This window comes from Shewanella sp. YLB-07 (assembly GCF_009377275.1).
This window is the reverse complement of sequence record NZ_VOQB01000011.1, coordinates 57,672-173,014: the sequence shown is the minus strand read 5'-3', so window position 1 is coordinate 173,014 and position 115,343 is coordinate 57,672. Positions and strand designations below refer to the sequence as shown.

Genomic DNA, 115,343 nt, shown 5'->3' with positions numbered 1-115,343 from the left:
CGGTAGTTCGGCATGCAACTCGCTGCTCAGGATAGAGAAACTAAATGTGCTCAAAGGTAAGGTTCTGGTCAATGTCTGGAATTTATCGGACTCACGAAATACGGCGCGAATGCGTGATTCGATATCCCCTTCCAACACGGCTATTTCTTCGTCGCTGATGTTACTCAGGTGCCAAATATCGAGTACGAGATCCGTTGATATTGCCGAAATGGCTTGAGCCCTAATATCGTCACCATGACCGTGATGGCCTTGGGTGTTAATGTAATCGTTAATGTCATCAATCATGGCCAGTGGCGTTTCGCCTACATCCATCATTACATGGCAATTTGCAGTACCGGGTCCACGCGGCGCTTCGTGTTCGAAGTAGAGCGAGTCGCTACTGATACCCGCAAAGGTCGAGATCGCCGCGCGATACACCGCATCGATATGATAATTCCCCACGCTCGCAAACTGATCACGTATGCGCAGAGCCAGCTCATCGTCAGTTTCTTTATTGGCGCCCGCACGGGTTATCCAGTCGCCAACATTGGTGACCGACTCAATACCAGCTAACTCTTCCGGCAACACGTAGTAATACCCCGTCCCTAAGTTATGGCCTGCACCAGCGGTGTTGGCCTCACACAAAACGGCGGCGGTTTGGGTACCTGCAGGGATCACGGTATCGGTCAGCACCAACATTTTATAAAGCGCGCCCAGGGTATTTTCGGTTTGTACTACCGTGCCCGCCTTCACCAAAATATCGGCATTGATATCAATTTTGGTGAAAGTGATATTGCCCTGGGTCTTGACTGCCAACTTGCGCTCGAGCCCTACATCCCATGCCTTAAGCTCTAAATAGAGTTCGCTTGCCGTGGCGGCGAACATGGCGGGCAATACATGTTTTGCCAATAGAGTCTTGATAAGCCATAACACAGGCGTAACCACACAGACCGAGAAGAGTTTCCAGAACGGACTCATGGCGCTGTCGTTACTGATAATGGAGTTTGCAGCCATAACATCGGCTTCGAGCAGTGCAGTCACCCCTTCGGCGGTCAGCGGCACTCCTTCACTTTCTAGTAATTTTTCAAAATCAACTTGTGGGCGTGACATACGTTACCTCAGAGCTTAATTGGCCAAATTCGTAGGTGGTGGCGGTAATAGCGATTAACTCGGGTGTGCGAATGTCTAACTCGATAGACCCCGGCACCAAGCGGGTATCCGTTTCGATCAGCAACTCTATCTCGGTATAAACATCGCTGCGCAGTGTGGCGCTGCGCTGAGCCAGTAACTTAGTCACAAGTCCGGATTCCATCAGCATGTGTTTCACATCTTGAGCGATACTGGCGCGCGTGTTGGTGAGGTTTGGTTGTGCCCCGACATCGAGAGACAACGCACCATCGACAATTAATAGGTCGCTATACTTAGCTTCATTTGCGTTAGCGGTCATCCTGTCATTAGCTCCTGTTGGTCAGCGATTTCAGCAAGGCTAAAGTTCTTTGGTGGATGCTTAATGATCACATCGCCAAAGCTCAGGCTCTTGCTGTTTGATTGGCTAGCCACCCTGTTAGCCTTGGCACTCATTGCCGCTTGTTGATTAATACGTGGCTTAATGGCGTTGGCCATAGACTCATTAGCTACAGGCTTAGTATTGAGCAACTGGCTCAAGGCTTCGGGCTGATAATCATCTAGCAAGTTACGCTGCACATCGAGCGACTGATTTAACGGCTCAGGCAAATAGTTATCAGGCTTTACCAGCTGCAGATGCTGTTGCTGGATCACAGCTTCAGGCTGATAAGGTGATGGTAGCGTTCGCTGCACATCGAGCGACTGATTTAATGGCTCAGGCAGATAGTTATCAGGCTTTACCAGCTGCAGATTTTGTTGCTGGGTCACAGCTTCAGGCTGATAAGGTGATGGCAGCGTTCGCTGCACATCGAGCGACTGATTTAATGGCTCAGGCAGATAGTTATCAGGCTTTACCAGCTGCAGATTTTGTTGCTGGGTCACAGCTTCAGGCTGATAAGGTGATGGCAGTGTTCGCTGCACATCGAGCGACTGATTTAATGGCTCAGGCAGATAGTTATCAGGCTTTACGAGCTGCAGATTTTGTTGCTGGGTCACAGCTTCAGGCTGATAAGGTGATGGCAGCGTTCGCTGCACATCGAGCGACTGATTTAATGGCTCAGGCAGATAGTTATCAGGCTTTACCAGCTGCAGATTTTGTTGCTGGGTCACAGCTTCAGGCTGATAAGGTGATGGCAGTGTTCGCTGCACATCGAGCGACTGATTTAATGGCTCAGGCAGATAGTTATCAGGCTTTACGAGCTGCAGATTTTGTTGCTGGGTCACGACTTCAGGCTGATAAGGTGCGCCTGCATTCAACCAAGGGCCATTCACGGGGGCCGCGTTCGCTACATCATTGGCAGCGGTTTGCTGCATCCAGATGGGTACCGCTTGCTGATTATTTTCTGTTATCACACCTGGAAGCTGATTTTGTGGCGCCTGGTTTAAATCGGATAATGCAGGGTCAACCATGGTCGGGATCAAATCTATCTCGACACCAGGAATGTAATTCAGTTTGTCGATATACCAATTCAGGTAATCAATAAACATGCCCTTTAGTGAGTCCCACGCATTGCTAAACACGCTCACTAAACCTTGCACCCACTCCCAACTCCCCATGGTAGCGACCAGATCATCCCAGTAATAAATCAGGGCGCCCACTGCGGCTATGGCTAAAACGATACCCGCAACAATCAGGCCTATTGGGTTGGCGTACATGACAAGATTAACGGCCAGCATCATGCCTCGCAGTGATGCCATGCCAGAGGTTAACAAGGTATTGATGCCCGCCCACGCCATCGCCGCCACCCCGTAGGCAGTCATGGCCATTTTGCCAACGCCCATCATCACGGTGAAAGCACCACCTGCAGCTACGAGACCAAGAATGGCAATAGCGGCATAACCAAGAACGCGGGTTAAGTTAGGGAAGGTTTGAGTAAACCAGAGTACTTGTTTACCCATGTCGGCTACCCAACCAACAAACTGATTGAAAGCCGGTAGTACTGCAGAGCCAAAGGCGGCGCGGATAACGTACCAAGACTGTGATAAGCGTTCGCTCTGGTCTGTCATGGCAGCGGCCATCTTTTCAGCCTGCCCCATGCCTTTGACTTGACCGAGTTTATTAATGGAACTACTGAGCCCGTCCACATCTTTTAGCAGTAATTGGATTAACGCTGTGGCCTCACCCGAACCAAACGCACTAGTCACCTTGTCGATATCTGCTTGAACCGACAGTTCACCGAACTGTCCTTGCAGTTTTTGCAAAATATCAATCATCGGCAGCATCTTCCCTTGGCTATCAACGAAATTCATACCCAAGGCTTTCTGTGCTTTACCCGCTCCAGCTAAAAATGATTTGTATTTAGTGGCGGATTCCCCACCCGCCATGGTGGCTTGTAAGGTACCCATAATTGCCATTTGCTCTTGGAGCGGTGCAAGTCCAGCAGATGCGCCTAATGCCCCAAATGCATCTGACATTTTTTTACCATCGGTTTTAAATGCTTGAACAGCCGTAGCAGTCATACCTGTTAGTTGCTCAACCCAATCACTTTTTCCCATGGCGTTGGCATCGTTTTTAAAGATACCGTACATGGTGCCCATGTAATTGGTGATGGTGGCCGCATCAGCCTTAGTGGCGCTAGCGAGTACGTTTGAAGCCAGCGTGAACTGAGACAGATCTGAGTCACTCAGCCCTGAAATGGCCGACTGAATATCATAACTCGAGCTGACAAACTCGGTGGCAGACTTGCCATATTTGAGCGCGTATTCATAGGAGGTGTTAGCCAACTGCTTAAGGGCAGAATCTCGCACCCCTAGTGATTTTACTTCGCCCAACACCCTGTCCATCTCGATGGCTGGCATGAGTGCGCTTTGCAGTGCATAACCTGCCGCCGCCATACCTGCCACGCCCGTGGCCATCTGCATAGTGCCGGCTTGGTAGTTAGACGCCAGCCCATTGAACTGCTGACTGATCTTAGCAATCGGTTTAGTGATCTGGTCAACAAGACCAACGGTAAACATTAAAGGTTTTGGTAGGCTCATTGGTGATCACTCTCCTCTTGTTCTATGGACTAACCTGACTGTTAACCTGAGAAGGCCCTGTTCACGCCATTGGCGGTGACTATTTCAAGGCTCTCTAAATGGTGCTTATGCAGCCAAAGCGCTCGGGCTATCGACTGCTCACTGTCATCTTCGTGTGGTAACTGATGTCGACGAATAATCAACATCTGCTCCAGCTGGTTGTTATCTATTGACTCAACCAGCGCGGTTATTTTTTTACTGCTATTTCCAGAATTGGCGCGAATTCACCTTTCAGCGTGCCCGCGATCTGCACTTCTGCACCAGGTGACTCGGCGAGGAGGTTTTTCAACTCCTCTTTCTGAGGTTTATCGATGGCGCGCATTACAAAATTGTGCGAAGCGCTGCACATCGATCCACCGCGAGATATGCTATCGACAAAATCTGAGTGGTCATTCACGGTCATGTTAAATTTAAATTCTGTGTTGCCTATGGTGAGGGTCACTGTCTTTTTCATGCTGCATCCTTATCTTTTCTGTTGTTAAATAGTTCTTTGAGGTTGTTAAATCCGTCTTTCATTTGGCGCTCGATACGGTCACCCAAATCTTTCACATCATTTTTTGTGGCATAGGTTTCGGCCACATGGGTTTTATGATCGCTAAGCTCTTTCGCCGTAGCTTTGTGGGCGTTATATATCGCGATAATCACAGGCACTAGCACACCTAAAATCAAACTCATAAATGCGATAACAACCGTCACCCAAGTGGCGACTTGATTCATTTAGCTACCCCTTTGATTTTCTCTACAGTGCGTAAACTGGCTAAACCCAGCATGGCAAGAGTGAGCTCCATCATTGCGTCAAGCGGTAACTCTGGAGTGCCAGCATCAGGCCACAGCCATTGCAGCATCGGATTAATAACGAAGGCAAATAGAAAACCGAAACCACAAACCCACATCAAAAACGGACGAGCTCCCGCCACAAAAACCGACCGGTGCTGCACGGCCATGGTGTTAGCCAGCGCCTGCATCAACATAGGCTTCTGCTTAATTTCTAATAAGTCATTATCAAGCTGCATTCGTTCTTCGTCAGAGGTAAACAGGGCATCACCCGCCTTGCCTATCGCTTCGATGGGGTTAGTGCCTAAAATGGTGCTAAACCAGCTCATAGCTACAACTCCACTATTCGAGATATCCAGCCAAACTGATACTTCTCTTGGCTTTCATCGTTTACGGCAATATCGATACAAAATGCAATCCGAAGGCCCCGAACAGTTTCAGTAAGCACCTTTAACCCTTTGCGCTTTCGGTGAGTTAAAAACTTGCCCAAAGCATTCAATGTACGGCTACCAAATATCCCGTCAGCTTTAAGGTCCACGTATAAGGTTTGGCGATTATTCATCACGTTTAACGTTGTCTGCAACGCCTTGGCAGCATGGGCAACACCTGAGTTAATGCCAAAGTCGAAAAGTTGCTCGGTCAATGCTTCGCTGTGCAGGCTAATCTCATCGAGCTTTAGCGGTGCCCAATAAGTGGTTTGGTAGATATGAAAAGCCATCTCATAGGGCAACAACTTCATTTCACCTTGGTACCCGTGGACACGAGCCGTTTTCAACGTGATGCCATACATGGTTTCACCGCCGCGATCGGTTGGGTCATTAACGTAACCGCCCTCTCGTTCGATCAGTTCTTCAATCAATCTGTTTTTTAATTGGCTCATCGTTTACGCTCGCTTATCGTCTGACACTCGATACACAGTTCAACACCTGGCACCGCTTGCTGCCTTGCTTGACTGATAGCCTCACAACATTCGATACAATGGCGGGCGCTGGACTTTGCAGGTTTAGCTAACATGCGCCGCGTCCTGGCTCTCTCTTCTGCCCGTTGTTCATGCTTTACCGCTAAATCTGCATCATCCATTTTCTGGCCCTCACTGAACTTTTAATTACTGAACGATGTTTTCTATTTCATCGGGGCGCAGGTACGGCACGCCATCGATATGCACAAAATCAGGGCTGGTCACATCGAAAGGGAGTTTAAACAAGCTGGCGCTGCCACCCTTTTTATCGATATCGAGCAGATCACTTAACTTGATACGGCAACCGAAACACTCAACCTTCATTTCGTCTTGTGAAGTTTTGCCATAGAACTGAATATCGAAATTTTCTAGTGCTCGCCAAGAACCGGCTGACTTAGCCTGCTCACTGATTAACTTAAAGTTGGCAGCGTTAACGGTTAGCTCACCGCTTGCCGCTACATCACCATCGACGGCACCATCTGGCACACCACCTGTTTGTGATACAGCACTGTTGTCGGTAATGGTTACCGAGGCACTGTCCACTTGGATCATGGTGTCGCCAATGTGGGTGCTAAAATTCATTCCTGATAAACGCATGTTGCTTGCTCCTCAAATACGTTGCGTGAGTCTCAGCGTTTAAAGAACGCTAAGATCCAACATGATGTTGACTGTGATGGACTTAGGGCTGTTGTATGGACGCACAACCATGGCGATAGTGACTTTGGTTTTACTCATCCAGACGATGGCGATATCACCATCACGCGGTGGTGTAATATCACCGGGGAACGGCACCCCATTTACAGTGGTGGTTTTACTCATCGCCCGCAGCGGCTTCATAAAGTAAGCCTTGTTTAACTCGATACTTGCAGGGGTTGAGTTAAGAATGCGATTACCCACACGCAAGATGGCGCGAACGCGCACTTCGCGGCTTGCCTTGTGTACTACGCGCAGGTTTTCAATCACCTGATAATCGCCGCCTTCGACTTCAAGGGTTGAACCATCGCCCCAATAAGTGCCTGCAACATCCGGGTACCACTGGGGCACACTGAGTCGCGCCTTGGCTAAGGTGTTGAGGCTGGCCAGTGATAGCGGGGCTTCGGCTGAATCGGTTGGCATAATGCCCAATCCGGCAACTGAGCCTGTGGCCACACGCATAGGCGAATCTGCGATGCTGACACTGCGGTTACATAAACGGCCAGCGAGTACTCCCGCGTTATTGCCATTTAATTGAGGTACCGGCACCACTAACGGCAGGGCTAACCCCGCAACAAGGGCCACCATTTTTGCTTCATAGACGGCCCATGTTTCGGTGTCTTTATCGATGCCAGGTAGTGCAACGATGGCTGAGCACCAACGACCGTGTGAACCCTGCAGAGCTAATACGGCATCTGAAATACCGCTGATAGCTTGCGCTGTGGTTTGAACGTCACAGACAACCACAGATTCAAAGCTCTGTACTTCGTTAGCGTGACCAATGGCTATTGCTATAGTTTCTGCTGCAGCGAGTGGATAAGCTGCCGCTGTCCAGTTCTGGCCTGCGTTAAGCTGTGCGACAATCAGCTGTTTGCGCAGATCACTGTCGACAAACATGGCCTCGAGATCACTTTGGGCATTGACAGAAAAAAGCTGACTTTCCTCTTCTGATTTACCTGCTGAACCTACAAACAGGAAATGGCGCTCAATCGCTTGCACCTCGCCCTGTCCTTGGTTTTGGTTGTTGATGGTCACTTCACCTAATGACATAGGGTTATCCTCTTAATTGATTTAACAATGTGGCTATTTCGGCCTGCACATTGGCAGGGGTATCACCCAAGAACGGGCGAGCAGGTACTGGGATCGGCCAGCGTTGTTTGCTCGGCTTATTGCGTAACTGCTGCAAAATGAGTGAGGCCTTACCCTGTGACAGGTTGGCCATGATTTCGCTGATGCTGGCTTTACGGTAGTTGCGGCCTTTTTTACGCTTAACCTTGTAACCTTCTGCCGCTAACGCTTTCGCCTGGGCGCGGGTACAAGGGGCTTTATAATCTGGCTGACCATGAATTCGGGCCATACGCTGTTTGTTCATCTGCTCGACACCACCGCCTTGCTGGCGTGCAGCAATTCGGCCTGTAAAGCTGGCTTTGTGTTTAAGCTCTAATCGATTTGAGCTTTTTACATAAGGCTCTAATGTTCGGCCTAAGCGCTTTAACAGCTTGGTTTTCTTGCCATCACTGCGAGGCGTAAACTTTTGCCCTGTAACCGTTTTCTGTTCACGTATGCGTTTGCGGGCCTTGGCTCGCTGGCTGCGGCCTAACTTTTTCAGCAGTGCTACACGCTTGTTAGCCGGCAGTGCCAGCAAGGTGAGTTGATGCTTAACCGTGAGGGCATTTTTTGAATTTGGGGTGATGACTAGACTCATGCATCACCGCCTGTATCACTATCAATAGTGACCACTGTATCTATGGTTTCGGCCACATTGACCGGGGCAAGATCAATCCGATATTGCTGGCCATTAAATAAAATGGATCCATTGGCGTCGGGGATCACTTCAATGTTGTCTATCAGCTCTAATTGGATAAGTACCTGAGCGTGGTCTTTGCTGATCACGTCGATATCGAGCTCAGGATCCGCGAGTTGAAAGGTGTCGCGCTCACCGCCATTATCGATAAGGTATGCGGCAACCATAGCCAATAAGCTATATGGGTTAAGTTTACGGTGAGGAAAGCGCTCAATTGAGATGACGGCGCTGTGCTTCCACTTCGCCAGAGCGAACCCTTGAAGCCCTAGATCTTCACCAGTGATAATTAAAGTGCCGTGCTCTTGCCAGGCATCAATATCATTGGCCTTAATCACAGACCCTAAGCTAGTGAGCAAAAACTCGGTGATGAGTTGCAATTGGGTTTTAGTTAGCACGCTCATAAGCTGTGCACTCCGACTCGGCCAAGGCCAAGCAGCAGGCGAACGCTGCGATTGCTTTGGGCTAAAATGGTGTCTTGCTGTTCTGGGTCTTGCGCCTTGTTATTGCCAGCGTCTTTTTGGTCTACGGCGGAAAAATAGCCCAGAAGATCGGCATGACTACGGGCATACACAGCCCCGCGATAAATACTTTTCTGCTTCTCTGTAAAGTCAGGGACTGAGCTTTCGCTCAGGGTAAAGGGAGCGTCCGTACCCAGTTCATGGTTGGAGACCACTTTGATTAACACTTGCTGAACTTCGGTGCTGCTGCGATTGAGAGAATCGGCAATGGTTGCCTCTTCATACATTTCAGGAATACGGCGGTGCTGACGAAATTCGCCAGTCGACAGTTCAGGCCAGCCGCTATCTGTGTCGATAGCAATGCTTGCTTGTTCACCTGAGTTAAATCCAAATCCGCTCATATCATCATCTCGAATCACAACAGCTAATTGGGTTCAGTGCGGTTAGCGTCGACGTGGTTATTAACAGTCACCTGTTAAACACTCGGCTAGCGCACTGGAGGGTTGGGAGTCGGTCCCTGCTTACGTGTCTTGAGAGCTATAGGCCTCGAGGGCACGTAAACGCATATCAATCTGGTTTCTTACTGTCTTTACCCCAGCGTGCTTATGTAGGCTGGCCGCTTTTTCAAGCAAGCTGTCTGCCTGCTGCAGAAGATCCGCATCGCCGATAGTGCTGGGCTTAACTTCGCCAGTCGTGCTGCGCAGTAAGCTGAGACCCTTGAACTTATAGAACTTAGCGGTGATGGGCTCAGCCAGTTTCCAATGGTGTGCAACCTGGTTAAATACTTGGGTAAAGTAAGGTTCAACACTGCGGCCATGCTCTGCCTGAGTCTCGCTCCAGTCGAATACCGTATCTGAGATAAAACTCGGCCACTCGCGGCGAATACCTGGCGCCTTAGGTTGGCCCAGTTCGATGGCCTTAAACGCCAGCTCAAGAGCTCGGCCAAAGTTATCGATATCGAACAGCCAAATAATGCAGCGAGCAAATAAAGGGTTGTCATAGGGTTTTTCTCCACTTGCCACTTGGGCTAAGTACTCATCGACTATGGGTTGCCACTTGGGCAGCAACACCTCGCGCTTGTGAGTTATCTTGTCTTGCCGTCTGGCGAAGCCCTTAAGCTTTTTCAGGTCGGCATCGAGTTCTATCAACTGCAAATGCAAACTAGGGGCGTATGATGCGCTCCCGGTATGCGCTACTTTTTCGAGCTGTTTTTTTGCTTGGCACTTTTCTCTGAAGGCGAGGATTGAGGCCCCGCCAACGGCTTTTTTAGCTCTGCGGTCACTTCTTTAAGATCGGCTGTGGCTTGGCTTGCCTCCACTGCAGCATCGGCAATAGTGGAGGCGCTGTCGGCCACATCTTCGGCGGTGTTCGATAACTCAGAAGCAGAGCCTGCGGCATCGTTGGCAGCATCATTCAGAGTGCCGGCTGTTTCATTTACCGTGTCTGCGGTGTCAGCTAGGTCATTAGCGGCAATGGTTGCCGTATCGGCGCTGCCTTGTAGCTCACCGCTGGCTTGCTCAATCTCTGGTTTAGTGGTGTCTGCTTGCTGTTCAAAGAACATATGAACTTCGCCATCAACAATATGCAGCCCTTGTTCAACAAAGCCTTTAGCGACTTGCAATGAATTATCCAGGTCACAATTGAATACCGTGGCCAACAGCCTTAATGCTGCATTTTCTGGTTTTGGTTTCTCTTGCAGCTTTTGGCTTTCAGCTTGTGTGGCCTTAACTGCATCACGACGCTTTTTAAAATTTGCGATGGCACTCATAGCAATGTCCTTGGTTCATCTATTTTTATTCGGCGGTAGTAAATTAATGAGGCACTCATTGAACGCCTCAGTGCTCTTATACTGCTGGGGCTGCACCAATGTTCATATTGGCTTCATCGATAGCGGCATAGCCTTCAAACTCTTCGATGGCATAACCTTCTTGACGCCAATACTTATCTTCATGTCGCTTACGGTCTTCAACATTTTCAGACTTACGATGACGGGTACCTCTCTGGGTATAGATGTGCAGATTGGAGAGCAGAGTGACCACAATACGTTTACCAGGGAAAAACGGCGGCGTATAAGCTGCTAAACCACCGATGTTCTTATCCATCTTCTGTGCGGCTACTCTTTCAGTGGGTTTATCAGCAAGGTTCATCATCTTAGTTTGAGCTGTAGCAGTAAGATCACTACCGACTAGCACCACGAGGCGAGGATCATTACGAAGCGTTACATGAATGAGCGAATTCTTCAGCTCAGTCACAATGGCATCGAGAGTCTTATATTCTCCATTCTTCAACACACCTTCGGCATCAGGGTTAAAGTAGATAGGATCTGTCATTATTTGGTCTGGTGCTTTCTCTTTGACGACTTGATGCCAGCCTTTGTTTACGTCTTGGCCCATAGGGTTAGCAACGGGATCTGAATCAATAGCTATCGAGGTGCCGTTGAAGCCAATGCGTAACAGGTCGAGTGCAAAACGCACGGTAGCGTTATTACTCATCAGCTGCATAAACTGATTCGCAGTACCTGAATTCGCCCACACAGACAACGTGGCCCAGGTCACAACCGAACATGAATCGGTTTCAACTAACTCATAGCTATGACCATCAACATCTTGATCACTGGAGAAACGGCCATTTTTCTTACGACCGGTAGCAATGCCGTAGTTACCAACCTTAACCACTTCACCTTTTATCTGGTCCACATCCATGGTGGTGATCAATGACAAAAACTGTACTGATTCTAACAAGGCAGCTTTTAGCTTACGTTCCATCGGTTCGGTGACGCTAAACTGATGCTGTACATCGTCAACGCCATAGCTCTTGGCCATGTTGGCGCAATATGCTTTTAATTGTGTCTTGGCTAATGGGGTTAAATTCATAGTGTGCTCTCTTACTAAAAATGGCGACAGGGTTCAGGCGTTATGCATTAGTTAGTGCTTAAACAACGGTAAAGCTTTCGCCTTGACCTGCCGGATCAGGCTCTTGATTTGGGCTTTCTTGCTTAAGTGCGGCAAAGTCCTTAGTCAGCTTGTCGGTCTTCTCGGCAATGCTAGTAACTTTTTCTAGTAGCGTTGAGAACTGCTTACCCGTCACGCCTGTAGATTTATCTTCAGCGTCAGGTTTCACTTCAGGCTTAACTTCTGGTTTTACTTCGTCAGGCTTTTTGCTGAATGACTCAACCTTGCCTTCAAGATCGGCAACTTTATTGCCAAGGCCATCAAGCTTGTCCGATATTTGCTGAAACTGTTCTTTGTTCATGGGTTCTTCCTCAGAAGGTTCGGGTGCCAGATCTGGCGAATTAGATTTAAAGAAGTTCTTCAAAATGCTGTATAGGTGCTTTTCTTGCTTTGGCTGTTCGTCATCGGGATAACCGATAACCAGCTGTTCAGGCGCGCCATATTGATGAGTATCAAAGCGTTCTTTAGTTGAGAACTTAAGGCGGTCGGTACCTAAACTGGCTGGTTCATCAGTTACGCCCAAACCTGTGAGGTAAGCTTTACCCGATTGAGCAAAATTGGGGTCGATTTCGATAGAGGTGTATACCTTTTGGTCTTGCTCGTTAGCAGAGATCAGTTGGGTATTGGGTTTCAATTTCGCGAAAAGACGCAGCTTACCGTCTTGTTCTTCGGTTTTAACTTCGAGCACATCGCCCCAGGCACCATACCAACGACGATGATCCGGCCAGATACGTGCCCCATAATTTTTAGGGTCATAGGTTTCAGCAATGTCGACTAGCCATTGACGCTCAATTGGTACATTACGGAATGTTTGCCCTTCGGTGGCGATACGCACCCAATCTGTTTTCAACTGACTCATATTTGGCTCATCTGTGCTGGTTAATCGATAGTGATATCTGATTTAGGTGGCCAGCATAGCCAGATGAAATGCCCTTAGCACTGGGTTTAGTTCTGCTCAATTCGGATAGTGGCCCCTATCCGAAACAAGCCGAACTTTAGTCCGTTATAGGCTTGAAACTAATGAATACACTGGGGCCAGTTTTCAATAGTGTGAGCATCATTAACCCTTGACTAAATACTCTCCCGAAATACGTGAAGCAGCAAAACGGCTCTATTTAAGACGCTGGACCCCGGAAGAGATCCGCCTTGAACTTGAATTCCCCAATAGCCGCATCGTTTATTACTGGGCTGATAAGTACAGCTGGCGCGATATGCTGCGCGAGGAGGAAGTCGACGAGGCCATTGCCCGCCGTATTGTGTTGCTGACTGAGATCTCAGATAAATCAGGCATGCAGATCAAAGAGCTGGATATGCTTATCGAAAAGCATGTGAAGCTGAAAAAGCAGCGAGCAACACTCGAACGCGCAGCAGCTGGTGAGCAAGATAGCCAAGGCAGCTCTAGTAATAGGTCGGGCAATAAAGGCTCAAGCGAGAAAGCGCAGCAAAGAGGCAAGCGCAAAGGGCGTAAACGTAAGAATGATGTGAGTCATCTCACCGCCGATGATTTCGCCCCATGGTTCGCCACCCTGTTCGAATACCAGAAGACCATGCATGAGAATTTGCATCAGCGTATTCGTAATATTCTCAAGTCTAGGCAGATTGGTGCCACCTATTACTTTGCGGGGGAAGCCTTCGAACAGGCAGTGTTGACCGGAGATCCGCAAATATTCCTGTCGGCCTCCCGAGCCCAGGCCGAAGTGTTCCGCACTTATATTGTCTGCATTGCCCAAGAGTTTTTCGAGATTGAGTTGACCGGCAACCCGATTGTGCTGCATACCGCCCATGGTGATGCTGAGCTGCGCTTCTTAAGTACTAATAGCAAAACGGCGCAGAGTTACCACGGCCATGTGTATGTCGATGAATACTTTTGGATCGGCAAGTTCGATGTGCTCAACAAACTTGCATCAGCCATGGCAACCCATAAGAAGTGGCGCAAAACTTACTTTTCAACCCCATCGACCAAAGCTCACCCCGCTTATACCTTCTGGACAGGGGATCACTGGCGCAGGGGAAAAGCAGACCGCGAATATATTGAGTTTCCCACCTTCGATGAATGCCGCGACAATGGCCGCTTGTGCCCGGATAAGCAGTGGCGCTATGTGGTCACCATCGAGGACGCGGTGCGCGGGGGCTGTCAGCTGTTCGATATCGATGAGCTGCGCGACGAGTACAACGACGATGATTTTAATAACTTGTTTATGTGCATCTTTGTCGATGATGCCGACTCTGTATTTAAGTTTAGTGATTTAGAAAAATGCATGGGCGATGCGGATCACTGGACCGACTTTAAACCCAAGAACCCGAGGCCATTTGCCAGCCGTGAGGTTTGGCTAGGCTATGATCCGTCACGAACGCGCGACAATGCCACCTTAGTGGTGCTAGCGCCGCCCATAAAAAAAGGGGAGAAATTCCGCGTACTGGAGAAACATGCCTGGCGTGGTTTGAACTTTCAGCATCACGTTGCCGAGATACAGAAGATTTTTGCCAGATACCACGTGACCTACATTGGTGTCGACACTACGGGCATAGGCGCGGGGGTGTTTGACCTGATACAAACCCTTTACCCACGCGAAGCCATGGCGATTCATTACAGCGTCAGCAGTAAAATCCGCCTGGTACTCAAGATGATTGATGTAGTGCAGGCGTGCCGGATCAGCTGGGATGCCTGCCACAAAGATATCGGTATGAGCTTTTTATCGATTCGTAAAACCAATACCGCCAGCGGCGACAACATGACATTCAAAGCAGGCCGAGATCAAACCACTGGCCATGCTGACGTATTCTTCGCGATTGCCCACGCGGTAATTAACGAGCCACTTAACCACGCACAAAAAGGTAAATCCACATGGTCCCTGTCGAGATAGCTGCCAATGATGCTGCCAATAATACAGAAGGTAACGAGTCTACTGAGCAGACTAATGCCCCTGTGGTTTTCAGCCTGCCCGAAACCGTGATGCCTAACATGTGGCTCACCGATTATGACTCACTGTATTACAACCAGATGGATGATTACTGGGAGCCACCTGTCGATCGGCATCTGTTAGCAAACCTAACCCGCCGCAATGCCCAACATGGTGGCATAGTGCAGAGCCGCGCCAATATGGCCGCAAGCCGTTATGTCTCCGGCGGCTTGAGTGTACAAGATGTTGAAGCGGCCTTTTTGAACCAGATACAATTTGGCGATGTGGCCTTGCTCAAGATCCGCAACGGTTTTCGCCAGGTAGTTCGATTGTTCCCTCTCCCCAGCTATCGCACTCGGGTAGCCAAAGACGGTGGCGCCGTAGTACTCGAACGCAATCAACAGGTGAAACGCTACAAGGCCAAAGATGTGATCTGGGTGCGCCAGTATGATCCGGTACAGCAAATCTATGGTTGCCCCGATTATCTCGGCGGACTGCAGGCCGCACTACTTAACGAGGATGCCACCCTGTTTCGCCGTAAGTACTTTCTCAATGGCGCCCACATGGGTTTCATCATGTATGCCACTGACCCGAACCTGGACCCCGAAGTTGAACAGGAGATCAAAACCAAGATTCAAGACAGCAAAGGCGTGGGTAATTTCAAGAGTCTGTTTGTCAATATTCCCAACGGTAAAGAGAAAGGGCTGCAGATCATCCCGGTGGGCAACTTCGAATCGAAAGATGAGTTTATGAACGTGAAGAACGTCAGCGCCCAAGACGTACTCAACGCCCACAGATTCCCGCCCGGATTAGCCGGCATCATTCCCGCCAACACCGCAGGCCTTGGCGACCCGGCCAAATATGATGAGGTTTACTTTAAGAATGAGACTAAGCCACTAATCAAGAAGATGATCAATGCAGTAGCGCAAGATCCGGAAGTCGGCGGCAAGTTGGCGCTGGTGTTTGATTTGGAGTGAGATTAACGCAAGGTAGGTGATCTTTGGGGTCAGTTTAACGCCTTGCTAAGCGGAAAATAATGGCTGGCTATAATCGCGAGGCGATGGCCAACTGTCATTTTTCCGTTATAAGCAACTTGTTGTTAGCCATTTTGCTAGTTAGATTTTTGAGCTGAAGATATTAAAGCTCTTAATTCTTTCAAGGTTCTTTCACGTTGTCCCTCAATCCTTAAATCTAATAATTTATTAGTTTGAATTGCCATTTCTGTATGAGACTCCAAGTCCTCAATACGCCTAACCAAAACAGGAATATTATTTATCGTGTCTTTAAGTGCATCTAATTTATCCAACCTTTCTCGATGAATGGAGTCCGTTGGTTTTAATGCCGAGTCTATTTCAGTTTGGACTTTCACAAGTCTGTTGTCTAACTTTGCAATATCTCCTTTAACTGCGGCGATACCACTAAAAAAACCAACCGCACCGGAAATAGCGATAGATCCAACAACTGTAGCTACCTTCTCCCAGTTATCATCTAACCAGCTCATTTAGTGCCCTCCTTAACAAGAGCATTTATAGTTTTAATATCTTCTTGGGTACGTTCAACCCATAATGAAAGAGTCGACTTAGTTTCTGTGTTTGCACTTTCTAAGGCCTCAAGCCTTGATAATAATAATTTCTGCTCATATCCCACTTTTACTAGTTCACTTTCCAAAACCATAAAATTCTCTTTAGATTTAGATGCTTCCGCTACTAATTGGCTAATACTTCTTTCTAGCTTATTATTCTGCGAGAAAGATGCAAAAGAATAAACACCGACAGTTGCAATACTCATAACTACTGTGACCAATGAAGCGATAGCCCAAGAGTATTTTCTTTTTTCAAATTCAAATTTTTTCTCTTCAAGTCGAAATTTTTCTTCCACTAGAGGTTCTATTACAGTCCAATCTGACAATTTAATTCTCCAATTATTTTACTGATATTATTACACAGCCCTTATAAGGTTAGCTACCTTGTAAGCTTGCACCAACCATAGCTCACCCAATGCCTTACAACATTGACCCTGTCGGCATTTTTGTCAATGGATAAACTCTCTTAGCTGTAGGTAATAACGACTCTTGGTTAAGTGTACTGTTTAAAAAAACAGTGCTATGGCGTAAACTACCGGAGTTGAAGCATTAGCATTCATAGGGATTGGGAGATCGGTATGCGAGTAATTTGTCCGGATTGTGGTTCTGTAGCGATTATCGGTAAGACCAACCAACTAAGTCTGGCCCATGCCGATCTGTATTGCTCTTGCAGTAAACCTGAATGTGGCCACACCTTCGTGGCCAATTTAAGTTTTAGTCACACTCTGAGCCCGAGTGCTAAGGCGTCGAGTGCTATTGTGTCTGAACTGGCTCGAGCCCTCTCCCCTGTTCAACGTCAGCAACTGCAGCAAGAGCTGAATCTTCTTTAACAAACTCTAGCGATAACTGTTTATAAATCGCTAATACATCCGCGAGTATCGCATTACAAACATCCTTTTCAGCCTCAGTATCTAGGTTAGGAAACAGACCATTTAGCAGGTCGACTTTCTGATACAGCATAGATTCATCAGTCATAACTCAATTTTCCATAATTGGCACACCAACTGCGATGCCTAACCTATTATCCACATATAAATAATCGCGCAACCAGCTGCTAAGCTATTTGAAAATGTGTCGACTTACATAATTTTATAAACGCGAAACTGAGTTTCATCGAGAAAGTTGAATACTAACAAAAATCATCTAACGCTGTATGTGTATGCAGTAGGAGTCAAATCATCATTCTCTGGAAACCAGTTGTTAATGCGCTTTATTAGGCCGCCACTTGTAGAGTATTCTTCATCCAATTTTTCCACGATTATCGCATAAACAATAAAAAGGTCAGTTTCGCAGATGTCTTCTCTAGCAGACATAACCTCGTTATAGGTAAGGTTGACTTTAGACGGGTCCATTGTGGTCCCTTTAACTTCAACCCGCCTAATCTCTCTCGTATTTTCACATTCAAAATCATAAGGTTTTTGATTCGAAGTATCTCTGACTTCATATCCTAAATCAGCATAGTGCTTTCGCGCGACATCCATAGCATGTAGTTCGATTGCTTTTTTCTTTTTAGGATCGATTAACCTTCCCTGCCCACCCGTTGCCTGGTGTCTTTTGCTTACTAGCTCAGGTTTTCTAGCTAAGTCAGAGTCTTCACACCAATGGTAGAGTTCGTGAACTGCATTACTTGGAGTAGAGCAATATTCATCAACGTTATATAAACACTTTACAGGCTTCTTTCCGGTATGCTCGATGCAGGAAAGTCGACCAACATAAACAAACTTTTGCGTCCGACCTTTCACCTTATCTACCACTCTAGTAAATAAAATGGTCGTTTTACCTTCCAGAATTTCCCTAACAAATGGGGTCTGGACTGTATTACCATTCTGGGACTCCCAATGAAAGAGTCTGCCAGAATCATCAAAAATATCTTTGTACTGAGTACCTGATGAAAAGTTCTTTTTATTTAAAGTGACGAATAACAGAATACAATTTTTGAATTTTACATAACCCGGCCAATCACGAGATTGAGCTGGCGGTGTGACATTTCCTACTTCCGCGACATCAAGCCTAGAATACAATTGTCCAACTTTAAAACTCTCAATATTTAGGCTTTCGTCATGTGTAGACATTAGAATCAATACCATAAAATAATTTAAATTCATGAATATATTGGATCATAAAAGCTCACGAGTCATTAAAATACTTTCAAGCATATCTTCAGCAACTAGAAATGAACAAACTCACTATCCTCAGAATCAAACAACCGCTCAAACTGCAACTGGCCGTGACTCACCCACCAAATACGCCCTGCATCGGTAAAGATCCTTAAACCATTGGAAAGCTGTTCAAGCGTATATTTATCAACAACACCGTGAGAGGCGAGATATCGCAAAACCTCCTCTGAGAATTCGGCCGCTTGGCCTCCCAAAACAGCATCTGTACAGTTATTCCCACAAGTCCGAGTATCGCCGCTGCCGCGACTCTTCAGTCCAGAGCCAAGCTGATTCTTCCACTTGGGTATGGGTTTCTTATCCTCTTTATTCTCTATAGCGGCGTTTTCTCTAAAGATTTTTGCCCGCTCTTCTTTGAGCCTTTTATAGTCCACCTTTTCATCGTCACTCATGGTTCTGAGCGTCCACTTCTCACCCCGGGTGATTAAAGACCTGACACTGGTTTCTCCATCAACTTTTGTCGCCAAGGCACAAAGCCCAAGTACACGCTTGGTCATCTCACCGTACTCGTTGCCGCATTCGGTCTCTTCATATTCGAGTTTGATTGGATTAACGACCAAGGCCTCTTCGAAGGCTTTCCAGTTTGAACTGTCTGCCGCCGCTCTGGCGGGCTCTATCTCTGCAGGCTGCGGGCACTCTTTCAACCTTCGAAGTTCACGCCATACCTGCACAGAGGAAGATCCAAAGAATTGAAACTGACGCAGACGGTGACGGCTAGCCCATGCAGCAGCATTGGCTGCACCATCGTGAGCCAGTAAGCCAGATTCAAAATCTAACTCGCCTTGCATGTGTTCGCCTTTGATGTTTTTCGACAGATATTTGATGATGTAACCCACCGCTGAGCCCTTGGTTTTATCAATATCTTCTATCTCGAGTCGATGTTCTGCGGCTCCCTCTTCATGTCCATCGACTTCAAATGCATACTTGGTCAGTAGGTCTTTAAGCACATCGGCTTTGTCCGGGTGAACGAAGATCAGCATATGCCAATGCGGCGTGCCGTCTTTGTGTGGCTCACTGACTCTTAACCCCTGAATTTTGATTTTGCGATATGACAAAGCAGAACGGATCTTTCGCCATTGGCCAGACAAATAGGCTTGAGTAAAACGCGGGCTTTCACAGTTCCATTTTCCTGAGTTAAAGTGATATTTACTCGGGGCCGTAAGCGTAACCATATAACCCACCTGGCCAGACTCTTCGGCAACCTCTTCAATACCTCGAGCCCTTACTATCAACTCCACAAAACGATTTGAAGGATTGGCATTGCCAGCCATGGCCGCATCGATGAGCGGCAGGAGCACCCCGGCTTCAGATTCAATCATGGTGTTCTCTAACCACTCACGACCGCTCTTTTGCTGCTCACACCATTCGTTAAAACTTTCACGGCTCAGGTAGGGGCTGTTTTCACCCACTAAACCTGCAGCAATATTCAGGTGTTCACAGCACTGATCACGCAAGGTACGCAGTTGATTGAGCCACCATTTAGGGCTGGTCATACGCAAAATGGCACACTCCGCCGCTTCGATCAGATGATCTCTTTTAACCGCTGAATAGTAAGGGGGGTAAACTTGCCACTGCCTACACACTGCAGCTGCTGCATCATAGGCATTCAAAAAAGCCACATCGCCACGGTTGTTGCTAGCCGCATCTTTCACTTCATCGAGAACGGTTAAGGCTAAACGGTTAGCCACATCTTTGAGTCGTTTACTTTTACGATATTTGATTAACTCGAACCCACCGTAGTGAGTAGTTCGTTTGTCGTTACTTTCGTTAACGTGTTTTGAGGTGAATTTATCGAAGCTACCAATATTGTGAAACGGGTATTTAAGCCAAACCTTGTTGATAAAGTCGGTAGTCTTCCGCAGATAGATATTGGCGCTGCGCAGTCTCTTGCTTGAGTTAAGCGAGCCGTCTTTTTTGGTAAGTCGACGCTGATACTCTTCGGCTATCTTAATGCGGATCTTATTAGGCAAATGACTCAGACGGGCATTAGCGAAACTTCGGTTACTATTGAGCACCGCATGATTGGGCGAAACCTCATCGAGTAAAGCATTAACCTCTTTAAGTGCCTGGCGAGCATTGGCGCCCTTTGGCAATTCAGCTGTTTTATAATCATCGAGAAAATTGAACTCTTGATACTGTTCAGCAGTAAACACTTTGATTTTTTGAATAGGTAAACTGTGCGGCTTGAAAATACACTTCCGGCCTTGAGGCGGTACTTTTACTAATCCAGAAAAAAGAGCCGAGGGCAAAGCCTCGGTCTGTGGGGATAGAGTAGGTGTACTCATTACAGCCCCTCGATACCATGTACAGCTTTGGCCTTAGTTAGCGTTCGGCGTATCCCTTTGGCCAAATTAACCAGACCATTACCCATCGCCTGCCAATACAGACAGTTTAAAGCCCCTGAAGATTTGGCAATTGATAAGTAACTTGAGTCTGCGCAGGTATGTTGGTTATCAACATAGATTTTTACATCACTCACCAAGCTACGTTTTTCTGCCCGGTAATGGTTGAGTAAATGTCTGAAGACGATATTTCGCATATTAGGCCACCACTTGGTTAACGTGGATGTTATTGCGAATTGCAATCAATCGAATGTGGAGGGTTTTAGCGACTGGTAGCTCAAGCACTTCGGCAATAGTCTGCAATGACTCGATAACTGATTCGGCCACTATGGGGTCGATTGGGTAGTTAGCATGATTTAAAGCGTTGATAACCCTATTAGCTTCATTGCGAATAGCGTGATCAGTTGTTACACTCTGTGTTGTCGTTTTCATGATTTAAATCCTTGTAGGTCTATTGATTGAGTCGACACGGCCACATCCGCTGCGAACGGAAGTGGCTTTTTAATGCCTGTCTTTTGGGGGCTGGATTGCCTTACTTCTTTTGGTCTGTGCTCGAAACGGTCTCGGGTAAGCATGATTCTCCCGAAGATACTGCTGACATCGCATAACGCGATAATCGATTGGCGTATCTGTTCACGCTCATCAACCGTCATGCTGTCGAGTGGGGTATGGATATGGGTGCTGGGTTTAAGTTTGGCGCCGTAGAGGATCATGGCTTTTTGTTGATCAGATAATTTACCGTAGCGACTTGCCACGCAGCTGCGATCTAATAGCCCACGCAAAGAGTCAACGCCATGTTTAATCCTGACGACATCATTTGCGGCAGGCTTATCAGTTTTTAAGTCAGTTTCTATTCTTAGCGCACTTTCTGGCGCTGGTTGCTGTAACGCTTTCATAAACTTATTCCCTAAAAAGTACCTAAAAATAGTTCACGCACTTAACTGACACCTGCACTTTTTGTTGTGCTTCATGCCGCTATGTTCTTTATCTATTGCTTGGCCTGCTGAATAACATCCCAATCAACTTTTGATTCCCGGTAACACTTATCAACATGAGCCGCCAAATCGGAAACCTTGACCAATGACGGCGAACGCTCTGAATTACGTAACTTGAAAGTGGGCACAGGTAAGTCTTTTGCCTTGGCTTTTTGCTCTGCTGTTTTCGGTGTATAACCGAAGAACTCTTGGCAGATAACTTTCAGTTCAACAGTCGGTGACTCGAATCGAGCAAATAAAGCAAATGAGGTATTCATATTCTTTCCTTACATCAGCCCTGGCATTGGCATGGCTTGCAATGCATCACTAGCAACAGCGAGCACGGGGATGGCTTGAAACTTCTGTTCAACGTCATGTACAAAAATGGCAAGTTCTGTCATGACATACGTGGCACGCTTAACGGTTTCGTGACGCATACGTTCAGTAACTCGCTTGGTTACTTTCACATCTAATGCCAGCGCCCCAAGTTGAGCAGCGTTGACCGTGATATCTAATGCCCTATCGGTTAGCTCCATATCATTGGCCGAAGCGAATTCAGCTAACGAAACAGAGGCCGCACAATCTAAGTCCAACAACACGCCATCGATAATGCTGCGATTACCACTGGCACGCGTAATGGCAACCAACTCCATCACCGATAACTTATGTGGTTGGTCTAAGCACAACTTGTTGCGCAATATCTGCGGGCTGGAGATCTCCGCCTTCGCCGCTACCGACTTTAAATTTTCATCTGCAGCAAACTGGCGAAACGCCCCATTCAAATGACAACTATTATCATTCATTTGTGTACTAGAACTTGTCGTATACATAGATGCAAAACTCCATTTTGCTAATCTAGATTTATCAAATGAGCAATTAACTTGCGAGTTAGGCGGCTTCAATAAGGGCTTGCTGCCTGACTAATTCAAGTTCTGCCGCTTCAATCACTAGGGCTTGAACATTGATAAGAGGCTTATCGCGAGGGTCTTTCTTAGGACGAGTGGGTAGGCGACCTTCATACACCATCTTCTTGACGGTGTTATAGGGCAGGCCTGATGCGCGGGCATATTCCGCATAGGTGAGATAAGGTGTTGTAACCTGTAGAGTAATATTTACCATTGTGATACCTTTTCTTCGTTAGCCCGTGTTGAATCTTGGCGGATTCACGGGCACTTAACCTTTTGGTAAAGCAATGATTGATCACAAGAACAGAATTGTCAAACTTATTGACGAAGAAACAGAGCTATTGATGAATAATGTGTTGATTTGTGATGGCGGGAAAACGGTTATGGAGCGTTTGCTACGACTCTTTAACCTCAGAAACCGTGTTGAACTTTCATCTCTAATAGGCGTGTCAACGGGCTCTATAGCCACCTGGCAAACCCGCAACACAACTCCATTTGAGTTGTTGATTCGTATACATTTAGCAACAGGTGTAGATTTAGATTTTTTGCTTTTTGGTAAGAACGAAGAAAAGCAAAATGTACTTAAATTCTGCTCTCCACCAAATCAAATCCCAAATTACGCCACCATTAACCAAAACCTGAAAAGCTTCAAGTTCAGTATTTTTCAGCCAGCAAACTACGATGGTGGTAAAATTATAATTGACCGTTTGGTCACTTTGTTTAGATTGAAAAATAGAGTTGAATTTAGAGAACTAACATCGGTTTCTGAAGGCTCTATTGCAAGTTGGCAGACTCGCAATGTCACCCCGTTTGAACTCCTCGCCCGAGTGCATTTAGCTACAGGTGTACCTATGCTATTTTTGTGCTTTGGCAAGCATGAATACCCAAGCCGTGAACCTAATAAATTAAGTGAATCGACCGCTGAACATGTGCAAAAGCCCACTGTAACGGCAGATATATATAAGCTTAAAAAATTCTCGATTGCTCACGGTAAGAAAACACAGGTTGGCGACTACAGAGTAAGTCACGACTTTTTAAAAGACTGCGGTTTAGCCATTAATAATGACTTTATTGTTAAAGCAGAATCATCGACTTACTTTATCAATACAGACATAACAACAGTCACCAAAGGCCAGTATTTATTTTCCATCAACGACAGCTATCAGATAGGCGAACTGCGCCAGCTACCCGATGGCAATGTCTACCTCATCGATGGTCAAGACAAATACCCGTTTAACACGGACACCACCAAGATCCACGGCAAAGTGGTATCGATTTTACAAAGCGTTTAATACAAGGAGTGTTTTATGGATGCATTAGAGATATGTTTTACAGGGTTTGCAAAACAACAAAGAAAAGACCTAGAAGAGTTGGCAACCGAAAGTAGTTTTATTGTTCGTAAAGCAGCGACTAAAAACCTTCACATCCTGTGCGCAGGTGGTAATGCTGGCCCTAAGAAAGTTGCCACAGCCAAAGCTGATGGTGCGGTTATCCTGTCACCTGAAGGCTTCATTCAATTAGTTAGAACTGGTGAGATATCTAGTGCAGATGCTGACAAGTTAAGTAAACTTCTAAACGGTAGAAATGAAAAAATATCTAAATTACAAGATGAACAGTACTTATCTCTTTATCAAGGCTATACAGAGCACGACCTAAAATTGACACTTCTTTCTAATCTTCAATCTTCAATTAAACTCCTAACACATCCTTCCATTAAGTTTACAGAACCGGCAGAGGTTACTGTTTCAAACTCCTACTTTTGTTTCACTGGTGATTTTAAGTCTGGAGAAAGATCTTTAATTCACGCCTTCACCAGAATGTTCAATGGTTTTATTGATGAAGAAGTTACGCTAAAGAGTAAGTACTTAGTCGTCGGTGGTCTGGGTAGTGAACAGTGGGCAAACGAAAATCATGGACGAAAAATAGAAAAAGCCATAATGCTAAAAGAAAGTGGTCACAAGGTTCATATAATTTCAGAGGATCAATGGTTAATTGCCTTAATGAAAAATTGAATACTGCGACAGCCGGAACTAAACTCTAGCGACAAGCCATAAATTACAAGGATGTAACTATGCCCAAAGCCACAACTCCCACTATAGATGTACCTAGCCCTCGCCAATCTAGAAGCAAGTATCACTATCTACAGGCACTATTCGTATTTTTGGTGTTCTCTGTAGGCATAGGTGAAACTCAGGTTTTCTTCAACCCACTATCTGGCTTCGCGTTCTTAGCTATCGCGTACCTGATCAGATACATAAACAAACCCATATTCCCACCCAAAGCATGGCTAGCAGTCAAAACTATCACATACCTGGCACTAATCCTGTCACTAGGCATCACCCCCAGCTAAATCACGAGCACAAAAAAGGGCATCGACCGATGCCTTTTTATCAAGGTTTATAAAAAATCATCATTGTTTCACTCTTGCTAGAATTTCTGGCTCTTCAAAAGAGCTGATGACAAAAATATAAATGAGTAACTACTCAGCAATAATTCCTTGATAAGCGTCAAGTAACTTGCCACGTGTTAGCAGGTTACTACTCAGCTTTTTGGTTTTCAGGTTGAAAATCAGACCACCAAGCAGTGTGATCGCAATCAACACAGATTAGGTCTTGAGTATCTTGTCCCATCATCTTTTCTTTTGCAGGTGTCTTAATTGAACCACAATTCGGGCATACAGCTCCAGCACGTTTCATATATATCTTCTTTAGTTAAGTTATTAATTTTGTTCTTTAGCTTTTCTAGCCTGTTCTGGCCAATTACGTCCGAATCCAGCTTTTTTACATTCATCGCATATAAAGTCACCAGTTGCACTTCCTAGGTGGTACTCTTTTGATAAATTAGTATGCCTACAATTCGGGTCGTTTTTAGTTTTTACATCTTGCATTTGAACTGCTTTCATTTTAACTCCAATACATCACTCATTCCAGAGCGTGTTCATTGTTTACATGTGATAGATTCCTGCTAACACTCCACTAAGCTGGAAAATAAGTGTCTATACTTTTTCTAAGCAAAAATACCACGTGTTTTTTGTCAATTTGAGTACCTTGTTAACTCTCTTTCAAATTATCAAAGTCGCTCTTAATTTCATCGGTTGATGGGAAATCAACTAGCAGAGCACGAGTTTCTGCGGTGGTAACTTCTGCTAAACCAAGAGCAACGATGGTCTTATAAATATCAGAATTATCACTACCCATTGCATAATGATAAATTACCACCATTTCGTAATTTGACAATTGTGATTTAATAAACTTTACGTACAGCTCTTTATTCTCAGCTTGATTTATGAATGCTGAGATAAATTCCAAATTTTTCACATACCCATCAATAAAGTTACCGTGGGAATGATTGATCTCTTGAATAACAGAATGAAACATAGATTGTCTATCTTCGAAACTTACTTTATAAAACCAAACGGAACCTAAAGCAAATAACGCATTCTGCATCAAATCACTTTCATGACCACTAGATTGAATATAAAACTTAATTTGTTCCCATCTTTCTTCGTAAGTTTTATCATCAGACAGTGCTGTATGAACTCCCTTCAAAACAAAATCGTACAGGTCTTTGTCATAATTGTCATTACAGTATGCTTCGATAATCTTAAGGTAATGGGTCGGACTAATTTCACTTGGTCTTAAACACAAAAGGTGCCTTGCATTTTTTATACATTGTTTTTTAAGTTCTTGTTGCATGTCTTCAACAATTATTTTTACCGCCTTAACACCTTTATAAAGCGTTAAATCACTCTCAACCTCAAAATTATTGGTCCGGCTGGCAAACAAGTCCATAGATTTGTAAAAGACTTGATCTTGCTCGGACTTCATACTTTGTTTGCCATTTATGTATAGCGTAAATACAACAGCAATAAAACCTAATGCTCCGTAGACCCCACCAACATAAGACCCAAAGTCCGCCCAATCTGAACTAGATTGAGAGAAACCTTCATTAAAAACACAAATATAGACTACTAGCGGTAATGCTGACGCGACCAGCAATCCTGCGTACTTCACTTTATTCAAATATCCTCCCAAATTAAAATTGTGCACAGCGAGTTAACGCCGCCATAAACGGTGAAAACATACGACTACACTTTGATCAAAGCGAGAATGCCGTGTGTTTGAAGTCCGATTTAATGGCGGCGTTAAGTTTTTTTATTTCGTATTCAGCCAATTTGTTATCGAATGCTTTGCTAAACTAATCAGAAGCTCGTAATTTAGTAGTAATTTATCAGTAATCTCATTGCCATCATACGAACGATAATCTTGAAAAAAACGATGGAATGATGGACTAGGATCAGTGTGTGGTGGTTGTTCACCGCGATGGATGAAGCATGACCTATGAGCATAAGCATCAGATATAATGGAGTTAATCTCCTTTGAACTTAAATCTTCTGGGTATTTTTCAAACCTATGCGGATCACCATAAGCTTTAATGGTATCTGCCTGATCACTCATTGGATGCTCAATATAATTAGTCCATTCTTCAACAGGTGCAAATTTCTCAATAAATATCACAAACCTCTCACGTAAATACTGGTTATTTCCTCTTGATTCCAAATATGATTTAAATAATTCTTCGAACATACTGTCTTCTTTAGCACGTAGTTTCCATTCAGCTTCTTTCGGGTGCTTCTTAACCTTATTCCGTTTTATTGCATGCTGAGCAACAGCTTCAATTGCGGAAACGGCAAGTAAGTACGCCAGCCCGAAATCATCCCTTTTAACTAATAAAGACAAATGAACTAACCTTATACTTTGCATTGCAATACGGTACGTTTTGATGTCAACGCTAAGCAACTTTGACGTTAGTTGTTCAAGTTCTTTGTACAGATCATACAGCTTATCTTCTGACACCCTGGAGTGATTAGCGCCGGGACCGGCAACTAATACAGGATGATTTAATGCTAATTTACTGTAATCTAAATCTGTTAGCTCTCGTCGGCACAAATAACCATCTCTTGTAGACTTACAAGGTTTTAACCAAGAAAATGAAGCGATTGCTGATAGAGCAATACCGAATAAATGGCTATTGTGTCCTCCAACATGTTCTGGATTACAGACTTTACTTATAAATGCGGAGTTGGAACCTGCAAGCCTCACTTGTACTGATGAAGCAACATGATACTCTTTAAATTGCCACGGAATAGAAAGCTCAAAAGGTGTGAATAAAAAAGAATAACTCGGCCCTTTATCAAAAGGAGCCCAATTTTCATCATCTAAGCGAAAGGCTCGAATGCACTCATCAAACAATACATGATCAGCCGTTACTGCACGTGACATATTATTCTCCAAAAACTAAACATTTGTATACACGCCCTACGCGTCTATCAAGATCGACCAGTCAAAGCATGTACCTATAATTTATAACCATTTTTAACGATTATCCCAAACACACCTTTTGGAAAACGAGAATGTATGCTTTTAGTTACTTGAATTTACGCTGTTTTTAATTTTCACTCAATAGCACTTCGTGAACTGAATACGCAAAATTTGATAGATATCCGCAAAAAGCCAATAATACTGTATATAAACACAAGGACCAGTTAATGAGCACAACGACCATTAATAATCCTTCAATACAAAAATGGGATCCACACCGGGACCCCATTTTTACATTTTCTGTTAGCAGGCTTTTTTAAATGGGTTCACGAAGGTGTACCATTCAGATTGAAAATATTTATCAGTGATCCATACGAGATCCACAAACCTCTACAACCCTTTAAAACAAACAAAATACGTCCAATCCAGCATAGGCGCGATGGAGAAGGTGCGATTTATCTTGGATAACTTAGCCGAATTTGAAGTTAGGGATGATGACATAATTGCTTTAGCCTGGTTGAGAATGAGCCTGAGCTCAAGTTGAATAACGTTCCAGCCAACAGAGCCGGGCGCGCATTTTACACCGACCCAAGGTCAGAGACAAACTTGTGTGAAATAAGCGAGACCCGAATATCCTTTTCTATAAAAAATGAAGCCAGATCAAAAATAGCCTAAGCTTTATAAAAGGTGTATATGCGACAGTCATAGCAGTTGTGAATTTATATCTAATGGCTTACCAACAACGGAATTTTTTATGAACGTTAATTTCATTAATCCTTTTCTCGAATCCTTACTGAATGTCATCTCGACAATGGCAAACATGAAACTCAGCCCGGGAAAGCCAAAAATAAAAACCGATAACCTTGCCAAGGGAGACGTATCAGGACTGATAGGTATGGTCGGGCCGCAGACCAAAGGTTCCTTATCGATCACCTTCGAACAGGGGCTCATCTTAGAGATCATGCAAAATATGTTGGGGGAAAACCCTGGAGAGATCAACGATGAAATCACCGATCTCGTGGGTGAAATAACCAACATGGTGACCGGTGGAGCTAAAAATATTTTGGGGGAGAAGGGCTATGATTTCGAGATGGCGACTCCCGTGGTTGTCGCAGGACTCGGTCATCGCATCTCACATAAGGCCGATGGAAAAAAAATCATCATGCCATTTACCAGCCCCCATGGTTCTGCCTACATAGAGATTTGTTTCGAAAACTAGCAGAAATCTTGTCGTTTATCATTAAACAAGTGCGTCAGTGTAAACTGACTTCTATGCCCTTTAATCTGGCAACCAAAACAGTCTCTATTTTCTCAATCCTGATAAAATAGCGACATTTGTCCTGCTCTTGCTGTCAGCGTTAATACATATCAGATTGCCATACTTTCCTTAATGCCGATAGTCATTTCCAGAGATTCAACTCTGACCCGCTTTGGTCCAGAAACGTGTTTAGCCGTCACCTTTTAAGCTCTAATCGAAGAAGCCACTTTCTCGAAACAAGAACAGATGCGAACGCGGCTATGACCTTCGAAAACAGGATGTTTTCGTAGAGCTTACATGGACGTATTTACAGCGTGTCATAGAAGTGTTTGCACATTCGCCTGCTGCAAGCAATAAACATCAATGAAGCTATGGCATTCATAAAGCTAACCAAACAACAAAATCTGCCACATGAACCCACAACGGATATTTCAATGACTTGTTATCTGACAAGTAGATTAGAAGGGCTGATTGACCATAACCCAAAATTGACTGGAGCCCTCACCTTGGGCAAATTCGGCTCTAACCACGACACTTTCTACTTCAAATCTAGCCCCCACGCCTAAGGTCCATTTCATATCATCATGAAGTTCACTGGCACTGAAGTTGTCGGCAACTTGTCCCGCTTCAGCAAATACCACCCACTGCCACCAAGGTACGTCATAGAGGTTAAAAATAGGCAGGCTCTGCAGGGGTTGCCATTCTGGTTGCACTCGGTATTCGGCAGAGTAAAGTACCGCACTACGACCGACAAACTGTCTGCTGGAATAACCTCTTAAGTGTTCGAAACCACCCAAACTCACTCCAGAAAAAGAAGGAGGTCGATGATAACCATTTGAAGTTGAGTCATATTCATTCCATGTTGGCGTATCGGCGAGATAGAAGTTCAGCGCCAAGATCTGCTGTGGAAACCAGGAGCTTCCCCCAAGAGAAAAGAAGGCGCTCTGCTCGAATTCCCAAGTCGTCCAACTTTCACGGTTGTCAGCAGCATCAGACGAACCCGATGAACCAAAGTCACGGCTAAATGTCAGGCTTGTATGCCCACCTCTGGTGCTATTTTTACCATTATCACGGTTATCCCAATCCAGTTTAACTTCGAGCCCTTGAGCCTTAGTGGGCAGATCTTCATAGCCCACTAATTCCTGAGTTTTCACGAAAGGAGTAATCTCTATGCTGGTCACACCCGACTCTCTTGGGTCCCAAGTAAAATCATCACCTTGCTTCGAGGGCATCAGACTTCTTGCCGCGCCATTTGCCCCCTTGCCCCAAGGCAGTACATATTTGATATGCACTTTGGAATATGACTCATCCCCCTCGGTCACGATACGATCTCTTTGGCTCGAATCACTGGCACCAGGTACTAAATTGTCCCCACCAGACCCTTCCGGGACGAAATAGATCCCCTGCTTATAATTGGCCTGATAAAACTCCCCCGAGAATAACCATTGATCCAACTTGGGTAATTGATAATTGCTCACCCCTAAGTAACTTACCCAGCTGTCGTTGCTGCTATAGAGCCCGATACCCAATATAGATGCTTGAGGTTGCCCCGCATGCTTGAGTACCCCGGCGCCACCGACTGTGGTGCTTAAGGTTTCCGTTGAAAAAATAAAGGGAACGGCGACAAATTCAGGCTCAAATTTATCTCTTGCCCTCTCGGAATCGGCACTGGCAACAGGTTCAATGACATTTCCGTCATCATGAACATCACTGCTAGTAACACGTATGCCAGGATTAGCGAGCTTTTCTGCCGCAACAGGAAAAATGGCAATGACACTAAAGAGCATCAGCACAGTTAGGGGGAAATGGTGGTATTTCAAAATTCATCTCATTCGATTACGAACATCCGGTTCATTGAATCGATACAACTAAAAAATAGACCTAGGTGTTTATTCCATGCACACAGCAACACGAGGTGTTAATTTTGTCACGAGTTCATAGGCAATGGTGCCTATGTGCTCGGCAACGACTTCTACCGGTAAGGCACTTCCCCACAATATGGCTTCATCGCCAATACTGTCGCTCGAGTCCAATCCCAGATCGACAGTCAACATGTCCATAGAAACGCGTCCGACTATGGGCACTAGACGACCATTTACCCACACAGGGGTTCCCTCTGGCGCATTTCTCGGATATCCGTCACCATAACCGATAGCGACAACGCCTAGCTTGGTATCTGCTTTGGCTCGCCAGTAGCAGCCATATCCCACAGGCTCACCGGCCTTATGCTCACGCACGGCAATCAGCTGAGATATCAGCTCCATAACCGGTTCCAGACCATGATTCTTACCAAGATCCCCCATCACAGGGGAGACGCCATAGAGGGCGATACCCGGTCGAATCCAGTCCTTATGACTATCCGGCCAATATAAAGTTCCTGCCGAGTTGGCTAGTGTAGTCTCGCCCGGTGAATTTTTTGCCAAACGATTAAATTTATTCAGTTGTTCTTGAGTGTAGGGGTTATCTGGCTCATCGGCGCAGGCAAAATGAGACATCAGCTTGATAGGTTTCGCCACCTGAGGACATGCCTGTAGTCGCTCATAAACCTGCTCAAATTGCTCAGGGGTGAAGCCTAACCTGTGCATGCCAGTATCTAGCTTTAGCCAAACGCTAGCAGGCTTAGACAGGCTTGCCTGCTCTAGCATCTCCAGCTGTTTCTCATTATGAACAACTGTCTCTATATCTTTCATCACTAAGGTGGTTAAGTCTACCGGTCTAAAGAAGCCTTCCAGCAAGATGAGTTTAGCCGTCACGCCGCCTTCTCTTAATGCTATTGCCTCTTCTAAACGGGCCACACCGAACCCATCGGCATCTTCGATGCATTGGGCCACGTTCAATAAGCCGTGGCCATAACCATTCGCTTTAACCACCGCCATGATTTTACTCGAAGGCGCGATCTGCCGTAAGCGAGCTAGATTATTTTTCAGCGCTTTACAGCTGATCTCTGCACGTGGAAATGGCTTCAAAAATTGACCTTATCAATGGACCGAAACCCAAGGTCCGATCCAAGCTGTAATATGAGTATGAGCACTGAATCTATATAGAGTGATGCCAACAATCAATTGTCTGCACGCTATGTGAATCAAGATTAATCTCGGCTTAAACGCAACTTCACCCTTGCGCCTTGCCTATGGTAAAAGCTAACGATTAGTCTTCATCAAACTTAGGACCGGCATAATTATCGAAACGAGAGAATTGTCCCTGGAAGGTCAAAGGAACACGCCCAATGGGCCCGTTACGTTGCTTACCTATAATAATTTCTGCGACCCCTTTATGCTCAGTCTCATGGTTATACACCTCATCACGATAGATAAACATAATTAAGTCGGCATCTTGCTCAATCGCGCCCGATTCACGCAAATCTGAGTTAACAGGACGCTTATCGGCACGTTGCTCCAATGAACGGTTAAGCTGTGACAGCGCAATGACTGGGATCATTAACTCTTTGGCTAACGCCTTAAGCGAGCGAGAAATTTCCGAAATTTCCAAGGTACGGTTATCTTTCAATGCAGGCACCTGCATCAACTGCAGATAATCGATCATGATCATCGACAGGCCGCCGTGTTCACGGGCGATTCGCCTGGCCCGGCTTCGAACATCGGTCGGAGTCAGGCCTGAGCCATCATCGATGTACATCTTACCTTGCTCAAGCATGATCCCCATAGTTGATGACACACGAGCCCAATCATCATCATCAAGCTGTCCGGTACGTATCTTAGTCTGATCCACTCGACCCAATGAGGCCAACATACGCATCATGATCTGCTCAGAAGGCATCTCCAGGCTGAAAATCAGCACAGGCTTCTCTTCATTCAGTGCCGCCTGCTCACACAAGTTCATCGCAAAAGTCGTCTTGCCCATTGATGGACGCGCAGCCACAATAATCAAATCGCCGCCCTGGAAACCCGCCGTCATCTTATCAAGATCGTGAAAACCACTGGAAATACCAGTCACACCACCCGTAGGGTTATTATAGAGTTCCTCAATCTTATCGACCGTCTTCTCAAGAATAGCCTTGATGCCTTTCGGACCATCGTTCTCATTAGTTCGAGACTCTGCAATCTTAAAGACTTTGGTCTCTGCAAGATCCAGTAACTCGCTGGAATTACGCCCTTCGGGATTAAAACCGGCATCGGCGATCTCATTAGCAACCTTGATCATGTCGCGTACGACTGCACGCTCACGAACGATACCCGCATAAGAGAGTATGTTGCCCGCGCTGGGAGTATTCTTGGCAATCTCACCAAGATAGGCGAAGCCGCCGGCATCCTCTAACTGATCTTCAATTTCTAATTGCTCAGATACGGTGATCAGGTCTATGGGATGACTGCCACCAGTTAAGGTCGCCATCGCATTAAAAATCATCTTATGAGAGCGAGAGTAGAAGTCTTCTGCAACCACAGCTTCAGACACCCTATCCCAAGCATCTGAATCTAACATTAGACCACCGAGTACAGATTGCTCTGCCTCTAAAGAATGTGGTGGCATCTTGAGAGCATCCATCTGGATATCTCTAGGCTTCTGTTTTGCCTTGAAGGCACCTTGACCTTGCTGTGACATTTAATCTCCAAATTCCCAACGATTACACAAAATATGATATAAAACTGGCTCAACAAAAACAGGAAATAAATAACTTCCTATCCATACAACGATTAAAATAAGGAATCACTATGCGCAATGCATTGATCTCAGCATTAGTGCTGTCATCTGGAGTCGCATTAATCTCTCTCGAGACCCATGCAGATGAGGGGCAATGGCAGCCTTATCAAATGCCATCGATTGCAGACAAACTTAGCGAAAGAGGAATCGACATTCCGGCAAAACAGTTAGCCGACCTCACTCAGTATCCGATGAATGCGGTTGTCGGACTCGGCTATTGTACAGCCAGTTTCGTCTCCCCCCAAGGGTTAGTTGTCACAAACCATCACTGCGCATATAGAGCCATACAATACAACAGTAAAAAAGAGCATAATTATATTGCCGATGGGTTCCTGGCAACGAGTAAAATCGATGAACCGAGCGCGGGTCCTAACGAAAGATTATATATTACCGAAGCGGTGACCGATGTCTCCGAGCAAGTAACCCAAGACTTGAGTCAAGATCCTCTGGTGCGTTATGAAGAGATCCAATCAAATAGAAAGTCTTTGATTAAAAGCTGTGAGAGCGATGACAACTATCGCTGCTCAGTCAGAAGTTTTCATAGCGGCCTCGAATATTATCTTATTAAGCAGCTGATTATCCGTGATGTGCGCCTCGTTTATGCGCCACCTAAGAGTGTCGGCGCGTTCGGTGGCGATATCGACAACTATGAATATCCACGCCATGCAGGAGACTTCACCTTCCTGCGCGCCTATGTAGGCAAAGATGGACAGCCTGCGGCGTATGCTGAAGATAATGTGCCGTTCGAGCCTAAGAGTTATCTGAAGATAAATGCCGACGGTGTAAAAGCTGGCGATGGCGTGTTTGTCGCCGGGTACCCAGGCTCTACCAGTCGCTATCGTTTAACCAGCGAACTTAAATTTGCCAGTGACTGGCTCTACCCCACCTTAGCGTCTCGATATCAACTGCGTATCGACACCATTGAGGCCATGGGAGACAGGAGTAGTGAAATTGAAATCAAATATGCCGGCACCTTAGCCTCTATGGCTAACCGCATGAAAAAATATAACGGTCTACTCGATGGTTTTAAGGCCACCGACATAGCAGGCATTAAGCAGAGCCGTGAAGATGACTTCAAGCAATGGCTGGCAACCGATAAGACCTACCAGACTTATCAAGTCAAACTCGATCAACTCGAGCGCCTACTGACCAAGAAACGCATCGATAGCCAGACACGTTACTATTTCGAAAATGCCCAATCTAGTGCGCTTCTGGCCGCAGCCAACAAACTGTATCGATTATCGAAAGAGAAGACTAAGCCCGATGCGGAGCGTGAAGAAGGTTATCAAGAGCGAGACATGAAGATGTTCAAGGCTCGCCTCAAACGCATAGATTCCAGCTTCGATACTTCAGTAGATAAAGCCCTATGGCTACAAGATCTACAAGCTTACAAGGCTCAAGGCAACCGAGTGGCAGCCCTGGACGCTATGCTTATCGATAATCAAGAGTCCGCCTCTCTATCTGAAAAGCTAGATGGCCTTTACTCGCTTACCTCACTGACAAATCAAGATAAACGATTAGCCTGGATGGACGCCGAAGCCGAAGCGTTCGAGACCAGTGCCGATCCCTTTATTCGTCTTGCCGTAGCGCTTTTTGATACCAATATGGCCCAGGAAAAAGACAAGAAGACCTTAGCCGGTCAGCTATCCCAGGCTCGCCCTGATTATATGAAAGCTGTTATTGCCTATTACAAGGCTAACGACTGGCCAGTCTATCCCGATGCTAATGGCACACTGAGGATCACCTATGGCATGGTCGACGGATATCAGTCGAAAGATGCCTTATATAAACAGCCTTTCACTCGTCTAGAAGGCATAACTGCCAAGCATACAGGTGTAGCCCCCTTCAACGCGCCACAGAAAGTCTTGGATGCCATTAAAGAGCAGAAATATGGCAGCCACAAGGTCGCCTCAGTCATACAAGGTCCCATCACTTGGTTGTGTCGACTGTTTTCTTGCTTAGATAAGCCGGAAGCGTTTAATTCGGTACCGGTAAACTTCCTCTCCAGTGTCGACACCACAGGCGGAAACTCTGGCTCACCCGTGTTTAACGGTAAGGGAGAGTTAGTTGGCCTAAACTTCGATTCCACCTATGAAGCGATAACTAAGGACTGGTTCTTCAACCCCACCATCACCCGCGCTATACATGTGGATTTCCGCTATATCCTCTGGATGATGGATGAAGTGGACCATGCAGACAACTTGATAGCCGAGTTGGATTTAGTCAGGAACTAAATAGTAAAAGCTCCTTTGTAGGAGGGGCTTTAGCCCCGAGGTTCCTAGGTTCCTAGGTTCCTAGGTTCCTAGGTTCATCCTCTCCCGGCTAAAGCCGGTCCTACAACGCATTTTCTACAGACATAAAAAAACACCGCCCTAATTAAATTAGTGCGGTGTTTTCTTTTAAAGCTTTTGCCTTAATACCGAGGCATTAAGTCGTTCGCTTTGAAACTATGTAATTAGGCTTCTGCAACAACAGAAATCTTAACGATAGCTTTAACTTCAGTGTGAACCTGAACTTCAACTTCGAACTCACCAGTAGTACGCAAAGCACCTAATGGAAGACGAACTTCGCTCTTAACTAGTTCAACACCAGCAGCTGTAACTGCATCAGCGATATCACGGTTACCAATTGAACCGAACAGCTTGCCTTCGTCACCAGCTTTAGAAGCGATAACAACAGACTCAAGTGCATTGATTTTCTCAGCGCGCTCGTTTGCAGCAGTAAGGGTAGCAGCTAACTTAGCTTCTAATTCAGCACGACGTGCTTCAAAGACTTCAGTGTTAGCAACGTTGGCAACAACAGCTTTACCTTGTGGCAGAAGATAGTTACGTGCGTAACCAGACTTAACTGCAACTTGGTCACCTAGATTTCCTAGGTTAGCGATCTTATCAAGTAAAATAATGTTCATTATTAATTCCTCTAGATTATTGCGCTATTACTGATGTAAATCAGTGTAAGGCAGTAGAGAAAGATAACGAGCACGCTTGATAGCGCGAGCTAGTTGACGTTGATATTTAGCGTTTGTACCTGTGATACGGCTAGGAACAATTTTACCACTTTCAGTGATATAGTTCTTTAGAGTTACGATATCTTTGTAATCAATCTCTGTAACGCCTTCTGCTGTGAAACGGCAGAACTTGCGACGACGGAAATAACGTGCCATGTGACAGTCTCCTAAGTTTTCAATTCGACATTTTCAGCGTGTATTACTAAGCGATTTTGACCATTTCGACTCTGCTGGAGAGCGATAAAGCCTTGCACTTCAATATCCACGCCGATTTTCAGTTTATCTGTAACGCTTTCAAAGCGTTCACCACTTAATATCACTTGTATCTGACAGTATACGTTTCTTAGCATCTCTGCTTCGAAGCACTGAGATTTGTGTTCCAGCATAATCACACAGTGTGCGATGCCTGCCGGGCTTTTAAAGCTTCTGGAACGCGTAATGGTTCCCGATAACACCAAATGGTTTGTGGCCAAAGAAAAACTTACTCTGCTGCTTTTTCAGCGGTTTCTTTAACTTCTTCAACAGCTTTTTCAACAGGCGCGCTACGACGCTCGCCTTCGCTAGAACGGCGTGAATCACGCTCTTCTTTTAGCTTAGCCATTGGAGATGCTTCAGTGATGGCAGCTTTAGTACGCATAACCATGCTACGCAGAACAGCGTCGTTAAGACGGAAAACTGTTTCTAACTCTTCAACCGTTTCAGCAGAAGCTTCTACGTTCATAAGAACATAGTGAGCCTTGTGCAATTCGATGATTGGGTAAGCCAGTTGACGACGGCCCCAGTCTTCTAAACGATGAACTTGACCGCCAGCTTGGGTAAGAATACCCGTGTAACGTTCAATCATACTAGGTACTTGTTCACTCTGATCAGGGTGAACCAAAAATACGATTTCATAATGACGCATTTTTTTGCTCCTTACGGTTATCTAGCCTCGTTGTTGGCTCAGTCAGACCAAATAGAGGCAAGGAACTAATTAAAGTGACTGATTTAAGCCGCGGAATATTACACAAATCTAAGACTAAATTCAAGAAGAATCTATAACCAATTAAACTAATGTGTCGACTTGAGTCGTGTTCATCGACAGGCATAACTTTGACATAAGCCCACAGACAAGTGACCAGCTAAGTTCATTGCTTATCCGTGGCCTGATTGTCACATTAAACATGGCAGCAATAATTTGAAATTGTATCGTTATATTAACTTTACCGATGCAGAACAGAATAGGTATGATGTTGACCTATCGTCATAGAACCCACCACATTAAAATAATAATAAGAATAAAATAATGTTTAGAGTTTTAACTGCCCTACTTGTATCTATACCTATGTCAGCCTGGGCTTTAGTGCCACCCGATTACCAGGAGCCGCCCAGTGATTTCACCGCAGAAATCGAGGCAGGTTTGCAACTCAATACCGGCAATACCGAATCCAGTAGCTTCAATGGTCGAACCAAACTGATTTACGATACTGAGCAGTTTAGACAGGAAGGGACATTTAAACTCTATTATGCTGCCGATAATGAGAAAACAACGGCGGAGAAATATGATTTACAGCTGCAGTCCAGCTATAAACTAGACAATGATTTTTCATGGTTAGACGATGGTTATGTCTTCGCTCGAGGTGACTTTACCCTTGACCGCTTCGGTAGTTACACCCAAATATCTACGGTTTCTGTGGGTTACGGTTTCGATGCTATCTCAAATAGCGATACTAAGCTCAGCTTAGAAATCGGTCCAGGTTACCGATATAACATGCCTATCGAAACAGAATCTGAGTCAGATCCCGTGGCCGAGAAAGACATCATTATCCGTACCGCAGCCAAGTTTGAACAAAAACTGCAGGAATACACCAGCCTCAACGCCGACCTCACCGCAGAAGTGGGCGAAAACAACAGCACCCTCACGCTGGATATGAATTACAAGAATACCCTATTTCAAGACTGGGCCTTCAAGATAGGCGTCAACATCAAGTACACCGACGTCGTCCCCGAAGGCACCAAGCAGACAGACACCATCACCACGTTCAATTTGCTGTATACGTTCTAGTAGTGAATGAACTTGTCGGATAACAAATTACTGAAATATCTTTTATTGGTTCATTTGGCTGATGTTGTTATCTGGCAGCGACCTGTTAACCATGACTTCATAGTTATCTATCACCTGCCGTGGGCTTAAGTGCAAACACTTCAGTGACACGGCGCGAGTATATCCCTATAGCCTCTACGACAGCATCCCTGCTGTCGAAGGTCACTGCCGCGTTTACACCTGAGTATTTCTCTCTTCGATTTAGGCATAATTTAAACAACGTTTTTAATACTTGAAAAACCAGCAAGATCTATAGAGATTGGAGAATAGGTTCTCAGGAAAGTCTAAAAAGTTAAGTTTATAGACCGTGCAGAGCCGAGGCTTTTTCCATTTCTATTCTCTTGGCCAACATACTCAATATCTGGACAGTACTTCTTTTTTTTCTATATCAAATTCTTCTTGAGTAATTATCCCAGTATCTTTTAATTCTTTCAGTTTTTTTAACTCTGTATACATATCTGTAGAGTTAACATCTTTAGGTTTTACATTGACGTTGCTGTTTAAATTAACCACTTTATCAGCGTCTTTTACCAGCGGTTTAGCACTACCACCTGGCTGTACACATCTAAAATGCAACTCGGTTGAGCCAAGTCGCCCAGGAGCTGCAGGTGTAACGGTCTCACGTAGTGTTAGAACTTCTAAACTTTTTTGGCTACAAAATGCATTGGCTTCTTGGTAGACCTCTGCTTTGTTGCTCAATGAAACACCAATACCAGGAGAACCATCTTTTTTACCAATAAAATATGAGTCCTGGCTCATAGGAATCACACCTGTGCTTGAGCATCCAGAAATGATTAGAAATGCCATAGAAGAAGAAAATATTTTGTTATTCATTTTGTCACTCTCATTAACACAGGCGTGTTTGAACGCCTTTTAACTAAGACTACCCAGACAGAACCGAACTAGCAGGATTAACACGTTAAACGATCCAACCATACACTTGCGCGAGCATAACAAGACCCTGATGTAAAATAGCATTAACCTTTGGGCTCTCAATTTCAAAGTACTCTAACATCATATTGAAATCACTTCAGTTGTAACTCATAGAACACTGTACTTGATCAACAATTTGTATTAATAAAAGGCCAGAGAAAAATAGGTCTAATCGAAGAAAGTAAATAGCCCAGTGTAGGTGCGGCTATGAGCTTCCAAAGCAAGGATGTTTTGGCAGAGCCCACAGGGAAGGCTCTTATGAAATCAAGAGCCGGCGACTCGCAGCACCTTCTCAACTGAAGAGGGCACATAAGGTCGATTTTAGGCATCCCTGCACTGCCCGCCGTAGGCTATAAGTAACATTGAAAGTACGACCTTCAATGATCAACCAAATACCTATATTGCCTAGACCCGACAACAGAGAATGTATTTAAACTTGCTCTTTACAAGGGCTGTGGATTCCCGTCCACAAGCATTGCGGGAATGACAAATAGTGAATTGCGATCCAACACAGTAGAAATCAAACCGCAGAAAGAACCTTCTTGTTAATAACCCAGTGTAGATGCAGCTGCGAGCTTCGATTTCAGGGATGAAATCGCAGAGCGTATAGGGACATATTCACAGCGACTCGCAGAAGCATCTGCACATCCCTTACCGGAGGTGATAGATCACTATGAAGGTATAACTCGCAGTTCTCCATCAAATAACAGGCATAAAAATACCGATGAGGGCTAATCCACATCGGCATTCGATGCACTATGAGATACAAGCTCCCAAAATGACGATAGCTAAGTTTTCACAAACTTAGCTCAATCTTTGGCGTACAGCTTCAAACAAGCAAACCCCAGTCGCCACTGAGACGTTCAGACTGGACACTGAGCCGGTCATAGGTATCGAAACTAGTGAATCACAGCTTTCACGAGTGAGACGACGCAGACCCTTGTCTTCGGCACCCATGGCGATAGCCAGAGAGCCCTTAAGATCGGCTTTATACAAATCATGCTCGGCTTCACCCGCAGCGCCGACAATCCAGATACCTTTCTCTTGCAGGCTTTTCATGGTGCGAGCCAGATTAGTGACCTGAAACAGGGGCACCACTTCTGCAGCGCCACAAGCAACCTTGCTCACCGTTGGCGTTAGACCTACAGAGTTATCACGTGGCACGATAACCCCATGAACACCGGCAGCATCTGCGTTACGCAAACAAGCACCTAAATTGTGCGGATCGGTAACACCATCGAGGATCAGCAAGAAAGGTGTCTCTGTCTTCTCTACTAAGACCGCTAAGTCTTTGTCATTGAGCTGCTTGACGGCCTTGACTCTGGCTATCACGCCTTGATGTTGACCACCGTCTGACTTGTCATCCAATACCTTACGTGTTGCATGCTGCACTGAGACACCGTACTCCGCCGCGCTCTCTAGGATCGGCATAAAACGCTTGTCATCACGGCCCTGTAGTACCCAAAGTTCGATTACGCGTTCCGGGCTATATTTCAGTACCGCTTCAACGGCGTGAATACCAAAGGTGATATCTTGTTTTTTCATCTATTACTGTCTCTATTACTTGCTTGCTTTGGCTTTACGCTTAGCGGGGCTCTTTTTTACTGAAGCCTTTTTTGCTGAAGACTTTTTAGCCTTCGACTTCTTAGCCGTCGTTTTTGTGTTAGCGCCGGACTTTTTAGCTCCACCGCTTGTATTGGTTTTAGCTGAATCGGCAGAAGCTTTACCCGCCGCTGATTTTGAGCGAGAACCGCGTCGTTTAGGTTTACCACTCTTATCTGCTTTGCCTAGCTTAGCGCCCTCTGCATTGACTCGCTCTCTGGCAGTCATTGGCTTCTTGCCACGACTTGGACGTTTAGACTTACCTTCCTCACCTTCCATCATCAAGTCAATCTGCCTGTCATCCAGATTGACGCTAGCCACCTTCACCGTGACCTTGTCACCTATCTGGTATACCTGACCGGATGATTCACCCACCAGACGCTGACGCATATTATCATATTGGTAGTAATCGCTACCCAAACTTGAGATATGCACTAAGCCATCGATAAAGAGTTTATCAAGACGGACGAACATGCCGAAATGAGTTACCGAGGCCACTACAGCGTCGAAGGTATCGCCCACGTGATCTTGCATAAACTCACACTTGAGCCAATCGCTGACATCACGGGTCGCCTCATCGGCGCGGCGCTCTGTGGTCGAACACTCGACACCAAGAAGATCTAACTCTTCTAGCTGATAGTTATAACCACCACCAGGCGTCCATTTCTCTGTCGTTTCTCCCTGTTCTTTCGCCAGCAGGAAGCGAATAACCCGATGCAGAATAAGATCCGGATAACGACGAATAGGCGAAGTAAAGTGAGAGTATGCTTCTAAGGCTAGACCAAAGTGTCCTTCATTATCCGGTGTGTAAACCGCTTGCTTCATGGAACGTAGTAACATGATCTGGATAAGCTCGGCATCGGGCCTATCTGTGATCGATTCCATCAGCGCCTGATAATCGGTCGGTGTAGGCTCAAGCCCGCCACCCATGGTCAAGCCACGTTCCTTGAGGAAGTCTTTAAAGTTACTCAGCTTCTGCTCAGATGGAGACTCATGCACCCGGTATAAGACTTCGCCTTTGTGCTTCTTGACGAACTTGGCCGATGCCACGTTAGCCAAAATCATGCACTCTTCGATGATCTTATGGGCCTGGTTACGATTTCTCGGTACTATGCTGTCAATCTTGCGATCTGCATTGAAAACAAACTGAGTCTCAGTAGTTTCAAATGCGATAGCGCCTCGTTGCGCACGTGTCACATCCAGAGTCAGATACAGAGATTGCAACGTCTGCAGATGCGGGAATATAGGTTTGAGTTTATCACTCACCTCTCCGCCTTCGAGCATATCGGCAACCTGGGTATAAGTCAGACGGGCATGAGAATGCATAACAGCCGGATAGAATTTATATCCTGAGAGCTTACCTGCTGCGGAGATAGTCATCTCGGCAACCATACATAAGCGATCGACCTCTGGCATCAAAGAACATAAGCCATTAGAGATCTTTTCCGGCAGCATAGGGATAACTTGTGATGGGAAATACACCGAGTTTCCTCGACTACGTGCTTCCTTATCTAACGCCGATTCGGTGCGCACATAATGGCTCACATCGGCAATCGCTACCCAAAGACGCCAGCCACCGCTCTTTTTCGCTTCGGCATAAACGGCATCGTCGAAATCTCGGGCATCTTCGCCATCAATAGTCACTAAAGGCAAGTGACGTAAATCAACCCGGTCCTCTTTGTCAGCTTCAGTCACTTCATCGGGAATAGCGCGCAGCTTCTTCTCAATCTGACTCGACCAGGTATGTGGCAGATCGTAGTTACGCAGGGCAATCTCGATCTCCATACCCGGAGCAAGCTGCTTGCCTAAGACTTCGGTAACTTTACCTGCAGCCTTCACATAGCGGCCCGGACGACGAGTCAATTCAAGCACCACTACATCACCCTGGCGAGCACCATTACGGTCCTCATCGGCAATGAGTATCTCTTGACCTATGCGCCGGTCATCGGCTATGACGAAAGCCATGCCGGAATCCAGATGGAAACGTCCCACTAGGGCGGCAGCTCTCTGTTCGACCAGGCGTACGATACGGGCTTCGCGGCGCCCCTTACGATCGACTCCGGCTTTCTGTGCCAGCACCTTGTCGCCGTGAAAGTACATCATCATGTCACGGTTATTGATAAAGAGGTCGTCACCGCCCTCCTCCAGCTTCAAGAAGCCAAAACCATCTCTGTGACCGATAATTGTACCGGTAAGCAGGTCCATACGCTCAGGGAGGCCGTAGGCCTGTCCACGGGTAAACACAAGCTGCCCATCCCGCTCCATGGCACGCAATCGACGTCTAAGCGCCTCAAGCTGCTCCTCACTTTCGAGTTTAAGCGCCTGTGCTATGCGTTCACGGTTTAACGGGGATTTTTCTGATCGTAAGTATTCTAAAATAAACTCACGGCTTGGAATGGGGTTTTCGTAATTTTCTTGTTCACGCTTTAAATGCGGATCTTTGATCATTCAATATCTCAAATATTTTACCGGAACATTCCGGGTCATACCAATTACTAATAGGTAAATGGTACTGTTTATCGGGATCTCAGGTGCTCCTGTTTTGCCCTGGCAACTGCGCTGGGCGGCATCTTCTGCTCTAGCACCTTCAATAATTCTAAGGCTTTTTGTTTTGTAGCCTCATCACTAAATACATCGTTATATAGCCAGTGATATCCCATCTCAAAATCTCTTGGGCTACCATAGCCTTCACCAAACAGTCTAACTAACATCATACGTGACGGCAGATCGCCATTGGCCGCTGCGGGCATCACATAATGAATGGCTCTCTCGCGATCTTTTATCACAAATTGTCCATCGTGATAGTACTCGGCGATCCTGAGCATAGCTTCTGCGCTCCCCTGCTCTGCAGAGTCACGTAGTAAAGAGATCCCTCTCGGTGGGTTTGCTTTTACACAAATACCATGATTAAGCATCTCGGCCCAAAGATATTGATATAGGGGCTGTTTAAGCACCTCGGCTCTCGCCTCAATATCCTGGACTAACTGACAATCATCTCCCGTGACTCGCGTAAGATATTGTTTAGTCCTGATCAGTTCAATTAACTGCTCCTGACTATAGATATCCACGGCTCGCGTCTCGGCCCAGCTCAATGCTGGTGTAAGCGCTACTATCGATAACAACAGATAACGCGACATGATTTTCGATGAAACTTTTAGCACTTCTCGTAGCATGAGCTCTCTCGCGAAAAATTCATAAACATAAGTAGTGATCAGACAAGACACTCGATTATCGGTGAATACCTTGTCTAATCAATACTCGCCTATTGGGTACATAATAGGTCATCGGCAGTATAACGCATTTCTTGAGCACTGCCTGCCCGTATCAGCACCAATAAAAAGGCCGCTATATGCGGCCTCTTTCTATTAACTAAACGGATTCACCAGAATCATGGTCTCGTTTCTATCGGGACCCGTAGAGATAATATCAATTGGCGTTTCTAGCAAATCTTCGAGACGCTTAATGTAGTTCAATGCCGCTTGTGGCAATTGCTCTAAAGAAGTCGCACCGAAAGTTATTTCACTCCAGCCTGGCATAGTTTCCAGTACTGGTGTTACCTGCTCGTAGCCTTCGGCTGCGAGTGGAGTCACTGTAGCGACAGTGCCATCCGGATACTGGTAACCAACGCAGATCTTCACTTCTTTCAGACCATCTAGCACATCTAGCTTAGTCAGACAGAAACCACTTACGCTGTTGATCTGTACCGCACGCTTCATTGCAACTATGTCTAACCAGCCTGGACGACGCTTACGACCAGTAGTTGCACCGAATTCGTGACCCTTAGTGCCTAAGTAGTCACCGATTTCACACTCAAGCTCAGTTGGGAAAGGTCCGGCTCCGACGCGAGTCGTGTAAGCCTTCATGATACCCAATACATAATCCAGATGACGTGGACCGAATCCAGAACCAGTAGCAACACCACCTGCGGTAGTATTAGAAGAGGTGACGAAAGGATAAGTACCATGGTCGATATCAAGCAAGGTACCCTGTGCACCTTCAAACAGAATAGGCTCACCCGCTTTACGCGCCTGATCTAACAATTCAGTGACGTCGGTACACATACTCTTAAGGTAATCTGCGATTGCCAAAGCATCTTTCAATGTCTTTTCATAATCTACAGCTTCGCACTTGTAGTATTCAGTCAACATGAAGTTGTGATAACTCATCACATCTTTCAGCTTCTCTGCAAACAGCTCAGCATCAAACAGATCGCCAACACGAAGACCACGGCGTGAAACCTTATCTTCGTATGCAGGACCAATACCACGGCCCGTTGTACCAATAGCTTTATTACCGCGAGCTTTCTCACGGGCAACATCTAGAGCACAATGGAATGGAAGGATCAGTGGACACGCTTCAGAGATCAGTAGACGCTCCTCAACAGGAACTCCACGCTCTTTAAGCATGTTGATCTCAGTCATCAGAGCGTCTGGCGCAAGCACCACACCATTACCGATAATGCATTTTACATTATCACGTAAGATCCCTGATGGAATAAGATGAAGAACGGTTTTGTCACCATCGATAACGAGAGTGTGACCGGCATTGTGGCCCCCCTGATATCGAACGACATATTTAGCCTGTTCGGTAAGTAGGTCAACTATCTTACCCTTTCCTTCGTCACCCCATTGGGTGCCGAGAACTACGACGTTTTTGCCCATTATTTGCTGCACGGTAGTGGTTAAAACGGGATTTTAGCAGATCTATAGGGGCTGTAGGCAAGTAATTTATGAAAAAATAATCAACAAAATGATACCTGCGGTGACTAAACCACCACCCAAACGTTGCAGAAGTTGCTGATTTTGGTTCGAAATATCCTTTAAATATGCTTTCCAGCGATTAGGAAATAACAGTGGTCCAATTCCTTCGATAACAAGCACAATACCTAACGCTAGCATGATTAGCTGTAGTGACATAATTTAAAATTCCGCATAGCGTAGAGTAAACTTGAACAAGATTAAGACTAGATTAACAAAGTGATGCTTTCTATGCGCTATTTTTGATGGTAAAAATAAATTTCAGGCAATAAAAAACCCAGCAAAAGCTGGGTTTTTTGAGTTCTCGATAGCGAAAATTAACGCTTTGAGAATTGTGGCTTACGACGAGCTTTACGTAGACCAACTTTCTTACGCTCAACTTTACGAGCATCACGGGTAACGAAACCAGCGGCACGTAGAGATGGACGTAGAGCTTCATCAAGCTCCAACAATGCACGGGTAATACCGTGACGAATTGCACCTGCTTGACCAGTGATACCACCGCCCTTTACAGTTACATAGATATCTAGTTTATCAGTCATTTCAACTAGCTCTAGTGGTTGACGAACAACCATACGAGCAGTTTCACGACCAAAATACTTATCTAGTGGAAGTTGATTGACAACTATGTTGCCAGTTCCTGCTTTCGCGAATACGCGTGCAGTAGATGTTTTTCGACGGCCAGTGCCGTAGTACTGAGTTGCAGCCATTAGCTTAATCCTGTTTAGATATCAAGAACTTGAGGTTGTTGTGCAGCGTGGTTATGTTCTGTACCAGCGTAAACCTTAAGTTTACGGAACATGGCACGTCCTAAAGGACCTTTAGGTAACATACCCTTAACCGCTTTCTCGATAATCATTTCAGGCTTATGAGCCTGCAACTTTTCAAAGGTGATCTGCTTGATGCCACCGATGAAACCCGAATGCGAGTAGTACACTTTGCCTTTCGCTTTATTACCAGTGACGGTAACTTTTTCAGCATTGATAACGATGATGTAATCACCGGTGTCAACATGAGGTGTATACTCTGGCTTATGCTTGCCACGTAAACGTGAAGCAATTTCAGTAGCGATACGACCCAAAGTTTTACCTTCAGCGTCAACGACAAACCACTCGCGAGTGACTGTCTCTGGTGTAGCAGTAAAAGTAGTCTTCATTTTACAAAAACCCAATGTTAAAATTCTGTCTCAAATGCTTTACCAAAATTGGTAAAAACACAAATAGTGCCATTCCCCGCCCCTTCGAGCAAAGAATTAGGCTTTACAACTTCCATCTAATCGATGGAGTAACGAGGGCAGGTGGCGGATTATAGACAAAGATGAGCTAAAAATCACCTAATATTTGCAGTGCTGGTGATTTAAATAACTCCCTCCTCCCGCTAGGCCTTTAAAGCTCAAATATTTAATCTTATGGCAGATGTTCTAAAGCCAGATAATCATGGGATTGCATCTCGGTGAGACGTGAGCGGCAGCGCCTGAATTCGAAACTCAACAAGCCCTGAGTGTAGATGTCTTCGAGGGAGACTTCTGCTGAAATGATGAGTTTCACATTACGCTCGTAAAACTCATCCACCATGGCGAGAAAACGTCGGGCAATATCGTCGCCGGTAAGCTTATCACCCATCTGCATAACCCCGCTGAGCAAGACAGTATGGTAGAGGCAGGCAAGCTCCATATAGTCTCTCTGGCTTCTTGGTCCATCGCATAGGGCAAGAAAATCCACTAGTAAGACGCCTTGAGCCTGTTTTCTTATACTTATGTTACGCCCGTCGATCTCTATCCCATCTACTGACACCTCAGACTCGGGTGCCAACCTATCAAAATAGGAGAGTAAATTAGTATCGGCCTTAACATCGAGGGGGAAGTGATAGATTTCCGCCTGCTCCAGAGTACGCAGACGATAATCGATTCCTGAGTCCACGTTGAGTATTTGGCAATGTTGATTGATCAGCGCGATGGCTGGCAGAAAGCGCGCTCGCTGTAATCCATTACGGTAGAGTTCGTCGGGAATGATGTTGGATGTCGCGACCAGCGCCACCCCCTCTTTGAATAGAGCTTGAAATAAGGTACCCAGTAACATGGCATCGGTAATGTCCGACACGAAGAACTCATCGAAACAGATCACCTGATACTTACCAGCCATCTGCTTTGCGATAATCAATAGAGGATCTCTCTGCCCTTTCAGGCTATCTAGATCTAAGTGAACCTGATGCATGAAACGATGGAAGTGTGCCCGCAGCTTTCTCTCTCCGGGCAAAGCCTCATAGAAAGTATCCATCAAGTAGGTTTTACCGCGCCCAACCCCGCCCCAGAGATAAAGCCCCTGAACCCCTTGTTGTTTTGCCCCCAGAAACGAAAATACCCTTTTCATCAGGCTCGGCTTGCTATTGATAAGCTGAATTTCATCAAACACACGCTGCAAACTTTTTACCGCTTGTTCCTGCGCTGGATCGTGTGAAAAGTCATCTCGAGTCAAGTCTTGCTGGTAATGCTGCCACGGAGTTAGCTGGGACACGTAAAATAATCTCTTTAATGCTTAAATGAACGCCTAGATGGTATCATGCCAGCAATAATAATTTATTCGAATTTTTCAGTTCCTGATGTAAAGGAGTTTTATATGGAATGGCCCTTAGTTATTGCAACTTTCGTTCTCGGTATCTTACTGGGTTACGTCGGTCGTACTATCATTGCCCGTAACAGTGAGCCCAATGGCAAGGGAAAAGCCTTTGAGCAGACAAAATTAGAATTAAGTCAGCACAAGCAAGAGGTCACAGATCATTTCGAACTGCACCATAAACAACTCGCCGAGCTTACGGAGCAATTAAACAAGGTCAACAAACAGTGGAATGAAGCGGCGAACACCTTAGCCCCCAAAAGCACTGCTAAGCCTCTGGCTAACTTAGTTAGCCATGAAGTAACTCAAGACTCTATAGACACCCAAGCCAATGAACTCACTAGTGAAAATGTCATAATCGTGAATCAAAAAAATTAACATTTGTTAATAAAGATGAACTTTCATCTCCAGCCGATTGTCGGATTCAGTAACAAAAGATCCGTAATTGCTTCTTGATATAGCAAAAAATATCCCTATATCCTTAAGTAATACTACTGAATCCGATATTGGAGCTACAAATAGATGAAATCCAAATTAAGCTTACTCTCTGCCGCCCTGCTTACGGCATCGCTCTCTTTGGCACCTAGCCTCTCTCAGGCAGCAATTCCAATCGCGGTCGATGGACAATCCATCCCCAGTCTGGCTCCCATGCTAGCGCGCACAACACCCGCTGTGGTTGCCGTAGCAGTTACAGGGACCCATGTTTCTAAGCAGAAATTGCCCGATGCCTTCAGATATTTTTTTGGCCCTAATGCTCCCCGGGAGCAAGTGCAGGAGCGTCCATTTCGAGGCTTAGGTTCGGGAGTCATCATAGACGCCGACAAAGGCTATATCGTCACCAATAATCATGTGATTGAAGGAGCCGACGAGATTCTAATTGGCCTGCATGATGGACGTGAGGTCGAGGCAAAACTTATCGGCACAGATGCCGAATCAGATATCGCCTTGTTGCAGATCAAAGCCGATAACTTAGTTGCGTTGAAACGTGCCGACTCCGATGAACTCAGGGTCGGTGATTTTGCCGTTGCTATCGGTAATCCTTTCGGTCTAGGCCAAACGGTGACATCGGGCATTGTCAGCGCCATGGGCCGCTCTGGCCTGGGTATTGAGATGCTAGAGAACTTCATTCAAACCGATGCAGCAATTAACAGTGGTAATTCCGGCGGCGCCTTAGTCAACCTCAATGGTAACCTTATCGGTATCAATACCGCCATCGTAGCCCCAGGCGGCGGTAACGTAGGCATAGGCTTCGCGATCCCTTCCAATATGGTTAACAACCTGGTCGATCAAATCATCGAACACGGCGAAGTCCGCCGCGGCGTATTAGGTGTATCGGGTCGAGACCTGACCAATGAGCTGGCGAAAGGTTTTGGCTTAAATACCCAACATGGTGGCTTCGTCGATCAGGTCATGACCGATAGTGCAGCCGATAAAGCAGGTATAAAGGCGGGCGATATCATTGTCAGTGTCAATGGACGCAATATCAAAAGCTTCCAGGAGTTGCGAGCGAAAGTAGCCACCATGGGTGCAGGCGCAGAAGTTGAGTTTGGCTTGATCCGCGATGGTGACAAACACAGCGTAACCGCGACTCTAGGGGAAACCAGTCAGACAACAGAAACTGCCGCTGGTGCCATTCATCCCATGCTAGCCGGCGCGGCATTAGAAAACAGCAAGCAAGGCGTCGAGATAACCGATGTGGCCCAAAACTCGCCGGCGGCAGCCAGTGGCTTACAAAAAGGCGATCTTATTGTCGGTGTGAATCGCTCACCAATAAAAAATATTAAGTCTCTCAAGGCCAAACTTGCCGATCAACAAGGCGATGTAGCATTGAAGATAAAACGTGACAAGAGCAGCCTATACTTGGTCCTCAGATAGAAACGAAAGCATAAAGGTGGTGTTAGCCTTTATGCTTTTCTCCTAATATCAAATAAAGCGATGACGAAGCATTGACAGGCTTGTCTTCTTTGATGCTTCATCACTTTATCTTAATTACCTTCAAGCTTTAAACATGCTAATCTTACGCTACTTTTTCTTTAACACTCTCTGATATGGCCCTTAAAGACACTCTACTCTATCTCGGCAAGGCCGTTTTTTTCGGCCTCATTATGGCGGCAGTCTTTCTGGTAGTAACGCCTTTTTTGGCAAACAAGGATATGACGAGCCTGTTTTTCCAAAAGCGTGGTGATCATGGGGTTGAGCTTTCGTTTTCCGTTGCTGTCAGACGTGCAGCCCCTGCCGTGGTCAATATCTATAGTCTGAGTATCAATCGTAATCAACCTCTTAACTCAGGTTCACTACAGGGCCTTGGTTCTGGCGTGATAATGAGTAGCGAAGGCTATATCCTTACCAATTACCATGTCATTAAGAAAGCCGATGAGATCGTCGTCGCCCTGCAAGATGGCCGTAAATTCACCTCGGAAGTCGTCGGTTCAGATCCTGTCACCGATCTGGCGGTACTGAAAATTGAAGGCGATAGCCTGCCGATAGTGCCCATTAACTTAGGAGTGCCGGCACAAGTCGGTGATGTTGTCTTAGCCATAGGTAATCCTTACAACATTGGCCAGACGATTACTCAGGGGATTATCAGTGCCACCGGCCGTAATGGACTCAGCTCTGGTTACCTGGACTTCCTGCAGACAGATGCCGCTATTAACGCAGGCAATTCAGGCGGAGCACTCATAGATACCAGTGGCCAACTTATCGGCATAAACACAGCGGCCTTCCAGGTCGGTGAAGAAGGTGGCGGTCATGGAATAAGTTTCGCCATCCCAATCAAACTGGCCCATAGCATCATGGGTAAACTGATTAAAAATGGTCGGGTGATCCGTGGAGCATTAGGCATAAGTGGTGAACCCATCAGCCCGGTCATGGCACAGATATTAAACCTACCGGATCTGACTGGCGTGGTGATTACAGGCGTCGATCCCAATGGGCCCGCAGCGCGCGCCCAGCTACAGCCGAGAGATGTCATCATTCAGTATGAAGGGGAAGATATTCCCGGGGTTGAAATGCTCATGGATAGGATCGCCGAAACTCCTCCCGGAAAGAAGATCTCTATGACCATCATACGTAAGGGTAAGTCCTATGATGTGCCTGTACTCATAGGTGAGCATGCCAATAACGAAGAGTAATACCGGTGGTATAACTGATATAACACTATTCAGCAAAAAGGTCAGCGAGCAGCTGACCTTTTACTTTCCTCTCCCCCCTAAGCACGGCTACTAGAAATAAAAAGCCATCGACACTCAGGTATCGATGGCTTTTAGCTATGATTAGCTTATCTTTTTACTATCAAAACTTATATCGGTTATCTGGTGCGCTCTACCTGGCCACCTAAACCTTTAAATTTATCTTCGATATGCTCATAACCGCGATCCAGATGATAGATACGATCGACTATCGTGGTGCCATCGGCTACGAGTCCGGCAATCACCAGGCTGGCCGAGGCCCTTAAGTCCGTCGCCATCACTTGGGCACCCTTGAGTCGCTCAATTCCCTGAATAATGCAGGTATTGCCTTCAAGCTCCATGTTTGCGCCCATACGAATAAGCTCAGGGACATGCATGAAGCGATTCTCGAAAATGGTTTCGGTGATGGTCGAGGTGCCTTCGGCTAACGCATTGAGTAAGCAAAACTGTGCCTGCATATCGGTTGGAAAGCCCGGGTATGGCACAGTTTTAATATTAACGGCCTTAGGTCGCTTACCTTGCATATCCAGCTCAATCCAATCACTGCCGGTGGTGATCTTAGCACCAGCATCTTCTAGCTTGGCAAGCACAGCCTCAAGCGTCGATGGAGCGGCGTTGACACAGCGTATCTTGCCACGAGTGACCGCTGCGGCAATCAAGAAACTACCGGTCTCGATTCTGTCTGGCATCACACGATAATGACAGCCCTGTAGGGATTCGACCCCTTGAATACGGATCGAGTCGGTGCCTGCACCCTCAATTTTCGCACCCATGGCGATAAGGCAGTTAGCCAGATCGACAACTTCGGGTTCACGGGCGGCATTCTCTATGATGGTTTCGCCATCGGCGAGGGAGGCAGCCATCAATAAATTTTCTGTCGCACCCACGCTGACCATATCCATGAAGATATGCGCGCCTTTTAAACGGCCGTCGACACGGGCCTTGATATAACCCTCTTCGACATCAATCTTCGCCCCCATCTGTTCTAAACCATGGAGGTGAAGATTCACCGGTCGTGCACCAATGGCACAGCCACCAGGCAGGGATACATCTGCGGTACCGAAACGGGCCAATAAGGGTCCCAAGATAAGAATCGATGCCCGCATTGTTTTAACGAGATCATAAGGTGCACAAAAATGATCCAAAGAGGTGGTTGAGATGCGCACTTCACTGTTATCGGTACGGCTCACTTCGGCGCCTAGGCAACGCAGCAACTCACAACTTGTGCTTACGTCTCTAAGATCCGGCACATTGCTTACCACAAAATCGGTTTCGGCCAACACGCCAGCCATCAAGATAGGCAAGGCAGCATTCTTAGCCCCGGAGATCACAACTTCACCAGCCAGCGCTTCGCTCGCCTGAATTTTTAATTTATCCAATTTAGATCTCGGCTTACATGTTAAAGATTTTTTCACGCTTCCATTGTGTCGGCGTGAAGGCATTGATAGTTAGCGCATGTAGCTCACCACTAGTGATACGATCCATCAGAGGGCCGTATATGGTTTGCTGCTGCTTTACGCGCCCCATGCCATCGAAACACTCACCGACGGCCACGATTTTATAGTGGGTTCCAGCTTGGGTGACGTGCACTTCATCTAATGAGAGTGCATCCTGAAGAAGCTGCTCGATCTCTTTTAGCTTCTGTGCTTCGTTTGTTTGTTCTGTTTCGTTGGTATCCATGGATCTATTTACCTTGTTTTGCTTCTTCATCGAAGAAGTGTTCTAAATCGTATAACGCAATTAATTTCGACAGCTGACTCGATGCAGTACTGAGTGTTACCTCTCTTCCCTCTCTTTTAGCCAGGGCTATCAACTCTAAGATGAAAGCGATGCCAGCACTGTCGCTGTAACTCAGTGCCGACAGGTCGATGACCTTAATCTTGGCACTAAGCAGGCGCTTTCTCTTACCCCAAAGCTTAACGACATCTCCTTGTGAGAGCCGACCTGAGATGCAACACACAGAGTCCTCACAGATAAACTCAACCACTTAGAGTTTAGCTCCATGAGTCTTCTGACTGATATGGCCTTTATTGCGTTGTTCTAACTCTAAAATCACCGAATCGATCCCTTTTTGACGGATCAAGTTTGAAATTTCTGAGCTCTTCGATGCCAGCAAGCTGACACCTTCGGCAACAAGATCGAATGCCTTCCAACTACCGTCTTTAAGGCGGCGCACCTTAAACATTAACTTAATTGCCGGTCGACCCGCTTCAATCAAATCAACGTTGACATCGACCATCTTCTCACCAGAAAAATCTTTCGCAGGGGCAAACTTAACTTGTTGATCTGTGTACTCGGTAAACGCCTGTGCATAGGTCGACACCAGATAGCCCTGAAATGCTTTTACAAATCGCTCTCTTTGGTCTTTTGTGGTTGCCTTAAGATGTATACCCATGACTTTATAAGAAGCATACTTATAATCAATATAGGGCATCAGCTCATCTGAGACTATCAGTTTAAGATGGTCAGGATTGGTCTTAATTATGTCAATATCCTGATGAAACCTGGCAAAAGTATTATTCGCAACAGCCTCAACCATATCATAGGGGTTCATGGTGTTTACGGCCGCGTCTTCACTATGGGCTGTTGCACTCAACGCGAGTAAAAAAAGTGAAGCGCTATACATACAGATGCGATTAAACATTCTCATTTAAAATCCTTGACGCTATAAAAATATGTTCGACTATTTAATACAATCTATCACTAGCTTCATATAGAAGCTTGACTCAATTTAGGCCTAATCTTTGACACTATATAGGAACTGACCAATAAGCTCTTCGAGTACAAGAGCCGAGTGAGTATCATCAATTCTATCGCCATCAACCAGCATGGCGATATCATCGTCCATAAATCCTGGAGTCAGCCCCAGAAATTGCTCACCCAATAAACCCGAAGTCAGAATCGACAGACTACTCGTTTCAGGGAACTGATCGAAATGCTTATCCATAGACAACTTAACCACAGGTATCAGCTCGTTGGGATCGAGAGTAATAGCACTCACACGCCCGACAACCACGCCACCCACCTTGACCGGAGAACGCACTTTAAGCCCGCCGACATTGCTAAATTTAGCATAGAGGGTGTAATGATTAGCCCCGGACTTTACCTCGACATTGGCAACATTGAACACTAATATCAAAAATGCCGCCAAGCCGGATAACAGAAATAGTCCCACTAATACTTCAATTTTACGAGTTAACATACTTTCATTTCCACTCTACCTGTTGAGCCGACTTCAAATCTGCTCAATAAAATCCATTAACGGCCGAACATTATCGCCGTAAGTAAAAAATCTAAAGCCAATACCGCCAGACTCGACTGAACCACGGTCTGAGTCGTGGCTTTACTTATCCCTTCTGGATTAGGAACCACCTGATAGCCTCTATACAAGGCAATCCAGGTCACGACGATGCCAAACAGGAAGCTCTTAATCAAACAGTTGACGATATCCTGACGCCACTCTACAGAAGCCTGCAGAATCGACCAAAAACTGCCACCGTCTATACCCTTCCACTCGACTCCTACGACATAACCACCATAGATGCCGATAGCGGTAAACATCAATGTCAGCAGAGGCAGACTGACTACGCCGGCCCAGAAACGAGGCGCAATGATCTGCCTTAGCGGATCGATAGCCATCATCTCCAGACTGGAGAGTTGCTCGGTACTCTTCATCAAGCCTATCTCGGCGGTCAACGCCGAACCAGCACGCCCGGCGAACAACAGAGCCGTCACAACTGGGCCTAATTCCCGTAGCAGGCTCAAAGCAACCATAGGACCAAGGCTCTCCTCGGTACCGAAACCAACGAGAATATTATACCCCTGCAACGCCAATACCATGCCAATAAACAGACCCGATATCAGTATGAGCACCATAGATTGCACGCCAACAACATAGAGTTGTTTCACAAATAGCGGAAATCCCTTTACACGTGGCCTACGGGCTATCGCCCCCCAAAGCATGAGACCTGCCCGACCCAAGCCAGTTACTAGGTCTATGCCTCTACGGCCAAGATTAGCTATGTTATCTGTCATGCTCATTCAGTCCCTTCCTTAACCCCATCTTGAAGTCTGGACAGAAAGCTAATACTAATACGATTCATCACTAGCCTACTAATTCCTTGATGTAACTATTTGGTGTAAGTGGAGAGAGGCGTTCACAATAATAAGACCGCCTAGCTCACCGCCAATAATTTGTTTTTGTCGTTCATTGATGGCCACAATTAAACAACTAGCTTTTTTATAATTTCTCACAGTCTTATCACTGACCGACTAACTCCTCGGCATAGCTTGATGCAGGAAAATGAAAAGGCACCGGGCCATCAGGTTCACCACCAATAAATTGTTTAAGCTGCTCATTGTCGGCAACTCGTAACTCCTCGGGAGTCCCTTGGGCTATCACGCGCTTATCGGCCATCACATAAACATAATCGGCGATGCCTAAGACTTCCTGCACATCATGGGATATCACCACAGAGGTGAGGCCTAAAGCAGCAGAGAGTTCTTTGATAAGCTTCACCAACACCCCCATTGAGATAGGGTCTTGACCCGCAAAAGGCTCATCATACATCACCATATCGGGCTCGAGCGCAATCGCTCTGGCAAGCGCCACCCGACGCTGCATCCCCCCGGAAAGCTCGCTAGGCATCATTTTAGCTGCGCCCCGTAAACCAACCGCTTCTAGTTTCATCAATACGATGCGGGTGATAATCTCTTCGGCGAGTCCTGAATGCTCACGCAGAGCGAATGCCACATTGTCGAACACATTCATGTCGGTAAACAGGGCCCCACTTTGGAATAGCATGCTCATTCGCTTACGCAGTGTAAATAACTCCTTGCGGCTGCATCTATGCACATCTTTGCCATCGAACAATACCGAACCTGAGTCAGGAATTAGCTGGCCGCCAATCAACTTAAGCAAGGTCGTCTTACCTATTCCACTCGGGCCCATGATGGCCGTGATCTTACCTTTGGGAATAGATAGGCTAATATCATCAAAAATGACGTGGTCACCGCGACTAAATTTTAAGTTGCGGATCTCGACCAATGAGTTGGGTTTTGGTGACACTTCTATGTTCATACCGCATCCATTTACGTACAAGCACCAGGGGAAGGCAGACGAGTCTGACAGAAACTGAGCAGCAAATTGTACGTAATTGCGCTAATAGGCACAACTGAATCGACACTATCTTGCCTCAATACTTTCATTTTCATTCAAATCCAGCGAAAATGCTCGTTGACTCATTTTAGAATTGAATTAAATGTTATTTAATATCTTCATGCTTATTGCAGGATTGGGCGTTTTAGTCTGGAGCGCCGACAAATTTGTCTATGGTGCGGCGGCTTTTGCCCGCAACCTCGGACTCCCACCGATGTTGATCGGATTGACCATAGTGGCAATGGGCAGCTCAGCTCCCGAAATGTTCGTCGCAGCCACCGCATCCATGGAAGGCATGACAGATACGGCCATCGGCAACGTATTGGGCTCAAATATCGCCAACATCACCTTGATATTGGGTATCACAGCGCTATTAGGGGCCATTTCAGTACGCTCCCAAACCCTGATGCGAGAAATACCTTTGATGTTGGCCGCCACAGCAATCGCGGGGTATTTTCTCTATGATGGCCTGCTGACACGCATGGAAGGCGTCATGTTAATGGGGCTTTTCTTCATCCTCATGGGTTACCTTATCTGGCATGGCTTAACCAACAAGCAAGCTGACACACTCGAAGATGAAGCCGATGAGGAAATACCGACTGGAGTTCCGACTCACAAGGCGGTTCTCTGGCTAGTCGTGGGTATTATTTTACTACCTCTGTCTGCCGACTGGATGGTTCAGGGTGCGGTAGGTATCGCCAAAGCCTATCATTTATCGGATCTGGTCATAGGCTTGACCATCATAGCCATAGGCACCAGCCTACCTGAGCTTGCAGCTTGTGTTGCCGGCGTGCTGAAAAAAGAAGACGATCTGGCCATTGGCAATATTGTCGGTTCAAATTTGTTCAATATTCTCGCCGTACTCGCCCTCCCCGCGTTAATTGCGCCAGGGGAAGTCGACGCGGCGGCCAGTACCCGGGATTTCTATATGGTAATGGCCACAAGCAGCGCCCTTGCCGTACTCATTTTACTGAGTGGCCGTGCAAGAGCATTAAAGCCTTGGCATGGAGGCGTGTTACTGTTGACCTTTATCTCGTATCAACTAGTCCTTTTTCTTGCTTAACAAGACTTACATCAGACTGAATAAACAGAGAGATCAAAATGCTAGATGTAAATAAATTACGCCAATGGGGCAAAAACGTTATCGATGTCGAGCGAAAAGCTCTCGATAACTTATACCAGTATGTAGATTCAGCTGAGTTTGCTACAGCGTGTAAATTGATCTTTGAGTGCACCGGCAAGGTCATCGTCATGGGGATGGGCAAGTCTGGCCATATAGGCAATAAAATTTCAGCCACCTTTGCCAGCACAGGCACCCCCGCATTTTTTGTGCATCCAGGTGAAGCCAGTCATGGCGATCTCGGTGTGCTCAGTGAGAACGATATCATCTTAGCCATCTCCAATTCGGGAGAAGCCTCAGAAATCTTAACCTTGATGCCGGTCATTAAACGTATGGGCCTGCCTATTATAGCGGTAACGGGTAAGCCAAAATCCACCATGGCTAAACATGCTATCGTGCATCTGTGCATCGAAGTACCCGAAGAAGCTTGCCCCCTAGGGCTTGCTCCCACATCCAGCACCACGGCGACCTTAGTCATGGGCGATGCACTCGCCGTAGCACTGTTACAAGCGAGGGGGTTTACCAAAGATGATTTCGCCCTGTCACACCCAGGTGGTATGTTAGGCCGGAAATTACTGCTCAAAGTCAGTGATGTCATGCATAAAGGTCATGACCTGCCTCTGGTAAGGCAGAATATCTGCGTCACAGATGCCCTCTATGAAATATCGAACAAAGGCCTGGGCATGACGGCGGTTACCGATGATTCCAACAAGTTAGTGGGTATTTTTACCGACGGCGATCTACGCCGGGTCATAGATGCCCAAGTCAACCTGAGAGAAACATCAATCTCAGATGTGATGAGTAAAGGCTGCATCACCATCTCTGAAGGAATTTTGGCCGCCGAAGCACTAAAAGTGATGGACGAAAACGATATCAATGGTCTCATCATAGTAGATGATAACAACACCCCAATAGGTGCATTAAACATGCTCGACATGGTTAAGGCAGGAGTAATATAAATGAATGAATCCCATCAGAGTTTTTATGGTCCTGTAGCTGACAAGGTTTGGCAGAAGGCTAAGCAGATAAAACTACTCATCTGTGATGTAGATGGCGTGTTTTCCGACGGTCTGGTCTATATGAGTAATGCCGGTGAAGAACTAAAGACCTTCCACACCCGAGACGGATACGGAGTGAGATCTCTACTCACCAGTGATATCCCCGTGGCGATCATCACTGGACGTAAGTCTCAGATAGTTGAAGACCGTATGACAGCACTAGGCATCAAGCATATATACCAAGGTGTAGACAACAAATTAGAGCCATATCAAGCGCTACTCTCCTTGTATGATGTGACCCCTGAGCAGGTGGCTTATATAGGCGATGATATGGTTGACCTGCCAGTCATGAAACAGGTTGGGCTTTCAGTCTGTGTCGCCGATGGTCACCCCTATGTAAAACAAGCTGCCGACTTCGTCACTAGCATCCAAGGCGGACATGGTGCCTTACGAGAGTTAACGGATCTCATACTTCTCAGCCAAAAGAAATTCGATACCGCACACGGTATGAGTATATGAATAGAGTGACTCTGGCCATCATAGCTTTCTTCGGCACGGCCTTGCTGCTTTATTGGCAGGTGCAATCCAAGAAAAGCGATGAAGAGGTGGCTATCGATGTCAGTTTAAGACCAGATTATATTGCCGATAACCTACGTAGTGTCGATTATAATGACAAGGGGTTAGTCAACAGCCGAGTCACAGCTACCCATATGGAGCACTTTGATGAGGCCAATATGACCTATTTCACTCAGCCCATATACCTAATCTATCCCGACGGAGGCCAAGCTAAATGGCGCCTTCAATCGACGATGGGGACACTCAATAAGAAATCAGGCAAAGTCGTTCTCGAGAACAATGTTATTATCGATTCCATAAGCCCTGAAGAACCGATTCAAACCATGAAAACCAGTTACTTGGAATTAGATCTCAATACCATGGTCATGACCTCAGATCGTGAGGTTTACATCACAGGTACTGATTTTATTATCCAAGGTGTGGGTTTGTTCGGTGATCTTAACGCCCAAAAAGTACAATTATTGAGTAAGGTTAAAGGGATATATGAGGTCAATTAGCTTGGCTTTGTGCTAGCCCAAAGCCATATTTTAGAAAAACAGACTCAGACCAACAATACCTATGATCCATATGTGTTGTGAACAAGACAAGTACGCCATTTGAAGGACGATATGAACAAACATAACTTAATCATCGCTGCTCTACTGTGTATCACAAGTTTTAGTGGCATGACAAAGCAAGATGATCTCATGCAAGAAGTTAAGATCTCGGCAGCGAGTCAGGAAGCCGATATCAAGAATAATCAGATGATCTTTCATGGTCCAGTGGAAGTGACTCAGGGATCGATCAAAATTTTAGCCGACGAACTCAGAGCCTCCTCTAAAGAAGATGGCGGCGGAAAAACACTTGTCGCCATCGGAAATCCCGCGACATACTCCCAGATAATGGAAGATGGACGCCCGGCTTCTGCCAGTGCCAAAGAAATTAGGTATGAGCTATCGAGCAGAACCTTAACCTTGGTAGGTAATGCCACGCTGGAGCAAGATGGTAGCCGAGTAACAGGTAATATGATTCGCTACAACATAGCTAAGCAACAGTTGATAGCAGAAAGCAAAGGCAATGATAGGGTTATCACCATTATTCAGCCAGAAAGCTATCAGGATACCAGTCAAGATAAGGCCAAAGAACAAGAGCCAGCTACGGAGCCGCTGCCGACTCAATTACCAGAAGTCGAGCCAGCTGAAACGAACAATCAAACCAGCAAGCAAGACATTATACCTACTCAGTTACCAGTCATAGGGCAGGAGAAACAATGAGCCAGATGACGCTAAAGGCAGTCAACCTTGCCAAGAGTTATAAGAATAGAGCCGTAGTTCAAGATGTCAGTATCACAGTCAAAACCGGACAGATAGTCGGTCTGTTAGGCCCTAATGGCGCGGGAAAAACCACCACTTTCTACATGATCGTAGGCTTAGTACAGAGTGATAAAGGTAGGATCTTAATCGATGATGATGATCTGACCTTAGATCCTATGCACTTGAGGGCAAGAAAAGGCATAGGTTACCTGCCTCAAGAGGCGAGCATCTTTAGGAAGTTATCGGTTAGGGATAACATAATGGCGGTACTACAGACACGTTCAGATATAGATAACAACACCCGGGAAGAACAACTCGAGAGCCTTCTGGAAGAGTTTCATATTACCCATATTCGTGACAGCCAAGGCATGGCACTCTCGGGCGGTGAACGCAGACGCGTCGAGATAGCCAGAGCCTTGGCAGCTAACCCTAAGTTTATTCTCCTCGATGAGCCCTTTGCAGGGGTGGATCCTATTTCGGTTATCGACATTAAAAAAATCATCGAGCAGCTTAAGAGTCGCGGCTTAGGTGTACTGATCACTGACCATAATGTGCGTGAAACTTTAGACGTATGTGAGCGAGCTTACATAGTCAGTCACGGAAATTTAATCGCTGAAGGTACACCCGCCGAGATCTTGGACAATAAGCAAGTACGAGCTGTGTACTTAGGTGAACAATTCAAGCTATAGTTAATCAAGAGACTCATTCTTAACGCGCATTAAGGGATGAGTATTTATCGACACTCGGCTTACTCAGCCTAAGGTCCAGGGGCTCAGAGAAACCCCAAACAAGTCAAAGCAGGCTTTCTCATTTTATAATTACAATGAAGGGAATAGCGGTAAATGAAAGCGTCACTCCAGCTTAAAATGGGTCAGCAGTTAACCATGACACCACAACTGCAGCAGGCTATACGTCTATTGCAACTATCGTCGCTGGAACTGCAACAAGAAATCCAACAAGCGTTAGACTCCAACCCCCTTCTCGAACTAGATGAAGAACAGGTTGACCCCCCAGTCAATGGTGAAGATAAGACCATAGACGCAGAAGACTTTAACGCCACGGGTGATGGCGAAGGTGATGGTCCAATCGACAGCTCTGCGGTTGAAACCTCAGAGGCAATAACCCAAGATTCCATGCCAGAAGAGCTCCCCATGGACACCACTTGGGATGAAGTCTATACCGCGTCTCCGAACTCGAGTTCTGGTGCCATGCGCGACGATGATATGCCCTTCCAAGGCGAGACCAGCGAAGGTTTGTATGAGCATCTCGAATGGCAGAAGAACCTGACACCGTTTTCTGATAATGATCTCGCCATAGCGACCGCCATCATAGATGCCATTGATGAGAGGGGCTATCTCACCCAAAGTGTTGAAGATATTCTCGAGGCCATGGGTGATCCAGAAATTGAACAGGATGAAGTTGAAGCCGTCCTCAAACGTATCCAACACTTCGATCCTATCGGCATAGCAGCCAGGGACCTCAGCGAATGTCTCTTGATTCAACTGGCACAATACGCAGATACAACCCCCCACATAGATAATGCCAGGCTCCTTATCAAAGATCATCTGGATCTGATCGCAGGACGTGATTTCCGCCAGTTAATGCGTAAGACTAAGCTTAAGGAAGATGATCTCAGAGTCGCCATTGAGTTAATCCAAACGCTTAATCCCCGCCCAGGACTCGCCATTACTCCAGGTAAAGATGAGTATGTCATCCCAGATGTCACTGTGACCAAGAAGAAAGGTCGTTGGATGGTTGAGTTAAATCCAGACAATATGCCGAAGATCAACGTCAACCAACATTATGCATCCATGGTGAAAAGTACCAAGAATCAATCAGATAGTCAGTTTATTCGTGGTCACCTGCAAGAGGCTAAGTGGTTTATCAAGAGCTTAGAGAGCCGCAACGAGACCTTACTGAAAGTCTCAAACTGCATAGTTAAATTCCAACAGGGCTTCTTCGAATTCGGTGAAGAAGCCATGAAACCTATGGTATTGAACGACATAGCCGAAGCCGTAGAGATGCACGAATCCACCATATCCCGTGTCACCACACAAAAATATATGCATACCCCGAGGGGCATATTTGAGCTGAAATACTTTTTCTCCAGCCATGTGGGGACCGATGATGGCGGCGAGTGTTCATCTACCGCCATTCGTGCTTTCATAAAGAAGCTGGTTGCAGCCGAAAATCAACAGAAACCACTCAGCGACAGTAAGATGGCTTTGCTATTAGCAGAGCAGGGAATTCAGGTCGCGAGGCGCACCATAGCTAAGTATCGTGAAGCCATGTTGATTCCACCATCGAATCAACGTAAGAGTTTATAAAGAAGGAAGTAAGGTCGTCACCTAAATAGAAAAATCTACTTAGCCACGACCTGATTAGCGCTCATGTTGAGCGCTAATCACCAGAAGCAGCCTGTAGTCGATAACCCTTAGGCTCAACTCCTGGTATAACAGGGAATTATGTTGTGAGTTAAATCCCGAAAGATTTTTCTACAACCTACCTAAGAGTTAAATTGGACACTGGAGGAGTATTTCTATGCAAATAAACCTAACTGGACACCATATAGAGATCACTACATCGCTAAGGCAATATGTCGAAGAAAAGTTCACTAAGCTTGAACGACATTTCGATCAGATCAATAATGTACACGTTATTTTAAATGTTCAGAAAATGCAGCAAAAAGCCGAAGCTAAACTCCACCTTGCCGGTGGTGAGGTTTTTGCTATGTCAGAGAACGCTGACATGTACGCCGCTATCGACTCCCTGATTGATAAGCTCGACCGTCAGGTTATTAAACACAAAGAGAAGCTAACAAAGCATTAATAATGGAATTAAGCACCATCCTGCAGCCGGAATGTACAACTTGCGCCACTCCGGGCAGTAAGAAAAAGGTACTGGAACTCATCAGCGATCTTGCCGCTGTCCAGTACCCAACCCTATCTTCACAAGAGATTTTTGAAAGTCTCTTGGCGAGGGAAAAAATGGGAAGCACAGGTATAGGTAATGGTATTGCGATTCCTCATGGTAGGTTGAGCAATATAAGTCAACCGGTTGCTGTATTAATCAAGTGCGAAGAGCCTATCTCCTTCGACGCCATTGATAAGCAACCTGTAGATATACTATTTGCACTTTTAGTCCCTGCGGATCAATGTGAGCAGCACTTGAGTACTCTGTCATCCATGGCTGAGAAACTCAATAACAAGCATATTGTGAAACAGTTACGAAAAACTCAAGATGAGTCAGAACTCTATCAGGTGATAACACAATGAAACTGGTGATGGTGTCCGGTCGTTCCGGTTCGGGAAAATCTGTCGTACTCAGGGTCTTAGAAGATCTTGGCTACTACTGTGTCGATAACCTTCCTCTGCCACTAATGGATACCTTGCTCGAACAACTCAAAGGCAGTACAGAACTCGTAGCCATTAGTGTCGACGTGCGTAATATATCAGAGCAAGACAAAGAGCTAGAGAAGCAGTTTGCTAACCTCCCCGAAGGCACAGAATTACTCAGTTTCTTCTTGAACTCGAGCGATGAGGTACTGCTGAAACGTTACAGTGAAACCCGAAGATTACACCCACTATCCCGCACTAAGACGTCTCTTAAAGAGGCGATAGAGCATGAAAGAGAACTGCTCGAACCCGTGTCTAAGATGGTCGATCATTACATAGACACATCAAACCTCAATATCTACGACCTGAGTGACAAGATCCGTGAAATTCTCCTAGGCAGTATCGATAAAGAGTTGGTCATTAACTTCGAATCTTTTGGCTTCAAATACGGGATGCCAGCCGAGGCAGACTTCATGTTTGACGTTCGTTTCTTGCCAAACCCCCATTGGGAACCGGAGCTAAGACCCATGACAGGGCTAGATGAGCCGGTTCAACTTTTTTTGAGCCAACAACCCACAGTCAATAAATTTATCTGGCAAATAGAAAACTTACTGGCAACCTGGTTACCTCATCTTGAAAGAAATAACCGTAGCTACCTTACCATCGCCATAGGTTGTACTGGCGGACAACATAGATCTGTTTATGTCACAGAGCAATTAGCTAAGCTATTTAGTAACAGTAAGCATAAGATTCAGGCGCGTCATCGCGAATTGAGTAATGACTAAATTAGAACGCCAGGTCACCATATGTAATAAACTCGGCCTCCATGCCCGAGCCGCAACTAAACTCGCCATCCTGGCGTCCGAGTTTGACGCCGAGATAACCATAGTGCAGGGAAAGAAGGAGGCCTCTGCTGCCAGTGTGTTAGGCTTATTGATGCTAGAAACTGGCATGGGAAAAACCATCACACTGCTCGGTGAAGGTCAGGATGCCGATGCTGCGCTAGATGCAATATGTGCACTTGTCGATGCAAAATTCGATGAAGCAAGTTAACCCTAACCTTTTACTCTCACTATATTCGCCCTTTCTTTTACAAATTAGCTAACCCTAATCTAAAGCAAACTATCAAACACAACCAAAGGAGGGTCCACTATGCCGAAAGAAGTGCTAGACAGTGAAACAACCGATCAACGTCTAAATCAGCTTACCCAAGCCCTTGGTAATGGTATGTTTGTTCATGTCAGAAACATGCTCCATGATATGGCAGCATCGGATGTGGCCTTTATTTTAGAATCATCTCCGCCAAGAACGCGTCAGGTCTTATGGCAACTTATCGATCTGGATCATACCGGGGAGATCTTAGACGAGTTAGGGGAGGAACTAAAAGATAGCCTCATCAAACAGATGACACCAGAGCGAGTCGCGAAAGCCGCGGAAGGCATGGATACCGACGATCTTGCCTATATCCTGCGTAGTTTGCCCGACAGTGTCTTCAATAAAGTACTCCAGTCCATGAGCAGCCAAGATAGGACGAGAGTCGAGCAGGCGCTATCTTACCCGGACGACACCGCTGGCAGTATCATGAATACCGATACCGTCACCCTACGTCCCGACGTCAACATAGATGTGATACTGCGTTACCTTAGAATTCGTGGAAAGCTACCGGAAGCGACTGACACCCTCTATGTCGTCGATAAACGTGATAATTTACTCGGCGGTGTGCGGATTTCAGATCTGCTCACCTGCAACCCGGACGCATCAGTCAGAGACATTATGGCCTCGGATCTAGAAGGTATTCCTGTTGGCATGAATGACAGCGAAGTCGCACAACTATTTGAACGACACGATTGGATCTCGGCACCTGTTATCGGCGAAGATAATCAGCTGCTTGGCAGGATCACCATAGATGATGTCGTCGATATCATCAGGGAAGATGCCGAGCACTCCATGATGGGCATGGCGGGTATGGATGAAGATAGCGATACCTTTGGCCCGGTCTTAAAGAGTACTTTACAGCGCTCTCTATGGCTGACCATCAACCTATTTGCCGCGCTCTTGGCAGCGTCTGTCAGTAATATGTTTGAAGGCACGCTGGAGCAATTTGCCACCATAGCGATTCTTATGACCATAGTGCCGAGCATGGGAGGCGTCGCCGGTAATCAGACCTTAGCCCTGGTGATTCGAGGAATTGCACTGGGCCAGATAGGACAGAGTAACTCTCGTTGGCTGATAGGCAAGGAGTTGGCCATCGGTTTCCTCAATGGCTTGTTATGGTCAGTATTGGTATTCGCAGCCGTGTGGCTCTGGAAAGGTGATATAGCCTTAGGTGCACTCATAGGCGGAGCCATGCTAATCAATATGACAGTGGCAGGGTTTGCCGGTGCAAGTATTCCATTACTACTTAAAAAAATGAACATCGACCCGGCCCTCGCCGGTGGCATGGTGTTAACCACAGTCACTGATGTGATTGGTTTGTTCGCCTTCCTCGGACTGGCCACCTTCTTCCTGCTGTGATCTAATAAAAACCGGTAACAAGTATTAGCCCCTAAAAGGGGCTTAAGCAAGGCCTCCAGTCCAGCAGTCTTGCCTTTTAACGCTATACTTGTAAAAAGCACTCTGCGGGCCCTTGTTTGAAACCTTTTAACCCACTCATACTTATCCCAATAATCCTGTGTATCATATTGAGCATAGGCATTAGTGAGATCTACCTACATAGACTCGCTCAGCTTAACCAATGTAAAGAGATCAGTTTAGAACTCTCCATAAAAAAGCTCAGCCTTCGCCGTCATGAGAAAGATTTCTTTTTTAGGAAGCAGGATAAATACTTAAAGAAGTGGCAACAAACACTCAAGGAGCTAAAGAGAGAGTTTGCTCTCTCAAATACGTGTTTCTCGATATGGGACATACAGACAGATCTCATTACACAGATGAAGCTTAATTTAAAAAGTTATGAAGCAAATTTCATCGTACTCACTTCCGAACTAGACAAGTCAGACAAACAATCTTTGAGTATGTTGAATAGTTTGATGGCCCTACAAGAAAGATTAGAGAAACTCGCCAAGATTGAGGATAATAATGTTTATGCTCAGACATTAGCGATACGCCAACACTTGTTCGAATATATCACCTCGAAACAAGCCATATCACTGCAACTCTTGGGTAATAATGTCATGGCAATCAGTCAATGGCAAGATGTGTCCAAAAAGCTCAAACTAGAGCTTGAGGGATACCTGAAAAAGGTCAATACACTGAAGCAGTTTATTGAAAGCCATCAGTATTCCCATGAAGCCGGGACCATGGGACAGATGCGCTCTGATATACATAAAATAGAAGAGATTCTTCCAAAACTAACCCAAGCGATAGATGTAAAAATCAGTAACCACCATACCATCAGGTGGGTTATTTACCTTGTTATTCTGTTATTGATATATGTGACTTACCGTATTATTAATCGAATGCAGATTAATAGATGAACCTAGTGTCCAACATTGGCACTCAAGAAGAGAAAAGGCTTCCCAAGGGAAGCCTTTTTAGAAACTGTAATAAACAAGAATTAACTTTGAGGCAATGGACTCAAGATAATCTCCACACGGCGGTTCTGCGCCCTGCCTTCTGCGGAAGAATTACTCGCAATAGGTCTAGCTTCACCTATGCCTTCAGACTTTACTCTGGCATATTCCACTTTCTGAGCCACAAGATAATTACCCACTTCAATGGCGCGAATTTTCGATAAACGCAGGTTGTATGACTCAGAACCTGAACTGTCCGTATAACCCAATATATTGAGTTGAGTTTGATCATACTCTTTAGCCACTAAGGCCACGCTATTAAGCACCTTTTTAGCTCCAGAATTGAGATGAACCTCATCGACTCCGAAGGTGACTTCATTCGGCATATTCAGCACAATATTGTCACCGGAGCGAGTCACACTCACTCCTGTTGACTTAAGTTGCTTCCTCAATTCGGCTTCTTGGGTATCCATGTAATAACCAATACCACCACCTAAAGCCGCCCCCGAGGCTGCACCGATCAGGGCTCCCTTACCACGATCGCTCTTGCTCGAAGATACAACTCCGATAGCAGCGCCCGCAATCGCGCCGATAAGGGCACCATTGGTGGCTTTGGCGTTTTGACTTTCGTTAGTATAGGGATTTGTCGTCTGGCAACCTGCAACTAAGATACTAGTAGCAAGAACTGCAACACTCAGTGCTGACTTATTAATTTTTTTGATCACATAGAACTCCAGAATATCTTGATAAGTTTACACTCAAGATATACAACAGGGTAAATACAGTTTACATTTTGTAAATTGAATGATGTTCAGTATATAAACTCCTTATGAATAAACAAATGTTCATCGGCTAACCGTTCATTATTTCAGCTTAATATTTATTCATGATGCATCGAGTTGTTACCAAGTCGACATTTTTTACACATTTAAATGAGATAATTCTCGGTTCTAAAAAACAATAGGTAAGGTACATTGAGGTCAAAACTATTAATCGTTGAAGATAATCAAGATGTCGCAGGCATTCTTGCCGATTATTTTGAAGTGCAAGGAACAGAAGTCGATTTCGCGACCAATGGCGAGCTCGGATTTAAGCTCGCTCTTGAGTCCAACTTCGACGCCATCATACTGGATCTAATGCTGCCTAAGATGGATGGCCTCAGTGTCGCTAAAGAACTCAGAAAGCAAGGCTGTACCACTCCGATCCTCATGTTAACGGCCCTCGATGATAAGCAAGATCTGCTCAACGGATTTGAATCAGGGGCTGACGACTATCTAGCCAAACCTTTCGACTTAGATGTACTCAATGCCCGAGTCACAGCATTGATCAAACGCCAGCAAGGAAGAGTAGCCTTAGGCATATTAAAATACGGCAGCCTCGAATTAAACACGGCTGAACATCAAGTCTATCGCAACGGAACTAAGCTCATTCTGACGCCTGCTTGCTATCAAATATTGCAATTATTAATGAAGCGAGCGCCGAACGTGGTCAAACGTGAAGAGCTTATCGAGGAGTTATGGGGTGATATGCCACCGGGTAGCGACATATTACGTAGCCACATGTACCAACTTCGCAATCAATTAGATAAGCCATTTTCTGAGTCAATGCTGGTCACGGTGCCAAAAATAGGCTTTAAACTTCAACAGGAAACGTTAAATAATAGTAATGAAAACCCCTCAACCTCCTAGCTCCACGGCCCAGAGCTTAACCAAGAAATTAAGCCTCTATTTCAATGCCATCGCTCTGCTTATTGGTATATTGGTTTTTGCTCTGAGTCAGGCGGGCCTCTACTGGCTCGAAGATGAGATAAACAAGCGTAACTTACAGCAGACAGCTGATTTTTCTGTCGACCAATTTCAGCAAGGGGCAAGCTCCCCCCTCATCATAGGTCCTAATATTTTAGCCTATGATTCTGTCCAAACGTTACCTAAGCAATTCCAACAACTCAGCCAATACCCCATTGGCTACAATGATGAAATCACCGATGACATAGCCCACGACCTCTTTTTCCATCACTCCAGCTTTATTCTCGAAGGGGAGACTAGACCTCTCTTCTTAACCATGGAAGCAGAAAAAGTCGAACTCAGCTCTGATGAATGGCGATATATCAATTTTGCCTCTCTCGCTATCATGATACTCCTCTATCTGGCATTCGATTTCGCCATTTCAAAATTATCTAAACGTCTGGTGCAGCCTGTCAATCAGCTCAGCCAGCAACTGAAATCCGCCCAAAGAGAAACCAGCTTCTCAGTCCCGGAAGGTTCGGCATTAGAGTTCACAGAGCTATCTAATAGCCTGAATAAATATCGCAATCAAAATGAACTCCTAATAAAACAAGAGCAGTCATTCGCCAAGTATGCCAGCCATGAGCTAAGAACTCCTTTAACCGTTATTCTGGGAGCCACCAAGCTGCTCGACAAGAGTGATAAGCCTGAGTTTCAACTTCGACAGAGAGCAAGAATCGCTAAGGCTACGGCCGACATGCAACACACGATTGAAGCCCTGCTGAGTCTGGTCAAACAGGAACAGACAAGAGAGAATTCCACCAGTAGGAAACTGGTTGAAAAAGAGATAAAGCAGATCTTGGATGAGGTGTCCCCTCTGGCTAAATATAAGCATCTCAAGGTCGAGCTCAAGATATTTGCTGAACCAGACATTCAGCCAAGCCCTCCCGTACTGAGGATGTTATTGATCAACTTGTTACAGAACGCCATCAATGCCAGTGATTCAGGAATTATCACCCTGGAAGTTTGGCAGTCTTGTATCAAAGTCCTAGACCAGGGCCGGGGATTGAATGATTCAGAACAGAGCAAAGACGGTCACGGCTTAGGCCTACTAATCGTAGATGCACTCTGCGAACGCTATGGCTGGCAACTGATGTTAACGTCTGGAGAAGAATCAGGTTGCATTGCTAAGCTGACCTTTCCCAATACCAGTGAGACATGGGCTAGTGATTAGCCCATCTCATCTAGTTTATGATTAAAGTTAGCTATTAGTTGGCGACGCTATCTCATCACCTTAGTCTGTAATTTTTGAGCATGAATCAGCTCTCGATCAAACACGCCGGTACTGACGGCGTGAAGTAATTTTAATTTCATCTCTTCTACTTTAAGCCTAGGTACGCGTAGCCTGCTGCAGCCAGGATGTATCTGCTCCATGGCTAGCACTTTCTTACCAAGCTTTAAGGTTAAAATCCGAAAGTTATCATCATCATCTTTTGCATCATGCACTTTAGCGCGCGCCCTGCACTCCTCTAGTGTCAACTCCCATATCCGTTTTCTGACTTTATTTCCGATACCATTATTTACCATGGCATACTCCTGAAAACAGTCAAGCGAGCTCACAGCACCTTTGGCATTACTCATCATTATCCCCCTGCATTGAATAATTGATTGTTAGCCATCTTGATTTTTGTTGTTTTATTTATAAATAGATAAATTAATATCTGCTTAGATAGTTATATTATTTTTGCTAGATACTTGTCTACACCATTAATTTTCTTGTGTGACCAAGCTCAACACAGGAATAAACAAATAGTGATCTGCAACAATTAATCATCTAACAACAGCTACATATTCTCATAGCGATACCCTAGCTCGTAGCCAGGATTCTGTATTGAACATGCATAGCATGCAGTATAAAAAAGTAAGAAATAAAAAAAGGCACCCTAAGGTGCCTTTGACTTTGCAGGAAAACATTCTGGAGCTTAAACCCCTAGAGCTAACCTTGATGGCCTCTCTAGGAACTTAATCATTACAGAGTAAAACCATGGTGCTCCATAACCTTCTCTGGGCTGTGACAAGTGGCACAAGCTTCTTTTGCGTCTTTGGCATTACCAGCGTCATTCACATCAACAATATGGTCGGCATCTTTATTAGCACCAAAGTAACCACCGTTGCTTCTGATATGAGACATAGCAGCATCAGACAAGTACTTCTGATGACAACTTATGCAGGCTGCCGCATCAGAAGAGGCGTACCAAGTTTCAACCACTTCATCAGCAGCAGGGCTTTGAGTGCTTGGAATTGTATGAGCTTGACCCGCATTACGGCCTAACTCGAAACCATACTTAAGACCACCATAACCCTCTACAGCTGAGTGACACGTTGTACAATCTGTCTTCAGAATAGTACCGCTACCACCGTGGCCATTATCATGTCCCTTAGCTTTGTGGGCCTTGTACATAAAGCTTGTAGATTTAAGTAGTGCTACGCCATTGCTGGCTTCACCATTACCTTTAAGGCTCTTATCGTTAGTATGACAAGCCATACAGTTCACACCATTAGAATCATGATAGAACTCAAAGCTATGACAACCATGACAAGATGCAGTATCGACAATCGAACGACGCTCGCCTACTACAGCCTCAGCATTGTCTAACACGCTGCGATAAGCGGGTGTTTGTACATAAGCTGGATAAGCATTTTCAGCATCACATGCTGCACGCCTATCAGTACCTTCTTCAAAACACACTTTTAATACTGATAACACTTCAAGTGAACGCGTTGTAATATCGGCAGGGAAGTTAATAGTGACTGCAACACTTACTGTGTTATCGGCATTCCAAGTCGCTTTAGTTTCATCTTTAATATCGATGCGGCGCTTGCTATATGGTGCTTGATTATAATCGGGATAATCTTTCTCTACATCCCAGCTTACTACCATGTACGGCTTGCTATAGCCTTCTTTATAGATTTCATCTTTAGCAACTAGCTCACCATTGGCATCCATAACCTTCATATCAAACTTAATCAAGTTAGCAGCGTCGATAGTCACATTACTGACTTCAACACTGTATTCTTTAGCAGCTTGATAAGGCTTGGCAGCTTCTGAATGCACTTCAACACTATGACAATCGGTACAGGTAAACTCAGGGTTCTTATCTGACTTATGCTGAGCCGGAGAGTCTGTGTGACAACCTGTACACGCGTTGGCATTTGCGTTGGCAAGCCATAGATCTTTATCGGCTAACTCTTCATCTTGAACATGACAAACTGCACAGTCCATAAATGGCTTAGTTGGGAAAGCCGGGTAATCGAATGCATGGTCGCCACCGTAACCCGCTATGGTATAAGGCATAGGCACAACATTGCCCTCTGTATCTTTACCTTCACGCTCAGGCCCCATATGAATCGCATGTATCATATGACCTAGTTCGACTGAAACTGCATTAGGATCTGAAACTATGCCGTTATGACAAGATTGGCAGTTCTCCAGATCGAGACGACGACCACCATGAGCCTTTAAACTATCTGGCTGATGACAGGTATAACATGTCTCAAGAGTAACCAGCTCACGAGTCTCAACACCTTCAGTGGCATTGGTTGCAGGGATCCAGTCATAGTGTGCGTTTTCTGCCAGCTCATGACCCGAGGCATATTCAAACTGCATCTCAATGGCAATGCGTTGAGTCAGCGCAGGAGAAAATTCCACACCAGCGGGATCGACAGCAGTCGTTAGATTAGTGTCGAAAGTGTAGGTATAAGTACCGTCTTTATGATCGACCAGACATTCGGCACAGTTTTTTAACTGCTCAAAACCTTGTTCAAACGTTGTTCCTGCGCCATTTGTTGTCTCATTTAACAATGAAATCCACTGTTTTAGCTCTGAGCCTTCATTGGTTTTCAATTGAGCTAATGAGAAGCGGAAATCATGGAACTCATTCTCTGCACTTAAGCCGTGCAAACCTACGCCTTGCTTATTTTCTAGGTCGAAATCAACTGTGATAATGCCATCGGCATAAGTTGCGTTACTGATATTGGCAACGGCTTCAGCGGCCATATCGATATGAAGACCTGATTGACCAGGCTCACCACCGCCACCTGGTTGTCCATCTTCACCATTTTTACCATCTTCGCCGTCACTACAACCGACTACTCCCATAGTCATTGCTGCTGCAAGCAGTAACCAGAGTTTACTTTTTTTAGTATTTAACATTGCTCATCATCTCCGTGGAGTTGTTCAATATAATTATTTTGTGAACACTCGGAGGTTACTCCTAAAGGAGTACTGTTGAGTTGAGCCGCGTCAAAGAAAGATTAACAACTCATTCACCAATGATTTATTAATTTAACACTAGGGGTATTTAAAAAAGTTCAATAGAGATCATCAAGAAAGTCATCTGTAAAACATGTCATAAATTATTCCTACAATCATTTAAAACACAAAATCATCAAAGGCTTAAAAAGGGAGCCATTAACTCCCTTTTTCGCCGCATATTAACCTTGACGAGTAAAACGATATGATTGTATCAGCTGTTCTTCACCTTTAACTTGGGTAAAGGTGTCGACTAAGAACACGTCTTTTCCGGCAAACCTTAACTCTAAACGCATATTGTTTCTTTCGTCACCATTTAACGTCTGGCCTTGTACGTCCACTGGATAGTAGCTATATCTTTGGTTTGTCACATTTAACTCACCGGAGAAACGCATCAGCTCATTATTGCTAAAGTCTGTTTCCAGACTATAGCCATCACTTGGAGTGTAGGCTAGTTGCACTTTGCCATTCAGGTTGTGTGGCTCACCATTAACCTGAAGTTCATCGAAATGCAGTTCGACGGCCGTCGTTTTTGCTAAGCTCCCCCTCGCCATACCACTTGCTTCGATGCGATCCCCTTGTGCATCTAATGCCCAAATATCAACACGCCAGTTACCGTTAAAACTATCTAGTTTATCCCAGTTTTGTGGCACCATTGACGCAGTACCAGCCGTCATAGGTGCGCTGGCTAAACCATTAATATTGATGTTCTTAGTGCCATTTTCATTGCGATAGTCTTCTCTGTCATTATGATAATCTGCAGCTGCTCCTGCAGCTGCACCCGTTGCCGCACCAAGCATAGCGCCTTTTGCCGCTAAGCTTGCATCCCCCATAGCCGCGCCCATGACTAAGCCAATTAAAGCACCACCAGCAGCTCCTGTTTTTAAGCCGCGATTCTGATCACGTTCACCGTCTTCATCACTGGTACTGGCACAACCGCTCAATGCTGCAAAGCACAATGCTGCTAGTAAGGTCTTTTTCATGTTGGTCATAGTGTATTTCTCGACATAAAGCGGTACATTGGTACCCATAAGATAGTGTGATTATTTAACCAGATAGCATGCCCTAATATCAGGGCAGGCGTTAAGAAAAAAAACTGCCTAATGCCTAGAGGTTTTCTCTCTGTTGGGTCAGCGAGCGTTCAGATTTAATCGATTGTGACTTAACGAAATTAATACCGATTGGTATAACTTGTGGTTTAAAGAGGAACAATGAACCAGAGACAATACAAGGGCATAGACGAATACTTGTTCCAGAAACGTACTCAACAAGATCTGTCTCAAGAGGGGCTCGCACTGGCACTCCAGCAGTTTGACCCACTATTTTCTGAACTTGACTCCCTCACGATCAGCCGTTGGGAACGAGGCAGAGTCAGTCCCAATATTCGCAGACAAGTAGCACTTATGGAGTTTTTTGGCGATGAACCACACTTGTTACTCGCTAATCCTGATTTTGAGTTGAAACAACTGCCCTCCATGTCAGCATTTCAACAGATGTTAGAGCAGCAAACGAATTACAATCACGTCATGGGTGCCCATCCTTATATTCCTCAAGATGAACTTAACTTTGAAAAATTAAATAAGCGGAGCGATAATCTATTACAAAAATTACGCTGGGTATGTAATGCCCACAATAATTTAACTAGGCAGCGAGAATCTTGGGATGCGGAGTCTTTAGCTCAACTGGTTTTATTTCCTTCTACCGAAGTGATCTTCTACCAGATAGATGACATTTTAATGGGACACTCCCTTTATATACGCATCGATGAAGACACATTATCCGCTCTACTCAGCGGTAAGATGCAAGAAACCCAACTAAGCACTGACGATCTCATCGAGAAGGACAAACCTGCTTGCCTATATATGTTAAGTGCATATATCGGCGGACGCCATGTGGCCGAAGACTCTTTGCTACACATGTTATTTACCTTACTTGAAAACCCACTCAATTTGTCATTGGGCTATAAGGCCCGCAGTGATATTGGCATCAAGTTAATGGATTTTTTGTCCGGCAAACGTGTTGGGCAAGGAGAGGTACTTAAGGAGCGACTCGATGGCGCTAAATATCTAGGAAAACGCTATAGCTATATTTCATTTTATCTTCCAAGAGCAGACCTTCTAGCCAGCCCGCTGATGCTAAATGTAATGCGCAAACAAGGAAGAAGTTAAAAGAGTACTTTTAGAAGCATAAGTACTCTTTATCGATTAAGTTAGCTGTTGATGACTATGACTCTATTCAATGAATAGCCAACTTAAAGCCTAAGGGTTGCGTGTCATCGGCATACAATACTAAGGTATATTGACTCGCTTCGAAACCGAAGTTCTCAGACTGATACAACAAGGTCAAATCGCCATTATCATCTTCATACACCACGCTCACCTCATAATCACCTGTGGCTAAGTCCAGTGATTTAATTTCGGTAAAATCTATCCCTTCAATGTAATACTCTGCCGACTCGATCGTTTCACTTTGAGACACAAAATAGATATTGAGATCATCATATTCATGAGCAAGATTAGCGAAGCTTACCTCACTCTCATAGGCTCTGGGTCTCAAGTCATGTAATAAGGTTAACCCTTTGATTTTCTCGTCTGCATCTTGGTACAACAACATGGACTTGGTCTCATCTTGGTTAAATGTCACCAAGAGGTTATTTGCTAGCACCGCTTGAGATTCAACCTGAATTATCGTCACGCCATAGTCATCGAAATCAACCAATTGAAACTCTGTACTCTGACCAAGTTCGATGTCCTTTATCGCTATATCATTGCCATTGTTCGTAACCAGAACCTCTACCGTTCCCTGTTCCTTCAAACCATTAAACAGACGAAACTCGGCTGCTGCGTCGATATTGGCATGGTTATCAGCTCCCGAAGTCGAATCCACATTGTCTATGGTGATATTAGGAGTCCCCGGCCCAAAACTGTCCCTAATAATGAGTTTGTAGACAGTTTCAGCAGTTAACGAGAGTGATGCCGTAGTATAAACAGGCTCTAACGAGCCAGTGCCCGTCAGATAGATAACGTAATCTCCAGTATCTAAGGTCACACCTAAGGTACTTCCCTTGTAGCTCAAACTGTCGAGAAGGGTGGCATCAATGAACTCTCGTCCATCGACCCCGATATAAACATCGTAAGCACCAGCATCCATAGCGGTGTGGGCCACAAGAACCTGCATCTTGCTATAATCTACATCTTCATCGTCATTCAGCTCATCCATCTCTGTGGTCAAATAGCTAACATCCAAAAACTCAGGCGAGTGATAGTCTCCCACTAGCATAAACAGATGATGCTCACCATAATTTAGATTAAGTGTCTCCTGATATTTAACCAAGTCTTCACCAATCTCATCTTCACCAGTAATTTCAAGTTCAACCTCCCCGGTAACATAAGCATATTTAGGCATGGCATTGGCGTATTCCACAGCCGTGTACTGATAATCATCCAATGACAAGCTTAAGCTAGTGCTGTTAGCCGATGCATTATAAAACTGAATATAGCTCTCATCTGTGGAACTCTCTTCATCATCAGAACTACAAGCTGTAGTCCCGATAAGCAAACCAGAAAATAGAACAGCATATCCCAATAGTTGTTTCTTCAAAACTCACTCCCTTTGATATTAATTTGTTATAGCCATTTACATGGCTGTTACTTACGACAACAAAAGAAGGTCAAGAAACGTCAAGCTAGGTAATTAAAAATAATGCTCCCTATAGTTTTGTAAGTTATTGCATACAAAAGTAAACGAACAAAAAAACGGCGCCAAAATGGCACCGTTTTTTTAGCGAGAAAGAGAATATGTTAATGAACAAAAGAAACCTTACTCTCAATGTTAATCAGGCTTAGCTCAGTCTTGCCCTGCTCAATAAATCATAAAGTAGTAACATCTCTATCCAGCTAAAATCACCTTAAATTTACTTTGTAGTGATTCATCATCTTGCTGACCGTACTTGATCAGCAGGTCATCCTTACCATCACCATTGAGGTCTTCGCTAGATACCATGCCACCGTCTTGAGGCAGCTGAACTCGGATTTTTTCACTCCTCTTAACAAAAAGCCTGTCACTGTCACTGCCTAGAAAAATCTGCAAGGTATCATCCCCGTCTGACAACAACAGATCTTGTAGCCCATCACCATTAATATCCGCCAGCTTGACCACAGGGGTGCCACTTTGACCCGAGGTGAGGCTGAAGCTTAACTCCACCTCTTTACTGATATTGGCATCATCGGAGAACTGGCTATTTTCATCCATCTTAAATAGATACACATCCTGATCGATACTGCCCGAAATCAAGGCGCCGATGATCTGCGATAAGCCGATGTCGAAACCCGCCACCAACACCTCATCTTTTTTATCGCCGTCGATATCGATAAATTCTAACCCCGTTAAGGTGCCATCGGCTCGAATCACGCTATTGGGCTTCTTCGGAAACGTCAGCTGTCCCTTGATGTTTTCACCCAGATAAATCTCATAATCATTAACCCTATCCAGTACACCTGAGCTCTTGGTGTAACGCACCACCATATCGGTCAAGCCATCGTTATTGATATCTTTGAGCTGCTCCACTTTACGGTAAATCAAATCACTCTGATCTAACTGCTCACCGAAAGCATCTCGCTTGTTCCACCAATCCAAACCGCTGATAGCCAGACGAACCGAGCTGTATTTAGCGATAGGATTGAAATGTCCCGACTCCTCTTGTCTATACACCTCTAGTTCCCCCTCCCCTATCTTGACGACATCCGGTTTACCATCGAGATTGATGTCGGCACTATAGATTTTTGACTGAGTGTAGCGGACACCATCGTTATAGAGTCTGACTTGAGGCTTAATCGGCAGTGGCTGTCTGTGATAACTGCCATCGGTTTGTGCGATAAAAAGCTCTACCTGATCGAAGTCGCTAATGATGATGTCATCCAGGCCGTCATCGTTAAGATCACGAATAAAATCACTGTCACTAATGTAGTCGGGGCTATGCTTGAGCGACATTGAGTTGATATCGGCAACAATTTGAAAGGGGTTTAACTTATCGCTGGGAACGAATCTAATTAAATGCTTACTCGATAAAAACATCAATTGCTGCATTTCATTAGCTGACGAGCCCTCGTTATCACGTCGGGTCAAATCGAAGCTGGCAAGCTCACGAGGAAGTTTAACTTTTAAAGACTCGGTATACTTGCCCTTCGCCTTATCGAAAGCAAAAACGGCTAACCACTTCTGCCCGGAATCATCCACTCCGAAGGTAACTAGCTCTTTGCCACTATTCGCTAGCAAATTAGCCGGCAATATGGGATGAGTCAGCTTGAAGCTGGTTTCAACGCTGTGGGACTCGAGTGTTACAGCTGAATTTTGAGAAGCCGCATTAGCGCCAACCGATGCCAGAGCCAGCATAGGCAAGAGCAATACAGGTAATGCATGTACGGGGGACGCCGCAAGCATTGATAAAAAAGGTGAACCGTTTCTGATTTTTTCCATTTGCAACTAACTCCAATCTCGCAATAAGCGCCTGACTTAATCTTTCAAATCGCGCTAAAACCTATGGACTTAATCTATCGACTCTGAAAAAAAAAGAAAGTTCAGTTAATCAGATGTTACAAACTAATGGGGCAGGAGCCTAATTAGATACAATTTTCGCTGAAACTGACCTGAATATAGACATGCTCAGATTCACTCATTGCGCCGTTATGAGCATGATAACTATCATCGAACAGTGAAATATCAAGATTCCCACTTGGCCAACTGCAGAGGATGTCACAATATTTTTTAGCCAATGTCGACCACCAAAAATCAGGGTGTAGTTCACAAAAATATAAAAAACGTGATAAATAAGGGTAATCCATGTTTAGTAAAAGTCTTATCAGCCTAAGTGTTTTAGTGGCCTTATTTGGATGCACTAATGAACGGACTGAATCTGCAAACAATACGACGGTAACCGCTGCCCAAGTAGCACAAACAACTAAGGTCGACACAGATAAACGAGCGAGTATTGACGCTAGAGTGGCTCAGTTCACTCAAGACTTCATCAAGTCTCAGCCAGCATTAGCCACCTCGTTAAATCTCGGTTCTGACATGGCGGGAGACTTTCAACGCCGGCTCCCCGATTACTCCCCGACTGGCATGAAAACCTTGCAACAAAAAATGCTGCACGCGGCATCACAGCTAGCCAGTATAGATACCCAAAATCTATCCGATAACGACAAACGTCACGTAATCGTTAACCAAGTAATCGCTAATTACTACGCCGGAGATGCTCAATTTAACGCAGGTTATATCGATACCTGGGCCGGACATCTGCCTTACATCGTCAACCAAATTAATGGGCCACTGATCGACATTCCTGCCATCTTAACCGATCAGCAACCCATCTCAGACTTAGGCGATGCTGAAGATTATCTGCGCCGCTTAAATGCCTTAGCTGAAATGACTAATCAGGTTAGGGCCAAAGTGGAAGCCGATGCCGCTAACGGTGTCATTCTTCCTAAGCCACTATTTGCCAACACACTTAAGTTCCTCGCCAACTTTACGGCACAACCTGCTATTGAACACAGCCTGGTCACTAGCTTCCAAGAAAAGCTCAATGCCACAGATAAAGTTGATGCAGAGCACACAGAAGCTTTCATTGCACAAGCCAATAAACTCGTCGATGAGAAGATTTATCCCGCTTACCGTGATGTTAGCTCTCTGATGACCAGCTTAGCGCGCAAAGCACCGACTGACGTGGGAATTTGGGCCCAGCCCAATGGTGAGTCTTTCTACCAACATGGTATCACCTACCTGGCTGACTCTGATTTGAGTGCCGACGAGATCCATCAACTGGGCGTCGAAGAAGTTAACCGCATCACCAGCGAGATGGACAGCATCTTAAAGCTAACGGCTATAACAAGGAAAGTGTTGGCGAGCGCATGATCCAGCTCAGCACTGAGCCACGCTTCCTATACGAGAACTCAGATGCTGGCCGTCAGCAATTGCTCAAGGATCTCAGCAAAGATATCGATCTGGTGATGACTAAGGCGCCGCAGTTATTCTCGACCTTGCCTCCACAAGAGGTGATCGTTAAGCGTGTTCCTGTTGAGACTGAAGCTGGGGCTGCTGGTGGCTCCTATATACCACCAGCGCTCGATGCTAGTCGACCCGGCGTCTTCTTTATTAACCTTAAAGATATGACTTCTATCTCCAAATACGGTCTCAAGACGCTCACTTATCATGAAGCAGTCCCGGGACATCATTTTCAGATAGCCCTTAACATGTTACAAACTGACATTGGCTTGATGCGTCAGAACGCTTCATTCAATGCCTATATCGAAGGCTGGGCCCTTTATTCTGAGTTGCTTGCCTTTGAGATGGGCATGTATGAAAACGATCCTTGGGGTAACTTGGGCCGTCTCAAAGCCGAGGCTTATCGCGCCGCGAAACTCGTAGTCGATACCGGACTTCATCATAAAAAGTGGACTCGCCAGCAGGCCATAGAATATTTTGCCGAGGCGACAGGGTCCACCCAAAAAGAGGTGACTTCTGCCATCGACCGCTATATCGCCTGGCCGGGTCAAGCCCTAGGCTACAAGCTTGGCATGTTGAAGCTAGTCAAGCTCAGAGCCAAAGCGCAACAGACTCTTGGGGACAAGTTTGATATCCGTGCCTTCCATGATCTCATCTTACTGCCAGGCGCCAGACCTATGTCAGTGGTTCAGTCAGATGTAGAGCAATGGATAGAGGCTCAGATATAGGGGGATGAGTCGTAATTAATCTAGCCCCTATCGCTAGGCCGAACCTTCGACCTAGCGATAGGGGCCAACCTTAATTTACTGTCATCGAGACAAAAAATTTTCCTTGATATATCCAAGCGTATTGATAGTATCGGCCACCTCTATATACCAAATATCACTTGCTCATCCGATAGCATTCCATAAGCATATTTTTCTTATCGTCCTCTGTCATTTTTGGATTATGTAAAATGCCACACACTAGCCGTACCACATTTCAGGGTAATGCCCTTGCCGCCTTCGCTTTCTTGCTTTGGGGCTTGATGCCACTGTATTTTCAGATGTTACCTGGGGCCGATACCAATGAACTACAAGCCTTTAGGATCACATTCTCGGTGCCCTTTATGCTGCTGGTTATTCTTGTCATGGGTAAGAAACTCCCCTCTTTGGCGGCACTCAAGGCCGACAAGCGTTCGGTAGCACTATGCGGACTCGCGGCAGTGATCATGTGTGTATCTTGGTATAACTTTACCTGGGCTATCACCCATGGGCAGGTGCTAGCCGCTAGCTTAGGATTTTTCATCAATCCCTTGTTCGCTATCGCCCTCGGCGTAATGTTTCTAGGGGATAAGCTGTCCAGAGCTCAGAGCCTAGCCGTCATTTTAGGGAGCTGTGGTATCGGCTACATGGTATACAGCTATGGAGAGCTGCCCTGGAGTTCTCTGCTTATGGGAGGATGCTTCGCTCTCTATGGTTTATGTAAGAAATTTATCCGTTTCGATTCGTTAACTTCGGTAACTCTGGAGTCAGCCCTCTTGATGCCTTTCGCCCTAAGTTATCTCTTTTGGCTAGGGATCACAGATCAGAGCATGGCTCTGGCTCAGTTCTCAACCTCTGACACAGATACCTGGTCACAACTGCTGCTCTACATGGGCGCAGCACCTATCACCTTAATGCCGCTTATCTTTTTTGCCCTTGCCATCAGCCGTACCAGCTTGTCTATGATAGGCCTGATGCAATATATCGAGCCTAGCATGCACTTTCTGCTCGCTGTGATACTGTTTAACGAGTATTTCGATCAAGTCAAAGCGATCAGTTTCGCCTTGATCTGGACGGGCCTTTTACTCTGCACACTCGAAGCCTTACCAGCACTGAGACAGAAACGAACTAACTTGAAGCTAGGAAGCTAGGAACACAGTTACTCATTCAATCTAGCGAGAATTTCGTTAGTGATCTTACTGCTGAAGACCATAGAAAGATGCAAAGCGACGAAGAATTTCTTATTCTCAGCCAACTCCCAATGTGAACTGGTACTCGGCACTATCGTGTAGTCGATAGATGTTCTGTAGGAATAGAGCTTAAGCCCATCGAGCCGGTCTGCAGATTCATCTAAGGACTTGAGCAGCTCACTATCGGGCCTAAGCTGTTTCATCGCTTTCGATGGGTAAGGGAGATAGGCCATGTAGCTGCCACTATGGGGAGTAGAGATGGTAAATAAATGGCTAGATCGTGAACATCCTTCGAGATGCTGCAGGTAATATCTAGCGACTATTCCCCCCATACTGAAGCCGATAAGCACTAAAGTTTGATTCTCACCGTATCGATTATCTATCTGCTCCTTTAGGTTATTGGCGGCATACTCGACGCCATGACTTCCATCAAACGGCTTTAGCGTCGGAGTGAAGCACTCGAATCCCTGAGACTCAAATTGTCTCCTCATCCAGTTCATCACAGATCCCGTATTGAAAATACCGTGCACTAAAACCAGTTTTGGCTTTCTCTGTGTTGTGGTCATAGGCCTGTACATCTCACCTTTTATCATGTCTAACGCCGATTTTGGCGTTCAATTTTGCTATCATTGCGCGGCAACGACTACCTAGTATCAATATTAGCCATTTAAACGAGTTATTTACCATGTCTATCTCCGAATTATTAGCCACAGCTCTAGAAAAGCGTCAAGACTTGCTTACCCAAGCTAAAATAAACAACACAGATTGTTATCGGGTATTTCATGGCACCGTCGAAGGTATAAATGGCTTGAACATAGATAGATACGGCGAAGCCTGGTTAATTCAAAGCTTTCATCAGACATTGAATGCAGATGAGCTCAAAGAGATTAGTGACTCCCTGACTCGAATCGAAGACCTGCCCATTACCTACAACGACCGCTCCGATAAAAATTCACGCGTGATGAATCAGCTAGATGTCATTAGCCAAGACTTTGCTGACCTAGATCAGGTCATACATGAGAATGGCATCAAGTTCACCTCTAAGCTCAGACATGAGGGGCAAGATCCCTTGCTGTTTCTGGATATGCGATCGGGTCGTGAATTCGTCAAGGCAAACAGCCTGAATAAAACCGTACTCAACCTGTTTTCATATACCTGCGGCATAGGCACTGCTGCCGCGGTAGGCGGAGCCACTCGCGTGATGAATGTGGATTTCTCATCGTTTGCATTAACTGCAGGTAAAAAGAATGCCGAGCTCAATGATGTCAGCGATGTGTGTGAGTTTGTTCAGAGTGATGCCTTCCCGGCGCTGCGCCAGCTAGCCGGACTTAACGTCGGTGGACGTCGTAACCAGAAGCTACCTAAATACCCTAAATTGCCGGTGACTCAATTTGATCTGGTGTTTCTCGACCCACCTAGATTCGCCAAGAGCCCTTTCGGTACCGTCGATCTTATCAATGACTACCAGAGCCTGTTTAAGCCTGCGCTACTGACAACGAAATCGGGCGGCACCATAGTCTGCTGTAACAATGTGGCTAAAGTTGAAAGAGAAGCCTGGTTCAATGCTCTGGTTCGCTGTGTCGAAAAGCAGGGCCGCTTAGTTACCAGGCATACCTGGCTAGAGTGTCATCATGACTTCCCGTCATTTGATGGTAATCACCCACTTAAGATGGTCTCTCTGGTCATAAGTTAACAGTCTTAATCTTTTCTAGTCACTAGTGTAAAAATAGAATTCATTGCACTAGTGACATAAGCTAACAATACGACATACTCTATATTTTCTCCGCCTATTTTCGCCTTAATAAATATTAACTTTGGCATTTAACTCAAACGCTGGAGCTTCTCGCCTTTCACTCCACAAATGTAACGTTCGTGATACATTAACTGCATTGACATTGCATCCTCAGTGTTTGAATATGAGGTCGTTTTAAAAGATCATTTTTAAAACAAAACGTTCAATGACTGAAACGGATTTCAACATATGACAGATAATTCCATGTCTATGTTAACAATTTGCTTCAGGCCTACATTTCTCGCAAGAGTCCGGTCGAACCTGTCGCTTTAAACTAAAAATACTAAAAATAAGAGTATCAGTTTATGTTACCGACCCTCGAACTCAGTCGAATAGTGGCTGTAAAGCAGCCACTAGACTCAGGGATTAACAGCAGCTTCCTATCAGTTTTACTGCTGTTATTTGTCTTCCATATTCTCACCTTGAATACGCAAACTAATTTAGAGACCTTCAACTGGTTCAATGAACTTGGCGCTAGCCTACCTAGCTGGTTACTACTCAGTGTGACCGACCTAGGCGACGGCATTACCGCCGGAGCCTTAATCTTAATTTGTCTCACTTATAAGCCCCAGTGGCTATATCGAGTCCTAGTCACCACACTGCTCTGTGCATTATGCGTGCACTTTTTTAAACAATATTTCGATGCCCCCAGGCCTGCTGCCGTACTCGAAGTCATCAATATAATAGGCAAGGCTCGCTATGAGCATGCATTCCCATCGGGACACACAACGACAGCCTTCGCATTAGCCGGAATCATCTGGCTATTAGCCGACAAACTATGGTGTAAACTAAGCGTATTGATACTGGCAGTTGCGGTGGGGATTTCTCGTATTGCGGTGGGAGCACACTGGCCAGAAGACATCGCCTTTGGCGCGATATTGGGCTGGTTATTGGCTTACCTGGCTTGCAGTGCAGTGCCATTATCGGCACTCAAACTCAAGCATCAATATTGGATTATCTTTGCCCTCTCCATGATAGTGCTAGTGAGTGAATTAAAGAATTTAGGTGAAGATCCTTTCTCTGTGCTCCTGTTTAACCGCTACCTAATCATCACAGCCCTTATCTCACTGACCGTCTACATGTGCAGCAAGTTTCAGCTGGATGATAAGCCAAACCCCAAAAATGCCTAAGCAATACCGGTTGGCATTAACCCACTGAAGGGAGAGCCAGCTCTCCCTTAGATATCTACTCCCATTATTCTTTGAATTAAAGGGATTAAAGCCCACCTAAGGTGAGTTTGGCTGGGTCTAAAAGCTTCTCAAGCTCCTCACGAGAAATGTCGGTTTCCTCCTCGGCGACATCCAGTACGGCTCGACCTTCTTTGTAAGACTTCTTAGCAATTTCAGCGGCCTTAGCATAGCCAATAATTGGATTTAGCGCGGTCACTAGAATGGGATTTCGAGCTAAGGCTTTCTGCAATTGCGCCTCGTTAACCTTGAATGTCGCTATGGCCTTATCCGCCAATAGATAACTGACATTGGCCAGCAAGCTTATGCTCGAAAGTAAGTTATCGGCAATCATGGGCAACATAACATTTAATTCAAAATTACCCGCCTGACCACCCACTGTAATCGCGCTATCGTTACCTATGACCTGAGCCGCGACCATAGTGGCCGCCTCAGGGATCACGGGATTGACTTTGCCCGGCATGATAGATGATCCGGGTTGTAGTGCTTGCAGCTCGATCTCCCCCAACCCGGCTAAGGGTCCCGAATTCATCCAACGTAGGTCGTTAGCTATCTTCATCATAGATACGGCCACAGTTTTCAGCTGTCCCGACAATGAAACTGCAATGTCTTGTGTGCCAATATGGCTGAAAAAATTACTCGCCGGAGTAAACGTGAGGCCGGTGGCCTCACTGAGCTGATGGTTAAACTCTGCGGCAAAATCTGCATGGGCATTAATCCCGGTGCCCACAGCTGTCCCTCCCTGAGCCAGGCTCTGTAATCTCGGCTTAATCCCATCGATCAGGTCGATATTTTGTTCTATTTGGCTCGCCCAACTCAGCAGACTCTGACTCATACGCACAGGCATGGCATCCATAAGATGAGTTCGACCCGTCTTGATATGATGATCGACTTCAGCGGCTTTGTGCTTAATCACCTTCAACAGATGTTCCAGTGCCGGTAATAAACGATTCTCCAGCTCCATGGCGGCGCTGATATGAATACAGGAAGGGATGATATCGTTACTACTCTGACCGTAATTAACATGATCATTAGCACCTACAGTTTTATTAGCAATTCTAGACGCCAGAGTGGCTAATACCTCATTAGCATTCATGTTCGAGCTAGTACCCGATCCGGTTTGAAATACATCCACCGGGAAATGCTGCATCATGGCCTTATCATCGAGTAGTTGAGACACTGCATCTGAGATACCATCAGCCATATCTTGTGGCAGCAAGGCTAGCTTTGCATTAGCCTGAGCAGCAGCCGATTTAGCCAGAAGTAAAGCACGAATAAATGCCTCAGGCATTCTCTTGCCACTGATGGGAAAGTTATTCACCGCTCGTTGTGTTTGGGCTCCATATAGCGCCGAAGCTGGCACCTCTAGCTCTCCCATGCTGTCTCTTTCAATACGTGTAGTCATGATCTTCCTTTCCATTATTACTTACTAATTAATTCAATCAGTGCGCCAAACCTGCTTTGAAAAACTGGCTAGAGGCTCTCAGCTCATAGAAAAGCTTCTCAAGTTCCTGCTTCTGAACATCAACCTAGAAAGTGCACTAAGCGGCTTATAGATGTTATCCAGACACCCATAAACTAACCAATGTCCTTTCTTAGCGAACTAAGTAATCAAATTCAGTGCGCTAAACCAGATTTGAAAAACTGGCTCGTCACTCTCAGTTCATAGAACAGCTTCTCGAGTTCCTGCTTTTGAGAGTCACTATCCACGAGTCTCGACAAAGCACTTAAGGGCTTATAGATATTGTCTAAACACCACAACCGCCAATGTCCTTCGAGCATGTCATCAGCTAAAGTATCGAGCAATAATCGATACTCTGCCACATGGAGGGACCAGGCAGCATGTTTACAGGCTCCCATAAGGGCTAACTCCATGGAAAACCAGATCAACACCAGGCTAGGATTATCGACCTCTTCGCCGTGGCGTATCTTATGACGAAGCACATTGATCGCAGGATCTTGACTATCGAACTGTGAAAAACATTGGCACATACAAACCACTTGATGAGAATGACAATTAATATCATTAAGCGTTTTTATGCTAAATATGTCAATCGTATTTACTCTGCGAGGCTCAAACTATGAAAAGAGTGGTAAATGATAAGCGGTTAGCAGTCAGATAGAAGCAGTTCCTAGTTGAACCTAGGAACTGCTTGGCCTAATCTAAGGTGTAACGATATCGAACACGCCCTTAGGCTTATCTAGTAGCCTAAAGAAACTCACCAGATCCAACTTGCTACCCTCAATATTGAGATCATCGGAGAACATGAGATCCGATGCCCCGGCATTACCTATGATCAAATCGATGAAGAGCTCGTGACTGATATTTAACGTCGCATCGGCATCGGGATTCTTATCCCCTCGTTTATGATGTAGCACCGAATTGTTCAGCTCCAATACATAGTTTTCACCGAGATCGATGAAGTTTATGTTGAGCAAATAATGTTTACCGAATGCCTCGGGGCCGATCACGCGCGATGCCATAGATTGCAGGAAGTTCTCTATCGGCGAGCGCAGCAATATCTGCTTCATAGAGACCAGGTCTATGCCCTTATCCGGAGCGCCGTGGCGTAATTCAAATGCAGCTGATAGGTACACATCACGCCAGGCGGCAGACTCGGCCTGATAACCAAGTTGATCGTAGCTCTTGGCCAGTAATTCTTTAGCCGATGTATTAGCCCCATCAGCAAAGACCAGACGATTGAGCAGCTCGGCGGCCCAACGATATTCTCCGGCTGCGAAGGCTGTCTTGCCATGAATTAACACGGCATCGGCGCCTCCCATCAATTCAACATATTTATGCGCCGATTGAGAGTCAGGCAAAGGATCTAAGTTAGCCGGATTAGCATCATACCAGCCAAGGTATGCCTGATAGACCGCCTTAGCATTATGCTTAGCGGTACCGTAATACCCCCGACTGGCGAAGGTATTCGCCAGAGAAGGTGGCATCTCAATCTCTTCGGCTATTTCAGCCGGAGTCAGACCCTGGTTGAGCATGCGCACAGATTGATCGTGGATGTATTTATAGGTGTCTCTCTGCTTACCTAAGAAATCGGCTATGGCATCCTCGCCCCATATAGGCCAATGATGACTGCCAAAGTAGACCTTGGCCTCTTTCTGGTTTGTGAGCGCCTCATCAATTGAACGGCTCCACTCGAGTGCGTCCCTGACCTTAGCGCCCCGTAAGGTATAGAGGTTATGCATGGTCTTAGAGACAAGCTCCGCACCGCAATAGGCCTGATGCTCAGGCAAGTAGAAGGTAAATTCAGAGGGGGCCTCTGTGCCCGATACGATCTGAAACTCAAACTTCACGCCATCGATTATCTTAGTCTCATCGGCTGCTACTGTGATGGTTGGAGCCAGAATACTGAACGTACCGAATGCGGGCTCTTTACCTAACCCAGAATCTATATGACCCCGGGGAGATCTGGGTAATCGCTTGCCATACATATACATGGCACGGCGGCTCATGGCTGTCCCGGCCATGACATTTTCGCTGGTGGCCTCATGCATAAAACCGCCTGGTGCAACTATGTCTATATCCCCTATAACAGTAAGTTCCGAATCATCCAGCAAGCCCAAAGCCCCACCAAAATGATCCATATGGCTATGGGTGAAAATAATGCCTGAGACAGGCTTCTTGCCTAGCTGCTTATTTACGAAAGCCAGTGCAGCCTTCGCCGTTTCCACCGTGGTCAGGGGGTCAACGATAATCCAGCCAGTTTTTCCGGCGATCACTGTCATGTTAGCCAAGTCGAAGCCACGGACTTGATATACCCCAGGAGTCACTTCAAATAAACCATGAATGTTATTCAGACTCGCCTGTCGCCATAGACTCGGATTAACGCTGGCCGGAGCATCCCCCTGAATAAAATCGTAAGCGGGCCTGTCCCAGATATTTTTCCCCTGTGCGTCGACCACCTTTAAATCCGGCAGTTTAGCGATAAATCCTCGATTCGCATCGGTGAAGTCTTGCTTGTCCTGAAAAGGCAGCTGAGTCAGCAATACAGAGTTTGCCTCTAGAGTATGGCGAGTCGCGGGCGTAAAACCATAGGCATCCACCACATCAGGGGCAACGGGTGTAGCAGCCATACCTGCTCGCTCACCAACCTTAGGCTGACAGGCTAGCAGCAACAAGGCACTGGATAAGAGCAATGTACGGCTAAGCTTGGTTCGATTTAATCTAATTCCAAAAGGGCGAAAACCTTGCTTTAGGCTCTGCTTGGAAATATGTTTGGCAAGCTGCTTGAGAAAAGGCCGCTGACCGTTATCCATTTTATTATGATTATTCAACATGGGTACTCACTCTGGCATTAACAACTAGAGCTAACCTATTACACTAATACAACATGATGGTTATCATTTTCGGCCAATATAAACGTGTGTTTATATTGGCTCGGGTTGAATTTAAAAATGGTGAGCTTGGCTAGGGCTTGCTTCGGTGACGAAAATCGGCTGGACCTGTGCCATGCCAGCGATGAAAAGCACGGGAAAAATTGGTTAAGCTGGTATAACCGAGTTTATCTGAGAGCAAGGTGATCGAAAGTTCAGTATTCAGCAAATAATGATAGGCCAGCTCCCTGCGCTTTTGTTGCAGCAAGTCTCGAAAACTGGTCCCCTCCTCCTTCAACTTACGCCTCAAGGTTCGCTCGCTAATATTATAAACTTGCGCGACCTTCTGCGCCCTAGGCTCTCCCGACACCAACATGGCATGAATCGCCTGGCTGGCTTTCTCCTGCCACTTAAGGGCCTGCATCTTATCTAAGTAATCCCTCACTTTAGTCTCATTTTGAGCCGCGAGTTTTGGATTACCCATGACAGTGGATTGCTCCAACATGCTTCTGTCCATCCACAAACAGTTCTCTTGCTTATCGAAAGAGATAGGACAGGAAAAACAATTTTGCCAGGGACTCAAATTTTTAGGTTCGGCTCGCATCAACTCAACACTCAATACAAACTTTCCATGACCTAAAATCAGTTCACCGTGATGCACTAAGGTAGTAAAAAATGCATCTATCGACATAGGACTGATATCGACTCCGGGCAATGGGGTAATAGTGAAACCCAGGCGATCAGGGGTTCTCTGCAACTTGATGCTGGCAGAGTTACTCACCAGGGCTGAATAATTTGGCAGTGCTTCAAATGCTTGTGCAAGTGTCACCGAGGTCATCATCAACAAGCCAAGGGAGCGAAAATGCATGGGATAAGCATACTGGCCCACGGTCAGGCCGAATGCCTCTGACTCAGTTGCCTGCTCGGCCAGATGCCACAGCCGAGTCATGCGTTCAATGGCGATTCTGGAGTCGGGGGCTGATTCGACTTCATCGAGACATAAGCCCGCATTGTCAAATACAGCGTAAGCATCGACACCGGATGCACTCAAGGCTCTGGATACTGCGATGGCCCAGGCTGAAATCGTACTATATTTCAATTTATCTGGCATATGAGTCTGCATAGGCTTAGTCGATATTGAGGCCATTTTCAGGTATAAATCACAACAGATTTTATAAGTTACCCCTAGTAATATCACAAGCCTTGCGTAAAGCGCATTCCATTTTTAACCAATACCATCTGTAAATATAGTTAGCCTCCGAAATAACTTCCTGCGTTATACACATTTTTATGACGGGAATAACCAATAGAGTACTTCTAGCCATCTTCTTATTCAGAATTTAACACGACTACCCCCTAATAAATTAAACTAAAAAACTGATATAAATGCATTTAATTAGCATTAAAAACATTTAATCTTGCCAACAATAATTCCGCTTTACTTCACTATAAAAAGTTCTAAAATCCGTCTCCCGATTTAGTCATTTAACCAAAAGTTAATTCTGTTCACTAGGAGATAAAGGTGGATACTACCGCCGTTCATGATTCAAAAAATAGCACCTTAGTTCCGGTCCTGGGTCTGTCATTTTTTGCTGTCGCCTCTGGCTTCTTAATGAGCCTGATCCCACTGTCTTTGACTTCGTTTGGACTGGATCACACCTTAGTCCCTTGGCTCGCTAGCATCTTCTATTTAGGATTACTCATTGGCGCCACCAGCGTCGAGAAAGTCATTAGTAAAATTGGCCACAGGGTCGCTTTTATCGTATTTCTCTGCCTCTTGATTGCCAGCATCATCACTATGTTACTGCTGCCCATCGAGCCAGTTTGGCTAGGGGCAAGATTTATCGCGGGTATGGCAGTGGCCGGGGTCTTTGTAGTGGTAGAATCCTGGCTATTAATGGCGGATAGCGCCAAAGCCAGAGCCAAACGCTTAGGCCTATATATGACCTCACTCTATGGTGGTAGTGCGCTGGGGCAATTGGCTATAAGTCCATTAGGCACCGACGGGATAGCACCTTTCCTCTATGTGATTGGCTTGTTGATGTTGGCCGTATTGCCGCCTCTACTGATTAAATCGGGACAGCCTGAAAAGAAAGCCCAAGAAAAGATGCGCGTTAGCGAAATAAAGAAGTTGAACCGCCCGGCAATCATAGGCTGCTTAATTTCAGGCTTACTGCTTGGCCCGATTTATGGACTTATGCCTTCGTATATTTCGGCTCAGGCAGCTCAGACTCAATACACTGGTGTTTTAATGGCCTCTATCGTCTTGGGAGGCATGTTAATACAGCCTTTGGTGAGCTATCTCTCCACAAGAGTAAGCAAGAGCTTGTTGATGGCCATGTTCAGTTTGTTAGGTACACTTGCGGTTGTGGGCTTACTTGAATCTCAATCCCTGCTGTTAATTGGAGTCAGTTATCTGGTTTTAGGCGCAGCTAGCTTCGCTCTCTACCCTATAGCGATTACCCTTGCTTGCGATGCACTGCCTATGACTAAAATCGTATCGGCGACTGAGATCATGTTACTCAGCTACAGCGTAGGCTCAGTTGTAGGGCCTCTTTTAACCACTAAGCTAACGCAGAGCAGTAATGGCATACTCTATTATCTTGGCGCCATCATGCTGACAACCTGCCTGTATATGCTCATCAAAAGCATAGAGAAACTAGAGTCAGGACATAAATCTGTGGCGGGTTTATAACCCCCTATTACTGGGTTATATAAGTAAAACTAAAAAAGCGCTGAGCTATCAGCGCTTTCTTTCTAATTAGAACCTAGTGTAGCACTTCAAAAATGATAGTTTCCCACTACATAGCACCTTGCGCTTCAGCCCCTTCACTGGCTAAGTAATCACGGATTTTCTGGCTCGATGCCTGATTATAGGGACTACGATATTCAGGGCCTCGCATCTCATTCACTTTAACGCCTAAGTTTACATCTGCCTTGTGACTAACAAGAAACTTCACCATATCTAAGTGACCACGGCGACTGGCATTGATAAGCGCAGTCTCATCACCTTGAACAATGGCATCGATCTTAGCGCCATGATCCAGCAATAACTCGGCAATGTCCTGCTCGTTCCTGGCGGCTGCTATGATCAGCGGATTACCGTCACCTCGGGACGCTTGATTAGGATTGGCTCCTAATTCAATAAGCTTCTCTACCATAGCAAAGTTACCCTTTCTCACCGCCACGATAAGTGCTGTACCATCACCAAACAGCGGCGTATTAATATCGGCGCCATCATTGACTAGAGACTCAATCACGCTAATCCTGTTCGCTTGTACCGCGGCGACCAGCAGCTCTGCGTCGTCTTGATTCATGGCATCTGTGGCGATATGACTGGCCTGCTCCACCAGTGACCCCTCTAAACCCACCTTAGCAAATGGGGCGCTCTGCAATACCACAGTCGAAGTGAGCACAACCAGAGAAAGGCCAAGTAGCGAACCTAATTTTTTACCACGTAAATGTGAACTGTTTTCCATGTCTAATATTCCTTCTATGCGTATGAAAAGTTGCTTCTTTTTATTGAACATTGAGACGCCATGCACCAGAGGATTATGTTCTAATCCCACTTTGACGCTATTGAGCAGAGACTGAGCATAGGACGAACTATCGCCAGTTTGGCGCGCGGCAAATTCGTCACATGCCAGCTCTCGATTGAGATTGATCTGTTTATTAAAAATCGACAGCAAGGGGTTCCACCAAAATAGGCAGGTGATCAGCCTTTGCAGCAGAGAAAACCAGATATCGCTACGTTTTATATGACCAAGCTCATGATAAAGAATATTCTCAATATCTTGAGCCTCAAGCTCCTCTAAAAGCTTGGCTGGAAATAAGATCACAGGCTCCATATAGCCCACTACCATAGGGCCGGTAATATCATAAGACTTGAGTAACTTTGTCTTGCCCAGCTGTGGATAATCCTTCAGGTATCTAGCCGTTGGCACACGGATCCCTCTTCCAATCAAGCCTTGTGTGCTGCTCCATGCGATGACTAAGCCTATCAAGCGCTTTACCGTGCCAAAAGCCATGATGACCAGTAACAGCACTAACAAATATGCCAATACTTGAGTAGCTTTTTGACGAGTATTCGCAGCATCTGAATCTTGAATTAATCCGCTTCTTCTTACTTCCTGCTTGTTTTGACTCCGAGTGTTCAGGCTAACTTGGCCATGCTTATTTTCACTGACTTCTATTGAGCCAATCGTCACGGCTGTTGATTGAGGGATGAACACACTGCTGAGCACAGGCAGCAGTATAGATAACACGAGTCCATGCATCCAAAGACTGGATTTAATCTCAGCACCTAGCCTGTTAACTAAACGGGTAAACATCGCTAATACGGTCAGTATCAACAGACTTTGCCATAGATGAGCGACGACGATTTCACTCAGATAATGAAATAGCTCGGCAATCACGGAGGCATAGGTCGAGTTAGCCATCACGCCCCCTTGTCCTGCTTACTCTTGTCTATCTTATCTTGCAGGGTTTGCAGGGTATCGAGATCGATATCATTCTCTTCGAGCAGATGCTGAGCCAGTACATCTGGCGAACCACCGAAAAACTGTTTTAAAACATTCTTCAATGCATCGCTTCTGGCCGAGGCTTTATTCTTCAACGGAAAATAGATGAAAGCCCTGCCCTCTTTACGATAATCTACATGGCCCTTCTCATGTAAAATCTTAAACATGGTCTGCACTGTGGTGTGGGCGACGACTTTCGATTTTAACAATTCATCGGTGATATTACGTACCGATGCTTCTTTAACGCGCCAGAGGATCTCCATGATCTCCTGCTCTGAATCGGTCAATACAGCTTGCTTCTTTCTCGCCATGGTTCCATCCGATGATTTGTGAGTAACCTGAACTAGGCTAAACGTTAGAACTAACGAATTAGTTTTAAGGCTAACAAAGCATCAGATTAGTATCAACTAATTAATTAGTTTTTAATATTTCAAATTGTTTCACACATTACTCATTATTTTTAAAACTGTTTTTTATTAGTCATATAAGCATAAAAAGGGAGCAGTGAATCGCTCCCTTAAACTTGTTAGATCTAGATTGTCTGATAGAAAGCTAATTATCTTCCCGATGAGACTTGGCATACCAAGTTGCGAAGGGTTGCGCCGTCAATCCATGGGCAAAGATACTCATCAATACGGTCACGGTGACTACGGCATAGACTGTCTCAAAGCCCTCTATCGATCCCATCTCATGGGCCACGATCAATACATAAAGGATAGATGCGATGCCTCTGGGCCCGAACCAGGCGATAAAGAACATGGTCGACAGATCCAACTTAGCACCGATTAAGCTGATGATAACCGGCAGCATGCGCAGCACAGTCAGACTTAAGAAGGCATAGAGGACAACGTCTAAACTGATATGAGCCAAGGTGATAGGCACAAACGCGAGTCCAAACAGAAAGAAACTCACTAGGACAAATAACTCGCCTTCGGTCTCGGCAAAATCTTCGATATGCTGCCTTGTTGTCTCACAGGTATTACCGGCATAAAGCCCGGCAAAGAAGGCGGCGATGAAGCCATTACCCGACAGAGACTCCGCCAGATAAAACGACAATATGGCTAATGCTATAGGGATCAGATTCTGATAATTTGACTCCATCCAATTGCGTTTAACCGCCTTGACCGTGAGTATTGTGCCCAGATAACCTACGGCGCCGCCAACCAAGGCACCAAAGATGATCTGCTCGAACACATAGGCGACCCAAGAGCTATCTTCGGCCTGAGTCAGGCCACTGCTGATCATGGCCACCACAGTTAATACTAAAGGGAAGACGATACCATCGTTTAAGCCACTCTCCACATTGATGCTGGAGCGTATCTTCTTCGGCACTTTAGGATCAGACACCACCGCCTTACCCAATGCCGCATCCGTCGGCGTGAGCAATAAGGCTAACAGAATAAGATAGATCAGGGGTTCATCGGGAAAAATCAGAGTCGCGACATAAGTACCGGCAAGAATAGTGATTGGCAGACCGATAAACAGCAGCCTGGCGGGGATCTTCCAGGACTTTCGTAACAAGTTAAGATCCAGCAGGGCCGCATCGGCAAAGAGCACAAGCACCAGAGCAATTTCGACGATAATCGTCACAAACTCGGCATTGACCTCCACCTGAGTAATATTAAAACCGAAGGGCGAGAGCAATAGCCCGAACCCGGTAAACATCATGGGGCCAGAGATATTTTTCCGCGATAATGCCTTAGAGATATAGCCATAGAACAGCACAACCAATGCAATAACTAAAATGACTATATGTTCGTCCATGCTCAATCCCTGAAAGTTAGTTTTTGTTTATTTTTCACCGCTATAGAGGATAAACTAACAAACTCTCCCCCCATTAGCTAACTTTGACTGGGCCGATCATAAGCTGAAGACTGCCGATAAAAGGACACTCGATAACTGATGCCGATTGGTATAATTACCTAACGATAATCACATCTTCCGAATTCATATTCAGTTCTGGCCGGTGACAATCCAGATAGCGGCTACGCTTCTTAAGCTTAAGTTGTTGCAGATCCACCAGAACCAGGCCGTCGATACAATCACCAAATTCTGCATCGATACCAAAATCCAGAAATTGCACCCCGCCGGGATCGCACAGATCGCCATATTGCTTATAGAGCGTCGGAACCGCGGTATCCATGCTGGCCAAGGTTTGCTTTAACACCTTGAAGCCTTGGCTATAATCCAGCCCATCGAACCATTGCGCTAATTGAGATTCCCGTTCCTTGGTAAAGGTATAAGGTGAATTCGAGCGAACCAAGTCGACACAGCCCTGAAATTGAGTCTGATAGAAATACACCAGCATCTCTTTTGCCTGCTCAGGTAACTGGTCACTGATGGAAACCGGACCAAACAGATAACGGATCTCGGGATGTTTGCTTAAATAGGCCCCAATCCCCATCCAGAGATAATCCAGACTGCGTTTGCCCCAATACTTTGGCTGTACGAAGCTACGTCCCATCTCCAACCCTTGCTCAAAAAAAGGATTAAATTCATCGGTGTATTGAAACAAAGATTGGCTATACAGACTCTTTTTACCTATTCGCTCGTGGACCTGTGTAGCACTGGCAAACCGATAAGATCCCACCAGCTCTAACGCCTCCCTGTCCCAGAGGATGATATGTTGATAATAAGCGTCATATTTATCGGTATCACGCCGCTGACCACAGCCTTCACCAACCGCCCTAAATGCCACTTCCCTGAGTCGCGCCACTTCACGCATGATGGGATTAGACCCCGAGTGCCGATAGAGAAATATCTGTTTATTGTCACTGGTCTCCCCCAGTAACTCGCAGGCCTTGAGTGCTTGCTGTAATTCACTTCTAGACTCAGGATGAGCGATAGCGTTTTGCGTGGTGAATAAGGGGCTAAGGTTCTTGCCGATACGGTAAAGGTGACTCTTCAGTAGTTTGACCTTAGTCTTCAGCGGGAAATCTTTGCTGCTCACGACCTCTTTGGGGATCAATTGCCCTATTCGGACAGGCATGGTGCGTTTGGCCTGCTTAAACATCTCTTTGACCAATAACAAGCTGGCCAATGGTTTGTAGATCATAGAAGCACCGTAAAATGCTGCCGAATTTTTAGCATCCACATAGATTGGCAACAGAGGCGAGTTACAGGCCTTAGCAATTTTCAGAAAGCCGCTATGCCAGTGCAAGTCCGTTACTCCATAGGGCCTGAGGCGGGACACTTCTCCCGAGGGAAAAATTAACACGACTCCCTCTCCACGCAGATGTTGATGGATATTTTCCAGATGTTCTTTTGGGGTTCCCCCAGTCATATTTCGTACCGGCAGTAGGATTGAATGCAGAGGTTCCAGCGCCATCAAGAGCTCATTGGCGACGACCTTGATATCGGGTCTCACCTTGCTGATGAGCTTGATCAAGGCCAGAGCATCGAGAGAGCCGATGGGATGATTGGCATAAATCACCACCCGCCCTTCACAGGGTATATTCTCAATTTCACTGCTGGGCACCGAGTAATTAAAATTCGTTAAGATCTGCTCAACAAAATCGACGCCTTTGAGATAGGCATACTCGGCAGCAATGTCATTGCACTCTTTCTCATTGAGTAGGTATCTCAGCATGGCCTTAGTCGGAGCCGCCAGCCAAGGCGTTTGATTCAGCTTAGGTAAGTTTTTTTCAACCATATTATCGACGGTAAAGATCATCCTTGCACCTCTTTAAGCAACCTGTTGCTTTAATGATTTAGGCTTACGTTTTAATGAGATTGATGCGATAACCAATGAGCACTTTGCCTGCTCATCCCACTTATGTAGCTGTAACTCACCCAGCTCCGACTCGGCGATAAAGGTGCAGTTTTCCACCCAATCGCCATCGTTGGCGTAGAAGATTTTGCCCTGTTGAGACAGTTCAGGCTGATGAATATGGCCGCATATCACCCCATCGACCCGCTTATCTTGGGCATAGCAGACAACCGCCGCACGAAACAGACCGATCGCCTGCTGCGCCTTATTGACTCTGAGCTTGATATAACTAGCCAATGACCAATAGGGGTAACCCAGATGAGTACGAACCCTGTGCAGCTGCCTGTTGAGTAACAGCAAGAGATCGTAGAGTCGATCTCCAAGCTTGGTTAACGCCTTACCTACACAGACCTGAGAATCGAACTGATCTCCATGTAGCATCAAAATTTTTTGGCCACCGAGTGTGATATGGATATGCTCTTTAGCAATGGACACGTCCCACAGATGAAAACCGGCATAAGCTTTGAACTCTTCATCATGATTGCCCGGCACATAGATGATCTTAGTGCCATTTCTGGCCATGATGAACAACTGCTGTAACACCTGATTGTGGGACTCGGGCCAATACATCCGCCGCTTCATCGCCCAGATATCTATGATATCGCCGACCAGATAAAGGGACTCAGTTTGAGTCTGCCTGAGTAATTGCAACAAATATTCGGCCTTACAATCCTTACTACCAAGGTGGATATCTGATAGCCAGAGGGCATTGAAACTGTGTTTTAACAGCGAACCTGGCCTGCTCTTAGATTGAGGTTGACATTGATTGCCGATTATCGAGCTTGTCGACATAGCGTGATCACCATTGTCATTATGTTTACCCACAGGGTAGGGGGAGAAGTTGACTCCCCCATGAAGGAAATGTTGCAAATTCGTGACTAACCGTTAGATTCGCTCGTCTAAAAATGTCTGAACTATACTCAATATCTGGCTTTACCTTTAGGAGATCGCTATGTCAGATGAACAAAACTGGGCTCTGTCTATGCATCAGATAGAATGTTGTAATTGTAGCCACGGCTGCGGATGTCAATTTGCCGGCTTTCCCGACAGCGACACGGGGGGATGCCAGGCCTTGATCGGCTTTTATGTTAAATCCGGACGGTTCAACCAGATTGATCTTACAGGAATGAAAGTCGTACTGGCCGCCTCTTGGCCTAAGGCTATCCATGAAGGCGATGGTACAGGGATTATCTTTATCGACGCCGCCGCTTCAACCGAACAGGTAGACGCTATCGTCACTATCTTCTCAGGCTCCGCCGGCGGCATGCCATTCGAAGCATTAGCCGGCACATTTTCCACCTTTGTCGGCCCCCAAATACATGCCATCACCATGGATACTGATGACAATAGAGCCGGCTTTTCCATCGAAAATGTAATGAACGTGCGGCATATACCACTCGTCGATCCCATGACGGGAAATGACAAGCAAGTGAGGATCAGCTTTCCCGACGGTGGCTTCTTTTGGAATGAAGGGATAATAGGCACCACAGAGTCCATGAGCCTTAAACATGATGCTCTCTCATTTGAACATGTGGGACGCTTCGCCGCTAAGGCTGAAGTCAACTGGAGCAATAGCTAATACCAATTGGTATAAGATTAAAGCCATTGTATATACAAGTACTCAAGAGCCAGAGCTAGACTGATTTTTCTGGCCGAGCGCCAATTAAGTCAGCTTAAAAACGAGTAAGAAAAGATGAAAATAAAACGAGTCACTTACGCTAAAGGCGGCTTGCTACTTGGCATCTTTATTCTCATCGGCATGTCTTGGTACTACATGGCAGCACTCATGTCGATGAATATGCAGCCCATCGCATACTGGAGCGGCCTGGATATCCTTATGCTATTCATCATGTGGAGTATCATGATGGCGGGGATGATGCTGCCCTCGGCACTGCCGGTGATCTTATTGGTTGAGCAGATAAATGAAAACAGACGATCACGGCAAGCTAGCTATAGCTCAACATTTTATTTCATTGGCGGTTATCTGCTGACCTGGACCTTCTATAGTCTAGCGATCACAGGTGTTCAGTACTGGCTACATACCCTCTCAATACTCACGCCTATGATGCACAGTGGCCAAGTCTGGTTCACCAGCCTGCTACTTTTTCTGGCTGGGGCTTACCAGTGGCTGCCGATAAAGCAGAGCTGTCTCAAACACTGTCGCTCTCCCTTAAGCCTAATCACGACTCACTGGCGTGAGGGTAATTTGAATGCCATTAAGATGGGCTTTAGCCATGGGCAATACTGTCTTGGTTGCTGCTGGGTATTGATGGCACTCTTATTTGTACTCGGGGTCATGGACCTATTCTGGATCTCGATATTAACCTTAGTGGTGCTCATTGAGAAACTAGCGCCTAAAGGAGATATTTTTGGCAAGCTTCTCGGGCTGGTGTTAATCGCCATTTCACTGCTTATGCTATTACCAAGTTTTTAGGGTTTAAGACTCATACTGGGCTAGCCAGGTTTTTAATAACCCATTGAGCTCTAGCCTAGCGGACTCCGACAAAGATTCTACTATTGCTTGCTGCAATCGACCATGATCCTCAATCGCCTCATCTATCAATACCACTCCTTGTTGAGTCAGCGCCACCGAGACACTGCGCCTATCCTCCTTGCTATTCACACGTTCAATCAAGCCCTTGGACTCCAACCTGCTTAAACGATTAGTCATGGCACCTGAGGTGAGCATCATGGAATCTATCAGTTCGGACGGGGTCAAACAGTACTCGCCTCCCGAACGCCTTAAGGTCGCGATAACATCAAATTCACCGGGCTTAAGATCATAGGCCTTATGACATTCGGTGACTTGTGATTCTATATGCTTACTCAAGCGCATTAATCTACCGATCAGCTCCATGGGCAAGGTATCTAAATGGGGCTTCTCAGCTCCCCACTGGGCGACGACACGATCTAATCCATCCACGCGTTTTATCCTATTATTGTTATTGTTTATACTGACGTTACTTGGTTTATTGAACTAAACATTAGATTAACCAGTAAAACATATTTTACCTTAATGAAAAGATACTTCATGTGAAGGTACTTTACAAATTGTAAAATGAAGCGCAGACTACAAACTATCTTCACATGAAGATAGTTTGTTTTTGAATGAGCTTAAACCTAAGCTTAAAGATGATTTTGAGACTGTTTTATGAATATATTACTCGCGATGATCCCAGCATTTTTCTGGGGGACCACCTATGCCGTGACCCAGTTTAGCCTACCGGATTGGCCCCCACTATTACTGGGAGCACTCAGGGCACTTCCGACCGGACTCATCTTGCTAGCGATTAAGCCTAACTTACCTAGGCGAAGTGATTGGGGCATCTTGTTCAAGTTAGGAAGCATCAATATCGCCGCCTTCTTCAGCCTGATATTCGTGATGGCACTCACCTTACCCTCGGCAATTTCCGGTGTCGGCATGATATCTGTACCTGTATTTGCCATGCTCTATCACTGGATTGTGAGCAAGCGCCGACCCAAGGCTATACAAGCCTTCTTCGGTTTCTTGTTAATCGTGTTAGCCTGGCTCTTATTCGATCCAGGCTCAATAAGCCTTAATCCTATCGGCATGCTCGCCATGCTCGGCGCGATCATCTGTATCGTAGTGGGAAGTAGTATCACAAAAGCACTGGGAAGCCGTATCCAGTGGTGGAGCGTGTTGACATGGCAACTGATCTTAGGAGGAAGCATATTGGCGGTGGCAGCTGGGATCCACGCCCTTATCTCCCCCGATGTCTATGTTGAGGTATTACATAGTTTCAACCTAACTCATGGCTTAGGCCTACTCTGGATAGCACTGCTCAATACTGCCCTAGGCTACATAATGTATGTCTGGTTACTGCAGAGAATGACTGTAGTCGATTTTACTTTCGGTGGTATTGCCAATCCGGTTGCGGGGATAATCACAGGAATGTTGCTCTTGGGAGAGATGTTTACGCCCCACCAATATGCCTTGATGGGCAGCATGATTTTATGCTCTCTTATGCCACAGGTCATAGGACTTATACGCAATAGATCGGCGCTAAATAAAGAGAAACAAGCAAGTGTGATAAGTGATAAGTGATAAGTGATAAAAACAGGCTAGCTGCTTTAGGCTAGCCTGTATATACAAGTTAAATAACTCTTGTAAGCATCAGCCCTTAAAATCAGCCATACAAGCAGAGATAAGCTGTTTGAGTCTCAACTTTCACCTGGAATTTAGCGTCACCAGCCACATCAAATTGAGTTCCGGCTTTAAAAGTCTGCCAGCTATCGCTATCCGGCAATAAAACGGTCAATGCGCCTGAAACTACGACCATGACTTCTGGTGCAGCTGTACCAAATTCATAATCGCCAGGCTCCATCACACCGACAGATGCCGGTTTATCCTCTCCCTGAAAACCGATAGACTTTACCTTGCCTTCAAAATACTCATTTACTGCTAGCATCTACAACTCCATTAAAAACTCTCTAAGCATGCAAAGCACCCTAGCACGTGAATATAAATTCAACCACAATGAAAATTAATTCATGAAAGTAATTATTGAAAGTTTGATGGTTCGATAAAAAATAACCCGAAAAACCAGTAAATCATCATCTTCAGGCCAGTATAAAAGTAATTTAGTCATATTCCAGCTAAGTCATGGGTATCGTCATCATTCATGATCTCACGACTCATATATTCATATTCTCCTCAAATTAGCCTGCTACCAAGTGAGCCTTAAAGTCATCTACCACTAATTAAATAGATTGTTATTTGACCACCATCACAATAGCAAGAAATTCTTGATCCACATCAACCCAGCTTTAAGTTCCTGCTGATCTGCCATAAAAGCAATAGACACTAATTCGATAGGTGTATTAGGTTAAATAAAGAGTGAGCAACATTTTATTAACAGGACGGTAAAAGTCGAAGTTAAACACGACTTTCCAGTAGGCGATTGATTATTATCGTTTATTTACCATGAATTGCTAATGAAAATCAAAAAGTATGAATAGTATGATTATTTCGGAGTGTTATATGACAAGAGTTAGAAAGCTATCTTCTCTGTCTGCAATCCTATTTCTCAGCATTTTATGCAATGTGAATGTGAGCGCAAACAGTCAAAAACTTATCGATCAAGGCGAGATGCTATACAAGCAAAACTGTGTTTTTTGCCATCAAGCTGACGCAATTGGAAAAACAGGCTTTGCCCCCTCGCTCTCCAACCCTGAGTTGTTGGCAATTGCATCGGATAAATACTTGGCATCCACCATCCGAGACGGCCGTATTGGTACCGCTATGGGTCCTTATGCCCATCTTGGCAAAGAGAAAATTGTCGCGATTGTAGCCTACCTCAGAAGCCATGAAACCCTTCCACACCGCTCAGCCGAAGTCGATAAGCAGCGTTCAGCGCAGGGCGATGCCCGCAAAGGGGAGCTTTGGTATCACGATATCTGCTCTACCTGTCACGGCCCCAAGGGTGACGGTTATTTAGCGGGGTCATCGGGCACCGCCATTGGTAAACCGGGTTTCCTTAACAAGGCGAGTGACGGCTTTATCCGTGAAACCATCAAATACGGCCGCTCCAATACCCGCATGTTGCCCTTCTACGGTTCTGCTGGACTGGCCAATCTAGATGAGCAAGAGATTGAAGACATTATCACCTATCTGCGCACCCTAAATAAGTAAGGAATTTGAGATGAAACGAAGTAAGGAAAACAATGTATCACGCCGAAATTTCCTAAAGGGTAGTGGTTTTATTGCAACAACTGCAGCAGGTGGCGGATTATTTGTCGCGAGCAACCCAGAACTTGAAGCCGCACCAGCAACTGCAGCACCTAAGAAAAGAACCACAGCATTAGCCCAATGTCCCTACTGCGGAGTCGGTTGTGGCACCATTATTCAGGCTGAGGATGGCAAAATTGTCTCAATGCGTCCCGACAAGGACCACCCAACCAACTACGGACTGCAGTGTATCAAAGGCTTAACGGCTGCAGAGCCTATGTATGTTGACCGTATGGAGGGAGACCCCTACGTACGTAAGGATGTCTGGGCAGAATGGCAAAAGCCTAATCACGGTAATATCGAATATATCAGTAACACCAAAGGTTCATTCGACGAAGAGCATTTTATCCGGGTTCCATACCATGACGCCTCAGATATGGTGGCGCGTAAAGTCGTTCACTTCGCTAAGAAATATTCGGGTAACTCTATCTCTCTTTATGGTTCTGGCCAGCTCACCATGGAGGGGCAATATCTAGAGAACCTCTTTATGAAGGGCGTTTTGGGATCAAATACCATCGAAGCCAACGCACGTATGTGCATGACCTCAGCGGTAACGGGCTACTTTGCCACCTTAGGCTCTGATACACCGCCGCTGGCATATGACGATATCGAGATGTCCGATATGGTGATGCATTTTGGTCATAATGCCCGTGAGTCACACCCTATTATCTTCTGGCGTATCGCTGACTATAAGAAGAAAAATGATATCCCGACAGTAGTGGTCGACCCACGTGAAACGGGTACCAGCAAGGGCTATGAGGATATTAACAGCAAGAATCATGTTCATGTGCCAATTCTTAATGGTGATATCAGCTTCCTAAACTCGATTGCCCATGTGCTACTTAAAGAGCATAAAGATGTGATCGATTGGGATTTTCTCAAGGCGCACGTTAATGGCTGGGAGGAATATGTCGAAGGGGTGCAGAATGACTACAGCCCAGAGCAAGTTCAAGACAGAATGGGCGGCGTTAATCACGATGTAAACCCAGAGAAGATCCGCCAAGTGGCGCAGATGTTTGCCGATGCAACTCGCAAACGTTTGGCCCGTGGTAAGGGTAAGCAAGATGGTAAAGGTACTGGTGGCGTGATCATCATGTGGGGGATTGGCTATAACCAGCATATCCACGGTCAGCACAATGTTATCTCAATCATCAACCTACTCACCTTAACCGGCAACCTCGCTAAGCCCGGATGTGGCCCCTTCTCGATGACGGGTCAGCCCAATGCGATGGGCGAGCGTTTCACCGGTGGCTTAACCGGCCGTCTGCCTTTTAACGAAGGGTTAAGTAATCTTAAGCACCGTAAACATATGGCTAAGATGTGGCGCATCCCGGAGAAAAACCTCGATAATGCCGCCAACTCCCCTAATCCAGGTTTTGCGGTGGGTATGATGGAGCGGGCACTTAAGGACGACCTTAAGGCGATGTTCCTGGTCTACGCCACCCATATCGATCTTCCCGATCAATACAATTTAGTCCGGCCTGCATTGCTGAAAACCTTCAACGTGGTGCAGGAGATCTATCGTCATGCACCCAATAACCTCTACGCCGATGTGATATTTCCGGCTTGTACTTGGGGTGAAGTCAACGGTGTCTACATCAGCTCAGAGCGTCGTATCAATATCACCGAAAAGGCGGCACAAGGTCCTAAGGGCTGTCGTCCAGATATGGATATGGTCATCGACAAGGGTAAGGAGATCGCTGACCTGCTGGGCATGGATGGCGACGCTATCTTCCCCTACAAGCGGGGTGAAGATGGTGAGTATGACGCCGAGGAGGTGTTTAGAGATGTCTGCCGTGCATCGGTAGGCACCGATGCCGATCTTACCGGGATCCTGGAGCGTGAAAAACTCGATGGTATTAGCCCCTACGAGCAACTGAAAACCCTGCGCGGTATTCAGTGGCCAGCGCCTAACTATGACTCAGCCAAAAATGGCGGCACTAAGCGCCGCTATATGATGCAGGAGGGCCAGTGGGAGAATCGTCCATACGGCTACTTCCGTACCAAAGATGGCAAGGTCAACATGAAGCTGTGTAAGCAGGACTACAGTCAACGTAAAGAGATCACCAAGAAGTTGATGGAGTTTGGGGTGAAGAAAGATCACTACACCATAGATAACCAAGATCTGATCATCAAGGCACGCGATATGGGATTAACGCCCGATCTTCCCGATGAGGAGTTCAGAGGAATTCCCTGGAAGGAAGTTCCAAACGACAAATACCCCTATTGGATGGGTCTAGGTGTTGTTTATGAGCATTTTCATACCGCGAAATCTAATCGTAGCCCCACCACACGACGTCTAGTGCCTGAGATGTATGTGGAGATGCATAGTGAAGATGCTAAAGATCTTGGCATTAAAGATGGCGAGTGGGTGCGCGTCGTGACCAGACGAGGTTCACTCGAGGCGCGTGCTCAGGTTGGCGGCACCGACAGCATAGTTAAACCCGCACGTAACAGTGTGCCAAGAGGCTATATGTTTGGCCCGTGGAACCTCTCTGTTGCTGACAGTGCCGACCCTAAAAAGAACAAGTGGCTGGCAAATGGTATCTCCAACCGTTGCTGGGATCCGGTATCTGGGCAGGTGGACTTTAAGAAGTTGGCAGCAAGGATTGAGAAGATCTAGCCAATAGACCTAAGAGCTAGCACTAGCCTTACAGGTCGAGTGCTAGCTCTTTCTAATAATCATTAAAGTGGTAGTAATTTGAATAGACGTCATTTTATTAAACAACTGAGTGTACTTACCGCTGTTGGAGTCACGCTTAAAACCTCACTGGTCAACGCGGCCTTCAAGGTTAAGCAGTTTACCCAACGCTATGTTCGTCCACCGGGTTCATTGGCTGAAGATGACTTTATCAGTCAGTGTATACGCTGTAATCAGTGCGCCGAGATCTGCCCCAATAACTGTATCAAATTCTTCGGCAGTGAAAATGGCATTGCGTCCCATGGCACCCCTTATATCAGCCCAAGAGAGAAAGCCTGCATCTTGTGTATGAAGTGTGGTGATGTCTGCCCAAGTGGTGCAATTCAACCGGTTAAACGCGAACTCACCCCAATAATCGAACAGGTCAACATGGGCATAGCCCGTGTCGATAAACAGCTATGCCTCTCTTGGCAGGGGAAATCTTGCGGCGTCTGTTACCGCGCCTGCCCTCTACAAGATAAAGCAATTATCGTGGGCTTTATGGAGCAGCCAGAGGTGCTCGATGCCTGCGTAGGCTGTGGACTATGCGAGAGCAGCTGTATTCAGATCCCTCAAGCTATCAAGATCATCCCCAGCCACACCTTAGATCAACTTAGGAGCTCATGATGGATAAGGAGTTTACCCAAGCGGGTCTAAACAAAGGTAAACCGATAACAAGCAGCAAACCATTCGCACTGTGGAAACACCTCAATAAGTTGCGCTGGTTTTCACTCTCGGTGGTATTTTTAATGCTGATCTTGATCCCGCTGCTCAGCATCTACCAGCATTACGTCGCAGCGCAGGGATATAACCACCTGTTGCCATCGCAAACCTTGCTTTATGACACCATGGAGTTTATCTCATCCCCGTTTGTCGATGAGCCTGAGCATGATCTCGATGCCATTAAAGGGACGACTTGGTCGGGGCAGCTATTTGGCGTCAAGCTCACCGATCCCTTAGCCGTGGTCGGACAGATTGCAGCAAGCCTCAAGATCTATTGGCCCTTATTACTCACAGCACTTATTCCCCTATTAGCCACCCTGCTGTTTGGACGCTTTTTCTGTGGCTGGATCTGTCCAGCCACCTTTATCTATGAGCTCAACTCCAACCTATCAATTTACCTCAGCCGCTTTGGTATCAATAACAACAGACGCTTTCACAAGAGTATTAAATACCTAGTACTGGGTCTGGGCATAGGGATATCGGCATACACAGGCACACTCGCCTTCGCCAGCATCTATCCACCAGCAGTACTGGGCAGAGAGCTGTACTTCTCTATCGCATTATCAGGTTTCGGCGCCGGTACCCTGTTTTTTATCCTCACTCTGCTGTTTGACACCTTTGTCAGCCGCCGCGGGATCTGTCGTTACCTCTGCCCAGGTGGCGCGCTCTACTCACTGCTTGGACGATACAGAATAGTCAGAGTAAAGCGCTTAGTTGAGCCCTGCAATGACTGTAACAAGTGTAATTCGGTATGTGAGTTTGGCTTAGATCCGATGCGGGACAGTTTTGGCGCCGAGTGCAATAACTGCACCGCCTGTATCTCTGTTTGCCCTAAGCATGCAATGAGCCTGACGCTGTCAATTTCAGATACCCCCAACCAAGGGCCGGGCCACCAAAGCCGACAGTATCGCCAGCAAAAGATAGCCAATAGCGAAACGATTTCAGTTAAAAATATCGACTAGTGAGGATCAGCTTAGTGATTGTCATCCTAGCGAATGATTAAAATTAATGAGTAGTAAATAGATGATAAAAATAACAAGTAAAACAACACCAATATTATCGGGATTGCTACTGTGTGCTCTGGCACTATTTAGCGCATTAACTCATGCGCATCACGTACTGGGTCGTCCCTCATATAGCCTTAATGAGGACTCTAATACACCACCGAGCATGGCGATTGAGACTCAGATAGGCGAGTACTTTATCACCTATATGGTATTTCCCGCTTTCCCTAAACCCAACGAGCCAGGTCGAGTCAATATATACGCCACACGGATAGATAATGGCGAGATGCTCGACCAAACGATCACCTTCACCGTGCGTGACGATACCTTTTGGGGTGAGAGCATAGGCATCGGCGACGGCGCAAAACCTGAGGTGATAGGCCAGCAGAATATTGATGATGGTGTATATCGCCAAGGCTTCCTCTTTAAGAGTCGCGGCAGTTACATCATTCGTGCCTACTTTGAAGATAATGGTGAGCCCTACGAGATAGATTTTCCTCTGCAAGTGGGGGCTGCAAGCCCTGTCGGTCCTATTGGCGCTGCTGTGGGCTTTATCTTCTTTCTCCTACTGATGATCAATATTGTGCAACGTAAGCGGATTGCTCGCACTAAGATCCAACAGGGACAAACCGTATGATAATGACCCACCCTGGACTCCCCCTCTACTGGGCTTATGCTATCGGCATTATGATGCTGTTATTGGGTCTATTAACCATGGCTATCAAAGCACCGACAACGAGTGCTAGCCGCAGCATATCTTTAGCTAAATTGCCGCTTATTGGTGACCTGTTTCGTTTTCTTGCCAAGTATATCTGGCCACTTTTACTGCTAAAGATTATCTTTGCCGCACTGTTTATCACCGTCATCACCGCAGGTTTGTGGGGCACGCCGATTGTTGAGCGCAACTTAGCCACCACACTCACTTGGAACTTATGGTGGACGGGAATTATTATTGCTATCGTGTTTAGCGGCTCTGCTTGGTGCGCACTCTGCCCCTGGGACAATATCGCCAGCTGGTTAGTCAATCACAGCATCTGGCGCCGCTCCAGCTCACAGAGTCGACTGCAGCTAAAAGTACCCAATATGTTACGCAGTGTCTGGCCTGCAAGCCTGTTATTTATCGGTTTCACCTGGTTAGAGCTAGGAATTGGTATTGTCGCCAGCCCCTACGCTACAGCCATGCTGGCACTATTGATGCTTATTTTAGCCACCACCACGCTGGCACTGTTTGAGGGTAAGGCCTTCTGCCGTTACATGTGTCCGGTAGGAAGAACCGTTGGCGCATACTCGCAACTCGCCCCTATCGCCCTTAGGCCGATAGATAGTGAGATCTGCCGTAACTGTAAAACCTTGGAGTGTTTCCATGGCAGTGACAAAATAGCGCCCTGCCCAACGAAGATAGTCATGGGGCGATTGCAGGAGAACACCTACTGCACCTCATGCGGTAACTGCACCCAAAGCTGCCCCTCAAGCAATGTCAGCTGGCAATTGAGGTCCCCAAGCAGTGAAGCGATAAAAGAGGCTAAGCCTCACATGGATGAGGCCTTTTTCTTGCTAATCCTGTTATCTCTCACCCTCTTTCATGGCTTAACCATGCTTGACTACTGGGAGGGCTACTTAAGCGAGATGGCACAACTGATTAATGACAGTGGCCAGCTGATTATCAGCTTCTCTATCGGCTTAGGCGTCATCCTGATCTTGCCTATCTTTATCTATTGCCTCTGCATAGGCCTGACCCAAGGATTACTGAAGAAAAGGCTTGGTGCAATGGTGACTAAACTCAGTTTTAACAAGCTATTTTCTGGCTTTGCCTTTATCTCCCTTCCGCTGGCATTTAGTTATCACATTGCTCATAACCTCACCCATTTTGTTCGTGAAAGCAGCGACTGGTTATCACTGGTGACGAATCCATTGGGCACGGGGGCTGAGCCATTGAGTATGATGGAGAAGCATACGCGTCATATGGAGATGATGGTCTCAGAAAATACCCTATTTATCATGCAGGGAATCATTATAGCCATAGGATTTGTTATCGCGACTCAGGTGATACGCCATCGAGGTCACCGCTTATTTGCAGCCCAAGGCATCACACTTCTGCCCATGATCCTATTCGCTGCGCTTGTTACTGGGTTTAACCTGTGGATGTTAGTGCAACCGATGACGATGAGAATGTAGCCGATGAGCGATCAGAGTAAAACACAGTTAATGGATCGTCGCAGCTTTTTCAAATCTAGCTTCAGTAAGATCGCTGATATAGGCTCCGAGCATGCCCTGAAAAAAGTCGAGCACAATGCCAAAGGTTGGATACGCCCTCCCTTTGCCATCAATGAACTCGACTTCCTACTCAACTGTAGCCGCTGCGGCGAGTGTATCAAGGCTTGCCCACACCAAGTAATCTTTGAGCTGCCACTTCATCGTGGCACTGTAGCAGTTGCAACCCCAGCGATGGATATCCCCAACAAAGCATGCGAGCTCTGCTGTGATTGGCCCTGTGTCACGGCATGTAAAGACAAGGCGCTAGCTTTTCCTGCAAAGCAACCAGAGCTGGAGAGGGCTGAGCCCCCTATTGTTGAAGGTGCATTCCCAGACGAACAGGCAGATCCAGCAACACATATTGAATCGTTTCCCGCCGCCAATCAATGTCCACCTATGGCCATAGCAAGAGTTAATACTGACCTATGTATGCCCTATTCTGGCCCAGAATGTGGTGCTTGCTTTGGTAGCTGCCCTATTGAGAACACCTTAACTTGGCACAATGAGAAACCCAGCATCAAGGTGGATACTTGTGTGGGTTGCGGTCAATGTGTACAAGCCTGCATCACTATGCCGAAGGCAATTGAGGTGGGTCATTTCGGTCCAGCCGATAGCCAATCTACTGAAACAGGGCAGATATCATGAGCATGATAAGTAGGACTATTAACATGTTTCTTCTGTCAATTCTGATCATGGCGCTACTTATCATTGTCATCCTAAGTTTCATGCTGGGCTTTGGTCACCCACTGCCCTGGATTGTCATTGGCGTCTTGGTCACTATCGGTATTATTCATGACAAGTTGCTTAAGAAAAAACAACTGGTATGGCAAGACAGCATGGCTACAGGCATAGCGCTTATTGACCATGACCATAAGCGACTCATCATGCTGATCAATATATTTCAAGAGGCCACTGAATTTAATATTTCAGAGCGCAAGGTACAGTTAGCACTAGATGAAGTGATCCGTTACACCAAATACCACTTTAATCGTGAAGAGCAGTTGATGGCGCTCAATCAGTACCCTGGATTAAAGGAGCACCAGCTTCAACATCAACAGATGATCGATGAAATAGAGTTATATATGAAGGAGTACCGCAGCGATCCCGATGTTGCACTCGATCATATTCTCCAATTCCTACAATCTTGGTTAATGAACCATATCAAAGGCAACGATCGGCAATATATCCCCTACCTGACCATCACCAAGCTTGATGACGATGCTGAGCTCCATAAACCAAGGATTGATGATGCTAAGCCTCTATAGGAAGATACTCAGCAGAAAGATAATCTTTGGCAGCACTGTGGGAGTCGCTATCTTCTTTATGTTTATTGGCGTGATCTATTGGGGTGCCTTCAATACCGTACTGGAGGAGACTAACAAAATGAGCTTCTGTATCAGCTGCCACGAGATGAAAAATAACATCTATCCGGAATATCAGCAGACGGTTCACTATCAAAATCGTACCGGAGTTCGCGCTACATGCCCTGACTGCCATGTCCCAAAGGAGTGGGAGTACATGATGGTCAGAAAAATTAACGCATCGAGAGAGCTATTTCATAAACTGATAGGCTCTATCGACACCACTGAGAAGTTTACCGCAAAGCGTAAAGTGCTGGCAGAAAGAGTATGGGCAAGTATGAAGCAGACAAACTCGAGGGAGTGCCGTAATTGTCATAACTTTGATGCAATGGATATCACGGCTCAACAGAGTCGCAGCGGTCTGGTTCATCAGCATGCACAGAAACGAGATAAGACCTGTATCGATTGCCACAAGGGCATAGCTCATCAACTTCCTGAGGGAGTAATAGCCTACAAAGGCGGCAGCGATGAGGACCATAACTATTATGAATCTCAGCAGTTACAATGCTATCAATGCCATCAAGATATGCCAAAAATAAAGGAGGAAGACTGGGGATTTTGAACCATTTGTACCCCAAAGTTAGCTAGCCTTCGAATGAAGGCTTAATACATTTTCTGTTTTTAGCTTCTGGCTGAGTTGATATTGGGGAGTGTGTTTGAAGATCGTTCCTTCATGGTTATCTATCGCCTGCAGCGTGCTTAAGTGCAGATACTTCTACGAAACGCCGTCAATCCGTCCATGGAGGCTCTACCAAAACATCCTTGTTTTGGAAGCTCGTAGCCGCATCTACACCTGGCTGATTCACAAGAAAGGTTTCTCTTCGATTTGGGTTTTATTGGTTGAGCAGCTAACTCAGAAATGCCCCAAAACGTGTTTAAACTCTTGTTTAACCTTAAAGCGCCGTTATGGATTTGTAATAACAAAACTAATGATCTCGAAGCACGCTCTATGAAACTGAATGACGTCAATTTTTTGTGTTCTAAATGGTTTTTAATGTGCATTTTTACGTTTACAATCCTTGTGGACTCAACGATCCGGGATCTTTGCAACTGAGCCACAAAGAGCTAAGAGATAAACGAGTTAAAAAGCTAAGACAAACAACCTTGACAGGAATATATGTCTTAGTTATTTAGATGAATAAAGCTCCCCCGTAACTAAGGCGAGCTTTCAGATGTCATGTTGCAGTAAGTTCAAAGATAGAATCGCTCACTGCAACCCCTGAAAACCATCTGTAGATAGGATATTGGGTCTATTCCGTCCAGAACCCTCCGCGAATAAATTTTTCTTCTGTCCCCTTTGTATTCTTCTCTGCAGCTAAGTAAGCGCCAAGTTTGTAAGAATAATTGTCACTTTGAAAACCATTCACTGCACCTACGACAGATAACTCTCGACCGTTTGTTTTTGTCATTGTCGTTTCTAGACCTTTGGCAAAACTAGCAGACTGAGAAAACCCAAACCCTTTAGCCTCAACACCAATACTGAAGCTTGCACTGTTTTCAGAATACTTTCCTGAAATATTTTCAGTAAGCTGGCCGATAGAAATTGCAGAACCAACTTTAATCTCTCCTAAATTGTTGTGGACAGTTACGCCGTTATTTACGAAAGCGCTGGTTTCATACTTTTCTAATACTTCCTTTCGTGATGGGTAGCTTCTTACATCCCCAGCAACCACATTAAATAAATGTTCAAAACTGAATAGTTTATTCCCAGTAATCGTATTTATTACTTCATATTCATCTAGTGTCATAATCAGCGTTTCAGAAGAACGAGGGATGAGAATATCGGCACTCATCCCAATCATATCATTAAGCTCGCTAGGCCCTTTAAAAATGGTATAACCATAGCGATCAAATGGAATCACTTCCAGGATTAAGATTGGAGAATCTCCAACATTATCTTCAATATAAATTTCATCTGAAAAAGTAAGCGATTGAACTTTTTCTTGTGACTGGCCAAAAGCGTAGCTTAACCCTGCGGAGATCCCCGGGATGGTTACATCAAAGCCTACACTAGTTGATACAGCTACACTAGATGAGTAAGCGCCTCCAGACTCTTTCATTTGAACGATTTCTCTGTCAGCATCTTGTTGTATATCATCCTCTAAGTAATACGGTACAGGCTCTATTGCATGCGTTAATACCGGCTGGCTAAAGTTAACAGCATGACCACCTGAATACTTCAGTGTCACTGAAACATCGTTTACATCATATCCTGCAATAGTTGGTTTACTTCGATGATAGGGGGCTTCAATAATAATATCAGGACTGACTCTCAGCGTTGGGGCGACGATATCATTTCTATTAACTCCACCTAACTCTGCATATTTAACGTCTTCTATATTTGTTGAGACATCAACAAATATGCTGTTATCAATATCAATTAAACTTATTTTATTAACCGACCACTTATTAGCATCACTATCTAGCCATGTAAGGATTAACTCTTCTCCTTCTTTTCGTGGGATAACCCCTTGGATTGGTCGAGCGATATTTAAATCTGATGCTGTATACTCATTAAAATCATCAGAGAAATGACCTGCAGTCCATACCATAGCTTGCGAAGCATCCCCTCCTAAATTGAACGATTTAACTCCTACTAGGTTCTCTTTGGATGGATCATATACAGAAATATGACTACCAAACGCAACATAGTCTTGCCCTATTCCCAACAGATCGGCTGCAACCATGGATGTTTGGTAACCGAACGTTTCTTTGTGCCATTTTGACTTCTTATGTTTAGCAATGAATAGCTTATCATCCATCGTGAGTTTACCGTTTTCGAGTTCATCCAAAGCGTAAACCATAACCTTGAGCTCGTAATAGATAGTATCAGCGACACCTAAAGCTATTTGTTTTCTTGGTTCTGCGGGGTTGAAATTACCCACTGCAAACGTATTCGCTGCATAAGCATTACTCACCGTATCGGTGAAACGTTTACTAAGCAGTGAATTATAGCCAGTGGT

Annotated in this window: 118 protein-coding genes and 1 pseudogene (2 of these 119 cut by a window edge); 45 read left to right on the top strand and 74 right to left on the bottom strand. The window is 45.7% G+C overall.

The window, feature by feature from the left end:
- From FS373_RS22105 to FS373_RS22025, 18 genes are all read right to left on the bottom strand, one after another.
- Nucleotides 1-1,089: the 5' portion of a baseplate J/gp47 family protein gene (locus tag FS373_RS22105; RefSeq protein WP_152830628.1), read on the bottom strand. Its footprint begins 99 nt before the window's first position; only the first 1,089 of its 1,188 coding nucleotides appear in the window; it begins with the start codon at nt 1,087-1,089; its stop codon lies beyond the left edge, outside the window.
- A complete protein-coding gene (locus tag FS373_RS22100) occupies nt 1,070-1,426 on the bottom strand; it encodes a DUF2590 family protein (RefSeq protein ID WP_152830627.1) in 357 nt (118 codons plus the stop codon). The genes FS373_RS22105 and FS373_RS22100 overlap by 20 nt, the downstream gene beginning before the upstream one ends.
- Nucleotides 1,423-4,083 carry a phage tail tape measure protein gene (locus FS373_RS22095; protein ID WP_152830626.1) on the bottom strand — a complete coding sequence of 887 codons (2,661 nt, stop codon included), beginning with the start codon at nt 4,081-4,083 and terminating at the stop codon, nt 1,423-1,425. Before FS373_RS22095 ends, FS373_RS22100 begins: the two co-directional genes overlap by 4 nt.
- Nucleotides 4,084-4,124: 41 nt before the next feature.
- Complete coding sequence (locus FS373_RS31615) at nt 4,125-4,268, bottom strand: DUF6890 family protein (protein WP_194165919.1); 144 nt, start codon at nt 4,266-4,268, stop codon at nt 4,125-4,127.
- A 41-nt stretch (nt 4,269-4,309) separates the two neighbouring features.
- Nucleotides 4,310-4,576, bottom strand: a complete 267-nt coding sequence (locus FS373_RS22090; RefSeq protein WP_152830625.1) for a putative phage tail assembly chaperone — start codon at nt 4,574-4,576, stop codon at nt 4,310-4,312.
- A complete protein-coding gene (locus FS373_RS22085) occupies nt 4,573-4,839 on the bottom strand; it encodes a hypothetical protein (RefSeq protein ID WP_152830624.1) in 267 nt (88 codons plus the stop codon). The genes FS373_RS22090 and FS373_RS22085 overlap by 4 nt, the downstream gene beginning before the upstream one ends.
- The gene (locus FS373_RS22080; RefSeq protein ID WP_152830623.1) at nt 4,836-5,225 is read right to left on the bottom strand and encodes a 3TM-type holin; all 390 of its coding nucleotides are present in this window, start codon (nt 5,223-5,225) and stop codon (nt 4,836-4,838) included. The genes FS373_RS22085 and FS373_RS22080 overlap by 4 nt, the downstream gene beginning before the upstream one ends.
- A 2-nt stretch (nt 5,226-5,227) precedes the next feature.
- The gene (locus FS373_RS22075; protein WP_152830622.1) at nt 5,228-5,776 is read right to left on the bottom strand and encodes a glycoside hydrolase family 108 protein; all 549 of its coding nucleotides are present in this window, start codon (nt 5,774-5,776) and stop codon (nt 5,228-5,230) included.
- A complete protein-coding gene (locus FS373_RS22070; RefSeq protein ID WP_152830621.1) occupies nt 5,773-5,976 on the bottom strand; it encodes a TraR/DksA C4-type zinc finger protein in 204 nt (67 codons plus the stop codon). The genes FS373_RS22075 and FS373_RS22070 overlap by 4 nt, the downstream gene beginning before the upstream one ends.
- A gap of 25 nt (nt 5,977-6,001) precedes the next feature.
- Entirely contained in the window at nt 6,002-6,451 is a 450-nt protein-coding gene (locus tag FS373_RS22065) for a phage protein (protein WP_152830620.1), read from the bottom strand.
- A 39-nt stretch (nt 6,452-6,490) separates the two neighbouring features.
- A complete protein-coding gene (locus FS373_RS22060) occupies nt 6,491-7,597 on the bottom strand; it encodes a DUF2586 domain-containing protein (RefSeq protein ID WP_152830619.1) in 1,107 nt (368 codons plus the stop codon).
- Between the two features lie 4 nt (nt 7,598-7,601).
- On the bottom strand, nt 7,602-8,252 hold the full coding sequence (locus tag FS373_RS22055) for a phage virion morphogenesis protein (RefSeq protein ID WP_152830618.1): 651 nt from the start codon (nt 8,250-8,252) through the stop codon (nt 7,602-7,604).
- Nucleotides 8,249-8,752, bottom strand: a complete 504-nt coding sequence (locus FS373_RS22050) for a phage tail protein (protein WP_152830617.1) — start codon at nt 8,750-8,752, stop codon at nt 8,249-8,251. Before FS373_RS22050 ends, FS373_RS22055 begins: the two co-directional genes overlap by 4 nt.
- Nucleotides 8,749-9,210 carry a head completion/stabilization protein gene (locus FS373_RS22045; RefSeq protein ID WP_152830616.1) on the bottom strand — a complete coding sequence of 154 codons (462 nt, stop codon included), beginning with the start codon at nt 9,208-9,210 and terminating at the stop codon, nt 8,749-8,751. The genes FS373_RS22050 and FS373_RS22045 overlap by 4 nt, the downstream gene beginning before the upstream one ends.
- Nucleotides 9,211-9,330: 120 nt before the next feature.
- Nucleotides 9,331-9,963: a phage terminase small subunit gene (gene gpM, locus FS373_RS22040; RefSeq protein ID WP_227993134.1), complete on the bottom strand. Its 633-nt coding sequence runs from the start codon at nt 9,961-9,963 to the stop codon at nt 9,331-9,333.
- A gap of 38 nt (nt 9,964-10,001) precedes the next feature.
- Nucleotides 10,002-10,577: a methyl-accepting chemotaxis protein gene (locus FS373_RS22035; RefSeq protein WP_152830614.1), complete on the bottom strand. Its 576-nt coding sequence runs from the start codon at nt 10,575-10,577 to the stop codon at nt 10,002-10,004.
- A 76-nt stretch (nt 10,578-10,653) separates the two neighbouring features.
- Entirely contained in the window at nt 10,654-11,682 is a 1,029-nt protein-coding gene (locus FS373_RS22030) for a phage major capsid protein, P2 family (RefSeq protein WP_152830613.1), read from the bottom strand.
- Between the two features lie 58 nt (nt 11,683-11,740).
- Nucleotides 11,741-12,619 (bottom strand): GPO family capsid scaffolding protein, encoded by an 879-nt coding sequence (locus tag FS373_RS22025; protein WP_152830612.1) that lies wholly within the window; start codon nt 12,617-12,619, stop codon nt 11,741-11,743.
- 208 nt (nt 12,620-12,827) lie between these two features.
- Between FS373_RS22025 and FS373_RS22020 the strand changes: the two genes are divergently transcribed.
- Together FS373_RS22020 and FS373_RS22015 are read left to right on the top strand one after the other, a co-directional pair.
- Nucleotides 12,828-14,624: a terminase large subunit domain-containing protein gene (locus tag FS373_RS22020; RefSeq protein ID WP_152830611.1), complete on the top strand. Its 1,797-nt coding sequence runs from the start codon at nt 12,828-12,830 to the stop codon at nt 14,622-14,624.
- On the top strand, nt 14,606-15,637 hold the full coding sequence (locus FS373_RS22015; protein ID WP_152830610.1) for a phage portal protein: 1,032 nt from the start codon (nt 14,606-14,608) through the stop codon (nt 15,635-15,637). The genes FS373_RS22020 and FS373_RS22015 overlap by 19 nt, the downstream gene beginning before the upstream one ends.
- Before the next feature lie 134 nt (nt 15,638-15,771).
- Here the strand turns inward: FS373_RS22015 and FS373_RS22010 are convergent, their stop codons facing one another.
- Nucleotides 15,772-16,161 (bottom strand): hypothetical protein, encoded by a 390-nt coding sequence (locus tag FS373_RS22010; protein WP_152830609.1) that lies wholly within the window; start codon nt 16,159-16,161, stop codon nt 15,772-15,774.
- Nucleotides 16,158-16,568, bottom strand: a complete 411-nt coding sequence (locus tag FS373_RS22005; RefSeq protein WP_152830608.1) for a hypothetical protein — start codon at nt 16,566-16,568, stop codon at nt 16,158-16,160. Before FS373_RS22005 ends, FS373_RS22010 begins: the two co-directional genes overlap by 4 nt.
- Nucleotides 16,569-16,820: 252 nt before the next feature.
- On the opposite strand from FS373_RS22005, the gene FS373_RS22000 reads away from it, so the two are divergent.
- Entirely contained in the window at nt 16,821-17,072 is a 252-nt protein-coding gene (locus tag FS373_RS22000; protein ID WP_152830607.1) for an ogr/Delta-like zinc finger family protein, read from the top strand.
- 309 nt (nt 17,073-17,381) lie between these two features.
- Here FS373_RS22000 and FS373_RS21995 read toward each other — a convergent pair whose 3' ends face one another.
- The 8 genes from FS373_RS21995 to FS373_RS21960 form a co-directional block, all read right to left on the bottom strand.
- Nucleotides 17,382-18,314 (bottom strand): DUF3427 domain-containing protein, encoded by a 933-nt coding sequence (locus FS373_RS21995; RefSeq protein WP_194165918.1) that lies wholly within the window; start codon nt 18,312-18,314, stop codon nt 17,382-17,384.
- Nucleotides 18,315-18,409: 95 nt separating this feature from the next.
- Entirely contained in the window at nt 18,410-20,701 is a 2,292-nt protein-coding gene (locus tag FS373_RS21990; RefSeq protein WP_152830605.1) for a replication endonuclease, read from the bottom strand.
- A complete protein-coding gene (locus FS373_RS21985; RefSeq protein ID WP_152830604.1) occupies nt 20,701-20,955 on the bottom strand; it encodes a hypothetical protein in 255 nt (84 codons plus the stop codon). Before FS373_RS21985 ends, FS373_RS21990 begins: the two co-directional genes overlap by 1 nt.
- 1 nt (nt 20,956) lies before the next feature.
- Complete coding sequence (locus tag FS373_RS21980; RefSeq protein WP_152830603.1) at nt 20,957-21,190, bottom strand: hypothetical protein; 234 nt, start codon at nt 21,188-21,190, stop codon at nt 20,957-20,959.
- On the bottom strand, nt 21,187-21,654 hold the full coding sequence (locus FS373_RS21975) for a hypothetical protein (protein ID WP_152830602.1): 468 nt from the start codon (nt 21,652-21,654) through the stop codon (nt 21,187-21,189). The genes FS373_RS21980 and FS373_RS21975 overlap by 4 nt, the downstream gene beginning before the upstream one ends.
- 92 nt (nt 21,655-21,746) lie before the next feature.
- Entirely contained in the window at nt 21,747-22,010 is a 264-nt protein-coding gene (locus FS373_RS21970) for a pyocin activator PrtN family protein (protein WP_152830601.1), read from the bottom strand.
- Nucleotides 22,011-22,019: 9 nt separating this feature from the next.
- Nucleotides 22,020-22,535, bottom strand: a complete 516-nt coding sequence (locus FS373_RS21965) for a phage regulatory CII family protein (protein WP_227993132.1) — start codon at nt 22,533-22,535, stop codon at nt 22,020-22,022.
- A gap of 85 nt (nt 22,536-22,620) precedes the next feature.
- A complete protein-coding gene (locus tag FS373_RS21960) occupies nt 22,621-22,851 on the bottom strand; it encodes a DNA-binding protein (protein WP_144044782.1) in 231 nt (76 codons plus the stop codon).
- 73 nt (nt 22,852-22,924) lie between these two features.
- Here FS373_RS21960 and FS373_RS21955 point away from each other — a divergent pair, with 73 nt between their 5' ends.
- The 3 genes from FS373_RS21955 to FS373_RS21945 are packed head-to-tail and all read left to right on the top strand — an operon-like array spanning nt 22,925 to nt 24,987.
- Entirely contained in the window at nt 22,925-23,929 is a 1,005-nt protein-coding gene (locus tag FS373_RS21955; RefSeq protein WP_152830599.1) for a helix-turn-helix domain-containing protein, read from the top strand.
- Between the two features lie 15 nt (nt 23,930-23,944).
- A complete protein-coding gene (locus tag FS373_RS21950; protein WP_152830598.1) occupies nt 23,945-24,649 on the top strand; it encodes a BRCT domain-containing protein in 705 nt (234 codons plus the stop codon).
- 59 nt (nt 24,650-24,708) lie between these two features.
- Nucleotides 24,709-24,987, top strand: a complete 279-nt coding sequence (locus FS373_RS21945) for a hypothetical protein (protein ID WP_152830597.1) — start codon at nt 24,709-24,711, stop codon at nt 24,985-24,987.
- 187 nt (nt 24,988-25,174) lie between these two features.
- Here the strand turns inward: FS373_RS21945 and FS373_RS21940 are convergent, their stop codons facing one another.
- From FS373_RS21940 to FS373_RS21925, 4 genes are all read right to left on the bottom strand, one after another.
- On the bottom strand, nt 25,175-25,333 hold the full coding sequence (locus FS373_RS21940; RefSeq protein ID WP_152830596.1) for an Eag protein: 159 nt from the start codon (nt 25,331-25,333) through the stop codon (nt 25,175-25,177).
- A 23-nt stretch (nt 25,334-25,356) separates the two neighbouring features.
- Nucleotides 25,357-25,539 carry a hypothetical protein gene (locus FS373_RS21935; RefSeq protein WP_152830595.1) on the bottom strand — a complete coding sequence of 61 codons (183 nt, stop codon included), beginning with the start codon at nt 25,537-25,539 and terminating at the stop codon, nt 25,357-25,359.
- A gap of 148 nt (nt 25,540-25,687) precedes the next feature.
- A complete protein-coding gene (locus tag FS373_RS21930; protein ID WP_152830594.1) occupies nt 25,688-26,659 on the bottom strand; it encodes a putative phage abortive infection protein in 972 nt (323 codons plus the stop codon).
- A 132-nt stretch (nt 26,660-26,791) separates the two neighbouring features.
- Entirely contained in the window at nt 26,792-27,919 is a 1,128-nt protein-coding gene (locus FS373_RS21925; protein WP_152830593.1) for a hypothetical protein, read from the bottom strand.
- Between the two features lie 793 nt (nt 27,920-28,712).
- Between FS373_RS21925 and FS373_RS21920 the strand changes: the two genes are divergently transcribed.
- Nucleotides 28,713-29,177 carry a chemotaxis protein CheX gene (locus tag FS373_RS21920; protein ID WP_144044769.1) on the top strand — a complete coding sequence of 155 codons (465 nt, stop codon included), beginning with the start codon at nt 28,713-28,715 and terminating at the stop codon, nt 29,175-29,177.
- 497 nt (nt 29,178-29,674) lie between these two features.
- On the opposite strand, the gene FS373_RS21915 is transcribed toward FS373_RS21920, so the two are convergent.
- From FS373_RS21915 to dnaB, 3 genes are all read right to left on the bottom strand, one after another.
- Nucleotides 29,675-31,003 carry a hypothetical protein gene (locus tag FS373_RS21915; protein ID WP_144048794.1) on the bottom strand — a complete coding sequence of 443 codons (1,329 nt, stop codon included), beginning with the start codon at nt 31,001-31,003 and terminating at the stop codon, nt 29,675-29,677.
- Between the two features lie 102 nt (nt 31,004-31,105).
- Nucleotides 31,106-32,182, bottom strand: a complete 1,077-nt coding sequence (gene alr, locus FS373_RS21910; protein ID WP_152830592.1) for an alanine racemase — start codon at nt 32,180-32,182, stop codon at nt 31,106-31,108.
- Nucleotides 32,183-32,363: 181 nt separating this feature from the next.
- Complete coding sequence (gene dnaB / locus FS373_RS21905; protein WP_144044767.1) at nt 32,364-33,776, bottom strand: replicative DNA helicase; 1,413 nt, start codon at nt 33,774-33,776, stop codon at nt 32,364-32,366.
- A 110-nt stretch (nt 33,777-33,886) separates the two neighbouring features.
- On the opposite strand from dnaB, the gene FS373_RS21900 reads away from it, so the two are divergent.
- Nucleotides 33,887-36,109 (top strand): S46 family peptidase, encoded by a 2,223-nt coding sequence (locus tag FS373_RS21900; protein WP_152830591.1) that lies wholly within the window; start codon nt 33,887-33,889, stop codon nt 36,107-36,109.
- A gap of 221 nt (nt 36,110-36,330) precedes the next feature.
- Here FS373_RS21900 and rplI read toward each other — a convergent pair whose 3' ends face one another.
- From rplI to rpsF, 4 genes are read right to left on the bottom strand one after another with little or no spacing between them, the layout of a single operon-like run.
- A complete protein-coding gene (gene rplI / locus FS373_RS21895) occupies nt 36,331-36,783 on the bottom strand; it encodes a 50S ribosomal protein L9 (RefSeq protein WP_144044766.1) in 453 nt (150 codons plus the stop codon).
- Between the two features lie 27 nt (nt 36,784-36,810).
- Entirely contained in the window at nt 36,811-37,038 is a 228-nt protein-coding gene (rpsR, locus tag FS373_RS21890; protein ID WP_005497284.1) for a 30S ribosomal protein S18, read from the bottom strand.
- An 11-nt stretch (nt 37,039-37,049) separates the two neighbouring features.
- Nucleotides 37,050-37,355 (bottom strand): primosomal replication protein N, encoded by a 306-nt coding sequence (gene priB, locus FS373_RS21885; RefSeq protein ID WP_144044765.1) that lies wholly within the window; start codon nt 37,353-37,355, stop codon nt 37,050-37,052.
- An 8-nt stretch (nt 37,356-37,363) separates the two neighbouring features.
- Entirely contained in the window at nt 37,364-37,786 is a 423-nt protein-coding gene (rpsF, locus tag FS373_RS21880; protein WP_144044764.1) for a 30S ribosomal protein S6, read from the bottom strand.
- Nucleotides 37,787-38,167: 381 nt separating this feature from the next.
- On the opposite strand from rpsF, the gene FS373_RS21875 reads away from it, so the two are divergent.
- Complete coding sequence (locus FS373_RS21875) at nt 38,168-38,926, top strand: DUF481 domain-containing protein (RefSeq protein ID WP_152830590.1); 759 nt, start codon at nt 38,168-38,170, stop codon at nt 38,924-38,926.
- A 393-nt stretch (nt 38,927-39,319) separates the two neighbouring features.
- Here FS373_RS21875 and FS373_RS21870 read toward each other — a convergent pair whose 3' ends face one another.
- From FS373_RS21870 to zapE, 9 genes are all read right to left on the bottom strand, one after another.
- Nucleotides 39,320-39,799: an SHOCT domain-containing protein gene (locus tag FS373_RS21870; RefSeq protein ID WP_152830589.1), complete on the bottom strand. Its 480-nt coding sequence runs from the start codon at nt 39,797-39,799 to the stop codon at nt 39,320-39,322.
- 903 nt (nt 39,800-40,702) lie between these two features.
- Complete coding sequence (gene rlmB, locus FS373_RS21865) at nt 40,703-41,443, bottom strand: 23S rRNA (guanosine(2251)-2'-O)-methyltransferase RlmB (RefSeq protein WP_144044761.1); 741 nt, start codon at nt 41,441-41,443, stop codon at nt 40,703-40,705.
- A gap of 15 nt (nt 41,444-41,458) precedes the next feature.
- Nucleotides 41,459-43,948 carry a ribonuclease R gene (gene rnr, locus FS373_RS21860; RefSeq protein ID WP_152830588.1) on the bottom strand — a complete coding sequence of 830 codons (2,490 nt, stop codon included), beginning with the start codon at nt 43,946-43,948 and terminating at the stop codon, nt 41,459-41,461.
- Between the two features lie 68 nt (nt 43,949-44,016).
- Nucleotides 44,017-44,637 (bottom strand): tetratricopeptide repeat protein, encoded by a 621-nt coding sequence (locus FS373_RS21855; protein ID WP_144048793.1) that lies wholly within the window; start codon nt 44,635-44,637, stop codon nt 44,017-44,019.
- 228 nt (nt 44,638-44,865) lie between these two features.
- Nucleotides 44,866-46,161: an adenylosuccinate synthase gene (locus tag FS373_RS21850; protein WP_152830587.1), complete on the bottom strand. Its 1,296-nt coding sequence runs from the start codon at nt 46,159-46,161 to the stop codon at nt 44,866-44,868.
- Between the two features lie 66 nt (nt 46,162-46,227).
- Entirely contained in the window at nt 46,228-46,416 is a 189-nt protein-coding gene (locus FS373_RS21845) for a DUF2065 domain-containing protein (protein ID WP_144044759.1), read from the bottom strand.
- 158 nt (nt 46,417-46,574) lie between these two features.
- On the bottom strand, nt 46,575-46,967 hold the full coding sequence (rpsI, locus tag FS373_RS21840) for a 30S ribosomal protein S9 (RefSeq protein WP_144044758.1): 393 nt from the start codon (nt 46,965-46,967) through the stop codon (nt 46,575-46,577).
- Between the two features lie 14 nt (nt 46,968-46,981).
- The gene (gene rplM / locus FS373_RS21835) at nt 46,982-47,413 is read right to left on the bottom strand and encodes a 50S ribosomal protein L13 (protein WP_013049718.1); all 432 of its coding nucleotides are present in this window, start codon (nt 47,411-47,413) and stop codon (nt 46,982-46,984) included.
- 250 nt (nt 47,414-47,663) lie between these two features.
- Complete coding sequence (zapE, locus tag FS373_RS21830) at nt 47,664-48,770, bottom strand: cell division protein ZapE (RefSeq protein ID WP_322619550.1); 1,107 nt, start codon at nt 48,768-48,770, stop codon at nt 47,664-47,666.
- Nucleotides 48,771-48,872: 102 nt separating this feature from the next.
- Between zapE and FS373_RS21825 the strand changes: the two genes are divergently transcribed.
- The 3 genes from FS373_RS21825 to degS all read left to right on the top strand — a co-directional run bounded on the left by FS373_RS21825 (nt 48,873) and on the right by degS (nt 52,000).
- Complete coding sequence (locus tag FS373_RS21825) at nt 48,873-49,247, top strand: ZapG family protein (protein ID WP_144044757.1); 375 nt, start codon at nt 48,873-48,875, stop codon at nt 49,245-49,247.
- A gap of 144 nt (nt 49,248-49,391) precedes the next feature.
- Nucleotides 49,392-50,744: a Do family serine endopeptidase DegQ gene (degQ, locus tag FS373_RS21820; protein WP_152830586.1), complete on the top strand. Its 1,353-nt coding sequence runs from the start codon at nt 49,392-49,394 to the stop codon at nt 50,742-50,744.
- A gap of 173 nt (nt 50,745-50,917) precedes the next feature.
- The gene (gene degS / locus FS373_RS21815; protein ID WP_144044755.1) at nt 50,918-52,000 is read left to right on the top strand and encodes an outer membrane-stress sensor serine endopeptidase DegS; all 1,083 of its coding nucleotides are present in this window, start codon (nt 50,918-50,920) and stop codon (nt 51,998-52,000) included.
- Nucleotides 52,001-52,176: 176 nt separating this feature from the next.
- Here the strand turns inward: degS and murA are convergent, their stop codons facing one another.
- The 7 genes from murA to mlaF all read right to left on the bottom strand — a co-directional run bounded on the left by murA (nt 52,177) and on the right by mlaF (nt 57,137).
- Nucleotides 52,177-53,436, bottom strand: a complete 1,260-nt coding sequence (gene murA / locus FS373_RS21810) for a UDP-N-acetylglucosamine 1-carboxyvinyltransferase (RefSeq protein ID WP_144044754.1) — start codon at nt 53,434-53,436, stop codon at nt 52,177-52,179.
- Nucleotides 53,437-53,449: 13 nt separating this feature from the next.
- The gene (locus FS373_RS21805; protein ID WP_144044753.1) at nt 53,450-53,737 is read right to left on the bottom strand and encodes a BolA family protein; all 288 of its coding nucleotides are present in this window, start codon (nt 53,735-53,737) and stop codon (nt 53,450-53,452) included.
- A gap of 4 nt (nt 53,738-53,741) precedes the next feature.
- A complete protein-coding gene (locus tag FS373_RS21800; protein WP_144044752.1) occupies nt 53,742-54,044 on the bottom strand; it encodes an STAS domain-containing protein in 303 nt (100 codons plus the stop codon).
- Nucleotides 54,045-54,701: an MlaC/ttg2D family ABC transporter substrate-binding protein gene (locus tag FS373_RS21795; RefSeq protein WP_407695648.1), complete on the bottom strand. Its 657-nt coding sequence runs from the start codon at nt 54,699-54,701 to the stop codon at nt 54,045-54,047.
- Nucleotides 54,702-54,794: 93 nt separating this feature from the next.
- Entirely contained in the window at nt 54,795-55,259 is a 465-nt protein-coding gene (gene mlaD, locus FS373_RS21790) for an outer membrane lipid asymmetry maintenance protein MlaD (RefSeq protein WP_144044750.1), read from the bottom strand.
- Nucleotides 55,260-55,315: 56 nt separating this feature from the next.
- Nucleotides 55,316-56,098 carry a lipid asymmetry maintenance ABC transporter permease subunit MlaE gene (gene mlaE / locus FS373_RS21785; protein WP_144044749.1) on the bottom strand — a complete coding sequence of 261 codons (783 nt, stop codon included), beginning with the start codon at nt 56,096-56,098 and terminating at the stop codon, nt 55,316-55,318.
- 220 nt (nt 56,099-56,318) lie between these two features.
- Nucleotides 56,319-57,137 (bottom strand): phospholipid ABC transporter ATP-binding protein MlaF, encoded by an 819-nt coding sequence (gene mlaF / locus FS373_RS21780; protein WP_144044748.1) that lies wholly within the window; start codon nt 57,135-57,137, stop codon nt 56,319-56,321.
- 181 nt (nt 57,138-57,318) lie between these two features.
- On the opposite strand from mlaF, the gene FS373_RS21775 reads away from it, so the two are divergent.
- The 13 genes from FS373_RS21775 (at nt 57,319) to FS373_RS21715 (ending at nt 68,009) form a co-directional block, all read left to right on the top strand.
- Nucleotides 57,319-58,278 carry a calcium/sodium antiporter gene (locus FS373_RS21775; protein WP_144044747.1) on the top strand — a complete coding sequence of 320 codons (960 nt, stop codon included), beginning with the start codon at nt 57,319-57,321 and terminating at the stop codon, nt 58,276-58,278.
- Between the two features lie 38 nt (nt 58,279-58,316).
- Nucleotides 58,317-59,294 (top strand): KpsF/GutQ family sugar-phosphate isomerase, encoded by a 978-nt coding sequence (locus FS373_RS21770; RefSeq protein ID WP_144044746.1) that lies wholly within the window; start codon nt 58,317-58,319, stop codon nt 59,292-59,294.
- Nucleotides 59,295-59,852, top strand: coding sequence for a 3-deoxy-manno-octulosonate-8-phosphatase KdsC (gene kdsC / locus FS373_RS21765; protein ID WP_144044745.1), 558 nt, complete (start codon nt 59,295-59,297; stop codon nt 59,850-59,852). It begins immediately after the preceding gene.
- Nucleotides 59,849-60,406, top strand: a complete 558-nt coding sequence (gene lptC, locus FS373_RS21760; RefSeq protein WP_144044744.1) for an LPS export ABC transporter periplasmic protein LptC — start codon at nt 59,849-59,851, stop codon at nt 60,404-60,406. The genes kdsC and lptC overlap by 4 nt, the downstream gene beginning before the upstream one ends.
- Nucleotides 60,407-60,517: 111 nt before the next feature.
- Nucleotides 60,518-61,162, top strand: coding sequence for a lipopolysaccharide transport periplasmic protein LptA (lptA, locus tag FS373_RS21755; RefSeq protein WP_144044743.1), 645 nt, complete (start codon nt 60,518-60,520; stop codon nt 61,160-61,162).
- Nucleotides 61,159-61,890 (top strand): LPS export ABC transporter ATP-binding protein, encoded by a 732-nt coding sequence (gene lptB / locus FS373_RS21750; RefSeq protein ID WP_144044742.1) that lies wholly within the window; start codon nt 61,159-61,161, stop codon nt 61,888-61,890. The genes lptA and lptB overlap by 4 nt, the downstream gene beginning before the upstream one ends.
- A gap of 153 nt (nt 61,891-62,043) precedes the next feature.
- Nucleotides 62,044-63,528: an RNA polymerase factor sigma-54 gene (locus FS373_RS21745; RefSeq protein WP_152830585.1), complete on the top strand. Its 1,485-nt coding sequence runs from the start codon at nt 62,044-62,046 to the stop codon at nt 63,526-63,528.
- A gap of 214 nt (nt 63,529-63,742) precedes the next feature.
- Nucleotides 63,743-64,030: a ribosome hibernation promoting factor gene (gene hpf / locus FS373_RS21740; RefSeq protein WP_144044741.1), complete on the top strand. Its 288-nt coding sequence runs from the start codon at nt 63,743-63,745 to the stop codon at nt 64,028-64,030.
- A gap of 2 nt (nt 64,031-64,032) precedes the next feature.
- The gene (ptsN, locus tag FS373_RS21735; protein ID WP_144044740.1) at nt 64,033-64,476 is read left to right on the top strand and encodes a PTS IIA-like nitrogen regulatory protein PtsN; all 444 of its coding nucleotides are present in this window, start codon (nt 64,033-64,035) and stop codon (nt 64,474-64,476) included.
- A complete protein-coding gene (gene rapZ / locus FS373_RS21730) occupies nt 64,473-65,321 on the top strand; it encodes an RNase adapter RapZ (protein WP_152830584.1) in 849 nt (282 codons plus the stop codon). The genes ptsN and rapZ overlap by 4 nt, the downstream gene beginning before the upstream one ends.
- Nucleotides 65,314-65,589 carry an HPr family phosphocarrier protein gene (locus tag FS373_RS21725; RefSeq protein ID WP_144044738.1) on the top strand — a complete coding sequence of 92 codons (276 nt, stop codon included), beginning with the start codon at nt 65,314-65,316 and terminating at the stop codon, nt 65,587-65,589. The genes rapZ and FS373_RS21725 overlap by 8 nt, the downstream gene beginning before the upstream one ends.
- A 99-nt stretch (nt 65,590-65,688) precedes the next feature.
- Nucleotides 65,689-67,050: a magnesium transporter gene (mgtE, locus tag FS373_RS21720; protein ID WP_144044737.1), complete on the top strand. Its 1,362-nt coding sequence runs from the start codon at nt 65,689-65,691 to the stop codon at nt 67,048-67,050.
- 116 nt (nt 67,051-67,166) lie between these two features.
- A complete protein-coding gene (locus FS373_RS21715; protein WP_144044736.1) occupies nt 67,167-68,009 on the top strand; it encodes a hypothetical protein in 843 nt (280 codons plus the stop codon).
- A gap of 80 nt (nt 68,010-68,089) precedes the next feature.
- Here the strand turns inward: FS373_RS21715 and FS373_RS21710 are convergent, their stop codons facing one another.
- Nucleotides 68,090-68,758 (bottom strand): OmpA family protein, encoded by a 669-nt coding sequence (locus tag FS373_RS21710; RefSeq protein WP_144048792.1) that lies wholly within the window; start codon nt 68,756-68,758, stop codon nt 68,090-68,092.
- Nucleotides 68,759-69,019: 261 nt separating this feature from the next.
- Here FS373_RS21710 and FS373_RS21705 point away from each other — a divergent pair, with 261 nt between their 5' ends.
- Entirely contained in the window at nt 69,020-69,733 is a 714-nt protein-coding gene (locus FS373_RS21705; protein WP_144044735.1) for a response regulator transcription factor, read from the top strand.
- Nucleotides 69,711-71,003 carry a sensor histidine kinase gene (locus FS373_RS21700; protein ID WP_152830582.1) on the top strand — a complete coding sequence of 431 codons (1,293 nt, stop codon included), beginning with the start codon at nt 69,711-69,713 and terminating at the stop codon, nt 71,001-71,003. The genes FS373_RS21705 and FS373_RS21700 overlap by 23 nt, the downstream gene beginning before the upstream one ends.
- Before the next feature lie 47 nt (nt 71,004-71,050).
- Here FS373_RS21700 and FS373_RS21695 read toward each other — a convergent pair whose 3' ends face one another.
- From FS373_RS21695 to FS373_RS21685, 3 genes are all read right to left on the bottom strand, one after another.
- A complete protein-coding gene (locus FS373_RS21695; protein ID WP_144044733.1) occupies nt 71,051-71,413 on the bottom strand; it encodes a hypothetical protein in 363 nt (120 codons plus the stop codon).
- Nucleotides 71,414-71,798: 385 nt separating this feature from the next.
- On the bottom strand, nt 71,799-73,982 hold the full coding sequence (locus FS373_RS21690; protein ID WP_144044732.1) for an OmcA/MtrC family decaheme c-type cytochrome: 2,184 nt from the start codon (nt 73,980-73,982) through the stop codon (nt 71,799-71,801).
- A gap of 281 nt (nt 73,983-74,263) precedes the next feature.
- Nucleotides 74,264-75,073 (bottom strand): glycine zipper domain-containing protein, encoded by an 810-nt coding sequence (locus FS373_RS21685; RefSeq protein ID WP_227993130.1) that lies wholly within the window; start codon nt 75,071-75,073, stop codon nt 74,264-74,266.
- 219 nt (nt 75,074-75,292) lie between these two features.
- Here FS373_RS21685 and FS373_RS21680 point away from each other — a divergent pair, with 219 nt between their 5' ends.
- Nucleotides 75,293-76,249, top strand: a complete 957-nt coding sequence (locus FS373_RS21680; protein WP_144044730.1) for a helix-turn-helix domain-containing protein — start codon at nt 75,293-75,295, stop codon at nt 76,247-76,249.
- Nucleotides 76,250-76,316: 67 nt separating this feature from the next.
- Here FS373_RS21680 and FS373_RS21675 read toward each other — a convergent pair whose 3' ends face one another.
- Both FS373_RS21675 and FS373_RS21670 read right to left on the bottom strand, forming a co-directional pair.
- Complete coding sequence (locus FS373_RS21675) at nt 76,317-77,681, bottom strand: DUF4397 domain-containing protein (protein ID WP_144044729.1); 1,365 nt, start codon at nt 77,679-77,681, stop codon at nt 76,317-76,319.
- A 288-nt stretch (nt 77,682-77,969) separates the two neighbouring features.
- Nucleotides 77,970-79,556 carry an FG-GAP repeat domain-containing protein gene (locus FS373_RS21670; RefSeq protein ID WP_152830581.1) on the bottom strand — a complete coding sequence of 529 codons (1,587 nt, stop codon included), beginning with the start codon at nt 79,554-79,556 and terminating at the stop codon, nt 77,970-77,972.
- A 363-nt stretch (nt 79,557-79,919) separates the two neighbouring features.
- Between FS373_RS21670 and FS373_RS21665 the strand changes: the two are divergent.
- A pseudogene (locus FS373_RS21665) lies at nt 79,920-81,805 on the top strand (DUF885 domain-containing protein).
- 227 nt (nt 81,806-82,032) lie between these two features.
- On the top strand, nt 82,033-82,971 hold the full coding sequence (rarD, locus tag FS373_RS21660; protein ID WP_152830580.1) for an EamA family transporter RarD: 939 nt from the start codon (nt 82,033-82,035) through the stop codon (nt 82,969-82,971).
- 8 nt (nt 82,972-82,979) lie between these two features.
- Here rarD and FS373_RS21655 read toward each other — a convergent pair whose 3' ends face one another.
- Nucleotides 82,980-83,576 carry a lipase family alpha/beta hydrolase gene (locus tag FS373_RS21655; RefSeq protein ID WP_152830579.1) on the bottom strand — a complete coding sequence of 199 codons (597 nt, stop codon included), beginning with the start codon at nt 83,574-83,576 and terminating at the stop codon, nt 82,980-82,982.
- A 119-nt stretch (nt 83,577-83,695) separates the two neighbouring features.
- On the opposite strand from FS373_RS21655, the gene FS373_RS21650 reads away from it, so the two are divergent.
- Both FS373_RS21650 and FS373_RS21645 read left to right on the top strand, forming a co-directional pair.
- On the top strand, nt 83,696-84,703 hold the full coding sequence (locus tag FS373_RS21650; protein ID WP_152830578.1) for a class I SAM-dependent rRNA methyltransferase: 1,008 nt from the start codon (nt 83,696-83,698) through the stop codon (nt 84,701-84,703).
- Between the two features lie 404 nt (nt 84,704-85,107).
- Nucleotides 85,108-85,932, top strand: a complete 825-nt coding sequence (locus FS373_RS21645) for a phosphatase PAP2 family protein (protein ID WP_152830577.1) — start codon at nt 85,108-85,110, stop codon at nt 85,930-85,932.
- A gap of 85 nt (nt 85,933-86,017) precedes the next feature.
- Here FS373_RS21645 and FS373_RS21640 read toward each other — a convergent pair whose 3' ends face one another.
- From FS373_RS21640 to FS373_RS21625, 4 genes are all read right to left on the bottom strand, one after another.
- Complete coding sequence (locus FS373_RS21640) at nt 86,018-87,397, bottom strand: class II fumarate hydratase (RefSeq protein ID WP_322619554.1); 1,380 nt, start codon at nt 87,395-87,397, stop codon at nt 86,018-86,020.
- A gap of 209 nt (nt 87,398-87,606) precedes the next feature.
- The gene (locus FS373_RS21635) at nt 87,607-87,981 is read right to left on the bottom strand and encodes a hypothetical protein (protein WP_152830575.1); all 375 of its coding nucleotides are present in this window, start codon (nt 87,979-87,981) and stop codon (nt 87,607-87,609) included.
- A 171-nt stretch (nt 87,982-88,152) separates the two neighbouring features.
- Nucleotides 88,153-90,285, bottom strand: a complete 2,133-nt coding sequence (locus FS373_RS21630) for an alkyl/aryl-sulfatase (protein ID WP_227993127.1) — start codon at nt 90,283-90,285, stop codon at nt 88,153-88,155.
- 130 nt (nt 90,286-90,415) lie between these two features.
- Nucleotides 90,416-91,432: an AraC family transcriptional regulator gene (locus tag FS373_RS21625; protein WP_152830574.1), complete on the bottom strand. Its 1,017-nt coding sequence runs from the start codon at nt 91,430-91,432 to the stop codon at nt 90,416-90,418.
- Between the two features lie 411 nt (nt 91,433-91,843).
- Here FS373_RS21625 and FS373_RS21620 point away from each other — a divergent pair, with 411 nt between their 5' ends.
- Nucleotides 91,844-93,016: an MFS transporter gene (locus FS373_RS21620; RefSeq protein ID WP_322619549.1), complete on the top strand. Its 1,173-nt coding sequence runs from the start codon at nt 91,844-91,846 to the stop codon at nt 93,014-93,016.
- A 106-nt stretch (nt 93,017-93,122) separates the two neighbouring features.
- Here FS373_RS21620 and FS373_RS21615 read toward each other — a convergent pair whose 3' ends face one another.
- The 5 genes from FS373_RS21615 to FS373_RS21595 form a co-directional block, all read right to left on the bottom strand.
- Nucleotides 93,123-94,760, bottom strand: a complete 1,638-nt coding sequence (locus tag FS373_RS21615; RefSeq protein ID WP_152830573.1) for a M56 family metallopeptidase — start codon at nt 94,758-94,760, stop codon at nt 93,123-93,125.
- The gene (locus FS373_RS21610) at nt 94,760-95,152 is read right to left on the bottom strand and encodes a BlaI/MecI/CopY family transcriptional regulator (RefSeq protein WP_144044717.1); all 393 of its coding nucleotides are present in this window, start codon (nt 95,150-95,152) and stop codon (nt 94,760-94,762) included. The genes FS373_RS21615 and FS373_RS21610 overlap by 1 nt, the downstream gene beginning before the upstream one ends.
- 241 nt (nt 95,153-95,393) lie before the next feature.
- Nucleotides 95,394-96,605: a cation:proton antiporter gene (locus FS373_RS21605; protein WP_152830572.1), complete on the bottom strand. Its 1,212-nt coding sequence runs from the start codon at nt 96,603-96,605 to the stop codon at nt 95,394-95,396.
- A gap of 154 nt (nt 96,606-96,759) precedes the next feature.
- Entirely contained in the window at nt 96,760-98,514 is a 1,755-nt protein-coding gene (locus FS373_RS21600) for a GNAT family N-acyltransferase (RefSeq protein ID WP_152830571.1), read from the bottom strand.
- 12 nt (nt 98,515-98,526) lie between these two features.
- Nucleotides 98,527-99,480, bottom strand: coding sequence for a UDP-2,3-diacylglucosamine diphosphatase (locus FS373_RS21595; RefSeq protein ID WP_227993125.1), 954 nt, complete (start codon nt 99,478-99,480; stop codon nt 98,527-98,529).
- 82 nt (nt 99,481-99,562) lie between these two features.
- Between FS373_RS21595 and FS373_RS21590 the strand changes: the two genes are divergently transcribed.
- Together FS373_RS21590 and FS373_RS21585 are read left to right on the top strand one after the other, a co-directional pair.
- On the top strand, nt 99,563-100,189 hold the full coding sequence (locus FS373_RS21590) for a DUF1326 domain-containing protein (RefSeq protein WP_152830570.1): 627 nt from the start codon (nt 99,563-99,565) through the stop codon (nt 100,187-100,189).
- Between the two features lie 114 nt (nt 100,190-100,303).
- Nucleotides 100,304-101,044 (top strand): DUF2182 domain-containing protein, encoded by a 741-nt coding sequence (locus tag FS373_RS21585; protein WP_227993123.1) that lies wholly within the window; start codon nt 100,304-100,306, stop codon nt 101,042-101,044.
- Nucleotides 101,045-101,047: 3 nt separating this feature from the next.
- Here the strand turns inward: FS373_RS21585 and FS373_RS21580 are convergent, their stop codons facing one another.
- Entirely contained in the window at nt 101,048-101,533 is a 486-nt protein-coding gene (locus FS373_RS21580) for a MarR family winged helix-turn-helix transcriptional regulator (protein WP_144044713.1), read from the bottom strand.
- A gap of 228 nt (nt 101,534-101,761) precedes the next feature.
- Here FS373_RS21580 and FS373_RS21575 point away from each other — a divergent pair, with 228 nt between their 5' ends.
- The gene (locus FS373_RS21575; RefSeq protein ID WP_152830569.1) at nt 101,762-102,676 is read left to right on the top strand and encodes a DMT family transporter; all 915 of its coding nucleotides are present in this window, start codon (nt 101,762-101,764) and stop codon (nt 102,674-102,676) included.
- Nucleotides 102,677-102,758: 82 nt separating this feature from the next.
- Here the strand turns inward: FS373_RS21575 and FS373_RS21570 are convergent, their stop codons facing one another.
- Nucleotides 102,759-103,040, bottom strand: coding sequence for a pyrimidine/purine nucleoside phosphorylase (locus FS373_RS21570; protein WP_152830568.1), 282 nt, complete (start codon nt 103,038-103,040; stop codon nt 102,759-102,761).
- A gap of 572 nt (nt 103,041-103,612) precedes the next feature.
- Here FS373_RS21570 and FS373_RS21565 point away from each other — a divergent pair.
- The 9 genes from FS373_RS21565 to FS373_RS21525 all read left to right on the top strand — a co-directional run bounded on the left by FS373_RS21565 (nt 103,613) and on the right by FS373_RS21525 (nt 112,942).
- Nucleotides 103,613-104,263 carry a c-type cytochrome gene (locus tag FS373_RS21565; RefSeq protein WP_144044711.1) on the top strand — a complete coding sequence of 217 codons (651 nt, stop codon included), beginning with the start codon at nt 103,613-103,615 and terminating at the stop codon, nt 104,261-104,263.
- Between the two features lie 10 nt (nt 104,264-104,273).
- Nucleotides 104,274-106,982: a molybdopterin-dependent oxidoreductase gene (locus FS373_RS21560; protein ID WP_144044710.1), complete on the top strand. Its 2,709-nt coding sequence runs from the start codon at nt 104,274-104,276 to the stop codon at nt 106,980-106,982.
- Nucleotides 106,983-107,060: 78 nt separating this feature from the next.
- Nucleotides 107,061-107,666, top strand: coding sequence for a 4Fe-4S dicluster domain-containing protein (locus FS373_RS21555; protein WP_144044709.1), 606 nt, complete (start codon nt 107,061-107,063; stop codon nt 107,664-107,666).
- Nucleotides 107,663-108,724: a 4Fe-4S binding protein gene (locus FS373_RS21550; protein WP_221937454.1), complete on the top strand. Its 1,062-nt coding sequence runs from the start codon at nt 107,663-107,665 to the stop codon at nt 108,722-108,724. Before FS373_RS21555 ends, FS373_RS21550 begins: the two co-directional genes overlap by 4 nt.
- Nucleotides 108,725-108,785: 61 nt before the next feature.
- Nucleotides 108,786-109,403 (top strand): hypothetical protein, encoded by a 618-nt coding sequence (locus tag FS373_RS21545; protein WP_221937453.1) that lies wholly within the window; start codon nt 108,786-108,788, stop codon nt 109,401-109,403.
- Nucleotides 109,400-110,941, top strand: a complete 1,542-nt coding sequence (locus tag FS373_RS21540) for a 4Fe-4S binding protein (protein WP_152830567.1) — start codon at nt 109,400-109,402, stop codon at nt 110,939-110,941. The genes FS373_RS21545 and FS373_RS21540 overlap by 4 nt, the downstream gene beginning before the upstream one ends.
- A 3-nt stretch (nt 110,942-110,944) precedes the next feature.
- Nucleotides 110,945-111,664, top strand: a complete 720-nt coding sequence (locus tag FS373_RS21535) for a 4Fe-4S dicluster domain-containing protein (RefSeq protein ID WP_152830566.1) — start codon at nt 110,945-110,947, stop codon at nt 111,662-111,664.
- A 23-nt stretch (nt 111,665-111,687) separates the two neighbouring features.
- The gene (locus FS373_RS21530) at nt 111,688-112,284 is read left to right on the top strand and encodes a bacteriohemerythrin (protein WP_194165917.1); all 597 of its coding nucleotides are present in this window, start codon (nt 111,688-111,690) and stop codon (nt 112,282-112,284) included.
- Nucleotides 112,265-112,942 (top strand): NapC/NirT family cytochrome c, encoded by a 678-nt coding sequence (locus FS373_RS21525; RefSeq protein ID WP_227993120.1) that lies wholly within the window; start codon nt 112,265-112,267, stop codon nt 112,940-112,942. Before FS373_RS21530 ends, FS373_RS21525 begins: the two co-directional genes overlap by 20 nt.
- 688 nt (nt 112,943-113,630) lie before the next feature.
- Here the strand turns inward: FS373_RS21525 and FS373_RS21520 are convergent.
- A protein-coding gene (locus tag FS373_RS21520; RefSeq protein ID WP_152830563.1) for a hypothetical protein crosses the window boundary here: on the bottom strand, nt 113,631-115,343 show its 3' portion. The gene runs 939 nt beyond the window's last position; the window shows 1,713 of its 2,652 coding nt (coding positions 940-2,652); the start codon falls outside the window, past its right edge; the stop codon is at nt 113,631-113,633.

Bases quoted from the DNA above. Each gene is read 5' to 3' on its own strand.
- FS373_RS22100 (WP_152830627.1), bottom strand. From the start codon at position 1,426: ATGACCGCTAACGCAAATGAAGCTAAGTATAGCGACCTATTAATTGTC.
- FS373_RS22095 (WP_152830626.1), bottom strand. From the start codon at position 4,083: ATGAGCCTACCAAAACCTTTAATGTTTACCGTTGGTCTTGTTGACCAG.
- FS373_RS31615 (WP_194165919.1), bottom strand. From the start codon at position 4,268: ATGTTGATTATTCGTCGACATCAGTTACCACACGAAGATGACAGTGAG.
- FS373_RS22090 (WP_152830625.1), bottom strand. From the start codon at position 4,576: ATGAAAAAGACAGTGACCCTCACCATAGGCAACACAGAATTTAAATTT.
- FS373_RS22085 (WP_152830624.1), bottom strand. From the start codon at position 4,839: ATGAATCAAGTCGCCACTTGGGTGACGGTTGTTATCGCATTTATGAGT.
- FS373_RS22080 (WP_152830623.1), bottom strand. From the start codon at position 5,225: ATGAGCTGGTTTAGCACCATTTTAGGCACTAACCCCATCGAAGCGATA.
- FS373_RS22075 (WP_152830622.1), bottom strand. From the start codon at position 5,776: ATGAGCCAATTAAAAAACAGATTGATTGAAGAACTGATCGAACGAGAG.
- FS373_RS22070 (WP_152830621.1), bottom strand. From the start codon at position 5,976: ATGGATGATGCAGATTTAGCGGTAAAGCATGAACAACGGGCAGAAGAG.
- FS373_RS22065 (WP_152830620.1), bottom strand. From the start codon at position 6,451: ATGCGTTTATCAGGAATGAATTTTAGCACCCACATTGGCGACACCATG.
- FS373_RS22060 (WP_152830619.1), bottom strand. From the start codon at position 7,597: ATGTCATTAGGTGAAGTGACCATCAACAACCAAAACCAAGGACAGGGC.
- FS373_RS22055 (WP_152830618.1), bottom strand. From the start codon at position 8,252: ATGAGTCTAGTCATCACCCCAAATTCAAAAAATGCCCTCACGGTTAAG.
- FS373_RS22050 (WP_152830617.1), bottom strand. From the start codon at position 8,752: ATGAGCGTGCTAACTAAAACCCAATTGCAACTCATCACCGAGTTTTTG.
- FS373_RS22045 (WP_152830616.1), bottom strand. From the start codon at position 9,210: ATGAGCGGATTTGGATTTAACTCAGGTGAACAAGCAAGCATTGCTATC.
- FS373_RS22035 (WP_152830614.1), bottom strand. From the start codon at position 10,577: ATGAGTGCCATCGCAAATTTTAAAAAGCGTCGTGATGCAGTTAAGGCC.
- FS373_RS22030 (WP_152830613.1), bottom strand. From the start codon at position 11,682: ATGAATTTAACCCCATTAGCCAAGACACAATTAAAAGCATATTGCGCC.
- FS373_RS22025 (WP_152830612.1), bottom strand. From the start codon at position 12,619: ATGAGTCAGTTGAAAACAGATTGGGTGCGTATCGCCACCGAAGGGCAA.
- FS373_RS22015 (WP_152830610.1), top strand. From the start codon at position 14,606: ATGGTCCCTGTCGAGATAGCTGCCAATGATGCTGCCAATAATACAGAA.
- FS373_RS22010 (WP_152830609.1), bottom strand. From the start codon at position 16,161: ATGAGCTGGTTAGATGATAACTGGGAGAAGGTAGCTACAGTTGTTGGA.
- FS373_RS22000 (WP_152830607.1), top strand. From the start codon at position 16,821: ATGCGAGTAATTTGTCCGGATTGTGGTTCTGTAGCGATTATCGGTAAG.
- FS373_RS21995 (WP_194165918.1), bottom strand. From the start codon at position 18,314: ATGTCTACACATGACGAAAGCCTAAATATTGAGAGTTTTAAAGTTGGA.
- FS373_RS21990 (WP_152830605.1), bottom strand. From the start codon at position 20,701: ATGAGTACACCTACTCTATCCCCACAGACCGAGGCTTTGCCCTCGGCT.
- FS373_RS21985 (WP_152830604.1), bottom strand. From the start codon at position 20,955: ATGCGAAATATCGTCTTCAGACATTTACTCAACCATTACCGGGCAGAA.
- FS373_RS21980 (WP_152830603.1), bottom strand. From the start codon at position 21,190: ATGAAAACGACAACACAGAGTGTAACAACTGATCACGCTATTCGCAAT.
- FS373_RS21975 (WP_152830602.1), bottom strand. From the start codon at position 21,654: ATGAAAGCGTTACAGCAACCAGCGCCAGAAAGTGCGCTAAGAATAGAA.
- FS373_RS21970 (WP_152830601.1), bottom strand. From the start codon at position 22,010: ATGAATACCTCATTTGCTTTATTTGCTCGATTCGAGTCACCGACTGTT.
- FS373_RS21965 (WP_227993132.1), bottom strand. From the start codon at position 22,535: ATGAATGATAATAGTTGTCATTTGAATGGGGCGTTTCGCCAGTTTGCT.
- FS373_RS21960 (WP_144044782.1), bottom strand. From the start codon at position 22,851: ATGGTAAATATTACTCTACAGGTTACAACACCTTATCTCACCTATGCG.
- FS373_RS21955 (WP_152830599.1), top strand. From the start codon at position 22,925: ATGATTGATCACAAGAACAGAATTGTCAAACTTATTGACGAAGAAACA.
- FS373_RS21950 (WP_152830598.1), top strand. From the start codon at position 23,945: ATGGATGCATTAGAGATATGTTTTACAGGGTTTGCAAAACAACAAAGA.
- FS373_RS21945 (WP_152830597.1), top strand. From the start codon at position 24,709: ATGCCCAAAGCCACAACTCCCACTATAGATGTACCTAGCCCTCGCCAA.
- FS373_RS21940 (WP_152830596.1), bottom strand. From the start codon at position 25,333: ATGAAACGTGCTGGAGCTGTATGCCCGAATTGTGGTTCAATTAAGACA.
- FS373_RS21935 (WP_152830595.1), bottom strand. From the start codon at position 25,539: ATGAAAGCAGTTCAAATGCAAGATGTAAAAACTAAAAACGACCCGAAT.
- FS373_RS21925 (WP_152830593.1), bottom strand. From the start codon at position 27,919: ATGTCACGTGCAGTAACGGCTGATCATGTATTGTTTGATGAGTGCATT.
- FS373_RS21920 (WP_144044769.1), top strand. From the start codon at position 28,713: ATGAACGTTAATTTCATTAATCCTTTTCTCGAATCCTTACTGAATGTC.
- FS373_RS21915 (WP_144048794.1), bottom strand. From the start codon at position 31,003: ATGCTCTTTAGTGTCATTGCCATTTTTCCTGTTGCGGCAGAAAAGCTC.
- dnaB (WP_144044767.1), bottom strand. From the start codon at position 33,776: ATGTCACAGCAAGGTCAAGGTGCCTTCAAGGCAAAACAGAAGCCTAGA.
- FS373_RS21900 (WP_152830591.1), top strand. From the start codon at position 33,887: ATGCGCAATGCATTGATCTCAGCATTAGTGCTGTCATCTGGAGTCGCA.
- rplI (WP_144044766.1), bottom strand. From the start codon at position 36,783: ATGAACATTATTTTACTTGATAAGATCGCTAACCTAGGAAATCTAGGT.
- rpsR (WP_005497284.1), bottom strand. From the start codon at position 37,038: ATGGCACGTTATTTCCGTCGTCGCAAGTTCTGCCGTTTCACAGCAGAA.
- rpsF (WP_144044764.1), bottom strand. From the start codon at position 37,786: ATGCGTCATTATGAAATCGTATTTTTGGTTCACCCTGATCAGAGTGAA.
- FS373_RS21875 (WP_152830590.1), top strand. From the start codon at position 38,168: ATGTTTAGAGTTTTAACTGCCCTACTTGTATCTATACCTATGTCAGCC.
- FS373_RS21870 (WP_152830589.1), bottom strand. From the start codon at position 39,799: ATGAATAACAAAATATTTTCTTCTTCTATGGCATTTCTAATCATTTCT.
- rlmB (WP_144044761.1), bottom strand. From the start codon at position 41,443: ATGAAAAAACAAGATATCACCTTTGGTATTCACGCCGTTGAAGCGGTA.
- rnr (WP_152830588.1), bottom strand. From the start codon at position 43,948: ATGATCAAAGATCCGCATTTAAAGCGTGAACAAGAAAATTACGAAAAC.
- FS373_RS21855 (WP_144048793.1), bottom strand. From the start codon at position 44,637: ATGTCGCGTTATCTGTTGTTATCGATAGTAGCGCTTACACCAGCATTG.
- FS373_RS21850 (WP_152830587.1), bottom strand. From the start codon at position 46,161: ATGGGCAAAAACGTCGTAGTTCTCGGCACCCAATGGGGTGACGAAGGA.
- FS373_RS21845 (WP_144044759.1), bottom strand. From the start codon at position 46,416: ATGTCACTACAGCTAATCATGCTAGCGTTAGGTATTGTGCTTGTTATC.
- rpsI (WP_144044758.1), bottom strand. From the start codon at position 46,967: ATGGCTGCAACTCAGTACTACGGCACTGGCCGTCGAAAAACATCTACT.
- rplM (WP_013049718.1), bottom strand. From the start codon at position 47,413: ATGAAGACTACTTTTACTGCTACACCAGAGACAGTCACTCGCGAGTGG.
- FS373_RS21825 (WP_144044757.1), top strand. From the start codon at position 48,873: ATGGAATGGCCCTTAGTTATTGCAACTTTCGTTCTCGGTATCTTACTG.
- degQ (WP_152830586.1), top strand. From the start codon at position 49,392: ATGAAATCCAAATTAAGCTTACTCTCTGCCGCCCTGCTTACGGCATCG.
- degS (WP_144044755.1), top strand. From the start codon at position 50,918: ATGGCCCTTAAAGACACTCTACTCTATCTCGGCAAGGCCGTTTTTTTC.
- FS373_RS21805 (WP_144044753.1), bottom strand. From the start codon at position 53,737: ATGGATACCAACGAAACAGAACAAACAAACGAAGCACAGAAGCTAAAA.
- FS373_RS21795 (WP_407695648.1), bottom strand. From the start codon at position 54,701: ATGTTTAATCGCATCTGTATGTATAGCGCTTCACTTTTTTTACTCGCG.
- mlaD (WP_144044750.1), bottom strand. From the start codon at position 55,259: ATGTTAACTCGTAAAATTGAAGTATTAGTGGGACTATTTCTGTTATCC.
- mlaE (WP_144044749.1), bottom strand. From the start codon at position 56,098: ATGAGCATGACAGATAACATAGCTAATCTTGGCCGTAGAGGCATAGAC.
- mlaF (WP_144044748.1), bottom strand. From the start codon at position 57,137: ATGAACATAGAAGTGTCACCAAAACCCAACTCATTGGTCGAGATCCGC.
- FS373_RS21775 (WP_144044747.1), top strand. From the start codon at position 57,319: ATGTTATTTAATATCTTCATGCTTATTGCAGGATTGGGCGTTTTAGTC.
- FS373_RS21770 (WP_144044746.1), top strand. From the start codon at position 58,317: ATGCTAGATGTAAATAAATTACGCCAATGGGGCAAAAACGTTATCGAT.
- kdsC (WP_144044745.1), top strand. From the start codon at position 59,295: ATGAATGAATCCCATCAGAGTTTTTATGGTCCTGTAGCTGACAAGGTT.
- lptC (WP_144044744.1), top strand. From the start codon at position 59,849: ATGAATAGAGTGACTCTGGCCATCATAGCTTTCTTCGGCACGGCCTTG.
- lptA (WP_144044743.1), top strand. From the start codon at position 60,518: ATGAACAAACATAACTTAATCATCGCTGCTCTACTGTGTATCACAAGT.
- lptB (WP_144044742.1), top strand. From the start codon at position 61,159: ATGAGCCAGATGACGCTAAAGGCAGTCAACCTTGCCAAGAGTTATAAG.
- FS373_RS21745 (WP_152830585.1), top strand. From the start codon at position 62,044: ATGAAAGCGTCACTCCAGCTTAAAATGGGTCAGCAGTTAACCATGACA.
- hpf (WP_144044741.1), top strand. From the start codon at position 63,743: ATGCAAATAAACCTAACTGGACACCATATAGAGATCACTACATCGCTA.
- ptsN (WP_144044740.1), top strand. From the start codon at position 64,033: ATGGAATTAAGCACCATCCTGCAGCCGGAATGTACAACTTGCGCCACT.
- rapZ (WP_152830584.1), top strand. From the start codon at position 64,473: ATGAAACTGGTGATGGTGTCCGGTCGTTCCGGTTCGGGAAAATCTGTC.
- FS373_RS21725 (WP_144044738.1), top strand. From the start codon at position 65,314: ATGACTAAATTAGAACGCCAGGTCACCATATGTAATAAACTCGGCCTC.
- mgtE (WP_144044737.1), top strand. From the start codon at position 65,689: ATGCCGAAAGAAGTGCTAGACAGTGAAACAACCGATCAACGTCTAAAT.
- FS373_RS21700 (WP_152830582.1), top strand. From the start codon at position 69,711: ATGAAAACCCCTCAACCTCCTAGCTCCACGGCCCAGAGCTTAACCAAG.
- FS373_RS21695 (WP_144044733.1), bottom strand. From the start codon at position 71,413: ATGATGAGTAATGCCAAAGGTGCTGTGAGCTCGCTTGACTGTTTTCAG.
- FS373_RS21690 (WP_144044732.1), bottom strand. From the start codon at position 73,982: ATGTTAAATACTAAAAAAAGTAAACTCTGGTTACTGCTTGCAGCAGCA.
- FS373_RS21685 (WP_227993130.1), bottom strand. From the start codon at position 75,073: ATGACCAACATGAAAAAGACCTTACTAGCAGCATTGTGCTTTGCAGCA.
- FS373_RS21680 (WP_144044730.1), top strand. From the start codon at position 75,293: ATGAACCAGAGACAATACAAGGGCATAGACGAATACTTGTTCCAGAAA.
- FS373_RS21670 (WP_152830581.1), bottom strand. From the start codon at position 79,556: ATGGAAAAAATCAGAAACGGTTCACCTTTTTTATCAATGCTTGCGGCG.
- rarD (WP_152830580.1), top strand. From the start codon at position 82,033: ATGCCACACACTAGCCGTACCACATTTCAGGGTAATGCCCTTGCCGCC.
- FS373_RS21655 (WP_152830579.1), bottom strand. From the start codon at position 83,576: ATGACCACAACACAGAGAAAGCCAAAACTGGTTTTAGTGCACGGTATT.
- FS373_RS21650 (WP_152830578.1), top strand. From the start codon at position 83,696: ATGTCTATCTCCGAATTATTAGCCACAGCTCTAGAAAAGCGTCAAGAC.
- FS373_RS21645 (WP_152830577.1), top strand. From the start codon at position 85,108: ATGTTACCGACCCTCGAACTCAGTCGAATAGTGGCTGTAAAGCAGCCA.
- FS373_RS21635 (WP_152830575.1), bottom strand. From the start codon at position 87,981: ATGTGCCAATGTTTTTCACAGTTCGATAGTCAAGATCCTGCGATCAAT.
- FS373_RS21630 (WP_227993127.1), bottom strand. From the start codon at position 90,285: ATGTTGAATAATCATAATAAAATGGATAACGGTCAGCGGCCTTTTCTC.
- FS373_RS21625 (WP_152830574.1), bottom strand. From the start codon at position 91,432: ATGCCAGATAAATTGAAATATAGTACGATTTCAGCCTGGGCCATCGCA.
- FS373_RS21615 (WP_152830573.1), bottom strand. From the start codon at position 94,760: ATGGCTAACTCGACCTATGCCTCCGTGATTGCCGAGCTATTTCATTAT.
- FS373_RS21610 (WP_144044717.1), bottom strand. From the start codon at position 95,152: ATGGCGAGAAAGAAGCAAGCTGTATTGACCGATTCAGAGCAGGAGATC.
- FS373_RS21605 (WP_152830572.1), bottom strand. From the start codon at position 96,605: ATGGACGAACATATAGTCATTTTAGTTATTGCATTGGTTGTGCTGTTC.
- FS373_RS21600 (WP_152830571.1), bottom strand. From the start codon at position 98,514: ATGATCTTTACCGTCGATAATATGGTTGAAAAAAACTTACCTAAGCTG.
- FS373_RS21590 (WP_152830570.1), top strand. From the start codon at position 99,563: ATGTCAGATGAACAAAACTGGGCTCTGTCTATGCATCAGATAGAATGT.
- FS373_RS21585 (WP_227993123.1), top strand. From the start codon at position 100,304: ATGAAAATAAAACGAGTCACTTACGCTAAAGGCGGCTTGCTACTTGGC.
- FS373_RS21575 (WP_152830569.1), top strand. From the start codon at position 101,762: ATGAATATATTACTCGCGATGATCCCAGCATTTTTCTGGGGGACCACC.
- FS373_RS21570 (WP_152830568.1), bottom strand. From the start codon at position 103,040: ATGCTAGCAGTAAATGAGTATTTTGAAGGCAAGGTAAAGTCTATCGGT.
- FS373_RS21565 (WP_144044711.1), top strand. From the start codon at position 103,613: ATGACAAGAGTTAGAAAGCTATCTTCTCTGTCTGCAATCCTATTTCTC.
- FS373_RS21560 (WP_144044710.1), top strand. From the start codon at position 104,274: ATGAAACGAAGTAAGGAAAACAATGTATCACGCCGAAATTTCCTAAAG.
- FS373_RS21550 (WP_221937454.1), top strand. From the start codon at position 107,663: ATGATGGATAAGGAGTTTACCCAAGCGGGTCTAAACAAAGGTAAACCG.
- FS373_RS21545 (WP_221937453.1), top strand. From the start codon at position 108,786: ATGATAAAAATAACAAGTAAAACAACACCAATATTATCGGGATTGCTA.
- FS373_RS21540 (WP_152830567.1), top strand. From the start codon at position 109,400: ATGATAATGACCCACCCTGGACTCCCCCTCTACTGGGCTTATGCTATC.
- FS373_RS21535 (WP_152830566.1), top strand. From the start codon at position 110,945: ATGAGCGATCAGAGTAAAACACAGTTAATGGATCGTCGCAGCTTTTTC.
- FS373_RS21530 (WP_194165917.1), top strand. From the start codon at position 111,688: ATGTTTCTTCTGTCAATTCTGATCATGGCGCTACTTATCATTGTCATC.
- FS373_RS21525 (WP_227993120.1), top strand. From the start codon at position 112,265: ATGATGCTAAGCCTCTATAGGAAGATACTCAGCAGAAAGATAATCTTT.